General features: G+C 49.0%; 90 protein-coding genes, 1 tRNA gene and 2 pseudogenes (2 of these 93 only partly in view). 50 read left to right on the top strand and 43 right to left on the bottom strand.

From position 1 onward, the window contains the following. From JC793_RS17775 to pepA, 3 genes are all read right to left on the bottom strand, one after another. Positions 1-2,573, bottom strand: the 5' portion of a protein-coding gene (locus JC793_RS17775; protein WP_147642774.1) for a valine--tRNA ligase. It extends 283 nt beyond the left edge of the window; only the first 2,573 of its 2,856 coding nucleotides appear in the window; it begins with the start codon at positions 2,571-2,573; the stop codon falls past the left edge of the window. 58 nt (positions 2,574-2,631) lie between these two features. Next, positions 2,632-3,081, bottom strand: a complete 450-nt coding sequence (locus JC793_RS17770; RefSeq protein ID WP_004234612.1) for a DNA polymerase III subunit chi — start codon at positions 3,079-3,081, stop codon at positions 2,632-2,634. A 96-nt stretch (positions 3,082-3,177) separates the two neighbouring features. Continuing rightward, entirely contained in the window at positions 3,178-4,689 is a 1,512-nt protein-coding gene (gene pepA / locus JC793_RS17765) for a leucyl aminopeptidase (RefSeq protein ID WP_046894303.1), read from the bottom strand. A 284-nt stretch (positions 4,690-4,973) separates the two neighbouring features. On the opposite strand from pepA, the gene lptF reads away from it, so the two are divergent. Both lptF and lptG read left to right on the top strand, forming a co-directional pair. Next, complete coding sequence (gene lptF / locus JC793_RS17760; RefSeq protein WP_218426905.1) at positions 4,974-6,077, top strand: LPS export ABC transporter permease LptF; 1,104 nt, start codon at positions 4,974-4,976, stop codon at positions 6,075-6,077. After that, positions 6,077-7,159, top strand: coding sequence for an LPS export ABC transporter permease LptG (gene lptG / locus JC793_RS17755; protein WP_218426904.1), 1,083 nt, complete (start codon positions 6,077-6,079; stop codon positions 7,157-7,159). Before lptF ends, lptG begins: the two co-directional genes overlap by 1 nt. A gap of 61 nt (positions 7,160-7,220) precedes the next feature. Here the strand turns inward: lptG and rtcR are convergent, their stop codons facing one another. After that, positions 7,221-8,807: an RNA repair transcriptional activator RtcR gene (gene rtcR / locus JC793_RS17750; RefSeq protein ID WP_218426902.1), complete on the bottom strand. Its 1,587-nt coding sequence runs from the start codon at positions 8,805-8,807 to the stop codon at positions 7,221-7,223. Positions 8,808-9,002: 195 nt separating this feature from the next. Between rtcR and JC793_RS17745 the strand changes: the two genes are divergently transcribed. Both JC793_RS17745 and JC793_RS17740 read left to right on the top strand, forming a co-directional pair. Next, the gene (locus tag JC793_RS17745) at positions 9,003-10,229 is read left to right on the top strand and encodes an RtcB family protein (protein ID WP_054424955.1); all 1,227 of its coding nucleotides are present in this window, start codon (positions 9,003-9,005) and stop codon (positions 10,227-10,229) included. Positions 10,230-10,232: 3 nt separating this feature from the next. After that, positions 10,233-11,060: a nucleotidyltransferase domain-containing protein gene (locus JC793_RS17740; RefSeq protein WP_218426900.1), complete on the top strand. Its 828-nt coding sequence runs from the start codon at positions 10,233-10,235 to the stop codon at positions 11,058-11,060. A 20-nt stretch (positions 11,061-11,080) separates the two neighbouring features. On the opposite strand, the gene ampH is transcribed toward JC793_RS17740, so the two are convergent. Continuing rightward, complete coding sequence (gene ampH / locus JC793_RS17735; RefSeq protein WP_218426898.1) at positions 11,081-12,304, bottom strand: D-alanyl-D-alanine-carboxypeptidase/endopeptidase AmpH; 1,224 nt, start codon at positions 12,302-12,304, stop codon at positions 11,081-11,083. Positions 12,305-12,700: 396 nt separating this feature from the next. Between ampH and JC793_RS17730 the strand changes: the two genes are divergently transcribed. The 3 genes from JC793_RS17730 to JC793_RS17720 all read left to right on the top strand — a co-directional run bounded on the left by JC793_RS17730 (position 12,701) and on the right by JC793_RS17720 (position 15,959). After that, positions 12,701-12,782: transfer RNA gene (locus tag JC793_RS17730), tRNA-Leu, on the top strand. A gap of 586 nt (positions 12,783-13,368) precedes the next feature. Continuing rightward, entirely contained in the window at positions 13,369-14,670 is a 1,302-nt protein-coding gene (locus JC793_RS17725) for a tyrosine-type recombinase/integrase (RefSeq protein WP_218426896.1), read from the top strand. Positions 14,671-14,780: 110 nt separating this feature from the next. Continuing rightward, positions 14,781-15,959, top strand: coding sequence for a DUF4268 domain-containing protein (locus JC793_RS17720; protein ID WP_218426894.1), 1,179 nt, complete (start codon positions 14,781-14,783; stop codon positions 15,957-15,959). A 15-nt stretch (positions 15,960-15,974) separates the two neighbouring features. On the opposite strand, the gene JC793_RS17715 is transcribed toward JC793_RS17720, so the two are convergent. From JC793_RS17715 to JC793_RS17685, 7 genes and pseudogenes are all read right to left on the bottom strand, one after another. Beyond that, positions 15,975-16,229, bottom strand: a complete 255-nt coding sequence (locus tag JC793_RS17715) for a hypothetical protein (RefSeq protein WP_218426892.1) — start codon at positions 16,227-16,229, stop codon at positions 15,975-15,977. Positions 16,230-16,351: 122 nt separating this feature from the next. Then, positions 16,352-17,429 (bottom strand): annotated as a pseudogene (locus JC793_RS19690) (helicase RepA family protein). 114 nt (positions 17,430-17,543) lie between these two features. Continuing rightward, positions 17,544-18,323 (bottom strand): annotated as a pseudogene (locus JC793_RS19685) (primase-helicase zinc-binding domain-containing protein); the annotation flags it as partial. A 55-nt stretch (positions 18,324-18,378) separates the two neighbouring features. After that, positions 18,379-18,555, bottom strand: coding sequence for a hypothetical protein (locus tag JC793_RS17700; protein WP_218426890.1), 177 nt, complete (start codon positions 18,553-18,555; stop codon positions 18,379-18,381). 197 nt (positions 18,556-18,752) lie between these two features. Beyond that, complete coding sequence (locus tag JC793_RS17695) at positions 18,753-18,953, bottom strand: helix-turn-helix transcriptional regulator (protein ID WP_218428494.1); 201 nt, start codon at positions 18,951-18,953, stop codon at positions 18,753-18,755. 2 nt (positions 18,954-18,955) lie between these two features. Continuing rightward, positions 18,956-19,834, bottom strand: a complete 879-nt coding sequence (locus JC793_RS17690) for an integrase domain-containing protein (protein ID WP_218426888.1) — start codon at positions 19,832-19,834, stop codon at positions 18,956-18,958. Positions 19,835-20,638: 804 nt separating this feature from the next. Beyond that, positions 20,639-21,961, bottom strand: a complete 1,323-nt coding sequence (locus tag JC793_RS17685; RefSeq protein ID WP_218426886.1) for a hypothetical protein — start codon at positions 21,959-21,961, stop codon at positions 20,639-20,641. A gap of 234 nt (positions 21,962-22,195) precedes the next feature. On the opposite strand from JC793_RS17685, the gene JC793_RS17680 reads away from it, so the two are divergent. The 5 genes from JC793_RS17680 to JC793_RS19855 all read left to right on the top strand — a co-directional run bounded on the left by JC793_RS17680 (position 22,196) and on the right by JC793_RS19855 (position 25,909). Further along, positions 22,196-22,483, top strand: a complete 288-nt coding sequence (locus JC793_RS17680; protein WP_218426884.1) for a helix-turn-helix transcriptional regulator — start codon at positions 22,196-22,198, stop codon at positions 22,481-22,483. Positions 22,484-22,485: 2 nt separating this feature from the next. Then, positions 22,486-23,811 carry a type II toxin-antitoxin system HipA family toxin gene (locus JC793_RS17675; protein ID WP_218426883.1) on the top strand — a complete coding sequence of 442 codons (1,326 nt, stop codon included), beginning with the start codon at positions 22,486-22,488 and terminating at the stop codon, positions 23,809-23,811. A 479-nt stretch (positions 23,812-24,290) separates the two neighbouring features. Beyond that, complete coding sequence (locus JC793_RS17670) at positions 24,291-24,497, top strand: hypothetical protein (protein WP_218426881.1); 207 nt, start codon at positions 24,291-24,293, stop codon at positions 24,495-24,497. A 36-nt stretch (positions 24,498-24,533) separates the two neighbouring features. Then, positions 24,534-25,709: a reverse transcriptase family protein gene (locus JC793_RS17665; RefSeq protein WP_247717284.1), complete on the top strand. Its 1,176-nt coding sequence runs from the start codon at positions 24,534-24,536 to the stop codon at positions 25,707-25,709. Beyond that, complete coding sequence (locus tag JC793_RS19855; RefSeq protein WP_218426879.1) at positions 25,706-25,909, top strand: cold shock domain-containing protein; 204 nt, start codon at positions 25,706-25,708, stop codon at positions 25,907-25,909. Before JC793_RS17665 ends, JC793_RS19855 begins: the two co-directional genes overlap by 4 nt. Before the next feature lie 374 nt (positions 25,910-26,283). Here JC793_RS19855 and JC793_RS17655 read toward each other — a convergent pair whose 3' ends face one another. The 8 genes from JC793_RS17655 to JC793_RS17620 all read right to left on the bottom strand — a co-directional run bounded on the left by JC793_RS17655 (position 26,284) and on the right by JC793_RS17620 (position 35,353). Then, a complete protein-coding gene (locus JC793_RS17655; RefSeq protein ID WP_218426877.1) occupies positions 26,284-27,156 on the bottom strand; it encodes a phosphorothioated DNA-binding restriction endonuclease in 873 nt (290 codons plus the stop codon). Positions 27,157-27,669: 513 nt separating this feature from the next. Next, on the bottom strand, positions 27,670-30,540 hold the full coding sequence (locus JC793_RS17650) for an autotransporter outer membrane beta-barrel domain-containing protein (protein ID WP_218426875.1): 2,871 nt from the start codon (positions 30,538-30,540) through the stop codon (positions 27,670-27,672). A 152-nt stretch (positions 30,541-30,692) separates the two neighbouring features. Further along, complete coding sequence (locus JC793_RS17645) at positions 30,693-30,962, bottom strand: helix-turn-helix domain-containing protein (protein WP_107680596.1); 270 nt, start codon at positions 30,960-30,962, stop codon at positions 30,693-30,695. 909 nt (positions 30,963-31,871) lie between these two features. Beyond that, on the bottom strand, positions 31,872-32,180 hold the full coding sequence (locus tag JC793_RS17640) for a YdgH/BhsA/McbA family protein (protein WP_166708717.1): 309 nt from the start codon (positions 32,178-32,180) through the stop codon (positions 31,872-31,874). Positions 32,181-32,316: 136 nt separating this feature from the next. Next, positions 32,317-32,919: a glutathione S-transferase family protein gene (locus tag JC793_RS17635; RefSeq protein WP_218426873.1), complete on the bottom strand. Its 603-nt coding sequence runs from the start codon at positions 32,917-32,919 to the stop codon at positions 32,317-32,319. A 49-nt stretch (positions 32,920-32,968) separates the two neighbouring features. After that, a complete protein-coding gene (locus tag JC793_RS17630) occupies positions 32,969-33,667 on the bottom strand; it encodes a helix-turn-helix transcriptional regulator (protein WP_166708715.1) in 699 nt (232 codons plus the stop codon). A 6-nt stretch (positions 33,668-33,673) separates the two neighbouring features. Next, positions 33,674-34,144, bottom strand: coding sequence for a very short patch repair endonuclease (locus tag JC793_RS17625; protein ID WP_218426871.1), 471 nt, complete (start codon positions 34,142-34,144; stop codon positions 33,674-33,676). An 81-nt stretch (positions 34,145-34,225) separates the two neighbouring features. After that, entirely contained in the window at positions 34,226-35,353 is a 1,128-nt protein-coding gene (locus JC793_RS17620) for a DNA cytosine methyltransferase (protein WP_247717283.1), read from the bottom strand. A 212-nt stretch (positions 35,354-35,565) separates the two neighbouring features. On the opposite strand from JC793_RS17620, the gene JC793_RS17615 reads away from it, so the two are divergent. Continuing rightward, positions 35,566-36,825 carry a Zn-dependent hydrolase gene (locus JC793_RS17615; protein ID WP_218426868.1) on the top strand — a complete coding sequence of 420 codons (1,260 nt, stop codon included), beginning with the start codon at positions 35,566-35,568 and terminating at the stop codon, positions 36,823-36,825. Between the two features lie 46 nt (positions 36,826-36,871). Here the strand turns inward: JC793_RS17615 and JC793_RS17610 are convergent, their stop codons facing one another. Then, the gene (locus JC793_RS17610; protein WP_218426866.1) at positions 36,872-37,777 is read right to left on the bottom strand and encodes a DMT family transporter; all 906 of its coding nucleotides are present in this window, start codon (positions 37,775-37,777) and stop codon (positions 36,872-36,874) included. Between the two features lie 215 nt (positions 37,778-37,992). Between JC793_RS17610 and JC793_RS17605 the strand changes: the two genes are divergently transcribed. From JC793_RS17605 to fba, 7 genes are all read left to right on the top strand, one after another. After that, positions 37,993-40,206 carry a TonB-dependent siderophore receptor gene (locus JC793_RS17605; protein WP_218426864.1) on the top strand — a complete coding sequence of 738 codons (2,214 nt, stop codon included), beginning with the start codon at positions 37,993-37,995 and terminating at the stop codon, positions 40,204-40,206. 10 nt (positions 40,207-40,216) lie between these two features. Next, complete coding sequence (locus tag JC793_RS17600) at positions 40,217-41,317, top strand: ABC transporter substrate-binding protein (protein ID WP_247717282.1); 1,101 nt, start codon at positions 40,217-40,219, stop codon at positions 41,315-41,317. 411 nt (positions 41,318-41,728) lie between these two features. Continuing rightward, on the top strand, positions 41,729-42,178 hold the full coding sequence (locus JC793_RS17595; protein ID WP_166708709.1) for a PTS sugar transporter subunit IIA: 450 nt from the start codon (positions 41,729-41,731) through the stop codon (positions 42,176-42,178). Continuing rightward, entirely contained in the window at positions 42,175-42,456 is a 282-nt protein-coding gene (locus tag JC793_RS17590; protein WP_046894327.1) for a PTS sugar transporter subunit IIB, read from the top strand. The genes JC793_RS17595 and JC793_RS17590 overlap by 4 nt, the downstream gene beginning before the upstream one ends. A gap of 29 nt (positions 42,457-42,485) precedes the next feature. Continuing rightward, complete coding sequence (gene ulaA / locus JC793_RS17585; protein ID WP_046894328.1) at positions 42,486-43,880, top strand: PTS ascorbate transporter subunit IIC; 1,395 nt, start codon at positions 42,486-42,488, stop codon at positions 43,878-43,880. A gap of 34 nt (positions 43,881-43,914) precedes the next feature. Beyond that, entirely contained in the window at positions 43,915-44,880 is a 966-nt protein-coding gene (locus JC793_RS17580) for a carbohydrate kinase family protein (RefSeq protein WP_004234690.1), read from the top strand. Positions 44,881-44,963: 83 nt separating this feature from the next. Beyond that, the gene (gene fba / locus JC793_RS17575; protein WP_004241136.1) at positions 44,964-45,827 is read left to right on the top strand and encodes a class II fructose-1,6-bisphosphate aldolase; all 864 of its coding nucleotides are present in this window, start codon (positions 44,964-44,966) and stop codon (positions 45,825-45,827) included. Positions 45,828-45,854: 27 nt separating this feature from the next. Here fba and JC793_RS17570 read toward each other — a convergent pair whose 3' ends face one another. The 8 genes from JC793_RS17570 to JC793_RS17535 form a co-directional block, all read right to left on the bottom strand. Further along, positions 45,855-46,757, bottom strand: coding sequence for a LysR family transcriptional regulator ArgP (locus JC793_RS17570; RefSeq protein WP_046894329.1), 903 nt, complete (start codon positions 46,755-46,757; stop codon positions 45,855-45,857). A gap of 99 nt (positions 46,758-46,856) precedes the next feature. Continuing rightward, on the bottom strand, positions 46,857-47,720 hold the full coding sequence (locus JC793_RS17565) for an MrpH family fimbial adhesin (protein ID WP_166708708.1): 864 nt from the start codon (positions 47,718-47,720) through the stop codon (positions 46,857-46,859). A 7-nt stretch (positions 47,721-47,727) separates the two neighbouring features. Then, positions 47,728-48,270, bottom strand: a complete 543-nt coding sequence (locus JC793_RS17560) for a fimbrial protein (RefSeq protein WP_208323198.1) — start codon at positions 48,268-48,270, stop codon at positions 47,728-47,730. Next, positions 48,270-48,752: a fimbrial protein gene (locus JC793_RS17555; protein ID WP_166708707.1), complete on the bottom strand. Its 483-nt coding sequence runs from the start codon at positions 48,750-48,752 to the stop codon at positions 48,270-48,272. Before JC793_RS17555 ends, JC793_RS17560 begins: the two co-directional genes overlap by 1 nt. 9 nt (positions 48,753-48,761) lie before the next feature. Further along, on the bottom strand, positions 48,762-49,253 hold the full coding sequence (locus JC793_RS17550; RefSeq protein ID WP_166708706.1) for a fimbrial protein: 492 nt from the start codon (positions 49,251-49,253) through the stop codon (positions 48,762-48,764). A gap of 19 nt (positions 49,254-49,272) precedes the next feature. Beyond that, on the bottom strand, positions 49,273-50,007 hold the full coding sequence (locus JC793_RS17545) for a fimbrial biogenesis chaperone (protein WP_218426862.1): 735 nt from the start codon (positions 50,005-50,007) through the stop codon (positions 49,273-49,275). Between the two features lie 61 nt (positions 50,008-50,068). Further along, entirely contained in the window at positions 50,069-52,567 is a 2,499-nt protein-coding gene (locus tag JC793_RS17540) for a fimbria/pilus outer membrane usher protein (RefSeq protein WP_218426860.1), read from the bottom strand. 95 nt (positions 52,568-52,662) lie between these two features. Next, on the bottom strand, positions 52,663-53,190 hold the full coding sequence (locus JC793_RS17535) for a fimbrial protein (RefSeq protein WP_243846912.1): 528 nt from the start codon (positions 53,188-53,190) through the stop codon (positions 52,663-52,665). A gap of 1,636 nt (positions 53,191-54,826) precedes the next feature. Here JC793_RS17535 and JC793_RS17530 point away from each other — a divergent pair. From JC793_RS17530 to JC793_RS17515, 4 genes are all read left to right on the top strand, one after another. After that, positions 54,827-55,624, top strand: a complete 798-nt coding sequence (locus tag JC793_RS17530; protein ID WP_166708702.1) for a DUF3100 domain-containing protein — start codon at positions 54,827-54,829, stop codon at positions 55,622-55,624. 2 nt (positions 55,625-55,626) lie between these two features. Beyond that, positions 55,627-56,103, top strand: coding sequence for a hypothetical protein (locus tag JC793_RS17525; RefSeq protein ID WP_046894338.1), 477 nt, complete (start codon positions 55,627-55,629; stop codon positions 56,101-56,103). A gap of 19 nt (positions 56,104-56,122) precedes the next feature. After that, positions 56,123-57,448, top strand: coding sequence for an amidohydrolase (locus tag JC793_RS17520; RefSeq protein WP_166708701.1), 1,326 nt, complete (start codon positions 56,123-56,125; stop codon positions 57,446-57,448). Positions 57,449-57,580: 132 nt separating this feature from the next. After that, entirely contained in the window at positions 57,581-58,453 is an 873-nt protein-coding gene (locus JC793_RS17515; RefSeq protein ID WP_218426858.1) for a DUF3289 family protein, read from the top strand. Positions 58,454-58,494: 41 nt separating this feature from the next. On the opposite strand, the gene JC793_RS17510 is transcribed toward JC793_RS17515, so the two are convergent. Then, the gene (locus JC793_RS17510) at positions 58,495-58,971 is read right to left on the bottom strand and encodes a GNAT family N-acetyltransferase (protein WP_370528735.1); all 477 of its coding nucleotides are present in this window, start codon (positions 58,969-58,971) and stop codon (positions 58,495-58,497) included. Between the two features lie 148 nt (positions 58,972-59,119). Between JC793_RS17510 and pdxR the strand changes: the two genes are divergently transcribed. Then, positions 59,120-60,607 carry a MocR-like pyridoxine biosynthesis transcription factor PdxR gene (gene pdxR / locus JC793_RS17505; protein WP_218426856.1) on the top strand — a complete coding sequence of 496 codons (1,488 nt, stop codon included), beginning with the start codon at positions 59,120-59,122 and terminating at the stop codon, positions 60,605-60,607. Here pdxR and JC793_RS17500 read toward each other — a convergent pair. Beyond that, positions 60,604-61,386 carry a sulfite exporter TauE/SafE family protein gene (locus tag JC793_RS17500; RefSeq protein ID WP_218426854.1) on the bottom strand — a complete coding sequence of 261 codons (783 nt, stop codon included), beginning with the start codon at positions 61,384-61,386 and terminating at the stop codon, positions 60,604-60,606. The genes pdxR and JC793_RS17500 overlap by 4 nt on opposite strands. Before the next feature lie 149 nt (positions 61,387-61,535). Here JC793_RS17500 and JC793_RS17495 point away from each other — a divergent pair, with 149 nt between their 5' ends. Next, a complete protein-coding gene (locus JC793_RS17495) occupies positions 61,536-62,528 on the top strand; it encodes a hypothetical protein (RefSeq protein ID WP_218426852.1) in 993 nt (330 codons plus the stop codon). A 45-nt stretch (positions 62,529-62,573) separates the two neighbouring features. On the opposite strand, the gene JC793_RS17490 is transcribed toward JC793_RS17495, so the two are convergent. After that, positions 62,574-64,058, bottom strand: coding sequence for an aldehyde dehydrogenase family protein (locus JC793_RS17490; RefSeq protein WP_046894344.1), 1,485 nt, complete (start codon positions 64,056-64,058; stop codon positions 62,574-62,576). 285 nt (positions 64,059-64,343) lie between these two features. Here JC793_RS17490 and JC793_RS17485 point away from each other — a divergent pair, with 285 nt between their 5' ends. Together JC793_RS17485 and JC793_RS17480 are read left to right on the top strand one after the other, a co-directional pair. Further along, complete coding sequence (locus JC793_RS17485) at positions 64,344-64,673, top strand: type II toxin-antitoxin system RelE/ParE family toxin (RefSeq protein WP_166708695.1); 330 nt, start codon at positions 64,344-64,346, stop codon at positions 64,671-64,673. Next, a complete protein-coding gene (locus JC793_RS17480; protein WP_166708694.1) occupies positions 64,670-64,987 on the top strand; it encodes a helix-turn-helix domain-containing protein in 318 nt (105 codons plus the stop codon). The genes JC793_RS17485 and JC793_RS17480 overlap by 4 nt, the downstream gene beginning before the upstream one ends. 22 nt (positions 64,988-65,009) lie before the next feature. On the opposite strand, the gene JC793_RS17475 is transcribed toward JC793_RS17480, so the two are convergent. Then, positions 65,010-65,642 carry a LysE family translocator gene (locus JC793_RS17475; RefSeq protein ID WP_107680615.1) on the bottom strand — a complete coding sequence of 211 codons (633 nt, stop codon included), beginning with the start codon at positions 65,640-65,642 and terminating at the stop codon, positions 65,010-65,012. 56 nt (positions 65,643-65,698) lie between these two features. Beyond that, positions 65,699-66,331, bottom strand: coding sequence for an alanyl-tRNA editing protein (locus tag JC793_RS17470; RefSeq protein ID WP_166708693.1), 633 nt, complete (start codon positions 66,329-66,331; stop codon positions 65,699-65,701). Positions 66,332-66,431: 100 nt separating this feature from the next. Between JC793_RS17470 and JC793_RS17465 the strand changes: the two genes are divergently transcribed. Continuing rightward, positions 66,432-67,343 (top strand): LysR family transcriptional regulator, encoded by a 912-nt coding sequence (locus JC793_RS17465; protein ID WP_218426850.1) that lies wholly within the window; start codon positions 66,432-66,434, stop codon positions 67,341-67,343. Positions 67,344-68,815: 1,472 nt separating this feature from the next. On the opposite strand, the gene narI is transcribed toward JC793_RS17465, so the two are convergent. The 5 genes from narI to JC793_RS17440 form a co-directional block, all read right to left on the bottom strand. Beyond that, a complete protein-coding gene (gene narI, locus JC793_RS17460; RefSeq protein ID WP_046895246.1) occupies positions 68,816-69,493 on the bottom strand; it encodes a respiratory nitrate reductase subunit gamma in 678 nt (225 codons plus the stop codon). Further along, the gene (gene narJ, locus JC793_RS17455) at positions 69,490-70,224 is read right to left on the bottom strand and encodes a nitrate reductase molybdenum cofactor assembly chaperone (RefSeq protein WP_046895247.1); all 735 of its coding nucleotides are present in this window, start codon (positions 70,222-70,224) and stop codon (positions 69,490-69,492) included. Before narJ ends, narI begins: the two co-directional genes overlap by 4 nt. Then, positions 70,221-71,777, bottom strand: a complete 1,557-nt coding sequence (gene narH / locus JC793_RS17450) for a nitrate reductase subunit beta (RefSeq protein ID WP_004241167.1) — start codon at positions 71,775-71,777, stop codon at positions 70,221-70,223. Before narH ends, narJ begins: the two co-directional genes overlap by 4 nt. After that, positions 71,777-75,538, bottom strand: a complete 3,762-nt coding sequence (locus JC793_RS17445) for a nitrate reductase subunit alpha (protein ID WP_107680618.1) — start codon at positions 75,536-75,538, stop codon at positions 71,777-71,779. Before JC793_RS17445 ends, narH begins: the two co-directional genes overlap by 1 nt. Positions 75,539-75,599: 61 nt before the next feature. Beyond that, positions 75,600-76,982: a NarK family nitrate/nitrite MFS transporter gene (locus JC793_RS17440; RefSeq protein WP_166708690.1), complete on the bottom strand. Its 1,383-nt coding sequence runs from the start codon at positions 76,980-76,982 to the stop codon at positions 75,600-75,602. Between the two features lie 298 nt (positions 76,983-77,280). On the opposite strand from JC793_RS17440, the gene narX reads away from it, so the two are divergent. The 14 genes from narX to JC793_RS17370 all read left to right on the top strand — a co-directional run bounded on the left by narX (position 77,281) and on the right by JC793_RS17370 (position 103,767). Further along, entirely contained in the window at positions 77,281-79,023 is a 1,743-nt protein-coding gene (gene narX / locus JC793_RS17435) for a nitrate/nitrite two-component system sensor histidine kinase NarX (RefSeq protein ID WP_218426848.1), read from the top strand. Between the two features lie 108 nt (positions 79,024-79,131). Further along, a complete protein-coding gene (gene narL / locus JC793_RS17430) occupies positions 79,132-79,728 on the top strand; it encodes a two-component system response regulator NarL (protein ID WP_046895278.1) in 597 nt (198 codons plus the stop codon). Between the two features lie 45 nt (positions 79,729-79,773). Beyond that, positions 79,774-80,511 (top strand): glycerophosphodiester phosphodiesterase family protein, encoded by a 738-nt coding sequence (locus JC793_RS17425; RefSeq protein ID WP_218426846.1) that lies wholly within the window; start codon positions 79,774-79,776, stop codon positions 80,509-80,511. A 685-nt stretch (positions 80,512-81,196) separates the two neighbouring features. Then, complete coding sequence (locus JC793_RS17420; protein ID WP_046895252.1) at positions 81,197-81,490, top strand: helix-turn-helix domain-containing protein; 294 nt, start codon at positions 81,197-81,199, stop codon at positions 81,488-81,490. Between the two features lie 193 nt (positions 81,491-81,683). Then, positions 81,684-82,157: a YuaE family lipoprotein gene (locus JC793_RS17415; protein WP_243846909.1), complete on the top strand. Its 474-nt coding sequence runs from the start codon at positions 81,684-81,686 to the stop codon at positions 82,155-82,157. Between the two features lie 116 nt (positions 82,158-82,273). Further along, a complete protein-coding gene (locus JC793_RS17410) occupies positions 82,274-84,970 on the top strand; it encodes an inverse autotransporter beta domain-containing protein (RefSeq protein WP_218426844.1) in 2,697 nt (898 codons plus the stop codon). Beyond that, positions 84,924-88,778 carry an invasin domain 3-containing protein gene (locus JC793_RS17405; protein WP_218426842.1) on the top strand — a complete coding sequence of 1,285 codons (3,855 nt, stop codon included), beginning with the start codon at positions 84,924-84,926 and terminating at the stop codon, positions 88,776-88,778. Before JC793_RS17410 ends, JC793_RS17405 begins: the two co-directional genes overlap by 47 nt. Positions 88,779-88,846: 68 nt before the next feature. After that, complete coding sequence (locus tag JC793_RS17400) at positions 88,847-89,815, top strand: heme utilization protein (RefSeq protein WP_166708685.1); 969 nt, start codon at positions 88,847-88,849, stop codon at positions 89,813-89,815. An 825-nt stretch (positions 89,816-90,640) separates the two neighbouring features. Further along, entirely contained in the window at positions 90,641-100,594 is a 9,954-nt protein-coding gene (locus JC793_RS17395; protein ID WP_218426840.1) for an invasin domain 3-containing protein, read from the top strand. A 941-nt stretch (positions 100,595-101,535) separates the two neighbouring features. Next, on the top strand, positions 101,536-101,844 hold the full coding sequence (locus JC793_RS17390) for a helix-turn-helix domain-containing protein (protein WP_052926723.1): 309 nt from the start codon (positions 101,536-101,538) through the stop codon (positions 101,842-101,844). Positions 101,845-102,196: 352 nt separating this feature from the next. Next, positions 102,197-102,499, top strand: a complete 303-nt coding sequence (locus tag JC793_RS19680; RefSeq protein WP_247717281.1) for a hypothetical protein — start codon at positions 102,197-102,199, stop codon at positions 102,497-102,499. A 67-nt stretch (positions 102,500-102,566) separates the two neighbouring features. Next, complete coding sequence (locus JC793_RS17380; RefSeq protein WP_052926722.1) at positions 102,567-102,752, top strand: hypothetical protein; 186 nt, start codon at positions 102,567-102,569, stop codon at positions 102,750-102,752. Positions 102,753-102,921: 169 nt separating this feature from the next. Next, positions 102,922-103,392 carry a bactofilin family protein gene (locus tag JC793_RS17375; RefSeq protein WP_218426837.1) on the top strand — a complete coding sequence of 157 codons (471 nt, stop codon included), beginning with the start codon at positions 102,922-102,924 and terminating at the stop codon, positions 103,390-103,392. 36 nt (positions 103,393-103,428) lie between these two features. Then, the gene (locus JC793_RS17370) at positions 103,429-103,767 is read left to right on the top strand and encodes an SEL1-like repeat protein (RefSeq protein WP_218426835.1); all 339 of its coding nucleotides are present in this window, start codon (positions 103,429-103,431) and stop codon (positions 103,765-103,767) included. 49 nt (positions 103,768-103,816) lie between these two features. Here the strand turns inward: JC793_RS17370 and JC793_RS17365 are convergent, their stop codons facing one another. Further along, positions 103,817-104,218, bottom strand: a complete 402-nt coding sequence (locus tag JC793_RS17365) for a YuaE family lipoprotein (protein WP_218426833.1) — start codon at positions 104,216-104,218, stop codon at positions 103,817-103,819. Positions 104,219-104,686: 468 nt separating this feature from the next. Here JC793_RS17365 and JC793_RS17360 point away from each other — a divergent pair, with 468 nt between their 5' ends. Continuing rightward, entirely contained in the window at positions 104,687-105,871 is a 1,185-nt protein-coding gene (locus tag JC793_RS17360) for an MdtL family multidrug efflux MFS transporter (RefSeq protein WP_218426831.1), read from the top strand. Continuing rightward, positions 105,864-106,829: an HTH-type transcriptional regulator YidZ gene (yidZ, locus tag JC793_RS17355; RefSeq protein WP_166708681.1), complete on the top strand. Its 966-nt coding sequence runs from the start codon at positions 105,864-105,866 to the stop codon at positions 106,827-106,829. Before JC793_RS17360 ends, yidZ begins: the two co-directional genes overlap by 8 nt. A 51-nt stretch (positions 106,830-106,880) precedes the next feature. On the opposite strand, the gene ahpF is transcribed toward yidZ, so the two are convergent. Beyond that, positions 106,881-108,455: an alkyl hydroperoxide reductase subunit F gene (ahpF, locus tag JC793_RS17350; RefSeq protein ID WP_046895280.1), complete on the bottom strand. Its 1,575-nt coding sequence runs from the start codon at positions 108,453-108,455 to the stop codon at positions 106,881-106,883. 86 nt (positions 108,456-108,541) lie between these two features. Continuing rightward, complete coding sequence (gene ahpC, locus JC793_RS17345) at positions 108,542-109,105, bottom strand: alkyl hydroperoxide reductase subunit C (RefSeq protein WP_046895262.1); 564 nt, start codon at positions 109,103-109,105, stop codon at positions 108,542-108,544. Positions 109,106-109,520: 415 nt separating this feature from the next. Between ahpC and potA the strand changes: the two genes are divergently transcribed. From potA to JC793_RS17320, 5 genes are all read left to right on the top strand, one after another. Further along, entirely contained in the window at positions 109,521-110,636 is a 1,116-nt protein-coding gene (potA, locus tag JC793_RS17340) for a spermidine/putrescine ABC transporter ATP-binding protein PotA (protein ID WP_046895263.1), read from the top strand. Further along, the gene (gene potB, locus JC793_RS17335) at positions 110,620-111,480 is read left to right on the top strand and encodes a spermidine/putrescine ABC transporter permease PotB (RefSeq protein ID WP_166708680.1); all 861 of its coding nucleotides are present in this window, start codon (positions 110,620-110,622) and stop codon (positions 111,478-111,480) included. The genes potA and potB overlap by 17 nt, the downstream gene beginning before the upstream one ends. Continuing rightward, complete coding sequence (potC, locus tag JC793_RS17330) at positions 111,477-112,259, top strand: spermidine/putrescine ABC transporter permease PotC (RefSeq protein WP_046895265.1); 783 nt, start codon at positions 111,477-111,479, stop codon at positions 112,257-112,259. Before potB ends, potC begins: the two co-directional genes overlap by 4 nt. Positions 112,260-112,476: 217 nt before the next feature. Beyond that, entirely contained in the window at positions 112,477-113,520 is a 1,044-nt protein-coding gene (potD, locus tag JC793_RS17325; protein WP_046895266.1) for a spermidine/putrescine ABC transporter substrate-binding protein PotD, read from the top strand. Between the two features lie 1,323 nt (positions 113,521-114,843). Further along, the gene (locus JC793_RS17320; RefSeq protein WP_046895268.1) at positions 114,844-115,158 is read left to right on the top strand and encodes a helix-turn-helix domain-containing protein; all 315 of its coding nucleotides are present in this window, start codon (positions 114,844-114,846) and stop codon (positions 115,156-115,158) included. Positions 115,159-115,205: 47 nt separating this feature from the next. On the opposite strand, the gene JC793_RS17315 is transcribed toward JC793_RS17320, so the two are convergent. Beyond that, on the bottom strand, positions 115,206-115,343 hold the 3' portion of the coding sequence (locus JC793_RS17315) for a hypothetical protein (RefSeq protein WP_218426829.1). The gene runs 276 nt beyond the window's last position; only the last 138 of its 414 coding nucleotides appear in the window; the start codon falls outside the window, past its right edge; it ends in the stop codon at positions 115,206-115,208.

Below are 115,343 nucleotides of genomic sequence, written 5' to 3'. Positions count from 1 at the left end.
TCTGCCATCACACGGACGGATTCCAGACGAGCCATCGCTTTCAGGAAGTTGCTGTTTTCCGCAACACGGCGCTGTGCATCAGCACTTGCCCCGCGCAGCATCACTTCCAGCGGCTTGCTTGGCGCGATGTTCATTTCAGCACGGATATTACGTACCGCAACGATTGTCTCTTTGATCCACTCCAGGTCACGCAGTGCCTGCTCATCATTCAGAGAGGCATCATATTCCGGGAACGGTTGCAGCATGATGGTGTCGCCTTCCGCGCCGGTAACCACTTTCACGCGCTGCCAGATGGTTTCCGTGATAAACGGAATAATCGGGTGTGCGAGACGCAGCAGGGATTCCAGAACGGTGATCAGGGTATGACGTGCTGCACGTTTCTGTGCATCGGTACCTTTATGAACCGCCGGTTTGGACAGCTCAAGATACCAGTCACAGAACTGGTTCCAGGTGAATTCATACAGAATATTGGATGCAATATCAAAGCGGTAGGTATCCAGCGCTTCGCGGTATGCTTTCACGGTATTGTTGTATTCCGCCAGAATCCAGCGGTCGGCCAGGGAGAATTCCATCTCACCGCCGTTCAGACCGCAGTCTTTCTCTTCGGTATTCATCAGCACGAAACGGCTGGCGTTCCACAGCTTGTTACAGAAGTTGCGGTAACCGGACAGACGTTTCATATCCCAGTTGATATCGCGGCCGGTAGAGGCCAGCGCTGCCAGGGTAAAGCGCAGGGCATCTGTACCGTGTGCTTCGATCCCTTCCGGGAACTGTTTTTCAGTCCGTTTGGCGATTTTTTCCGCCATCTGCGGCTGCATCATGTTACCGGTGCGTTTTTCCAGCAGTGCCGGCAGAGAGATACCGTCGATCATATCCAGCGGGTCAATAACGTTCCCTTTGGATTTCGACATCTTCTGACCTTCCTCATCACGGATCAGACCCGTCATGTAGATGGTTTTGAACGGGATCTGCGACTTGCCGTTTTCATCTTTGATGAAGTGCATGGTCATCATGATCATGCGGGCGATCCAGAAGAAAATGATGTCGAAGCCGCTGACCAGTACGCTGGTCGGGTGGAATGCTTTCAGTTCCGGGGTGTTTTCCGGCCAGCCCAGGGTTGAGAATGTCCACAGACCGGAGGAGAACCAGGTATCCAGCACGTCTTCGTCCTGGCGCAGTTCAACCATCGCCGGGATATTGTTCTCACGGCGGACTTCGTCTTCGTCGCGGCCGACATACACATTACCCTGATTGTCATACCAGGCCGGGATACGGTGACCCCACCACAGCTGACGGGAGATACACCAGTCCTGAATATCACGCATCCAGGAGAAGTACATGTTTTCGTACTGCTTCGGTACGAACTGGATATCGCCGTCTTCCACGGCTTTGATGGCTTCTTTTGCCAGCGGTGCCGTGCGGACATACCACTGGTCGGTCAGCATCGGTTCGATAACCACGCCGCCGCGATCGCCGTAAGGAACAGTCAGGTCGTGCGGTTTGATCTCTTCCAGCAGGCCGAGTTCTTCGAATTCTTTAACGATCGCTTTACGGGCGGCGAAACGCTCCATGCCACGGTAAGCGGCCGGGATTTCACTGCTGCAGGCGTCAGTCACTTCGCCGTTAGTATCAAATACTTCTGCTTCAGTGCGGATGTTGCCGTCGAAGTCCATGATGTTAATCATGGTCAGCTGGTGGCGTTTACCGACTTCATAGTCGTTGAAGTCATGCGCCGGGGTGATTTTCACACAACCGGTGCCTTTTTCCATATCCGCGTGTTCATCACCGAGGATCGGAATGCGGCGGTTGACGATCGGCAGGATGATTTCTTTGCCGATCAGATCTTTGTAACGCGGATCTTCCGGGTTAACGGCCACGCCAGTATCACCGAGCATGGTTTCCGGACGTGTGGTGGCGACCACCAGGTAATCTTTGCCTTCAGCGGTTTTCGCGCCGTCCGCCAGCGGATAACGGATATGCCACATGAAGCCTTTGACATCACGGTTTTCCACTTCCAGGTCAGAAATTGCGGTGTGCAGTTTCGGGTCCCAGTTCACCAGGCGTTTACCGCGGTAAATCAGGTTATCTTTATACAGGCGGACAAACGCCTCTTTTACGGCAGCTGACAGGCCGTCATCCATGGTGAAGCGCTCGCGCTCCCAGTCCACGGAGTTACCCAGACGGCGCATCTGGTTGGAGATATTACCGCCGGATTCCGCTTTCCATTCCCAGATTTTATCGATAAAACCTTCGCGGCCGTAATCGTGGCGGGTTTTGCCTTCTTCTGCGGCGATCTTGCGTTCAACAACCATCTGTGTCGCGATACCGGCATGGTCAGTACCTGACTGCCACAGGGTGTTTTTGCCCTGCATGCGCTGGTAGCGGATCATGGTATCCATAATGGTCTGCTGGAAAGCATGGCCCATATGCAGGTTACCGGTGACGTTCGGCGGCGGGATCACAATACAGAAGCTTTCTTTGTCTGTTTTACCGTTCGGTTTGAAATAGCCGCTTTTTTCCCAGTGGGTATAAAGAGGACCTTCGATTTCCGTTGGATTATAGGTTTTATCCAGGGACGGCTCGCAGGCCTGTTGGTTGTCGGTTGTCTTTTCCATTTTTAATCTTTGTTTATCAGTAAGCTGGCGGCGTGGCCATGGTCATCGTAAAGCCGACGCTGCGATAGATTTTATATCGCTCGCGCGCCAACTGTTTTAAGTGTTCATCGATAGGCACAAAGTCTATCACTTCACGGAAGGTTGTCGCAAAATCTGTGAACTGCGGCAGCAGGGCAATCAGTAAATCACGCGGGGAATTTCCCCGTTTCTGCGGCCAGCACAGCTCGACCGGCGCGCCGTAACGCGGCCCTTCTCCGGCTAAATTATGCGGAACAAACGCATCAGGTTCCCGTGCCCAGAGGGCTTCATCCAGTTTCTCGGCCTGCTGTTGTGACTCACAGGCGATCAGCACCCGTTTCCCGCTGCGCCAGGCTTCACCCGCCAGATGACAGGTCAGCCACTCGTGGGCCTCAAGGTCATCAAAAGGGGATGGCTGTTCCATCAGGTAGAAGGTGGCGTTTTTCATAATATCTCTGATAGCAGAAAAGGGGATTGCTCAGGATAGCACAATCCCCCGTTACCTTTATGCTTTTTCCGGGCCGCAAAAGCCCGGCAATTCCGGTCAGTCGTCGGTGCTGATACCCGCACGATTTAACAGGAATTGTGACAGCAGTGCAACCGGACGACCTGTCGCACCTTTGTTTTTTCCGGAGCGCCATGCGGTTCCGGCGATATCCAGATGTGCCCAGTTATAACGGGTGGCAAAACGGGACAGGAAGCAGCCTGCGGTGATAGCACCGCCGAGACGGCCGCCGGTGTTGGCCAGATCCGCAAAATTGGACTCAATCTGCTCGTAGAACTCTTCTGCCAGCGGCAGACGCCATGCACGGTCACCCGCCTGTTCAGAGGCATTCAGTAACTCGTGCGCCAGCGGATTGTGGTTTGCCATCAGGCCGCTGAAGTGGTTACCGAGAGCAACCATGCAGGCGCCGGTCAGTGTGGCGATATCGATGACCGTTTCCGGATCAAAACGCTCGGCGTAGGTGAGGGTGTCACACAGCACCAGACGGCCTTCCGCATCGGTATTGAGCACTTCGACCGTCTGTCCGGACATGGTGGTGAGGATATCCCCCGGACGATAGGCATTGCCGCCCGGCATGTTTTCACAGCCCGCAAGAATACCGATCACATTGAGCGGCAGACCCAGCTCAGCCACCACGCGCATCACACCGTAGACCGTTGCCGCGCCGCACATGTCGTATTTCATCTCATCCATGCCGTCAGCCGGTTTGATGGAAATACCGCCGGAGTCAAAGGTCAGGCCTTTGCCGACTAACACGATCGGGCGTGCTTCCGGGTCAGGATTACCTTTATATTCAATCACCGACATCAGCGATTCATTACGTGACCCCTGGCCGACAGCCAGATAGGCCAGCATGCCCAGCTCTTTCATCTGCTCTTCGCCGATAACACGGGTACTGAGCACCGGAGAATTACTGTCTGCCAGCTGACGTGCCTGAGAGGCCAGATAAGCGGCATTACAGATATTCGGCGGCATATTGGCCAGATCTTTCGCGGCTTTGATACCGGCGGCAATCGCCAGGCCGTGGCTGATCGCTTTCTCACCGGTCGGCAGTTCGCGGCGGGTCGGTACATTGAAGACCAGCTTGCGCAGCGGACGGCGTAATTCGGTTTTGTTACTTTTCAGCTGATCAAAGACATAGAGGGACTCTTTGGCTGTTTCAACCGCCTGCCGGACTTTCCAGTAGTTGTTGCGGCCTTTGACATGTAACTCGGTCAGAAAACAGACGGCTTCCATTGACCCTGTTTCATTCAGGGTATTGATGGTCGTCCGGATAATCTGTTTGTACTGGCGTTCATCCAGTTCGCGTTCTTTCCCGCAGCCGATTAACAGGATACGCTCAGACAGGACATTCGGGACATGGTGCAGCAGCAGAGACTGCCCGACCTTGCCCTCCAGCTCGCCGCGGCGCAGCAGAGCACTGATGTAGCCGTCGCTGATTTTATCGAGCTGCTCCACCACCGGAGACAGACGACGCGGTTCAAAAACCCCGACCACAATACAAGCACTGCGCTGCTTTTCCGGGCTGCCGCTTTTTACACTAAACTCCATGCGCTCTCCTGAATCTTAAAGACAAAGACATCTGCTGCCGCTAAAATGTAGCGTTCGCACTAATCTGCACCATCGATTATAAACAGTTTATGATAAGCTGTGTGCGCACTTTATGAGTCCTGAATATCACGAAAATTCCGTTTCTTTCCGGAAAGGAAGGAAAAAAGCGTAGTCTGATACCGGAATCATCCTCAGGCCGGCAAAATAATGCACACAAATAGTCAACACAGAACGAAGTTAGCTATTTTCATGCAAAAACACAAGTTTTCACAGGCGTATTAAGCGTGATCATTATTAGATATCTGGTAAGAGAAACATTAAAAGCACAGATTGCGATTCTGTTTATCCTGTTGCTTATCTTCTTTTGTCAAAAACTGGTTGAAGTCCTGGGTGCCGCCGTTGAAGGCAGCATCCCGGCCGGACTCGTCGTATCGCTGCTCGGACTGGGTATCCCGGAGATGGCACAGCTCATTCTGCCGCTGAGTCTCTTCCTCGGGCTGCTGATGACCTACAGCAAACTGTATACTGAAAGCGAAATCACCGTTATGCATGCCTGTGGTCTGGGCAATAATGTGCTGGTGAAATCCGCCATGATCCTGGCTTTCTTTACCGCGCTGGTGGCGGCGGTTAATGTCGCCTGGCTGATCCCGTGGTCATCCCAGTATCAGGATAAAGTGCTGGAAGAGGTGAAAGCCAACCCGGGCGTGACCGCGATGGTCGGCGGGCAGTTTAAAGTTTCTGATGACGGCGGTACGGTGCTCTATCTCGGGGATGTTGACGGCAACCGCTTCAAAAATGTCTTTATTGCCCAGATCTGGGCGAGAAACGAACAGCGTCCGTCCATTGTGGTGGCTGACAGCGGCCATATGACCGAAAAAGAGAACGGTAATCAGGTGGTGGTGCTGGATAAAGGGACCCGTTATGAAGGAACCGCATACCTGCGCGATTTCCGGATCACGGATTTTACCGATTACCAGGCTATCGTTGACCACCGTGACGCGAAAACCGGTGAAAGTAACTATCAGCAAATGACACTGTCTGAGTTGTGGAGAGAAACGGATGCATCTTCCCGTGCCGAATTCCACTGGCGCCTGACCCTGATCTTCTCCGTGGTGGTGATGGCGCTGATGGTGGTGCCGCTCTCTGAGGTGAACCCGCGTCAGGGGCGTGTGCTGAGTATGCTGCCGGCAATGCTGCTGTATCTGATTTTCTTCCTGTTACAAAGTTCGCTGCGCTCAAACGGCGAGAAAGGCAAACTGGACCCGGCTTTCTGGCCGTGGGTGGTTAATCTCAGTTATCTGGCTCTCGCGGTGGTGCTGAACCTGTGGAACACCACAGCCGTCCGGCGTCTGCGTTTTGGTTCTGCCCGTGTTCAGGGGGTTGCCTGATGTTTAAAGTACTTGTTCTTGACCGCTACATCGGGCGGACGATTCTGCAATCCATCATGATGACCCTGTTTATGCTGGTGTCATTATCCGGGATTATCAAATTCGTTGATCAGCTGCGCAAAGTCGGCCAGGGGGAATACTCCACCTGGGACGCCGGTCTGTACACCATCATGAGTATCCCCAAGGATATTCAGATTTTCTTCCCGATGGCAGCACTGCTCGGGGCACTGATGGGACTGGGCGCACTGGCGACCCGTAGTGAACTGGTGGTCATGCAGGCCTCCGGTTACAGCCGCCTCCAGGTGGCGGGTTCGGTGATGAAAACAGCTATCCCGCTGGTGATCCTGACTATGGTCGTCGGTGAATGGCTCGCGCCGTCAGGTGAGCAGTGGGCACGCAACTACCGTGCACAGAAAACGAGCGGCGCTTCGCTGCTGGCGACTGACCGCGGGATGTGGGCAAAAGACGGCAGTGACTTTATCTATATCCAGCGTGTTGACAGTGAAACTCAGCTCAAGGGCATCACACTGTACCGGATGAACGATGACCGTAAACTGAAATCGATCCTCAGTGCGGCGGCAGCAGATTACAATGCCGATTCTGATACCTGGACGCTGAGTCAGGTGCAGGAATCTATTCTGAAAGATACTTATGTGATCACCGGTGAGCAGAAGTTGTCGATGACCTGGCAGACTCAGATGACCCCGGAAAAACTGAGTGTGGCAGCGCTTGATCCGGAAGCATTGTCGATCAGCGGACTGTATCAGTATGTGGATTATTTGCAGCAGAGCGGGCAGGACGCCGGACGTTATCAGCTGAACCTGTGGAAAAAAGTATTCGCACCGCTTTCTGTGGCAGTCATGATGCTGATGGCGCTGTCGTTTATCTTCGGGCCGCTGCGCTCTGTACCGATGGGCGTACGGGTTGTGACGGGGATTGCCTGCGGGTTTGTGTTCTACGTTTCCAACGAGATTTTCGGTTCTCTCAGTCTGACCTACAAATTCCCGCCGTTTCTGGGCGCACTGCTGCCGAGCCTGCTGTTCCTGGCGATCAGTGTGTATATGCTGGTTAAACGTAAGTAAGCGGCAGAGACAGCTCCCGGTATACAGAGCCGGTCAGTGAATGCTGACCGGCTCTGTCATTTCAGCGGCCGGTAATCTGTTCCCAACTGAGATTAAAGCGCGCCAGATATTTCCGCAGCCGGTCAGCATCATTGGGTTGTTTTTTCTGCTGACGGGAAACAGCAAACAGTGTGCGTCCGGCATCAGAAAGCGTTTGTGAGCGGCGGCAGACGGCAATCACCGTTTCCAGTTGCTGACGATCAAATAAATCAATCTCACCGACCCCGGCGGGCAAAGTGACCTCTGTTTCCGCATCGTGCCACTGACTCTTCAGCCGTTCCGTTTCCTCCTGTACCAGTGCCGTGGTGATCCGTCCGTTTTCCGCAAATGTTGCCATCCGGGTGACTGATGCACTCAGTTCACGGAAGTTACCGCGCCATAAGGCCGGTGGTGAGCAGGCAAAGGCGAGATAGCGCTGTCTGGCATCGGTATCAAACCGGACCCGGCTCTGTTGATCGCGGCTGTATTTCGCCAGCTCATAATCCACGTTCGGCTCAATATCTTCACGCCGCTGTGCCAGTCCCGGCAGGGTAAAGGTCCACATATTGATGCGGGCGTATAAATCCTCTCGGAACAATCCTTCACTGACCCGTTGCGCCAGATTGCGGTGCGTGCCGGCGATCAGCGCGAAATCACTTTCAGTTTCATGATCCGCTCCGTAAGGAAAAAAGCGTTTTTCCTCAATCGCTTTCAGCAGCATCGCCTGTTCGTCCGCACCCAGTTCGGCAATCTCATCCAGAAACAGAATACCGCCGTCCGCTTCTTTCAGCAGCCCGCCGCGTGCCTGAACCGCGCCGGTAAATGCGCCTTTTACATGGCCGAACAGGGCGGACATGGCATTATCGCCGCGCAGTGTGGCGCAGTTCACTTCGACAAAACGCCCTTTTACCAGATGGCGGCTGCGGCGTAGTTCATAGATCCGCCGTGCCAGGAATGATTTTCCGGCGCCGGTCGGCCCGGTCAGCAGAACAGGGGCGGAAGAGCGCAGAGCAACACGCTCGATTTTATCGATCATGGTATTAAACGCGGCATTGCGTGTGGCAATGCCGGATTTCAGAAACGCGACCTGTGCCTGCTGTTCTTTCTGAAAACGTCCGGTGATCTGTGTATAGCGACTGAGATCGAGGTCAATAATGGTATAAACACCGGCGGGGTCGTTATCCCGCGCATTATGGCGCGGTGCAGTCTGGATAAGACGCGCAGGCAGATAGCTGGCTTCGGTCAGCAGGAACCAGCAAATCTGCACCACATGAGTGCCGGTGGTGATATGCACCAGATACTCTTCATTTTCAGTATCAAACGGGTAGTGTGTGGCAAAATCCAGCAAGGCGGTATACACCTGCTCAAAATCCCACGGATCAGCAATATCCACCTCACGCAGCATCACTTCAGTCTGCGGGGAAGCCTGCTCTATATCCTCTTTTACCCGGCCTGCGGTCTGCATATCACCCGGCTGATAAACCAGCTCAAAGCGGTCAATATGCAGATCGGGTTGCTGACACAGCCCGATGCTCGGCCGCCATTTTTGCCAGCGGTTGGCTTTTTTGCCGCGCCGGTCGAGTACTGTACCGAGAACACCAATCACAACGTTTTTCTTTGCGGATGACATGGGTTATCTTTCCGGATAAAAGACGATATTAAAAGATAAAGAAAGCATACGGGATTTCAGGTCAGGATGTTATCTCAAAAATCGGTGTAATTAATTATTAGTTAAATATCATAAGGATAAATAAATGTTTTCTGATTAAATAAAACTGGCACACTTATCGCAATACTACCGGTACCAAACGAAAGGAATATAAAAATGATAAATCGTGATTTTAATGAACTGGTTCAGGAAAACAGTGCGCCGGTAAAATTGTGGACAAACGGTGTGCCGGTCGATCCGAAAGCGGTGCTGCAATTGCAGAATACGGCAAAAATGCCGTTTATTTTTAAACACCTGGCGGTTATGCCGGACGTGCATGTCGGAAAAGGATCGACTATCGGCAGTGTGATCCCGACCAAAGGTGCGATCATCCCGGCCGCTGTCGGGGTGGATATCGGCTGCGGAATGATCGCGGTGAAAACATCGCTGACCGCATCCGACCTGCCGGACAGCCTGCAAAATATCCGCTTTGCTATCGAGGCAGCTGTGCCGCACGGACGCACCACCGAACGTCACGGACGGGATAAGGGAACCTGGAAAAATGTCCCGGATATCGTTGATAACCACTGGATGCAGCTTGATGAGCAGTTCCGTCGTATCTGCGATAAATACCCGAAACTGCGTAATACCAACAACTATAAACATCTGGGTACGCTGGGAACCGGGAACCACTTTATCGAACTGTGTCTGGATGAAGCGGATTTCGTCTGGGTGATGCTGCACAGCGGGTCACGTGGTGTCGGTAATGCTATCGGTAACCTGTTTATCTCGCTGGCACAAAAAGATATGCAGACACATATTGCCAACCTGCCGGATCGCGACCTGGCGTATTTCGAAGAAGGAAGTGTGCATTTTAATGATTATATGGAAGCGGTCGGCTGGGCGCAGGATTTTGCCCGTCATAACCGTGAAGTGATGATGCACCGCGTGCTGGAAGCGCTGTCCCGCGAGATCACCAAACCGTTCACCACACAGCAGGAAGCCGTGAACTGCCACCATAACTATGTGCAGAAAGAACAGCATTTTGGTGAGGAAGTACTGGTAACACGAAAAGGCGCGGTATCAGCACAAAAAGGGCAGATGGGGATCATCCCGGGCTCCATGGGTGCGAAAAGCTACATTGTGCGCGGACGCGGAAACGAAGAAAGCTTCTGCTCATGCAGCCACGGTGCAGGCCGCGTGATGAGCCGTACCGAAGCGAAAAAACGCTTCTCGGTGGCAGACCAGCAGCGCGCCACCGCTCATGTGGAATGCCGTAAGGACAGCGATGTGATCGACGAGATCCCGATGGCGTACAAAGATATCGATGCGGTGATGACCGCACAGTCATCGCTGGTGGAAATTGTGCATACACTGCGTCAGGTGGTGTGTGTGAAGGGGTAGAAAATGACAGAAAAATATGATGGAGCCGTCTCCGCTGCCATGCGGGAACGGATAAAAGAGACACTGACGCAGATCGAAAAAACACACCGCGTAAAAGTGCTCTATGCCTGTGAATCCGGCAGTCGCGGATGGGGTTTTTCCTCTCCTGACAGTGATTATGATGTGCGTTTTATCTATGTGCATCAGCCGGATTGGTATCTCGCTCTCGACAAAAAGCGGGATGTGATTGAAAAACCGATTGACGATGAGCTGGATGTGGCGGGTTGGGAGTTATCGAAAGCGCTGAGATTGCTGAGAAACTCCAACCCGGCGCTGATTGAATGGCTGAGTTCGCCGGTGGTGTATTATCAGGATGAGGCATTCACCGGGGAAATAAAAGCGCTTGCAGAGCAGTTTTATTCTGTCCGCAAGGCACGCTATCACTACCTGTCGATGGCAAAACGCAACACGCAGGAGCATTTGCTGACAGAGCAGGTCAGGCTGAAAAAATACTTCTATGTGCTGAGGCCGGTGATGGCGCTGCGCTGGATAGCGGCCGGGAAAGGTCTGCCGCCGATGGCATTTGACTCGCTGGTGGCAGGCACGATAACGGATGCGGATGTGCTGGCTGAAATTGAGGAACTACTGGTACTGAAAAAATCGTCCGGTGAAAGCCACTACGGCACCTGCCGTCCGGCGGTTGACCGTCTGATACAGGATGTGCTGAATGAGGCAGAGAGGTCGTTACCGGAGGCGCCGTATTATCACGACAGCCGGTTACTGGATCGGTTTCTGATGAAAACAGTCACTGCATATACAGACACTTCATATACAGAACATGCCCGCGCCTGATACGGGCATGTTCTTAAGTATCACAGGTAATTGCGGGTATGCAGATCGGCCAGAGCACGTACCAGGTCATTCACGCCATTCGGTAACGGGCTGAATTTACTGCCGTCTTTGCGGGTCATGACCACGAACACACCGATATTTTTCTCCGGTATCATCGCCATATAGGTATTAAACCCGCCGCCGCCGCCGGTTTTCTGATAAATCGCCGGTATTTCCCCGTCCGGAGCCAGATACACCCAGCCTAAACCGAGGCCGTCTGCCTCACCGGCAACATCCATCCCTTTGATCACATTAAGATTATCACGTTTAAAATAGACAGTCTGCTCTTTGCCGGCCGTCGCTTTGCGCTGCGTATTACCGGAAGAGAGGAAGCGCTGCATCCACTTCTGCATATCCGCCGGGGTGGAATACACACCGCCGCTGCCGATAGCCGCCAGCGTGCTGTAACAATCACTTGGCTTAAATCCGACCATCAGCCGCTTACACTGCGCGGCAGACGGATTATAGGTGGTATCTTTCATACCCGCGGGTTGTGTCACATAGTGGCGGAACAGCTCGCTGTAGGGACGGTTTCCCGCTTTTTCCAGGGCATCTGCCAGTAAATCATAGGCCAGATTGGAATACGCGGCTTCAGTTCCCGGCTGAGCAGTCAGTTTGGTGGTTTTCAGCCAGGTCCAGCGCTGATCGCGGCTCGGCCAGGTAAACACCGGACGTCCCCATTTCCCGCCGGGCTGCTCGCGCGGCAGAATACTGGTGTGACTCGCCAGGTGGAACAGGCGGATCGGCTTGCCGTTATAAGATGGCACAGAAGACTGTTTGTAACTGTACTTTTGCAGCGGATCGTTAAGATTGACCAGACCATCATCCGCCATTTTGACCATCACTTCGCTGGTCATCAGTTTACTGATCGATGCAATACGGATCAGTGAATCTGTCCGTGGCTTAACACCATTACCGGGGCGGGTCTCCCCGTAGCTGCGGTGAAAAACTTCATTATTATCAATCACCACCATAAACATACCGCGGGCATCGGTTTCGGAGAAAATCTTCTCTCCGGTTTCATCGACCAGCTGCGGCGCCAGTTTCAGCGCTTCCGGGTTATTTTCAACAATAGACCAGTCAAGCGGCGGGCGTTCGGCAGGTGCTGTATTTTGTTTCTCCGGCTGCGAAGAACAGGCGGACAGTGCGATAGCCAGCAGCGATAACGGCATCAGGCGCACAATATGACGGTGTAATTTACTCATGATAATTCAACAGCCTTCCATGCAGACACAGGGATACAACACTGTAAGTCAGTTATTTTTTGAAGATGCGTAACAGGATACCAATAACAATACCAATAAAAATACCTGTCGCAATCCAGCCGGCAAAGCCCATACCCACCTCACATTTATCGGGAACCGGAGAGGATTATATAAGCAATTGCATTGATGTCTATTCATCGGGGACACAATCGCGGCAAATAAAAAAATATTATTATTCAGTGCGGAAATAAAACAGGATTCGCCCGCCACCGCACAAATCCCGTATCCTGCTGAAACGCCGTCTTTTTAACCACTCAGCAAAGCGCCTCTGTGATAGTTGTTGCACCACAGAGTGCCGCAAGTATAATAACCACGTTTTCCAGAACACACTTCTGTGCCGGAGTGGCGGAATTGGTAGACGCAGTTGATTCAAAATCAACCGCCCACGGGCGTGCCGGTTCGATTCCGGCCTTCGGCATTCTTAAGTGAAATCAAGCTACCGCCAGGTGGCTTTTTTTGTGCCTGAAATTCACTATCCGGCTGTTTTTCTCTGCATTTTTCTTTTGTAAATTACTGTAAAATAACATTTTAATTTTTTATTACCGGTTCGTGTAACGCGTTCATGTTACGCCGTCGCCGTCCGGGCGCTACCGGGGCAAAAAAAGTCAATTTTGTGGTCAATTCGCTTCGATTTACATTTTGACCCGGAAAAAGGGGGCCATTTCAGGGCTGAAAAGGGCGCACATTAATAGATTCACTATCAATAAATAATGAAAATACGTTCATTAAATAAATAACGGCATCGATATATCTCAGTAAAAAAACGGCATTTTTATTTTTTCAAATAAAAACAATGCATTAAATTTCACCTCATATGCTGTATTAACCCGCTATTACGCCGGTTTATTTATCCTGCATTGTTTTCGGTTGTCCGCGCTGTTCTGCGCCTCTCTGTCACCCGCACAATAAATGTTTGATTTTGCAAATAGACTTCTTTGTTGTCTCTGAAATACGTAAAAGCCACGATGCGATACACCAATTCGACAAAGGAGTGATCCGCACTTATGGCATTAAGCGACATAGCAGCAAGGAACGCAAAACCCGGTAAAAAGATGTACAAACTGACCGACGAATATGGCCTGTATCTTCAGGTGAATCCGGCCGGTACAAAGCGCTGGTATTTTAATTTCGTATTTGACGGCAAACAGAGCCGGATTGCCTTCGGCGGGTATCCGCTGGTGTCGCTGTCACGCGCCCGTGAGAAACGCGATGAGGCCCGTCTGATGATACTGGACGGTGTTCACCCGAAGCAGAAACGTATTGCGGAAAAGGAAGCCGAAGAGGACGCGCTGAATACCTTTGAGAAAATGGCGCGGGAATGGTCACAGCAGATGCTCAGACGGCGGCGCTGGTCAGAAACACACGCCCGGCGGGTCTGGCGCGATCTGGAAAAACATGTTCTCCCGGCAATCGGTGATCAGCATGTGGGGACGCTGAAAACCAAAGATCTGCTGGCACCACTGCGAGTTGTGGAAGCGAATGACCGCCTTGAGCTGGCCTCGCGGCTGAAGCAGCGGATCACCGACATTATGGGGTATGCGGTTCAGTGCGGCCTGATTGACCGTAATCCGGCAAAGGACATGGCCGGTGCGCTAATGCCGCCGCGTGTGACCCACCGCCCGGCGCTGCGGCTGGAACGGCTGCCGGAGCTGCTGACAAAGCTGGATTATTACAACGGCCGTGAGTTAACCAAACTGGCGATACAGTTCACGCTGCTGACGTTCTCGCGCTCCAGTGAAATCCGCCTTGCCCGCTGGTCTGAATTCGACACAGAACGCGCCATGTGGACGATTCCGGCGCAGCGCACACCAATTCCCGGTGTGAAATTCTCTTATCGCGGCGCGAAAATGCAGTCAGAACACATTGTGCCGCTGTCGCGTCAGACATTATTGATACTGGACGAAATCCGCGCCATCAGCGGGGATGACGGGCTGCTCTTTCCCGGCGATCACAGCCTGATAAAACCGATGAGTGAAAATACCGTAAACAACGCCCTGCGGACATTGGGCTATAACACCGCCACCGAGCTGTGCGGCCACGGTTTTCGCACAATGGCGTGCAGCGCCCTGATTGAGTCAGGAAAATGGTCACGGGACGCGGTAGAGCGGCAGATGAGCCATCAGGAGCGCAACACCGTCCGTGCCGCCTATATTCACAAGGCCGAACACATTGTGGAACGCAAATTGATGATGCAGTGGTGGGCGGATTACCTCGATGCGGTCAGCCGGGAATTTGTTGTGCCGTATGAGTTTGAGGAAGGTAACTTTCTTCACCACCGTACCGGCCATTTTTGGCCGGTACGGTAAACTACTGTAGTTAATAATTATTTAAAATTATATTTAGTTTATTTATGTTAGTTTTTATATTATAGTTTTATTTAAATAATTTTAAATTTACTAAATTAAATATAAAAAATATGAGTTTATATACTGTAGATACAATAAATAAAAAATTAAAACCATTGAATGGTACAAAACTCAGTGAGCATAAATTAACTGAACGTTATGATTTGCAGGAGTGGTTGGTTAGCCATCCGGAATCTCTTGGTGAGAGTCTATTAATTATCCAAAAAGAATTTGATGGATTTGATGGTACAGGAGAGCGCCTTGATTTATTAGCACTTGATACTCTTGGTCAATTAGTATTAATTGAAAACAAAAGAGATAATAGTGGTCGCGATGCTGTTTGGCAGGCAATAAAATATGCATCTTATGTTGCACCTTTTACATCTGATGATATTGAGGATGTATTTTCAAAATACTTATTAAAAAACAAACCATATTTTATGGATCTGGATGATGATGCATATGAAGAAAATAAAGTTAGGAATACTGCAAAAATTCTTATTCAGCGGTTTTTAGAAGAAAACCAGGATGTTGATGGCTCAGTGATAACACTAAATCCACGTAATACTCAGCGTATTATTTTAGTTGCTGGTAAATTTAGTAAAGAAGTAACTAATACAGCTCTTTGGTTACTTGATCGTAAAATAAATGTAAAGTGCGTAAAGGTATCACCTTATCGATTAGGTGAACAGCTATTGGTTGATATTCAACAAATAATTCCAGTGCCAGAAGCATCAGAATATATGGTTAGATTGATTCGTAAAGATGATGAAGAATTTATAGCTAAGGTAAAAAGAACAGATAGTACCGATATCCGTTATCAATATTGGGCTCAGTTACTTGAATATTTTTCAAAGAAAAATAATACTCTCTATAATAATATTAGTCCTAAAACAGATCATTGGCTGAGCGCTGCCACAGGTATACCTCAATGTTCATATCATCTGATTTTTCTGCAAAAGGCATTACGAGTTGATATTGAATTTGCAAGAAAGGATTCTGTTGAAAATAAGAAGATTTTTGACTTTTTTTATGAACGAAAAGCTGAAATAGAAAAGAAGTTTGGGAATGAATTAAATTGGCTCAGATTGGATGAAAAAAAATCTTCAAGAATTGAATTTTGTATGGATACAAATGGGTATAATAAAGATTATTGGGCTGAGCTTACAAAATGGCATTTAGAATATATCCAAAAACTTGAAATAGTATTTAAAGGATATATTAATGAAATTAATAAAATTATTAAGTGATATATTTTTGGGGTTTTAAGTAAATAAAAAGATCATTGTGTTTACTTTGTAGCTAATTAAATACTGATGATTGGTTAATATTGTACGTAAAGATGTCCGTATCACCACCGCACCGGCCATTTTTTGGGTGGCCGGTGCTGATGCGTTGTCTGTAAAAACCGGGGAATTTAACGGCACCTGCCAGGGAAAAAACGTGAAAACGTCCCCCACTTCGTCCCCCACATAGCAGGGTGCCACTTCTTCCCCCACTTCATTTTCAGGATTTTCCATAACTCACTGTTTATAATGAAATTACAGCATTTCCCCCACTTAGGTTCTATATATACGTGCGAAGTGGGGGAAAACACCGGTTTTTATGGTTCTCCGGACAGCTTCCCCCACTTTTCCCCCGTTTAGTCCCCCACTTTAATCTGATGCGGCAGCGGGATAATCTCCTCGCCCCGGAATGCGATCAGATTGTCTTTTTCCAGCTTATCGAGCCAGCGGGAGAATTTTTTGGAGACATCAAAATTCATTGCTTTCATATCGTCACGCAGCACGGCACGGGTACAGCTTTCGCCTTTGGCTGTCCGTGAGCGGATAGCCTGCCACAGCGCAACATGGTTATCTGTCAGGCGGGGAACACCGGCCAGATCCGGATTCAGATGCCGGGCCGTCATCCCGGGTCTCCCGTCCTTCATCATTCAGTACCAGCGAGGTGATGTGATCACCGTCCTCATCCACATACAAATCCACGGAATGCAGGTCATAGGCCTGACGCGGCGGCTCTTCCGCATCCTTCATTTTGGTGCAACTGAGGATAATAGCCGGATCTTCTCCCTCGCGGCGCACATGGAACTCCACATCCAGCGCGGCACGGAACGCACTGGAACCCCGCGCACCCTTATCCTGATCTTTGCCGGAGTGATGGATAACAAGCACGGTGGCCTGTGTGGCGGCTTTGATAAAATCGCACCCCTGAATGAATGCCCCCATATCTTTTGCTGCATTCTCATCCGATCCGCCGAAACAGCGGGCGAGGGTATCGAGGATAATCAGGCGTACCGGCATGCCCGTTGTGGTTTTCACATCATTGGCAGCTTGTATCACCTGTTGCACGCTGTCCGGGCTGGCAGGGAAGATTGGGCAATCCACGCGGTAGAGTGAATCTATCGGGCTGCCGCCGTTCAGCGTCTGTTCCCATGCACGGATACGGCGGGGAACGCCGATCCCGCCCTCACCGACAACATAAATCACCGCACCCTGAGTGACCGGCTTGCCCGCCCACGGTTTGCCGGTCGCGATATGGCATCCCCACGAGACCGCCAGAAAGGATTTGTAAGAGCCGCTGGCACCATAAGCACTGGCAACGGAGGAACCGGGCAGATAGCCCTTGATGAGATAATCCTGGCGCGTATCAAAGCCGTCAGAGCCTTTACGCAGCGGAAGGGAGGTGCGGAACGGCGGCGCGTTGTAATCAATGCAGCTCACCGGAACGCGCTGCGGCTGGTAACGCTGTTTATAAAAGGCGGTTTTGGTGGCCTCGATGCCGTGCTGCCGGCGGAAATCATCCCAGTCACACTGCGAGGCCGCCGGCGGCAGTGAAACCCAGCCATTCACCGCCCGGGCGGCTTTCTCTGCCAGAGCTTTGCCGGTATTGGCCGTGCCGTCAGTGCGGATATCATGATCGCCCGCCAGAATAATAACGGCCTCCGGGTGCTGATTGCGTAAGGTATTCGCAACATTAATGAGATTGTTGGCGGAAACCGCAGCCACAATGGCCGCTGAGGTACTAATTAAGCTGAGCGTCAGACCAGTCGCATAACCCTCAGTGATAATGATGGTCTCCGGTGCTTCGGGAAATTGCACAGTGATAAACGCCTCTTTAAGCTGAGAGCCGGGCAGCAGCCGCTTTTCACCGGCCGGGTTAATCAACTGAGCACCGGTAAGATCACCGGCGGTATTGTTCAGCGTGAGTAGCAGGCTGCTTTCACCGAAGGTGATATCACTGATTTGCAGGGTTTGCTGCGCGGTCAGGCAGGGCAACCGGGCAGAGAGTCCTTTCTCCGTGAGATAAGGGCTTTCGCGCATTTCGCTGTGGCTGAGGAGCTGGCTGATTCTTTCCTGTGGCACCCGGCGGTGATTGGTTTTTTCCCTGGCGGGCGGTGTTGACACTGCCAACACTTTGTTTTCTGTCAGTTGCGCCGCTTCGGACAAACTGCATTGCTTTACCAGTGCCACCAGATCCAGTCCGTCACCGTGGCCGCACTGATTACAGAACCAGGTACCGCGACCGGCTTTGTCATCAAACCGGAAACGATCTTTTCCGCCACAGGCAGGACAGGGGCCGTGTCTGCCATCCGGTGGCAGGGGAATATCCAGCATGGCCATCACCGCCGCCCAGTTGTGGCGGCATCGTGCCACTACATCAGTTACTGATTTATTCATCACTGCTCACCTCCGTTGTCAGCAGGGTATTAAGCATATTGATACGTTCCCACAGGACGTACATCAGCAGTTCTTCAGCATAGGGATGTTCAAGCCGGATAATGGCAAACGCGAGGGCACAGCACTGGTCAGAGAGTTCTTCAGGCGTGAGAGGGGTGTGATCATACATAAGGCACCCCCATAAACAGAGGGGATAGCGAAAGGAGAATGACAGGCATAGAGTGGCCTCCGATAAATGAATGGCACACATGCGGTGCATGTGAATCGATATCATTGGGACTTTCGGAACGCCAACTCCGGTTACAGATTGAGCTGTAACTATGAGAATATAACGCAGATATACAATAGATAAATTACAAAAAACGCTCATTTTCGCGGTTCCTCACGATTTTTGATGTGTGCCGCAATCCATTCATTTATTTCACTTTCCACCCAGGCAATTGAGCGGCCGCCGATTCTGACCGGACGCGGGAATTTTCCTCGCTCCATCTGCACGTAAACCCATGACCGCTTAAAGCCGGTTTTTTTCATCACATCCCGAACCCGCAATAACGTGTAATCAGACATCATCAATCCTCTTTTTGTGTGTAAACGCGCTCGACATAACGGCCACGGCCATCACCATGGCCTAAATCCATCGATGTCAGCGCCCTGGCTTCCGTGCGGGAATAGCCCTGAGACAGGTAATGCGCGATAGAATCCTGCGCCCGTGCATAACGCAGACTGTGCGGCGAGTAGCAGCCGGTCAGCCCGATACGTGCGGTATGTGCGCGCCAGTAATTCATCGCGGCCTTTAAATCAGGTTTATCGATCAGTCTGCCGTTGCGGCTTTCCGCAACCCGCAGCGCGTTTTCCACCGCCTGTTTCAGAGCGTCCCGGTCGATAATCTGTACTTCCCGCGGACGGCCGCCTTTTGTACCAAACACAATGGTGACGGTTGAGCGGAAAGTGTTTATCTGATTTTTCCATTTGTTTATTGACGCACCACACTGCACCGCTTCCTGTGATCGCAGACCTAACAGACGGGCAAGTTGCAGCGCACAGGCAAAGCCTTCATCACGCGCCTGAGCCAGTTGCAGTGCGGCCTGAAAGCGATCATCCGGGATTGCCAGCTTTGTTCCGGCACGGCTCGATCCGCTTAATCCGAGCGCTTTATTGGTCAGCCGTTCTGATTCAGCCAGCTTATCTCTGCCGCCTGTCCGGAGAACGCAGCGTAACGCGGCCATCTCGTTCTGCAATGAGCGCAGGGTGATCCCGGATGAAAGACGATCCGCAATAAACTGTTCGATATGCTTTGATTTCAGATGCCGGATATCTTTGATCTGGATATTCAGCGCGAGCAGATGACGGCTGAATCTCTCCATAATCCGGATACGGTCATGCACGGTTTTGAAACTGCCACCGGCCTGTTTCGCCAGTGTGGTCATTTCCCTGGTTAATTTACTCATACGGATTCCCTGTATTGCGGCTGACTGCATGTCTCCGGCGCGTGGTTTGGTGTGCTGAACGATACCTGTGCGCCGGAGCGGGCAGAGGTTGAGGTATTACGGGGCATCGGTATTGCACTCTGTGCAGCCGCCTGTATAAGCAGGTTATCCCCACGGGCTGAGCAGCCCGTCCCCGGTATCGGTTCAGTGTGGTTATGGTCTCCTTTTTGGTGATTTATCAGACGCTGACAGTGGTGTCAGAGGCATGACGATGTGTGTAAGTGGTGTCTCACAAGGGCTGAGGGCGGTCTGTGCAGCGGCGTCACTTTCACTGCGTAAAAGTGACGCCTGAGACTCATTGCGCCTGTCAGACATTTAACAGCGTTGTTTTTACTGCATAGCGTGGTCACCCGAAGGCGTCAGTTGCAGACCACAATGACATTGGCATGTGACCACCCGAAGGCGTTTCTTGCAGGTCACGGGAAACATTGGCTTTGGCTGCTGTCACTGACAGCGGAGTTACGCATATCACCGTAGGGGGAATAACCGGCAGGTTCAAGCGGGTTTACGCATCCTGAAAATGGCCGTAAAAGGTCGCTCTGCGGTAAAGCCAGGAAATACCCGGAATTAGGTCGCTAATAATTAGCATCGGTAATTGTAATTTGGTTTTAAAAAATTTCAGGAGTAGATCGGGTGATTGAGATTCGGGGGGATTACCGTATCATCTAACGTAAACGCCAAGGGTACAGGAGAAAGTACCCCTTGTTCTTTATTCATTTCAACACAAAGAATGACCTTGCAATTGAGTGTTTGTCACTATTCTATTCACGTATCATGTTTTATTTTCTTCAATCTATTTATATAATTGATCGTTGAAAAAAACACCTTCCGACATAAGATGGTACATCTTATTAATGTACGCACAATAAAACCACATGTTTTTAGAAGGATGAATTTAACTCTATGTTTCTCAGTTATGAGACGATTCTCTACATTACCTATTTTTGTCATTACATTGGCAATTTTCCCACCAATAAGAAAAGACATAGCAATAAACCACATCCATCTATAATGAGGGGCATTTTTACTTAAGGATAAACGAGCTTGTTCTTTTAATAAAACTTGGCGGTACCTTAATAATGAGGTAGTTACACACTCATTGGCGACAGCGAAACGGTCTGACATGCCTGTTTTATATTTTCCCTCTTGAATGGCATTGCAGTAAGCTGGGGGGGGGGTCTGGCACCATCGAGAAGGTGATGGCAATTGTGTTATTGCTTTTGAAAGAGTCCTATTTGGACATAGTTTTTTATTGTAGTTTTGAAATTCCTGCCTGATTTTATCCGGAGATACGTGATTGCCATAGTACTCAGGAATTCGGTAAAAAGTATCAAGATTTTCAGGCATTACATATTCAATAACAGATGATTTCGTACTGGCGATATTTTCTAGCGTTTCTTGAATGTACGATGCCCACTGACAAGATGACATTTCGTAAAGTCCGCTATTGTCACACATGCGGCTGTAGTTTTTCACCTGAACAAGAAGATATTTGGCTGCATCATTAATATCTGTAATTGTTTCCTTATATGCTGTTTTATCGCCAGCTACCTCTCTGTCTGATACCCAGAAAATACCGTTACCAACTGCTGTTAAGAGGAGGAAAATATCTGTCCACTGTCTGAATTTTTCTCCTGTAGCAAAAACATCACTAATGATTATAGCCAATATCCACCCACACAATAGTCCTATGAAACTCAGGCTTGCAAGTCCAGCTGCGTTACCCGTTACACCTGTTCCCTCTATTGCATAGGTCAATGGCAACCACTGAATAGCAGGAAGAAGGTGACAGAGTGATAGTAGTCCTGGGGTTATAAGAAGCACAAAGGAAATGATGAGCCCCTTTTTTCTGGCAAGTATCCATGAACTTAAAAAAATAAAGGGTAATAATAAAATAAAGAACCCAAAAATAGAATCACCTAAGACTACAGCAATTTTATTTGGAGACCAGTAACTGCTTAAAAGAACACCCTCTGTGCTCATTTCTATAAAGTTGGTACTAATCAATCCCATCCCATCCAGAGTTTGCAATAAGGCGTATCCGGCACTGTAGCAAAGCATGATGTAGGGATAAAAGAATAGAATCATAATTTACTCTCCATTGAATAGAATATTTATGCCTAATAGGGCCATGAGGATATTCCCTTGTCCAGACGTTGCATCAAATTCTCTTAAACTTCTCTCTATGGTCCGTGGAGATATTTGACGAGTATACAGATATTTTTACAGCCTATAGATTGTATTTTGCATTTACACCTTATAGGGTGTAATGTGTGAAAACAGCTTAAAGCCTGTACAGGCATCTGAAATGGTTAATATGCTATGAACACTGCTTATCCGCTTAAAACACTCAATCAGTTGCGTCCGTTGCTGGTCGGCTTTCGTAAGGCTAACGGAATGACGCAAAAAGACGTCTCAGAGAAACTCGGCGTTACGCAGCAGACCTATGCCCGCCTGGAAGCTAATCCGGCCAGTGCCAGTATTGAACGACTATTCAAAGTATTCACGGTGTTGGGTGTCGAAATGGTGCTTTCTGCCGGGCAATTCTCAGTTATTCGGGAATCTGCGGAAATACCGGATAATTCTCCGGCCAGACGGGAGAAATGGTAAATATGAGCCGGACACAACAACGTTTAGCAATATGGATGAACGGAATCCGTGTCGGATTCTGGGAAAAGATCAGAGGGGAAGATCGGCTGCACTATCTCCCGGAGTGGGTTGCTGATGAGCAAGGCAGACAGCTGTCTCTTTCATTGCCGTTCACGCCGGGTAATCAGGTCTGGCGCGGAAATGTTGTGCGTGATTACTTTGATAATTTATTACCGGATAGTGAGGATATCCGCAGGCGTCTGGCGATGCGCTACAGAGCGGAAAGCCTGGAACCTTTTGACCTGCTGGCCGAACTGGGAAGAGATTGTGTCGGGGCAATTCAATTGCTGCATCCGGATGATGAACCGGCAGACTTATTTTCTGTCAATTACCGGCCGCTTTCGGAAGCGGATATTGCAGCGATACTGCGTAATACCACAACGTCAATTCCCGGTCGTCATAGCGATGATGAAGAGCTGCGGTTATCTATCGCCGGTGCGCAGGAAAAAACGGCTTTACTGTGGAATGATGGACAATGGTGTTTACCGGAAGGTAATACACCGACGACTCATATTTTCAAGCTACCGCTTGGCTTAGTCGGCAATATGAAGGCTGATATGAGCACATCAGTTGAAAATGAATGGCTGTGTTCGCTGATCCTTGAACACTATGGTATTCCTGTTGCAAAAACGCAGATTGCGCAGTTTGAAGACCAGAAAGTCTTGATTGTGGATCGCTTTGACCGGCGCTGGTCAACCGACAGACAGTGGATTGTCCGTTTGCCGCAGGAGGACATGTGTCAGGCACTGGGTGTTTCACCGCTGCGGAAATATCAGGCTGATGGTGGCCCGGGTATCACGGATATCATGGGAATACTGAGTCATTCCGAGCAGGCAGAGCAGGACAGAGAAACCTTTTTTAAAGCACAGATTATTTTCTGGCTGATGGCCGCCACAGACGGGCATGCCAAAAACTTCAGTATTTCCATGGAACCGCAAAACCGTTACCGCCTGACGCCTTTGTATGATGTTCTATCTGCATGGCCGCTGATCGGTAATGGTAACAACCAGATTGCCTGGCAGAAATGTAAACTGGCAATGGCCGTCCGGGGAAGTAGTAACTATTACCTGATGAGCAAAATTCAGCGCCGCCATTGGATCAAGCACGGCGAGACGGTGGGATTTGAAAAACAACAAGTTGAAGCAATGCTGGATGACATTATCGGCCGGACACCAGAAGTGATTGAGCGTGTGAGTGCGTTGTTGCCGGAGGGGTTTCCGGTTGGGGTTGCGGAGAGAGTTTTTGGGGGAATGAGAAAATTAAATCCAGTATTAACAAGAGGAGTGTGAGATATAAAAAACTTTTAAATAATAATTATTGATATTTAGTATTGAATTTTTAGTATTTACCATTGAATATGGCGAATTGTTGATGCTGGTTTATGAATTTTTTTGCCAATGATTATATAAATCATTTTGACAACTATATTAGTATAGACAGAATGATAAAAAAAAATTATGATATATATGTTCAAGTAAGCTGACAAAGTTAGTTGAATTAACGAGTGACCATCGCTCGTCCCTTCGCTCTTTAAAAAAACGTCATGCAATGCCAACAAGGGAATCGATGTCCGAAAGGACGATCTCTCAATGAGATCATGACCGGCATCCCCGCCCTATCGTGAGGATCGAACAAAGAATGATAATGTTTGAGCCCATGATGTAGCGACAATTGTCAGGCAAAGCAAGTTAAAAGTCCCTTGAGTCAATAATATATCCCTTGTTCCATTACGGTCAGGCAAGTTATCAACAACCGAAAAGGAACAAATATGTTTAATTTAACAATTAGCATTAGTATTAAAAGCATTACCATGACGAAGAGCTACTGCCAACCTTCTGGAGACAGAGATGGTAGTATTAACAAAGGGATTGGCTTCAAGGAAGTAATGAAAAATCTTGAAAATAAGATGGCTCCTTACTTGTTTATTATAAATTTACTCCAAGCTGTTGGTTATGTTTGTGCATTAATTTTATAATATTCGACTTTTAACTTTTCTTATTTAATAAAAGAAATGAAAAACAAACAATATAATAAACCAATATACAATAATAAACCGATAGGTTCTTTAGAATCTCTTTCATCTATGTTAGGGATTAGTAAGTCACAATTAGATAATATAATTAATCATGTATCTGATTCTTACAAATCGTTTATAAAGGAAACCGGAAAAAATAAAAAAAGTCGTGAGCTATTTGAACCTAAAAAAACGCTTAAGCAAATTCAAAAAAAACTAAATAAAGAAATTTTTGAAGGGATAACATATCCAAATTATTTGCATGGTGGTATAAAAAATAAAGATTATATTACCAATGCGAAAGTACATTCTGGTGCGAAATCTATCATCTCACTTGATATAGAAAACTTCTATCCATCAATACGCAAAAACGATGTATTGAATATATTTAAAAACCTGATGAAATTCCCCCAGGATGTATCTGAATCTTTAACCAAATTAGTAACTCTTAATGGAGTAGTTCCTCAAGGATCTTGCTGTTCTAGCTATATAGCAAATTTAGTGTTTTTTAATAGTGAATATCATTTAGTTACTAAAGTAAAAAATAAGAGATTTGAATATTCTAGATTATTAGATGACATAACTATTTCTTCTAAAACAGAATTTACTAATGAAGAAAAAACTTTTGTAATTAATAATGTTAGAGCTATGGCCAATAGGTATAGGTTAAGTTTAAATGAAAATAAAACAAAAATAGAAAATAGTTCTGATCTCAAATCTGATTTTGAAGTAACTGGTTTATGGGCAAAACATAGTGTGCCAAAATTAAAAAAATGCCATAGGAGATATATACGATACATTGTATTCATATGTGAGAAGCAAGCATTATTCGACAGAACATCAATGGATTATCATGCTTTATGGAACAAAGCATCAGGCAAAGTTGCTCAATTAAAACGACTAAATCATTCCGAATCTAATATGTTGAGAGATAGATTAAGTTTAGTGTTGCCAGAATATGATGATGATAAAATACAAAAAATTATAAAAATAGCAGATAATCTTTTAGTAAATGGCCACAAACTCAATGCTATTGATTTAAAAGACAAAATAAATCATTTGTTCTATGAGTTTGGTATAGTATCAAGGACTAAAAAATCACTTGCTTATAGGTATAGGAAAAAAATTAGAGCTAATTTTAGTAGTATTACTGATAAGGTGACTATATCGTGAATATTGGTTATATTAATTGTTGTGATAATTTAAAAGGGTTCGGGTTTATTCGACGAGAAAAAGGACGTGATTTAATTTTTAGTATTTCGGATATAATTGATAATCCATATGCTATTGATATTCCATGTGGTCTCAAGGTTAGTTTTAGTCTAGAAAAAACAAAAAAAGGCTTTCGGGCTGTAGAAATAAAGATTATTTAAATTATGAAAACTTGGTTATATCAATCAGATAACCAATATGAATGGTTTTATATAGTGTAATCTATCAAGTTATATTATTGACAATAAAATGAGTTATTGTTAGTAATTTACTGCTTTAGTGGTCATTTTAGGGGATGTGTAATTTTATTAAAAATAAAATCAATTGGTTACCAGAAATTGCGATTCCGGCCTTCGGCATTCTTAAGTGAAATCAAGCTACCGTAAGGTGGCTTTTTTTGTGCCTGAAATTTGTAAGTATCCCGCATAATTGAACCATTCACATTTAGAGATCGTCCGGCTGATCTCTTCACTTTTGATCTGACTCAGTTCCCTCACGACTGAAGAAAGGGGAGAGGCCAGAAGACTCCATTTCCTCACACCTTAAACACCTGCTTACGATGCCAGCCGATGTATTGTTCTGCCGGCCATAAGGATTCGTCATGCGGAAGATGTAATAACTGTCCGTTTCGCTGCCAAAACAGGTTGTCGACGACAGGGCTGCGGCTGACACCGGCGGAGATGCGGATAGTCAGATTCTCATCTAATCCGAATGCGCCCATATCAAACGCATCGTGGTGAAGAGAGCATAACGCCAGGCCATTGTGTACCACACACGGGCCGCCGTAGGCTTTCCAGTGAATATGCGCGGCTTCAATACCCACCAGCGCACCATCCAGGCGGAGGTCATAACCGCAGAAAGCGCATCGGGAGTGATAAGCCCGCAGTATGATGTCTCTGAAATGCGGGTCGCGGTTTTTTGTCCGGTCAACAAAATCCAGGCCAAGTTGGTTGGCAAGTATCCGCTGAACACTTTCCGGAAAACGGTTTGTCAGAATCTGCTGGGCCAGTTTATCAATTAATTCCGGATGTTCACGTAATTGCCGGTAAGCGGCCTCATCAAAGCCACCGGATACGTGATTATCGATCAACTCTTTTTTTGTCGGCTGTGTGTTACCTCTGCGGGGTTTGCAACCTTCTGCATTGGTGATTTCCCAGAAGCCATCTCCCCTGAGCCGCCAGAAAGGCATATTAGGATAATCAGTGCGTCTCTTGGGGCCAAACTCTCTCAGCAGGCGGGTCAGTGGTTCGTGGATTTCCCGGCCATAATTAAACAAACGAGGATGGCCCGCCTTATACTGAGAAAGTACATACAACAGCAGTAACGGCTTATGTGGGGCGCATACGTCACCCTGGCGCCATACCGACACGTTGGCGATGGCGGATTGCAACGTTTCAATAGATATCATAAGGGAATGAACCGGGTAACTAATTTATATAACTGCGATCATGCTCGTAAAACCGGAGCATTTCAATGCTACATTCACACATGCACAAACATCAAACTCACCGACATTATAAGCGATATGTAAGCAGCCATAAGAATATAGGGTGTTATTAACAGGAGTGATAACAGAAACAATATAATACGTAAAAGCCGGTCGGATGAGATGGATGAAAGCCAGAGGATGAACAGGGAGGCGATAAAAATCACTGAGATATCAATGTGTTTGTATACAGAAAAAATAGTATCGGCCAATATAATTTCTCCCGGATGATTATTATTCCGTTGTCATCCTTAACATACTCAAAAATTGAAATTTTTCAATGTATTCAAAGCGTTCACTGTTACGAAAATAATAATAATTTCAATAGAATATTGATTATATTTACCGCATTGATATCTGCTGTAAACCAGACTTCCCTGAAAACAAAAAAGACGAAGATCCCTCTTCGTCCTTTTACTTACAGCACCTCACAGATTAAAAGCTGAAACGGTATCCGCCGTTAATCTGGTACTGATCAAACCGGTTGCCGGTTGAGCTGTCAGCCTCTGCATACAGGGTATGTTTTTTGCTGATATTGGCGCTGATACCCAGTCCGTTGTTCCACCAGTTTCCTTTGAAGCTGTGTGCTTCACGGGAGCCGTTCAGTTTATAGTCCGTGTTGCCCTGAAACTCTCTGACAAAACCGGTTTTCAGGTAAACGTTGATCCGGCTGTCACCGGTGGTGGTTTCATACCCGATCAGTGTACCGGCGCGTCCGATGGTGGAATCATAGCTGCCGAGGTCGATTTTCAGGTCGTTACTGGCGTGAATACCGGTTGAGTCCTGATGGCTGTAAGTCAGCTGTGCCTGTGGTTCGATATAGAAACCATTACCGGTCTGGCTCAGGCTGAATTTCCGGCCTGCTTCCGCGGACACACTGACGCCTGTTGAGCTGCCGTCGCCGCTGACATTATTGTTCTGGCTGTCCGATACACTGAATTTATTTTTCAGCCTGGAGACCTTGGCAATACCATCAACATAGAAACCGTTATCCGCCATGTAAGTGGTGTAAAGCCCCAGATGGTATGAGCGGACAGTGCCGTCCCCGCCGCGATAGTCCGGTGACCCTTGTGTTAAGCCCGCAAAGGTACCGATATACAGCGGTGTATCCGGTGAGATACGTTTATCAAAGCCCAGCTGTGTACCGCCGTAGGTCATGTCAAATCCGCTCATCTTACCGCCGGCAAAGGAATTGAATTTACCGCCGAAGCCTCTCAGCCATGCATTATGTTCTCCGCCGTTCTGACGCAGATCACCCATGCGCTGCATCAGTGTCTGAGTCTCTGCGTAGTTAATCAGATAGCCCACGTTCAGGAAGTTACCGCCTGCATCCGCTGTGGTGGTGATCGGTGGTTTTGGTTTTTCCGGTTCCGGCTCTGGTTCTGGTTCAGGATCGGGGTCCGGGACTACCGGTGGCGGGACATAAGCACCTGATGAGTACAGTTCCCAGTTATTACCGTTCTTGCGCACGTCATACAGATAACCGCCTAACTCGACTTCAGACGTTGACGTAAAATTCGCTGCGCCGTCTGCGGTTTCCACAACGGTCAGAATCTCATTACCGGTTGTTGCCAGGCTGCCGCGGTTTAACACTGTTAATGAATAATCACCGGCACTGGTGCCGGTTACCACCAGTTTGTCACCGGCGTTGTTGACACCATCGCCGTCACCGACAATATCGGTACGCAGTGTGAATGCGCCGTTGCCGCTGAGGCTGGCGATACTCAGTGTTGAGTAACCGGTATCGGACAATCTGTGCGATAAGTCGACAGCGGTATTATTCAGTATCAGATTATCCAGATTGGAATCATCTGTGACATTCCAGCGGCTGTTGTCCATAGTGACATTCAGCAGGCCGCCGTTGACGTTATCGCTGTAGGCGTTCCCGGTCCACTGTGAGCCGGAAGCCATATCCACATTGATCAGCCCGCCCCGTGACTGAATACCGCCGTTGATCAGCATTTTGCCTGTTGCATTAATCCGGCTGGCGGCATAGCCGTCATTGTGCTGAGTGGCGATCGCTATCTGATCCGCGGTTGCCATGTTAATGGTCAGGTCGCCGGTCAGATCAATCTGACTGTTGGTCATGGCATAGACACCACGCGTTCCGGCGGCACCTGTTACCGTGATATTTTCACCGGTCATGACGCCGCCGCCCAGTGCCCATAATCCCAGCGCCAGGCTTCCGTTACGATCAACGGTAATATCGGTGTTTTTCAGGTTGATTTTAGCACCGGAAAACTGTGCTGACGCACCGTAAGAGCCTCCGGAGAAAATGGTATTACGGTTATCCGCCGTACCGGTAAAGTTGATGGTCGTACCTGAGCCGTTGGTGACCAGACCACCGCCCAGTTCAGAATACATATGGCTGCCGGTACCGATATTGGCAGTACTGCCGCGTACTTCCAGTGCGTTGGCATTGTTTCCGCGGGCGATAATTGTCAGGGCATCTGCTTTGATGTCACCAAAACTCCAGATACCGTGGGCGTTATCGCCGTTGGTCATAATTTTGCTGTCAGTACCCAGATCAACAATCGAGTTTCTCTGGATATTCATGCCGTATGCATTTGAACCCTGTGCATCGATAGTCAGGTTGGTGGCAGTAAAATAGGCGGGGCCATTGGATGCTGTGCCGTTCAGGCCGTCGATACGGATACCATAGCTTCCGCTGCCGTTGGTTTTAATTGTACTGCCTCTGCCCAGATTGACTTTACTGCCGTAGTCTGCGATGGACAGGCCTGTGCCGCTGTTACCTTTGGTTTCAATAGAGAGGCGATCGGCGGTCAGAACAGAGGCATTACTGACAACCACGCCGCTGGCCATACCATTAGCGGTTCCTTCCACTTTTACGCTGCTGCCGGTTCCCAGATTGGCTTCTGCTTTTTTACCGGACAGGTCAACACCGATGGCACTTTTACCGGTTACGTTCACGGATAAGCCATTGGCATTTAATACGCTGTTATTACCCTGGATAACCACGCCTTTGGCGTATTTGTCCGTATCTGTCACATTAACAGTCACGTTATTGCCGAGATTAATGGTTCCCGATGCATTGTTATAGGAGTTCAGGACACCGTAGCGGTTTCCGGATGCATCCCCGGTATCACCGGTGATCAGGTCACCATCGTTAACCGTAATATTGGTGCCGCTCTGGCTGCCGATATCCGCAGCCTGCGCTGTCTGTAAACAGACCGCCGTACTCAGGCTGAGAAGCCCGGCAGCGGCTAACCAGCCTCTGAGCGAAAGGGCGGTAAATTCAGAATGAGGGGATCGCGGATATCCCCTGATAAACAGGTTAATATTCATAGCATTCCTTTCATAATTTTTATTTTCTAAAAACAGATAAAAATTATGTAAATAAGATATTTTTATTATCATTATTATTGATGTCAGGCGAAGGACAGGATGTATCTTCCTGATGCATAACAACAATAATTAACGGACTAATTGGCTGGTATTTACCAGTTCCCGGTGGTGTATTTGCTGAAAAAGTCATGCTCCGTATCAGATATACGGGTAAAAAATTCAGCGGGTGTTATATTAAATACAGCAAGTATATTAATGAGTGTTGATACCGATATTTCACTCGTGGCATTTTCATAGCGTGAGATCTGTTGCTGGCTGATTCCCAGTTCCGCGCCGAGATCAACGCCGCTCATTCTTTTTTCTTTACGTAACTTTCGGATCAGTGCGCCTACATCATGCAGTAATATCTGATTATTTTTCATAATAGATTCCACTCACCGGGCCATAACAGGATTCAGGTGTGATGTGTTTACTTATATGACAGCGGTGCTGATTCAGCAGGGAGCAATATTAATTAACGCAAAAACAAAAATCGCAATATCCTGTAATAAATTATTACAAATCCGGATGTAATAATATTAATTGCAGTTACCCGTCTGCTGCGTATAAATAATTACCATCTGGTAATGAAATATACAAGACATGTGAAAACATAAAAAATTGTTATTAACGATCGATACTTCACTTATGATAGATAAAAGCTATCACCAATTGATTATTGATCGGTTTTAGCGATCTTTTACATATTGGCTGAGTAAGTAAATATCTCTGATTTATGTTTTTTATTTTAAGTTTTTTGCATTTAATTTAATAGGTTACTTTTATTTTGTGGATTTATCGTGAAACAAAAAGGAGACAAAACCACGGTTCGGGTTTTCCGGATCGCGTCCGGCAAAGTGTGATAGTTTTCACACAAATGCTTACACTTTTCTTTTTTGATTTGTCAGATCATTTATCTGTTGTTTCGCATATGTCGTGTTTTTTCTGGTGTCATTGGCTTTTTATATATCGATTGACAACATTCTCCACCATAACGGTACAAAATCCCGCTTCTTATGCCTTTCAGGGGGTGAAAGTCCTATTTAATGCGGTATTTATTCTGCTGGTAAAGTCTGTTTTCAGCGGAAAATAAATGATACCAGGGTGTTGTTTTATTGTGTTTTTTATGGGATTTAAAATGTGTTTTTTGCAGGGGGCTATAATAATAGTGATATGGTGGCAGTATGTCGTGATACACGGTGATATAAAACTTTTATTATTTTCAGAGATGTTTTTTTAACAGGAGCTGGAACTGTCTGTTGATATCATGTCAGGAATATATTTTTATATATTTACTTTTCTGTCAGCCAGTGGTTATGGGTATTTTCCGTTTGTGGTAATACATCTTTCTGCGTTTGTTTTTCAGCCGGAGAAGTATTATGTGTATTTTCCGGTAATGGCGTCAGTGTTGCCGTAACATATGTAACCCAGCCGACTCTGGCACTGGTTATCTGATATCCGGCACCGGCTTTTTCAGCCTGGCGGGCTATTTTGGCCTCTGCGTCAGATAACGTATCTCCCCAGGCGGTAACCGTTTGTGCAAAACCGGAAGCGGAAATAAAAAGCAGAACCGGGAATGCTATTATTTTCAGGGTATTCATTATCATTATTTCCTCTGCCGGATTGTTGTCAGAATTATATTACTGAGGAAACTGTACTGCGGATAAACGGTAAAAGAAAGTGCAGAAATGGCGGATACTGTATTTTTGCATCCGCCGTATAACAGGTGTGCTGCTGTTATTCTTCTGAGAAGGCAGCGGAAAATACCGGATTTAACGTCAGGCTGTCTAAATACCTTTTCATCACCGGAGAAATAGTAATTAAGTCATGTTTGGCCAGGAACATCAGGAAATAGCCGGTATAAACGTCAACGGCGGTCATGGTATTGCCGCATAAATACGGAGCGGCATCAGCCAGGCCGGTTTCCAGGCAGGCCATTACGCGGTCAAAGGAGCCGAACCCTGACATTTTCTGTTCTTCTTCTGTCAGTATCTGGCCCATCTCTTTGGCGGTGAAGGCCGCTTCAACCGGACCGGCGGTGAACAGGAACCAACGGTAATAGGTGCCACGTTCCGGAGCATCAATCGCCGGTGCTAAGCCTTTTTCAATAAATTTATCGGCAAGATACATGCAGATAGCGGCTGTTTCAGTAATAATACGGTCGCCGTCGGTTAATGCGGGTACTTTGCCCATCGGGTTGATGGCCAGATAGTCCGGGGTATGCATGTCGGCACCATAATCCAGTTCAATACGCTGATACGGTACATCCAGAATTTTCAGAAATAAATCAACGGTATTCCCGCGTGACATTGCATTGGTATAAAGTGTCAGTCCGCTCATGATGTTCTCCTGTTTAGTGTGTTGAGCATCATCATAAGCGGGGGGAGTGTCAGAATCTGTCAGGAGGGATGCAGAGGACTTCTTTGCGCCAGCGGTCGAGCAGGTATTTTTTCGGGTAAGGCAGTTTGTCGGTTAAAACTTCACAGGATTTGATCCGATCGAGCCGGAAATGCCGGTAACTTTGCCGTAATTCACACCAGGCGGCGAGAACCTGCACCTCTTTCATATAGCCGATGGCAACCGGCCAGATAATCCGGTGGCTGGTCTGCTCCTCTTTATCCTGATAATGCAGCTTAATTTTCAGCTCTTCCCGCAGACTGCGGCGTAAGTCCCCGGCGATATTATTATCAACCTGCGTCAGTTGTGAGGCGGGAACAAATAATGTGCTGTCGCTGAAAGCAGCGCGGGATTCATTTTTTACCACGGCATTAATTTTATTTGCCGCGCGGGCAGCGGAGGCTTTCAGTTCATCATCTGCATTACTTTGTACCCAGCGCAAACCCAGAATTAAGGCTTCCAGTTCATTGACATCAAATATCATCGGTGGCAGCAGTAATCCGGATTTCATCTGATAACCGAGACCGGCTTCACCGGTAATTTCTGCTCCCTGGCAGCGCAGGGTTTCAATATCCCGGTAAACGGAACGCACACTGATGTGTAATTGCGAAGCGAGAGAATCCGCTGTGACCGGATAACGGTTCTCTTTCAGGATCTGTAATAAGGTGAGTAAGCGTTGGGTGCGTGTCATAAGGTATCAGCCTGGCGTGATGGTTAATCCGGAGTCTGTAATACTGCCTGAAACAGCACTGCTCATCAGCCAGGTTTTTATTAATGTCAGCAGCATCGGGTCAGACAATTTTGTTTTCCCGGTCAGTGCACATTCCCAGATAATTAATGTCCGTAATCCCATACGATGCAGTTCTGCACTGTATTTTTTATCACGGTTTTTATTCTCTGATAATTTTTTTTGCCAGAACGCTGTCCGGGTGGCGGGGAGACGGAATTTTTCACAATCGTGCATATGCCAGAAACAGCCGTGAATAAAGATCGCCGTCCGCCATTTTGCCATCCATATATCGGGTTTGCCCGGCAGGTCTGCCGGATATAACCGGAAACGGAAGCCGTTATGGTGTAACAGCTTTCTGACATGATGTTCCGGTTTGGTATCCCGGTTGCGGATGGCGCGCATATTCCGGGAGCGGGTTTCTTGGTCATGTACATCCATCGGATTTTCTGCCGCTGATTTCAGGAATAAGCCAAGAGTACCTTATTTAGCCGGGAAAATATGCGGCACACTACCGGAAGATTATTTTTCCGGCGGTAATGCACCGGCATGTACTAATGCAGCCGTGAGTTTTTCAGCGATAGCCTCCACAACAGTCATACAGACGGAGTTGCCGAACTGTTTATAGATCTGTCCCTGAGAAACCGCATCAGTAATATAATTTTCCGGAAATCCCTGCAAACCGGCACATTCACGCGGGGTGAGTTTGCGCGGATTTTTACCCTCCCGCGACTGGTCAATCAGGATCTCCGAGCCGTCTTTATAATAACGGGCGCTCAGGGTATTGGTATATTCGCTGTTTTTATCAAACAGGCAATATCCGAAGCCGTTACCTCTGGCTTTATGTTCTCTTTTGCGTTTCTGATGGCCGGCCCATAATTTATCGGAGATAGTAAAACGATCTTTTTTATAGCGCACCGCATCTTCTGCCAGTGCTTTTTTGCTCTGAAGAATATCGCCGAGGCGGGTGGGCTGATAAGTCGGTTCCGGCCAGGAAAATAAGGTATCAAAATCCGCATCCGGAAACTGGTCACGATCAAAACCGATAATAAAAATACGTTCACGGTTCTGCGGAATACCAAAATCGGCGGCACGCAGCACGCGGAAATCAACCCAGTAGTTCAGTTTTTCCGACAGCGCGCTGCGTGTCTCGTCACTCAGCGGAATATTATCCGGCACCGTCTGTTCGTACTCACCACGCAGAATATCGAGGATGGTCTGTAATGTCCGGCCGCCGTCATGACCGCGCAGCTGCTTGACGTTTTCCAGCAGAAACGCTTTCGGGCGTTTCTCCGTCATGATGCGCTGAACTTCAAAGAACATGGTACCGCGGGTATCGTTGAACCCCTGACGAGATCCGGCCTGTGAAAATGCCTGGCACGGGAAACCGCCGAGAAGAATATCGTGATCCGGAATGTCTCTGGCTGCGATCCGGGTGATATCGCCGTCAGGCATCTCCCCGAAATTGGCAAAATAGGTACGCTGGGCGAACTTATCCCACTCAGAGGTGAAAACACAGCGTCCACCCTGTTTCTGAAACGGCAGGCGGATCCCGCCGATACCGGCGAAAAGATCGATAAACGTGAATCTGCAATGATCAGCAGGTGACTGCCGGAAAGGGGCGTCCTCTGGGTGTTTTTTCAAAATCATCTCCGGTTCGGTAAACAGCCGCCGGGCAGTGCGCCGGTTTTATCCCGGCACTATATCACTGCCCGGGGCTCCGGGAAACCGTGGCAGCGGCAGTATTTTTCTGTTTCATACCCTATGCTGTTTTTGCATAACAGGCAGTGACTATCACCGGTAGGATGATTTTGCAGCATAATTAATAACCATACAGCCACAATAACAATAATGAGGTGATCATGAATCACAAATCCGATGTACTGAAGATAGACGGAAAGACCTTACTGAATTATTTGCAGGAACTGGGGAATACCGGGGCGGACCCGGTAAAAGGCGGGCGGACACGGACGGCGCTGACCGATGCGGAAACGCAGGGGCGTGACCTGGTGGTCAGCTGGATGAAGGCACTGGATTTAGTGATCCGCATCGATCAGATCGGGAATATTTTCGGCACGCTGCCGTCTGTTTCCGGAAACAGCGATACTGCTCCGCTGATGATAGGGTCGCATATCGATACAGTGATTAACGCCGGGGCGCTGGATGGCTGCTACGGGGTACTCAGCGGTCTGGCGGTTGTCCGCGCATTCCGTGAAGCCGGCGTGCTGCCGTCCCGTCCGATTACCGTGGCAGCGTTCACCAACGAAGAGGGTGTGCGTTTTCATCCGGATATGATGGGCTCGCTGGTGTATGCGGGCGGTTATCCGCTGGAGGATGCGCTGAATGCAGTCGCCACTGACGGGGCTGTATTGCGTGATGAACTGGAGCGCGCCGGTTATGCGGGAAGTATGGTGCCGGGCAGTATCGTGCCGCATGAATATCTGGAACTGCATATTGAGCAGGGGCCGGTACTGGAAGCGGAAGGATTACAGATCGGTGTGGTGGAGAGTTTACAGGGTATCTCGTGGCAGGAAATCACTATCACCGGCACGGCAAACCACGCCGGTACCACACCGACACGGCTGCGCCATGATGCCGGATATGCAGCGGCGAAACTGATCGCCTTTCTGCGTGAGGGGATTTCACAGAAAAATGGTGCCACATTAACCACGGTGGGGACGATTGCCTTTGAACCGAATGCGATTAACGTGATCCCGGGGTCAGCAAGGTTCACCATTGATATGCGTGATCCGGATGAGGAACGCCTGCAATGGGCGGAAGAGCAGATCCGCAGTTATCTGGCGGTGTTATCAGAGCAGGAGGGGGTGACAGTTTCTTCTCATCAGCTGGCACGTTTTCAGCCGGTGGTATTTGATAAAACGCTGGTCAGCTGTGTGGAAACAGCCGCAAAATCCGCCGGAACCGCATATCGTCGTATGCCGTCCGGAGCGGGACATGATGCCCAGATGATTGCGCGGATAGCCCCGGCGGCGATGATTTTTGTGCCGAGTAAAAACGGTATCAGCCATAACCCGGCTGAATATACCGAAGAGGCGGATCTGATCCGCGGTGCACAGGTGCTGCTGGATACGGTAATACTGAGACTGGCTGATCCGGTGTAAGTTATCCCGGAAAAACGGCGGCATCCGGATGGATACCGCCGGTAAATTATTTTACGGGCGCCGGTGCGGGCTGTTTTCCCCGGCTGACCAGCAGCCAGACCGCCACACAGACAATCAGCGCGCCGAGGAAGAAATTCGGGCTGAGTGTCTCATCAAGCACAAGATAACCCCACAAAATACCGAACGGCGGGATCATAAAGGTCACTGTCAGTGAACGCATCGGGCCGATATCGGCAATCAGGCGGAAATAGAGAATATACGCCACAGCGGTACAGAGCAGCCCCACTGCAATCACACTGCCCCAGACCAGCGGCTGCGCCCAGTTAATCTCCGGGCCGGTCGTGACACTGAAACCGAAAAACGGCAGCAGAAAAAGGGTGGCACCGAGCTGACTGCCGAACGCGACCAGCCGGGCGTCCAGGCCGCCTTTTTCACTGATCCAGCGCCGTGTCAGAAATCCTGCCAGCCCGTAACAGGCGGTGGCAATCAGACAGGCGGTCACGCCCCATAACAGATGGGCGGAAGACTGACTTTCCCCGACGGTGGTGATTACCACAATACCGGCCAGCCCCATCATCACACCCAGCCATTTGCGGGCGGTCAGGGTTTCGGCAAAGAAAGCAAAACCGATCAGGGCGCCCATCAGCGGGGTGGTGGCGTTGAGAATGGCAGAATAACCCGCCGGGAGCCACTGTGCGGCGAGGCAGTACATAAAAAAGGGGATCCCGGAGTTAATGACACCGAGTAATAATGCCGGTTTCAATTTTCCGTCGAACCGGAAAGTGCGGCGCATCACGAGGAGAATGACCAGCAGCCCCGCACAGCCAAAAAAGACACGCAGAAAGGCGGTATTAACCGCGCCGAACTGCGGGGAGGCCACCCGCATAAAAAGAAAGCTGGCACCCCAGATGGCCGCCAGCAGGATAAGCCGCAGATAATCCGCAGGTCGCATGGGATTCCTTATTTAAAAATCAGTGAGTTAAGAGAGTGATATCAGGTTCCTGTTGTCAGACAGGATGCGCTTCAACTATATCACAGTGAATAGTCACTCACTGAACATCAGATATTAAAAAGCAAGAGGTTAATATTTCTGCTTGTGATAATCATTCTCAGTCAATATTATCAGCGGCGTGATATTGAACTTCTTATTCTTACAGGAAAGATAACATGCGTATCCGCTCTCTTTGTCTTCTGACGCCCTGCCTGACCCTTTTAATCACGCCGGAAGTCCTCGCCGCAGCCACCACTGATTCCGGTGAACCCATTGTGGTCTCTGCTTCGCGCAGCTACCGGACAGTCGCTGAAATGGCCCAGACCACCTGGGTCATTGATAATGCGGATATCGCGCAGCAGGCGGAAGGCGGCAAAGAGCTGAAAGATATCCTGGCACAGCTGATCCCGGGGATGAGTGTCAGCGGCCAGGGCCGGACAAACTACGGCATGAATATGCGCGGGCGTTCAATGATTGTGATGGTGGATGGCGTACGCCTGAATTCATCACGCAGTGACAGCCGTCAGCTGGATTCTATTGACCCGTTCAATATCAACCATATCGAAGTAATTTCCGGTGCGACCTCTCTGTACGGTGGCGGCAGCAGCGGTGGTCTGATTAATATCGTGACTAAAAAAGGTCAGGCGGAAAAACAGGCCGAGGTTCAGATCGGCGGTAAAAGCGGGTTCCGCAACGGTTCGGATCATGATGAAAACGTAGCAGCGGCGGTCAGCGGCGGTAATGATCAGGCTTACGGGCGTTTATCCGTGGCTTATCAGCGTTACGGCGGCTGGTATGACGGCAAAGGCCGCGAAGTACTGATCGACAACACCCAGACCGGACTTCAGTATTCTGACCGGCTGGATGTGATGGGCTCCGGAACACTGACGATTGATGATCACCAGTCGCTGGAACTGATGGCGCAATATTACAACAGTGAATCTGACGGCAAACACGGGATCGATCTCGGTAAAGATTTTGCGGCCGTCTTAGGGAAAGGCACGGCGCATAACAGTGATAAGCTGGATTCTGACCGTATTCCGGGCACCAAACGCCATATGGTCAATCTGCAATACAGCAACAGTGATCTGCTGGGGCAGGATCTGGTGGCTCAGGCGTATTACCGCGATGAAACTCAGACTTTCTATCCGTTCCCGGCGCTGGGCGGTAAAAAGCCGGATTACGTGGTCAGCAGTATCAGTGCATCAGAGCAGAAAACCGATTTCTACGGCGGTAAAGTCACTTTTAACAGCAAGCCGCTGGATAACCTGACGCTGACTTACGGCGCGGATGCCGAGCATGAAAAATTCAGTGCCAATCAGAAGTTCTTTAATCTGCAAAAAGCCAAAGAAAGTAACGGACTGACACTGGATTCCGCCTATAACACCGGGCGTTATTCGGGCTACACTACCACCACGATGGCGGCGTTTCTGCAAAGCAGTTATGACATCAACCCGCTGGTGACGCTGAGCGGCGGTGTGCGTTATCAGTACACGAAAAATAAAGTGGATGATTTCACCGGTTATCAGCAGCAACAGCTGATTGCCGAAGGTAAAGCCACTTCAGCGGATGCGGTACCGGGCGGGGAAACGGATTACAACAACCTGTTATTTAATGCCGGGGTGCTGCTCAATCTGACTGACACACAACAGACCTGGTTTAATTTCTCCCAGGGCTTTGAAATTCCCGATATCGCCAAATTCTACGGCACCGGCACTTACGGTTCGCCGGTCAATGGTCATTATCCGCTGCTCAACAGTGTGAATATCAATGATACGCGGGTAAAAGGTATCAAAGTCAATTCCTTCGAGCTGGGCTGGCGTTACACCGGGGACAGCCTGCAAACTCAGCTGGCGGCGTACTATTCACTGTCTGACAGCAGCTACGACATCAATAAGAAAGATATGACTATCTTCCTGAAAGATGACAAACGCCGGATCTACGGCGTGGAAGGGGCGGCGGATTACGCGATCGCAGATACTGACTGGCGTGTCGGGACTAATTTCAACCTGATCAAATCCGAGACCAAAGCGGGCGATCAGTGGGAAAAATGGAGTGTGAAGTTTGCCAGCCCGTCAAAAGTTACCGCGTATGTGGCATGGGAGCCGTCGGACTGGACACTGCGTCTGCAAAGCCAGCAATCTTTCAGCCTGACCGATGCGGACGGGGAGAAACTGGACGGATATAACACCGTCGATTTCCTTGGCAGCTATCAGCTACCGGTGGGTAAAGTCAGCTTTGCGGTCGAAAATCTGCTGGATAAAGATTACACCACCGTGTGGGGGCAGCGCGCACCTATCCTGTACAGCCCGTCGTACGGTGCACCGGACTTATACAGTTATAAAGGTCGCGGGCGGACATTCGCACTGAATTATCTGGTGACATTCTGAGGCCCGTTTTATGCGTATATTCCTGTTGATGATGACGCTGCTGCTGAGCACGGGATCCCGTGCTCAGACGCAGATTATCACTGATTTGCAGGGGCGGTCCGTGGCGGTGAACACGCCGGTTAAGCGGCTGTTTCTTGCGGATGCCCGCGATATTCTGGCGGTGGATATTGCCGCCGGTAAAACACATTTTGCGTCTCTCAGCGGGTGGAGTGATACCCTGACGCATTATGCCCCGGATCTGAAAGCGGCGTATCTGGACGCTGCGCCGGAACTGGCGCGGTTACCGGTTCTGCCGAAAAGCAAGGACGGCACATTTACAACAGAAAATCTGCTGACGTTGTCGCCGGATGCGGTGCTGATGCACAAATCGTCCTATGGGCTGATGAAAAGTTCGAATCTGCTGCCGCAACTGGAAGCGGCGGGTATTCCGGTGATTTTTATCGATTTCCGCAGTGAAATGACAGAAAACACGCCGAAAAGTATTCAGATTATCGGCGCGCTGTTTGAAACAGAAGGACGGGCAGCGGAGTTCTCGGAATATTACCGGACTAAGCTGGCCGCGCTGCGTCAGCGCCTGCCGGAACAAAAGCCATCCGTGCTGATTGAAAGCAGTGCGGGGATATTCGGCAATGACTGCTGCCGTTTATACGGACGTACCGGATTCGGGGAACTGGCGGATATTGCGGGTGGCGATAACCTGGTGCGTGACACGATACCGGCAAACGGTGCGGAGAGCAGTACCGAAACGATTCTGGATCTGAATCCGCAATTTTATGTCCTGACCGGTGCGGACTGGAGACAGTACAGCCGCCGCTCTGAAGCGGTGACACTCGGATACGGTATTCCGCCGGAACCGGCAACGAAAGAGATGGCCGCGCTGATGAACCGCCAGGGATTATCCTCACTGGAGGCAGTAAAATCCGGGCGTGTGATGGCGGTTTACCATAATTTCTATAACAGTCCGCTGAATATTTTTGCTGCCGAAGCACTGGCTGCCTTTTTCCATCCGCAGGCATTCCGTGACCTGAATCCGCGGGCAGAAATGATGTCATTCCATCAGCGGTTTACCGCGATCAGTGGTGCAGGAACGTTCTGGGTGACGATGCAGTAATTATCTGTCAGTCAGAAAAAACAGCGCAGAAGCCCGGCACAAAATAACGTTGCCGGGCTTCTGTTTTTTTATCGCCGGTTAAAAATAAATCAATTTCGCCCTTCAGTTTGATCCGCCCCGCAAAGTGACGATTCAATACCCCAAAAAGTGTGATGAACATCTTATTTTCATCAGGGAAACTATGACTCAGGCCACATATTCAGCCCGGGAAATCAAAACAGAGATATTTCCGGTAAAAAGTAATTGCATGAATTAACAGGATTATTTTTTGCTTTACACGATAAAGCGTTATTTCAGGCAAACGAGATCGTCCTCACATTCTTAAAACCGGAATGTGATCTTTGTCGCTATTTATTTAGCGGTAAATAGGCCATCTTTAAAATAAGAAAAAATCACATCAGGAGTTCGGTTTTGGATATTCATTTTGAGAGCGGGCTGTTATCCCTGAATCAGAATTTTACGTCTCCGGAAGAGGGCATCCGCTATGCCGGTGAGTTACTGCAAAAATCAGGCGCCTGTACCCCTGATTATATTGAGGAAATGATCCGCGTATATCATGAATTCGGTCCGGTGATTGTGCTGGATACCGGGGTGGCGATGCCGCATGCAAGACCGGAGAAAGGTGCACTGAAAACCGCGTTTTCGGTGGTGGTGACCGGGACACCGCTGGTGTTTCATCATGAGGAGTTTGATCCGGTCAATGTCATTATTGCTATCAGCGCGACAGATTCAGATACCCATATTCATCTGATTCAGACCGTGGCTGATCTGATTGAGAACAATATTACTGAGTTTGTAAAAGATAATAACAAAGAACAGATATTGCAATTTATCCGGACGTCGATAGAGAGGACAGTATGATTAAAATAAGAACTGTGTGCGGCAATGGTATCGGCAGCTCATTAATGGCCGCCAATAATGTGAAAAAAATTTGTGAGGAGATGGGCATAAAAGCCGATGTGGCGTCGGTGGATTTTGCGAATGCCGTCGGTGAGAGAGCGGATCTGTATGTCACGATTAAAGAGCTGGCATCACAATTTCCGCCGCAGTGTGAAGTGGCTGTGATCCGCAGTTATGTGCATAAAGCCAAAATTGCGGAAGATATTAAAGATGCTTTACTGAAACTGAGTCAATCCTGATAGTTCATTCTTGTTACAGGAATTAAATTATGGCTTATATTCTCTCATTCCTGACTGAGATATTCAGTCAGCCTGCCTTTCTTATGGGGATTATCTCCCTGGTGGGGTTGCTGGCATTACGGTCACCGGTCAATAAATTATTAACCGGGACATTAAAACCGATCCTCGGTTATTTAATGCTGAGTGCAGGTGCCGGTGTTATTGTGGCAAACCTGAATCCGCTCGGCGGTATTATTGAAGCCGGTTTTAATATCCGGGGTGTTATTCCGAATAACGAAGCAATTGTTTCTGTTGCCCAGAAATTACTGGGTGTGGAAACCATGAGTATTTTATTACTCGGCTTTATTTTCAACCTGGCGATTGCCCGCTTCACCAAATATAAATATATCTTTTTAACCGGTCACCACTCTTTCTTTTTAGCCTGCTTATTCTCGGCGGTATTACAGGCCGCGAATTTCAAAGGCTGGGAAATGGTGATTATCGGCGGTTTCCTGCTGGGGTCCTGGTCCGCTATTTCACCGGCGATCGGACAGCGTTATACCAAACGTGTAACGGAAGACGGCGGTATTGCCATGGGGCACTTTGGTTCCCTCGGTTATTATCTGTCAGCCTGGATTGCATCAAAAACCGGTAAAGCGGAAAACTCATTTGCGGATACTGAAATTTCAGAAAAATGGGGCTTCCTGCGCGATACCACGGTAACTACCGGTATTGTGATGGTGGTGATTTATCTGGTGTGCAGCATCGTTGCCGGTTCCGCTTATATCAGCACTATCACAGAGCAGAACATGGTGATTTTCTCCATCCTGACCGGTTTGCAGTTTGCGGTGGGTGTGGCGATTGTCTACAGCGGTGTGCGCTTAATCCTGGGTGACCTCGTACCTGCGTTCCAGGGTATCAGCCAGAAACTGATCCCGAACTCAATTCCGGCGGTTGACTGTGCAGTCTTCTTTACCTTCAGCCCTACAGCGGTGGTCATCGGCTTTATCAGCTCCTTTATCGGCGGCCTTGTCGGCATGCTGATGCTGGGCGGTCTGGGTATGGCGCTGATTATCCCGGGTATGGTGCCGCACTTCTTCTGCGGCGGTACATCCGGTGTCTTTGCGGACAAACTGGGCGGCAAAAAAGGCTGTATTATCGCATCCTTTATCGGCGGTATTTTCCTGGCCTTCTTACCGGCAATGTTGTTACCGGCACTGGGTAACCTGGGCTTCGAAAACAGTACCTTCGCAGACTTTGACTTCGCGGTATGGGGCATTGTTATCGGTGAAGCCTTTACCCACTTCGGTCAGATTGCGATTTACCTGATTTGTTTTGTTCTGGTTCTGGCATTACTGGCGCCGTTTGCCTTTAAATCAGTCAAAGTGGTGGGTGATACCCTGAGCTATGACGAGTTAATGGAAAAAGACCGCGCACATAAGTAAACATGATACTGACGAAAGGCTTTAAGGAGTTGTTATGGCAGTAATTTCTGTCGGTTTATCTTGCTTCGACCAGTTCTTCTTCCTTAACCGCTGGCCGGAGGAGAATACTAAAAATTTCTCCGGCGATTTTATTGAAAGCGGCGGCGGACCCTGTGCCAATGCAGCATGGTTACTGGGATTGTGGGGTGAGGATATTTATTTTACCGGACACCTTAACCACGATATTTATGGTCAGAAAATTATTGATGAGTTTCATGATGTGGGTGTGAATACCGATTACGTCATTTTTAACGATGAAATGATCACACCGCTGGCATCTGTATTAGTGAATCAGTTAAATGGTTCCCGGACAATTATTACGCGCAAACTGGTCTCGCCGCCGCGTATGACATTCGAAGAGAAATTAAAAATTGATGAGCTGATTACCCGCCTGACACAGGAGGATAAAGGGGAAGTCATCACGGTATTAATCGACGGTCATGAACCGGAGCTGAGTGAATATATTCTGACCCGTCTGCCGGATGCCCGCGTCGTGATGGACGCGGGGTCCCTGCGGGAAAGTAATTTAAATCTGGCGAAATATACCGATTATCTGGTCGCCAGTGAAAACTTTGCCCGTGACCTGATTGAGATTGATAAATTCACCACCGATATTCAGTTGAAAACAGCATTAACAGAACTGAATAAACTGGCCAGGGGTGAGGCATTTATTACGCTGGGTGAGAAAGGCTGTGCGTATCTGCAAAACGGAATGCTGACAATATCACCGGCGTTTATTTGTAATGCGATTGATACAACCGGTGCCGGTGATATATTCCACGGCGCATTTACGTACGGGGTTCATTATAACTGGCATATCGAGAATATTATTTTATTTGCCAGTCTGTCAGCAGCGATCTCAATTGAGAAAAAAGGGGTGCGCGAATCAATGCCGGATTTGGCAGATGTTCATAATGCGGTGAATAAATACGAAAGAAACCTGAAGCACTATTTTGATTGATTCTGGTTTTTGATTAATTCTGGTTTCGATTAAATTCTGATTTTTAATTAAATTTCAGTTATACGCCAACAAGGGGAAATCCGATGTTAGTTTCGATGGAGAATATGCTCAATCGTGCCTTTGCACGCCAGTACGCCGTCGGCCAGTTTAATATTAATAACCTGGAGTGGACAGGAACAGTATTAAAAGTTGCACAGCAACTGCGTTCCCCGGTTATTTTAGGTGTCTCCGGCGGAACCATAAAACATATGCTCGGGCTGAAATGTATTCACGATATTGTGGTGAATGCGATGGAGTTTCTGGAAATAGATGTGCCGGTGGCACTGCATCTGGATCACGGCCAGTCTTACGAAGCCTGTGAAGCAGCGATTAAAGCCGGTTTCAGCTCAGTGATGTTCGACGGTTCACATATGCCGTTTGCCGAGAATCTGGCTATTACCAAACGTCTGGTGACATATGCTCACCGCCGTGGTGTGTCTGTGGAAGCCGAACTGGGTACGATTGCCGGCAGTGAGGATGGTATCGTTAACTCTCACGTAATTTATGCGGATCCGGCGGAGTGTCAGAAGCTGGTGGAAGAAACCGGTGTGGATTGTCTGGCGGCGGCGCTCGGCTCGACACACGGGCTGTATAAAGGCAAAGCGAAGCTCGGTTTTGCGGAAATGCAGCATATCGCGCAGCTGGTGAAAGTGCCGCTGGTGCTGCACGGCGGTACCGGTATTTCAGATGAAGATATGAAGAAAGCCATTTCACTCGGTACGGCAAAAATCAACGTCAATACAGAAAATATGTATGCGTGGTGTTTGTCAGTGAAAGAGCAGTTTGAGCAGCAGGGCGCACATGATATTAACGACCCGCGTAAGGTGATTATGAAAGGATTACAGCCGGTCGCAGAGCGTGTGGAAGAGCGGATGCGTCTGTTCGGCTCTGCCGGGCAGTCTCTCTGAACCGTCAGATCCAGTGGTGGCCGCCGTTCAGGCGGTCACCGGGGATTGGGTCAGGTAATCTTTGGCGTTCGTAATAATGGCCTCTGAAATCCGCTGTAATGTTCCTGACTCCGGCTGGTAACGGTGCCAGTAAAGCTGTTTTTGCTGTACCAGTTCCGGCACCAGGTTAATCATCCGTCCGGATTCAAGCTCATGTTTAATCTGATGTTCCGCAATCATACAGCAGGCGGAGTTTTGCAGTACCAGCTGAATATAGGCCTCTGATGACGGCACGATATGGCTGTTCAGGCTTCCCGGGGTTAACCGGAAATACTCCTGCAAAAAGATATGGTGCATATCTGAGGAATGGTTAAAGGACACCACCGGTGCCCGCAGCAGGGCTTCTTTAGTCACCCCGTTACTGAAATATTTTTCCGCAAAAGCCGGGCTGGATACAAAGATATAATCCATCGCCCCCAGATAATCACAGGTTCCGCCGACAGCCGGCAGCGGCTGCATACTGATAGCACCGACGGCTTCCCCTTTAAGCAGATAGTCGAGTGTCCGGCTCTCATCATCCACTTTAATATCCAGGCGAATGGCGCGGTCATCCAGGATTGGTTTGATAGCAGATAAAAACCAGGTCGCCAGGGAGTCAGCGTTGATGGAAATCGGGATGGTAACCACATGGTTGCCGCTTTCATTATCAAAGGCATCATGCTCAATTAAATCAACATGATAAAGCAGACCCAGCAGTTTCTGGCCGAGTTCAGTCGGCTTTGGCGGCACGGTGCGTGTCAGCAGCAGGGAGCCGACCTGATTTTCCAGCTGTTTTACCCGCTGGGAAACTGCCGATTGTGTAATAAAGAGTTTCGCTGAGGCTTTTTCGAATCCCTGTTCTTTGATAATAAGATCGAGCAATCTCAGTGATTTATAATCGACATTCTTCATGGCGGCCCTGCGGTGATGGCGAAAAGTACGGCTATTCTACACGAAAAGGGCGGCAGGAGGAAAAGCGCCGGTACGGGAATACCGGCGCGTAAGCGGAGGTCAGTCGATGGTCATAATAATGGATATATTGCCGAAGAATGAACCGGGCTCTACCGGACCGGTCGTTTCAAGCGTGCTTTTCAGCAGAGCGGTGTTCGGATAGCCCTCCCGGACATAGATCGGTGCGCCGCCGCTGCGGGCATCAAGCAGATAGTTATTCAGTGTCAGCCGGGTATACAGGTTGTTTTTCAGTTTCAGCCGGGCACTTGAGTCAGTCACGGAATAAATCCGGACCGTCGTATCTTTACTGCACTTCATTGTCAGATACTCAGATGCCTGGTGACCATTAATGGCATCTTCCGGTACTTTCTGATGGTTTAAAACCGCACCCGGGCGATCGAGGTCAAAACTGCATATTCCGCCGGGAGGCGGAGAAACACCACAAATAGCGCCGGGATACATATCACCGCTGCCGCCATTGGGCGTTGATGTCAGAAAAAGAGTGACGCACTCATTACGGATTGCGGTTCCGACGTGGTTGGTTGTACCGCTGTAGGGTAATCCGCCGAAGCAGTTATTATAAATATAGTTATAGACATCAAAGCCATCGCGCAGGGTATTTAAATCCATATTACGGCAGCGCTGGTTGAATGTTTGGTCATTACGACTTGCAATTCCGCCCTTGTCGCCGTTGACATGCCGGTGGTTAATATTGGCATAGCATTTGCCGGACAGCCCGGCGACTTTACACGGGTGGGCACTGCCGCGCAGAGGCGGGGTCCAGGCTGAAATAGTGTAGAAATAATCGATATTCGTCGGTTTTCCTTCTGAGCGGGTAATATAACTGTAAAGGTCTGCACGAACGGGCAGCGAGAAAAATATGAGTGCAGTCAGCACACTGATATAACGGATAATCGTTGTCATACCGGCCTCAGAAATAGTCGATAGTCAGAAAAGCGGTGGCGTTAAATGCACCGTACTTAATCGTTTTACCGGCCTTTGCTTTCGGATCGACCTGAAGAAAAGCCGTAAAACGGATGGTATTCTCGCCGTTTCCGGCAATGGTAATCGCATTGGAAAACTGATTCAGCGGGATCAGCGAAATATTATCTGTCCGGATACCGACAGAAAATCCGCCGGCATCACTGGACGGATCAAGCGCCAGATAGGACGGCATATCAGGGGGCGCGGTACCGGTGAATTTAATTTTAAACCGGTTCATATCGGTAATATCACAGTCAGACAGGATCAGGGAAAAGGATTTGCGCACCTCAATTCCCTCATACAGATCCGGCAGGGAAACATCACTGAAATCCACCAGCAGATCTTTATTCTCCGGTAATAATGTACAGGGATCGTTAAACAGCTCCCCGATCACCCGCAGGTTATCTGCGGCATGACCTGCCGGAATAAAGGCGGCGGAGAATGCCAGAGCGCCGCTGAATAACAGACTGAAAGCAGAGAACCGGTTCATCAGAAATACTCCATTGTTACTGTACCGGTGCCGCTGAAAGTGCCCGGCGTGACGTTACCGTCCGGGTTTTTAGTCAGCACAATGGTAAATGTCAGATGGCGGTTATTAACCAGTTGCGCTTTCCCCAAATCCAGTTTTACCCCGGCAAGCTCAACATTAAAGCCCAGATTGTTGCGGTTGGTTTTCAGCAGTTTGTTATTGAACGGCGACCGCGGCCCGTCAACGGTGAGATAATATTTAAAATTCTCAGATTCCTGCTCACAGACAAAAGGAATATCCACCTCTCTGCGGATATCGGATTTCTCCAGTGTTTTTATCTGGATACGCTGAAAATCAACCAGGATTTCCTCGTTATTGTTTACTTTGCAGGGCGGCGGCGGTACCAGTTTTCCGGAGATCCGGATATCCGCGGAGCTGTGTAATGCTGCAAACGCGTATCCCGGAATACAGGCCAGAAGCAGTATAGTGGTGAAAAATCGCATCACAGCTCCTTATTCGTACTCAATATGGATAGTGGCGTTTGCACTGAAATCACCGGCAGGGAGTTTTGCCCCCGGCTTTTTGGCCAGTACGACACGAATATCCGGCTGAGCCGGGTACTGAACCGTAATTTTTTCATTCAGCGGCAGTAACCGGTTGTCAGCCTGAAATTTGACAGCCAGATCCCCGGCGCTGGTGGAAAGGTAGCGGCTGTCAACGGAGGATGAGGTGCCGCTGATATACATTCTTATCCCCCTGGCGCGGTTATCCTTACACTCGATCAGGTAATCGAGTTTTTCACTGTAATTGTCGTTATCAATCTTTGTGGTGATAACGTCTTTAAAATCCACCAGAATATTTTTTCCCTGATTTATCTTACAGGGAGCGGCGATAATTTCACCGGTGACATATACATCGATATAGGTATAAGAACCGCCGGAGACCATCAGCGGCAGGCTCAGCAGTGCCGCGCAGCCGGTACGGAAAAGTGTGGTCAGTGTCATCGGCGGTTCCCCCTGCAAATTACTGGCTATCTGACTGCACGGTGCAGGTGTTACCGGCACAGCTGAATTTCAGCGGTTTGGTATCACCGTAGTCGTTAACATAATAAGCAACCGGCGCGTTACCCAGCGCAGGCGCGCTGAAAGAGGCGGAGGCTTTCGGTGATACCATCAGCGGCTCAAATTTAATTTCTTTTCCGCCGGTGGCATCCAGGCGGGTGACCGACAGATGGTACGGTGTTGTATTTTCAATGGTGTACTGACCGCCATTCTGAGACAGACGGATACCTTCAGCACCGGTGATTTTTTCCATCCGCTCCTGAACCTGAATTGCTTTCGGGCGGTAGAACAGTTTTATTTTGGTTTGCAGGGCAATTTGCAGCACGTTGCTTTTCTCTGCGGCCGGTGGAATTTCACGGACATTCAGATAAAAGACAGATTCGCGATCAGCTGGTAACGAGGCGGCTTCCGGAGAGAGCTGCACTTTAATCTGGCTTTTGCTGTTAGGCTCAATCCGCTGAACCGGCGGGGTCACAAACACCGGAGAGGTGACTTTCTGCCCTGCCGTGTTCTCAATCCAGGACTGCGCCAGATACGGTTTGCTGAGATGCTCATTGGTGACCGTCAGCGGTACGGCTTTGTCACCTTCATTATAAATAACACGGGTTCTGTCGAGTGCAATGGCCGCACCGGCCGTTACCGGAATAGCGGCCAGAGTCGTGAGTGCGGCGCAGAATAAAGTGGTCACTTTTCTCATGTTAAAGTTCCTTACGGATTCATTTGTTAATTCTGTGAAATACAAACCGGTACCGCCTGACTTACTGACAAGGCAGCAGCATATTAAACTGAACGTTATTATCCTTTATTTCCGGGATACGAACAGTACATTGTGTTTGTCCGCCCCAGGCCACTTTCAGCGTCTGACCTGACTGTATACCGGTCAGATAAGCCGAGCCGTTATCGGCAACGATACCGATCTCCGCATTTTTGTCATTAATGACAGAAGCGCCGAAAGGCGGGTGGGTATTATCATTCATGGCAATAATACCCATAATTTTATAGCCCTCGACAACATTAAATTTCCGGTAACCAATTGCACCGGAAGTCAGCGTTGCCTGCTGAACAGAGGTCAGTGCTTCTGCATTATCCGGCATCGCATCAAGATCAAGCGATAACTGTCCGCGCGAATAGGCGGTCGCCACCGGGATAACGGCTTTGCCGAACGTATTGGTCCGTACTGCTTTACCGGTGCCGCGCACATTAATATCCGCAGTACCGCTGGTGTCCGCCAGAATACGCGGCGCCATTGTATTGCCGCTGCGGTGGAATGCCGCACCTTCACCGGTCAGGGTAAAGCCGCCGCGTGACTGGCCGGATACCGTGATCACATTATCCTGAATGTAGGTTCCGCTCAGTGAAAGGTAATTATTTCCCCCCTCATTGGTATAGAAACCCGCCAGGTTTACTCTGCCGTCGCCTTCCCCGGCAGACAGTGAATAGTTACTTGAATTATCAATATCACTATAATAGTTCACGTTGTTACTGCGTGAATTCTTGGTGTAACTGCCGCTGTAACTGAACATGCCTTTATTGTCATCGAGCGGAACAGACAAACTGGCGTACACGCCGTTATCTTTTGTCGAATCTGACTCTGTCCGGTAGGCTGACATACTCAGGCTGAGATTCTTTTTCTCTCCCCAGTCAAAGTTACGGGAAAGGGTCATGCTGTAGTTATTAATGCCCGGTTTATTCCAGAATGTCTGATGACTGTAATTCAGATAGACATTCATGCGCAGAGACGGGAACACCTTGTTAAAGATGATGTTATACATCTCTTTGCTGCTGTCAGTATTTCCGCCGCGGTAGCGCAGATCCACAAACTGGTTCATGGTCATATAACCCCGCTCTGAAAAGCGGTAACCGGCGAATGTCAGCTGGCTGTTGATGGCATCGAATTCTTTGGAATAAGTGATGCTGTAAGAGCCGCCGGCGCTATGTTGTTTACCGGAAAAATCACCCGTATTTGCCCGTGAATAAGAGACTTTCGCGGAAAAGACCCCGAACGGTGCGATATCCCGGCCAATCCCGAGAGACACGTTCTGGTAGTCAGTTGCTGCCAGTACTCCGCCGAACAGCGTGGTGTTGTTGCTCATTCCCCGCGAGAAACTGCCTGTACCGAACGCCGGCCCCTCAGTTTTGTGATCATCTGAGAGCGGTTTACCCGCCGCCAGTTTAAACAGAAACTGGCCGGGACGGATCAGCATGGAAAGGCGTGATGTTTCAATGGTGAAATGCTGCTCACTGCCATCCTGCTCTTTAACGGTAACATTCAGTGTGCCGTCGCCGATGTAGTTCATATCACGGATACGGAACGGCCCTTTGCTGACCTGTTCCTGATAAATGATACGTTCCCCCTGGCGGATAATCACAGTGGCGTTGGTGCGGGCAACCCCGGCAACTTCCGGAGCATAGCCGCGCAGCAGCGGCGGGAACATATTTTCATCTGTTTCCAGACTCAGGCCGGTGTAACGGAAGCCTTCGAACAGTTCTGAGGTCAGATACTGTTCACCGAACATCAGGCGGGCGCTGAGATCACGAATTGCCCGGTAAGCGTAAACTTGGTTCCAGCGCCAGCTTTTTGCATGTTCCGCACTGTCACCGCCGGTTGCCTGCCATTCCGCACGTACACGCCAGGCACCGAGATTGACACCGGTATCACCATAGCTGATAACATCCGTTTTGCTGCTTTTATCGTTATCGCTGCCGGACTGGTAATTGCTGTGGGTAATGGTGGCATTATAGTCGAATATTATTCCGGCGATGCCGTCGTCCCAGCGTTCAGGCGGGTCCCATGACGGATCACTGTATGCCATATAGGCCTGGGGGATCTGAATACTGAGTTTATTATCCGCAATATCACCAATAGTCTGCATCTCTGGTACGGCGCGGATATCAAGACACTGCAGTGTATCCTGCTCTGTCCAGCTGACTTTATCCTGCCATTCATTTTTCATGGCAAGCTGTTTAAATAATTCAGGTGTAATACAAGGGACTGTTATTTCCGGATCATAACCGGGAGTATAAAAAAGAATATTTTCATCACCGGTAATAACATGGTTGTTCAGCTTTATGGCCAGAGGATAAGTGCCCGGCATAACATAATTAGCCCGGCTGAATTTAGAAAAATCAATTTCCTGACTGTCTGCATCCAGGAATGATGTATTAAAATTAACGGCTTCTTCAGCAAATACGTTATTTATCTGAATAGCTGCAATCACAGAAGCTGTCATTATTTTTATTGTTGTTCTGAGCTTCATGAAATATGCCTGCCACCGCTGTCTTTATTATGCAGTGGCGGGCGCAGTCCTTGCAGACCACTGCATATACAAAAAATTATTCAGTAACGATCCTGTTATTGATAAAAAATCTGGAAGTTAACCGGGGTATCGAAATGACCGGTAGTTGCCTGTTCACCGGCAACTACAGACTGGTTACCTTTTACATATGCTGCAAAGTTCAGCGGAGTGATCTGATCTTTGCCGCCGTTCAGGGCGTATTTCTCAGCAGGGAAACGTGAACCCAGCTCGATGGCTTTACCGCCGCTGTCGGTCAGTGCGATACCGGCATTCTGGATTGAACCCAGGCCAACATATTTGGACGTTGCAGTACCGTCTTTCAGTTCAACTGTTGGTGCGGTAAATTGGATCTGTGCAGTTTTATAAGTGCTGGTATCACAGTTTTTCAGTTCGATATTAAATGATTTGCTATCTGTACGATAAGTACCGGTAGTCAGTTCATTACGGCTTATTTCACCGAAATCAACTGTCTGATCCAGGAATTTACTGTCGATAGAGCAAGGAACGTTATTAATAAAGCCTTTGAAATGTACAGTACCGAGGCCGCTTTTTACTTCTGGTGGCTGCACAGGATCTTCTGCCATAGCAGTACCTGCAGCAAATATAGATCCCAGAACAACTGAGAGTAATACTTTCTGAAGTTTCATGTTATTTCCTTTATCAGGGATATTTGTCAATATATAAGAATAATTTGTTTTGTTTTAATTATTAAAATAAAAAATCCCGCGAGGCTCTGGCCGGGATCAATTAATAATAATTATAAGCAATATTCGTTGAGTGCCGGAGTATTATCATAATTGTTTATTGGAGTGTCAATTATACGGTGCAGGGGGCTGTTTTTTTATATCGCGATAACATTTAAATTTAAATGTCACTGCACAGACGGGAAGTGACATTATATATTGAAGATGAACAAAATTCTTTCACGGAAACGACTAAAAAACAGCGGTTTGTTTGGCATCAAAAACGCATTACCTTTTATGTATATTTGATTAAGTTATATTTACAGTGATAAAGTTCATTTAGTTGACATGTTGACCTACGTTTAACTACGGTTAGTAATCTTAATATGCTCATATTCGGATATAGTCACTATTTACAAAACGTGTTTGATTTTAATCAAATACAAAAGTGATTAGTTTTAGTGGTTAGTTTTATATTAATAATTAATAACAGGTGGTAGTTGGCTGTTATCAGAAACAGATAATCCAGTTTTATTTACTATTTTTGAGTTTTGTGATGCTGGTCATATGCCATACTCACCCTGAGACGACTGTTTTTTCTGTCTATGGTCATATTGCAGCATACATCACAGTTAAGTAAATTTTACTTATTAACTATTGGCATTGATATACCGGAATACTCTCATAGTGATGTGTTTTTTAAGTAATTATGTGTGAGCGAGAGCAAAATATTTTTGAGACAGGATGACACAGATTCCATTCAAAAAAATAAAATCACAATATCGTAACAATTTAGTAATGAAAATCCGCTAATCTGATATCGGCCTGCCACCTTTTCCTGAATTTCCTTCTGTTGCCGGAAAGACAGCCATCCGTGGTGTGTCAGTTGCGAAACCCATTCTGTACAGCACTGTTTCCCGGATTTCAGCTCAGAGAACCAGAAAAATAGTCAATATTGTGACCTCTGTCGATATTGATGAAATAGTGTGATCTATATCTGATTTATTCATGTTCTCTGCCACAACGGCCATTTTTTCCCGGTAGTCAATTATTTTGTCATAACGGTTATAGGTAGGCAGAATAAGATGTTCACGGCCGGTCTGATTGAATAAATTCAGTATTAAAACAGGGTTTTCATTATTATATAAAATCATTCTCATTAAAATAATCATGATGAAGAATTAAAAAAACAGGGTCTGGTTCACATTATTGGTTTATTTGAGAATCACTATTTTTATTTTAATAAAAACCAAGCACACTTATAGAATAATATTTTTTACAAAATTATATCATTTTGTATCTCATTGAAAACAATGTAATTTTATATTAATTGGTAACCCGAAATAAGTGTCAGAGACAGGGTTAATTAATAAATATTAATTTATCAATTTATAGCATGCCTAAAAGGCATGGCTGAGGAATTTTCGGAATATTGTCAGGAAAACAGTCCCGCGGGTAGTATGAATATGGAAAGGGTACGTTTTTATATAAATACACATGAGTAATTCTCAATAACAATTCCTATAAAGGTAACACTATGGATATATTAAAAGATAGTAAGTTGCTTTTGGTCAGCTTATTTATCATTCTTCTTGCGGAAGCGATAGGGCAAATTAAAATCAGTCTGGTGATGGTTTTTCCGATGCTCTACTCCATGCTGATGGGTGGTATTATCAGTTTTCCGAAATTTAAAATCCTCAACGAAAAGAACATGGCGCATGCGACCTCTATCATGAGTGTGGCACTGGTGATCCTGATCGCCAAGCTGAGTACTTCCGTCGGGGCATCCTGGGAAAAAATCATTCAGGCCGGTGGTGCGCTGGTCCTGCAGGAAGTGGGCCACTTTATCGGTACCATCATGCTGGGTCTGCCGCTGGCTATCATGTTAGGTATGGGCCGTGAAGCGGTTGGTGCCACCTACTCTGTCGGCCGTGAGCCGAACATCGCTATCATCGAAGCCAAATACGGCTTAAGTTCACCGGAAGGCCGTGGTGTGATGGCAATGTACATCTGCGGTACGCTGTACGGCGCTGTCTGGATGGGTATCCTTGCGAGTGTGATCGCCGGTCTGGATATTCTCAGTCCGCTCGCTCTGGCGATGGGGGCAGGGGTCGGCAGCGGATCTATGCTGGCGGCAGCGGTTGCACCTCTGCTGGAGCTCTACCCTGATCAGGCGGCGGATATTCAGGCGTTCTCGTCTTCCGCGAACCTGATGTCTTCCGTGTTAGGTCTGTACATCTATATCTTCTTCTCCTTACCGTTTGCGTCTTACCTGTACAACAAATTTAAAGGAAAACGCGCAACGGCGACTGCGGATACTAATAAGGATAATTAATCATGAAAAAGATGACAGAAATAGCCGTAATCCTGGTTCTGGTGGTGTTCTTTACCGCACTTGGTGATGCCGTCGGCGGGTCAATGTACGGCCGCGGTGAATTCGGACAGGTGTTCAGCGATACGCTGCTGGCCATGGCTCTGCTGGGCGGAATGTCTTTCGCGGCGTACCTGATTGCGATGATCCCGCCGTTAGGCAAACTGCCGGTAATCTTCTGGGTTTCCCTGATTGCTGCCGGTCTGTGTTCACCGCTGTTCCCGTATGACAAAGAAATGATTGCTATGACCGGTAAAGTCTCTATCGCGGTTATCAGTACCACCGTACTGGCTTTCGCGGGTCTTTCACTGGGTAAAGATATCGATAAATTCAAAGCGATTTCATGGCGCATTATCCCGGTCTCACTGGCCGTGTTCTCAGGGACATTCTTATTTGCCGCACTTATCGGCCAACTGACGCTCTCATGGAGTGGCGTTATCTGATCAGAGGGGAATATTCAGCATGACAATGACCAAAGAGCAACTGAAAGCCAAAGTCTGCGAAGCGATTGCCGCCCGCAAAGGTGACATTAAAAAACTGGCAGAGAATATCTGGGCAGAGCCTGAGCTGGGTTATAAAGAAACCCGCACAGCGAAGAAAGTCGAAGCAGCCTTTGATGCACTGGGCGTCAGCTACCGTAATCAGCTGGCTCTCACCGGCATCAAGGCCCGTCTGAAAGGCGGAAAAGGCAGTAAACGCAGTATCGCGGTGATCGGTGAGCTGGATGCGATTATCTGTGCTGAACACCCTGATGCGGATGACCAGACCGGCGCGGCTCACTGCTGCGGTCACAATGCGCAGATCGCCAATATGATGGCGGTCACTATGGGTCTGATTGATTCCGGGGCAATGGACTATCTGGCGGGGGACGTCGTGCCCTTCGCCGTTCCGGCTGAGGAATATGTGGAACTGGCCTATCGTAACAAGCTGATCGAACAGGGCAAAATCAGTTATATCGGCGGTAAGCCGGAGCTGATTTCCCTCGGTGAGTTTGATGATGTCGATATGGCACTGCAAATCCACCTGACCAGCGTTAAGCCTGAGCGTGATAACGGGTTTATTGAAATCTCCACCACCACCAACGGCTTTATCGGCAAGCTGATTAATTATAAAGGCAAACCGGCACATGCTGCGGCGGCACCGCATATGGGGATTAACGCCCTGAACGCGGCAATGATGGGTATCATGGGTGTGAATGCTATCCGTGAAACCTTTCAGGAGAAAGATTATATCCGTTTCCACCCGATCATCACCCAGGGCGGTGATCTGGTCAACGTGACCCCGAGTGATGTGCGCATGGAAAGTTATGTCCGTGCCTCAAACGTACCGGCCATGATTGACGCCAACGAGCGCATTACCCGTGCGCTGGTGGCGGGCGCCATGTCTGTCGGTGCCGAAGTGGAAGTGAAAGATTTACCGGGCTATCTGCCGCTGTATAACAACGCGGTGCTGAATGATCTGTTACAGCAGAATGCGGAAGGTCTGATTGGTGATGAAAATGTCTGGGTTGCCGAGCATATGACCGGCAGCACTGATACCGGGGATCTGTCCCACATCATGCCGGTCAGTCATCCGTGGATTGGTTCAGTACGCGGCGGGCTGCACGGCAAAGATTATGTCGTTTTTGATGACGATATGGCCTATATCCGCCCGGCTCAGATGATGGCAATGACGATTATTGATTTGCTGTTTGATGACGCAGCCGGTGCAGAAGATCTGCTGGCGCAGTATAAGCCGCTGATGAGTAAAGAAGAGTACCTCTCGTTTATCAGTTCCTTTAAGAACTGATCATCCCCCTGAAGGCCCGGAAACGGGCCTTTTTTATCTCTTTCGCTTTCAGAATGACGGCAAAGATCTTTCCGGCCGCTGATGATAAAATAACCGCTGCATAACGTGATGCAGAGATTATTCAGGGACAGAATGACAACTTTATCATTTCCGTTATTAATCTGTCAGTCACAGCGCCGCAGGGATGATTACCGTCCGGATGATATGCGTTGCGGTGATTTTGACTTACTTCAGCTTCGTGATCTGTTGCGGCTGCATGATGTCTCCTCACAGGTCGACCCCTGGACCATGCAGAAAGCGGAAGCAGCGTCAGGCAGCCATCCTCAGCTGATGGGGCGTGATTACACGCCGCAGGTTTTTAACCTCGGGGCGAAAGCAGTCAGCCGGATATTGTTTGATGAAATGCGGCAGTTATCTTCACAGTTTTCCTGGTCCGGTGGTTATCCGGGCGTGCTGAAAAAGCTGATTACGCATATGCAGAATGCGGATGGCCGGCCGTATCGTGACCGCGCACTGGATTATGCTTTCCGGGATAATATTCTGGATCAGGATGCGCTCAATCCGTTACAGGGGGCGGTGAAAAAAATCATTACCGCACAGATTGACTGGCAGGCGGGGAAACTCCGTGAAGATGCTGATTTGGCGGACAGTCTCCGGGAAGGGCTGAATAAAACGCTGTTTCCGGCTTATAACCGCTGGCAGGATCTGAAAAAGCGCACGCCGGTGATATTCAATGATACCTGGGCGACAGAAGTCACCCTTGATTTCCTTCACATTAAAAATAATCACTTCACCGCACAGCTGAGTTATCAGCTTCAGGGGCATTTTGGTCTGAGTACCGCGGATATGAAACGCTTCTCTGACAGCTCCCGCTTTTTCCGGATCTGGTATGTGCTGCAGCGCTATAAGAAATTCGCGTTTAAACCGTTTGTTATCAACATCAAAGCCACCACGGAAATCAAAGGAAAAGCGCCGGGCAGCAGGACAGAAAAGAAAGAAGACTAAAAAAGACCCGCAGAGGGTCTTTTTAGCGGATATTACCGCTGTTATTTCAGCGGCATAATATATTCGATAGCGCCGGATTTATTCGCCACCCAGTCATACAGACGCTGACCACGGGTATTGTCTTTGTGGGTGTGCCAGTAGAGACGACCGCACGGGCGGGCCAGCGCCTGCTGCTGTACAAACTCAATCAGCTGTTTTCCGATATGCTGGCCGCGCAGCGACGGGTCCACGTACAGATCTTCCAGATAACAGAACTCTTTTTCTGCCCAGGTTGAACGATGATAAAGATAATGCACAAACCCGGCGACTTTACCGTCCAGCCGTGCCACGGCGCAAAACACCGGTTCTTTTTCATCAAAGAAACGTGACCAGCTGGTCAGGGTGACGTCTTCCGGAAAGCTGACCTTATAAAATTCCTGATAAGCCAGCCAGTGCGGCAGCCAGCCCGCATAATCATTCTGTGTGGCAGGCGCCACTGTCACCAGATCCAGAGCGGATGATGTCATTGTATTATTCATGGTGTTTCCCTCATTATTCTGCATTCTGCATTCTGCTGTTGTGAAGAAAACGCGCGTTTTCCGTGATGTGAAGAGTACGTGTTATTTTGGTTCTTTATAAGATACACTTTTTGTATTTTTAACAGATCCACTTTTCAGGCAGATCACAATGCGAAAATCCGGCGCGGCAGCCTTCCCCGAATTACTGACCGGTAACGGGATCATCAAAGATCAGGTGTATCATGCTCTGCGTGAGGCGATCCTCAGCGGCCGCCTGCATGCGGGCAGCAAAGTGCCGTCCGGGCGTGCACTGGCAGAGATGATGGGGATTTCCCGTAACTCGGTGATTGCCGGGTTTGAGCGGTTGCAGGATGAGGGGTATCTCATTACCCGGCGCGGTGCGGGCACATTTGTGGCGGATAATCTGCCGGATCACGCCATCAGCGGGCCGGTGTCTTCCCCGGCGGATACGGCCGGAGAGCAAATAACCGCGAATATCAGCCCGCTGACAGAAGAGCTGCGGTCACAGCGTATTTCATCCGGGGTGCCGTCTGATGCGCTGTTTATGGTCGGCACCGGATGTGTGGATCTGTTTCCGCATGATGTCTGGGGACGGCTGCTCGGTCGCGTCTGGCGTCAGTCCCGTTATGCGCTGCATGCGCACAGTGAGCCGCACGGCTATCCGCCGCTGCGCCGGGCAATCTGTCATTATGTCCGTGCCACCCGGGGATTGCAGTGTGATGAAGATCAGATCCTGATAGTGAACGGCACCCAGCAGGCGATTAATCTGACGGTACAGACACTGTTACAGCCCGGGGATGAAGTCTGGCTCGATGACCCCGGTTATGACGGCGCGCGTGGCGCATTTTTATCACAGCGGCTGATCGTACGCCCGGTCCGGACGGATGAAGAGGGTATGGATGTGTATGACGGCCTGCGCCGCTGGCCGGATGCAAAACTGGTTTTTACTGCACCGTCGCATCAGTTTCCGTCGGGCGGCACACTCAGCCTGGCCCGGCGCTCAGCGCTGCTGTCGTGGGCGGCGAAGCACCATGTCTGGATCCTGGAGGATGATTATAACGGTGAGTTCCGTTATGCCGATCGCCCGCTTCAGGCATTGCAGGGACTGGACAGGCATCAGCGGGTCATTTATGCAGGCACCTTCTCCAAAATGCTCTATCCCGCTTTCCGGCTGGGATTTCTGGTGGTGCCGAAAGCCCTGATCCCGGCGTTTGAGGTGACAAAATACTATGCGGATACCGGCTGCGGTTATCTGGAACAGGCCACACTGGCCCGGTTTATTAATGAAGGACATTATGCGCGCCATGTCCGCCGGGTGCGCAAAGCCTGTTATGAACGGCGGCAGGCGGTGACGGATGCAATCAATCACTATCTTCCCGCATTGCTGGATATTGTGCCGAGTGATTCGGGTATCCACCTGCTGTGCCGGATGAAAAACGGTGTTCCGGCACAAACGGTGATTCAGGCCGGACGTCAGTGTGCGATGGGGATGCAGCCGTTATCGCGTTACTGCCGCCCGGATGCACAGCAGGAGGGGGTTCTGTTCGGATTTGCCGCTTATCCGGCAGAGAAACTTACTGACGGCATCCGCCGCCTGGCCGGAATGCTGCGGGCACAGGGTGTGGTGACGGTTTAGAACAGATTCAGCATCATCATCACGGCACTGCACAGGATCAGGATCAGTGTGGCGTACTGAAAAGCACGATCCGGCATGCGTGTAAGCAGTATTTTGGTCAGCGGCATGCTGAGCAGTGATCCGGCAAACAGCCACAACGCCAGGCGGACATCGGTATGCCCGTCCTGCATATAGGCAATAGCGGAAGAGGCGGAGAGCAGGGTGGTGACAAAAATCGAAGTACCGATCGCCTGACGGATATCCATCCTCGCATAACGCAGCAGCATCGGCAGAACCACAATGCCGCCGCCGACACCGGTTGCCCCCAGCACCACACCGGCGGTGATCCCCGGCAGCAGCAGCTCCCGCACTGACATGGGTGTTTCCGCCGTATCCGCCGGTAACGGCGGCGGGAAAAACATCCGCTGAATAAACAGCCACAGTGAAAACAGAATGGCGGCCACCACCAGCAGATTAATACTTTTTTCTGTCAGAGCCTGCCAGGCCGGCACCGAGGCAAGCCATGTCACCAGCAGGCTGGCGCCGAAAGTGGCGGGCAGCATAATCCCCAGCACAATCATGGCACGCCGGAGCGGAATATTACCGAGCTTATAGTGCAGCCAGGAAGAGGTGATTTTCATCAGCCCGGAGAGAAGATTGGCGGTGGCGACAGCCATCAGGGCATTCATTCCGTAGAGATACGTGAGGATTGGCAGCACTATCACCCCGCCGCCGACACCGGTGGTGCTGATAATCAGCCCGGTTACGGCACCCGTGATCAGTGTGGTGATAATCGCCATTGTTTTTTTCCCTGAGCCGGAACAAACAGGGGAGTTATCATACCGTATGGCGGGCGGATTAATACACTTAAGGATAATTCCGGTCAGGATTTTTCGTTTTTTGCGCTATGATCCCCGTGTATTTCCGGTGATTAACTAAAGGATGAGTCATGAAAAGGGGTGTTATTTTATCTGTAATAATTGCATTACTGGCCGGATGTAAGGAAACCCCGCCGGCGTCACCGGACGGTTATTATGTGATTGATGCTATTACTGTCACTTATGATAACCCTAAGGATAATGCACCTGAAAACAGTGATCCGGATAAAAATGTCAAAGCCGCTATCCGCGATACCATGGTCAGCCTGAAAGACACGACATTCTTTTATTTTGAGCCGGACCGCGTCATTGTGGATAACAGCGGCAACCGTTTTGACAGTGAAATCCGCGGTAATACCTTTGATCTGAACGATATACAGACGACCTGGACATCGCCCGATAACGGACAAACCGTGTATCTGACCACAGAAAAAGAAGGGGCATGCGGATTTTTTAACTGCGAAATGAAAATGACGCTTTCCCGTGCCGACTACACGTCAGAAAAACTGGCTGGTATGAAAGCGGTATCTGACGCCAGAGCATCTTCTTATGAAGCGTATCTGGAGACACAGCGCCAATATTACAAACAACACGGTTTTCCGCCGGTTTCCGGTGACGCCGTCAGAATGACAAAAAATGTCTCAGTGACCCTGCCGGAAACGATGGTCGTTAATCTGAAAAAGCAGGAAGACGGCGACTATGTCCGGGATATCGGCGGCGTTCATATTGAAAGTGATGATGATAATACGGAGATTTACCGCTTCCGCGATCCGCTCAGTGACGCGGAAGGACGCATCCTCCTGGTGAAAATGCCGAAATACCGCTGGCGGTTTGATGAATGGCTGAATCAGCAGAAAGGTATTGTCTATCAGGAAGAAAACGGGGCGATTTATTACAACCGGTGGGGTAAACCGGAATGTACCTATTTCCGTTATGATCATAATGAACGGCGCTATGTGATTATTGTTGCGGAAACGGCCGATCAGACGATGATGCGACGAATGTACAGTATTGCGCGATCTGCCGGGAAAAATCCGCCATCGGAAGCGAAAAGCAGTCAGTAAATAAAAAAAATGCCCGGCACAGCCGGGCATTTTCATAATGAGGAATTATGATTCTTTGGTGCTGATATAAATGTTTTTCACTTCGGTATACGCATCCAGCATCATTTTATGGGTTTCCCGCCCCAGCCCGGAGTTTTTATATCCCCCGAACGGGGCATGTGCAGGCAGCTCATGGTAGGTATTGACCCACATCCGGCCGGTTCTGACCGCTTTCGCCACACGCAGTGCGCGGTTGATATCCTGTGTCCAGACCGCACCACCCAGCCCGTATTCGGAATCATTTGCCATCGCGACAACTTCATCCTCATCACTGAACGGGATTACCACCAGGACCGGCCCGAAAATTTCTTCGCGGGCAACCCGCATCTGGTTGGTGACATTGGTGATGATGGTCGGTTTCATAAAGAATCCGGCATCCAGCCCGTCACTGGTCAGACGCTCACCGCCGGTCAGAATGGTGGCACCCTCTTTTTTCGCCAGTTCCACATAGCTGAGGATGGTATCGAGCTGTCCCTGACTGACCTGGCTGCCCATTTGGGTGTCTTTCGCCATCGGATCACCGACTTTGACAGATTCAAAACGGGCTTTCAGTTTCTTCAGGAATTCATCGTGGATATCTTTATGCAGGAACAGGCGTGAACCGGATTCACAAGCCTGACCCTGGTTCATCAGAATCGCGATCGCTGCATATTTGACCGCTTTTTCCATATTGGCATCCGGGAACACGATATTGGCAGATTTACCGCCCAGTTCCAGAGTGGCCGGGATCAGTTTTTTCGCCGCGGCTTCGGCAACGGTATAACCGACGCTGGTGGAGCCGGTGAAAGCCACTTTATCCACATCCGGATGGTCAAGAATAGCCTGGCCGACCACGGAACCGCGACCGGTAACAATATTAATGACACCGGCAGGCAGCACATCATTCATGATGCGGCCCAGTTCCAGCAGGGTCAGCGGCGTCAGGCTGGCCGGGTTGATCACCACGGTATCTCCGGCTGCAATGACCGGAGCCAGTTTCCAGGCGGCCATCAGCAGCGGGAAGTTCCACGGAATAATCTGGCCGACAACGCCGATAGGCTCGCGGATCACCAGACTCAGGGTGTTTTCATCCAGCACATCGGCCTGGTCGGAATGGGCGCGGATAGCCCCTGCAAAATAGCGGAAATGGTCGATGGCAGCCGGTAAATCGATAGAAATGGCTTCATTGTAAGGCTTACCGTTATCGAGGGATTCCAGTGTGGCGAAGCGCTCTTTTTCCGCTTCCAGGCGATCGGCAATTTTCAGTAACAGTTGCTGACGTTCAGCGGGGGAGGTGTGACGCCAGGTTTCAAAGGTTTTTTTGGCGGCAGCCACCGCGGTATTCACATCCTGCGCTGTACCGGCCGGGTAATCCGCTAATAATTCACCGGTGGCAGGGTTAAATGTCTGGCTTTTGGCGTGATCACTGCTTTCGGTCCACTGACCGTTAATCAGCATTTTGTAGGATGGCTGAGGACGCAGAGCCTGTTCTATATCTTTCAACTTAATCATTATCTTCTCCGTTCTGTCCGGGTGACTGATGAGTGCCGGGACGGCCTCATCGGTACAACAAGGCATAAATACCCTGAAGCGTAGCTGACAAGTATTTATTAACGTCCTTAAACATTACCATATCAACCTGTTAACGTGGCAATGAATTTGGCTATAACTGCAAAAGGCAGCATTAATTACCAAATTTATTTTTTGCCATGTTAAATGAAGTTATGGTATACAGTAATCATATTTGATTACATTTGATGCGGGCGATAAACTGAAAAGAAAACATTGGGATGAAGGATGTTTGAACTTTCAGTGATTAAGGCAGCAGAAAAAGAGATCATGAAGCTGCCTGCAGGACTTAAAGCTGAGATGCTGACAGGGCTTGAAACCTTGCGCAAATATGGTGTGTTTCTGAAAGAACCGGTTGTCCGTGACCTTCATCGTGACGGGCTGAAGGAGCTGAGGATCCGTTCTCATGAAGGGTGTGCCAGAGGGATTTTCTTTTTCTGCCGGGGCAACCATATAATTATTGTGCATGTCTTTCAGAAAAAAACGCAGAAAACACCAAAGCAGGTGTTAGAGTTAGCAAATGAGAGAATGAAGGAAGTGATAAGGAGGCTGAAATGAATCGTAATGATGACTATGATTTAGTCCCTTTCGAAGAGCTGAAGAATAAATTACTTAAAGATCCTGAAGTCACTGATGCATTGGATGAAATTCAGGCACGAAAAGTATTGCTGGATACATTAAAAGCCGCAAGAAAAGCCCGGAAAATTACCCAGGCTGAAGTGGCTGAAAAAATGGCGACGCAAAAACAGAATATTTCCCGCCTGGAAAAAGGGGATTATGATCCGCAACTGGGAACATTGATTCGTTATGCAGATGCCATTGGCGGCCGGTTGTATTTTGATTTTCTGCCCGTGATTTCAGAGCCTGCCTGATAATACCGGCGTTATTCTGCCGTTATACCGCCAGCAAAAGACGCCCGGCAAACAGCAGCAGAACGGCACCGATTACATTATCGAACAACCGGCTGTGTGCGAGGAAACGTTCACGGATACGCTGGTGCGAAAACAGAACGGAGACGGCCATAAACCAGGCCGCATTCACACCGCACATCCACACGCCGTAGAATAATTTTACGGATACCGGGGTGGACGGGCTGACCAGTGTGGTGAATATCGCCAGGAAAAAGAGCATGGCTTTCGGGTTAGTGGCGTTGGTCAGAAATCCCATCCAAAATGCCTTTCCGGCTGTTTGTGCCGGGCCGGGGTTATCCGGTGTGATCGCGGTTGTTACCCCTTTGCTGCGCAGAAACTGAATGCCCAGCCAGATAAGATAGGCCGCACCAATATATTTTGCCGTATCCATCAGCCACGGCGTGGCCTGCATCAGCGCTGTCACGCCAATCAGTGTGTACACCACATGAACAGAAATCCCGGCACCGATACCGAGTGCTGTCATCAGCCCGGCCTTGCGCCCGTGGTAAATGCTCTGGCGCAGGGTCACGGCAAAGTCAGGTCCGGGAGAAACAACAATGAAAAAATGGACGAGCGCAAGCGCCAGAAATTCACTCTGGTTAAACAGGTTCATCATAACCTCATCAGGTCAGCAGGGGCGGCGGATGTACCGCCGCAGAGAGACAGACTCCGTCAGATGACGTCGTACTGAACGGACAGAATGCCCTTTTTGGTTTTCAGGGATTTCAGCACCAGTGTGCCGATTTCACCGAGTGACTGCACATGCGTACCGCCGCAGGGATAAGGTTCAAAACCCGCAAACCGGATCTGAAACATGCCATCGTCATCCTGATAGTGATAACAGGGATGATCGGCATCGATCAGTGCCTGACAGTAACGGCGGACATCTTCCGGCTCAATAATCACCGGAGAGCCCGCAGGGATATACTGTATCCGCCCCTCATCCGGCCAGTGATGTCCTTTGGTCGGTTTCCAGCCGAACGTTTCCATGACATGAGAGAGCAGGTGCCCGCCGGTATGCAGCCGTGAGTGCAGCTGACGTTTTTCCGCATCGACATTCATCTGAACTTCACCGGGGGCGACCGGGATATCGGTGTAGTGAATGATACCTTCCGGCATAAATGCCGTGTGAATAACGGTGGCGTCACCGAGTGTGCCGGTATCTCCGGGCTGGCCGCCGCCCTGCGGGTGAAACAGGGTTTTATCCAGGATAACCGCATAGCGTCCGTCTTCTGCCGGACGACATTCCAGGACAGTGGCGGTGCCCTGTAAGGCGCGGCTGGTCAGGTAGCATTTTTCTGTCATGGTGATGTGTGCCTCATTATTATTGTACCGGGTTGTCTGTCATTGTATTGCAGGCACTGTCATATGATAATACGGCAAAAATGCAAAGGATTTATTCCCCGTGATCACAAATGAAACCCTCGCATTACTCGAAGAAATGGCGGTATTTGCCAAGGTGGTGGAAACCGGCAGTTTCTCGGAGGCAGCCCGGCAACTGGGTGCGACTCCTTCCGCGATCAGCCGTGCGGTTTCCCGGCTGGAGCGTGCGCTGAATACCCGGTTATTGCAGCGCACGACCCGCAAACTGCGGCTGAATGAGAGCGGCAAGGCGGTGTATCAGCATTGTCAGGCGCTGGTGAACTCCGCGGGCGCCGTGATGAGTGCCAGCGGGCAGTTCAGTGAAATACCTTCCGGGCTGGTGCGGCTGGGGGCACCGAAAGCACTGGGGTATTTTATGGTGCACCCTCTTATCAATGAATTTCTCGCAATGCATTCCGGTGTGAATGTAATGCTGCGCCTGGAAGATCGCTATATGGATCTGATCGATGAGGAGATCGATCTCGCTATCCGTATTACCAATGAACCGCCGCCCGGGCTTATCGGCAAACGTCTGTTTACGGTCAGTCATATTTTATGTGCCACACCGCAGTATCTGGCAGAGCACGGTACGCCGTCCCATCCGCAGGAACTGAAAGAGCACAGCTGTTTGTTCCTCAGTGAGGAAGCCGCGGATACCCGCTGGCGTTTTCAGCAGGGAAATAAAGTGGTGTCTGTGAATGTGCACGGACGTTATTCATCAAACCACAGCGGCGTGCGGCTCGGCGGGGTGAAATCACATCTCGGGATTGGCGGACTGCCGGTGTTTACAGCGCGAAAATCGCTGGAAAGCGGGGAGATTGTGCAGGTTCTGCCTGACTGGACCTTTAAAACCCGTTACAGCGGGGATGCCTGGCTGCTGTATCCGCCGTCGCGTTATCAGCCACCGCATATGATGGTGTTTATTGATTATCTGGTGAAAAAACTGCGGACATAAAAAAAGCGCCTTCAAAGGCGCTTTTTTTGTATCTGTCTGATAAATCAGAATGCTTTGCTGTATTTTGCAATGATAGCAGCAGCACGGCTCAGATTAGAGAAGAAAGTTTTGATACTTTTCATAATGAACTCCTGCTTGTGAATTAGGTTAATAAGCTGTTTTGCTTCGATGGGGGTATGATACCAGTTTTGTGATGTGGGTCAACATTAAATTCAACTATTTTTTAATGATTACAAAATCATTTTAATAACAAAAAAGCAGTGAAAAATAGCAAATGTGAACATCACAACCGGGATAAAACAGCGCGTTTCTGCTGGTTGTGATTTACTGAATTGATTTTGCAGGAATTTTTGATAAGCGTAAAATGTTGAAAATGTTAGCGGGGCGTTACGTCAGCAGCGAAAGCAGGGATTTTACCTTTGTGCCGGTAAACCGCTTCAACTTTTGTTGAAAGCCGGATCGCAGGCAATAAAAAAGCGCCCTGAGGGCGCTTTTCTTAAATCTGTCTGATAAATCAGAATGCTTTGCTGTATTTTGCAATGATAGCAGCAGCACGGCTCAGATTAGAGAAGAAAGTTTTGATACTTTTCATAATGAACTCCTGCTTGTGAATTAGGTTAGTAAGCTGTTTTGCTTCGATGGAGGTATGATACCAGTTTTGTGATGTGGGTCAACATTAAATTCAACTATTTTTTAATGATTACAAAATCATTTTAATAACAAAAAAGCAGTGAAAAATAGCAAATGTGAACATCACAACCGGGATAAAACAGCATGTTTCTGCTGGTTATGATTTACTGAATTGATTTAGCAGACATTTTTCTGAGAGGCGCTGATGTTGAAAATGTTAGCGGAGCGTTACGGCAGCAGCGAAAGAAGGGATTTTTCCTCTGTGCCGGTAAACTGCTTCAACTTTTGTTGAAAGCCGGATCGCAGGCAATAAAAAAGCGCCCTGAGGGCGCTTTTCTTAAATCTGTCTGATAAATCAGAATGCTTTGCTGTATTTTGCAATGATAGCAGCAGCACGGCTCAGATTAGAGAAGAAAGTTTTGATACTTTTCATAATGAACTCCTGCTTGTGAATTAGGTTAGTAAGCTGTTTTGCTTCGATGGAGGTATGATACCAGTTTTGTGATGTGGGTCAACATTAAATTCAACTATTTTTTAATGATTACAAAATCATTTTAATAACAAAAAAGCAGTGAAAAATAGCAAATGTGAGCATCACAACCGGGATAAAACAGCGTGTTTCTGCTGGTTATGATTTACTGAATTGATTTGGCGGACATTTTTCTGAGAGGCGCTGATGTTGAAAATGTTAGCGGAGCGTTACGGCAGCAGCGAAAGAAGGGATTTTTCCTCTGTGCCGGTAAACTGCTTCAACTTTTGTTGAAGATATCACGCGATGGTAAAAAAGGGTGGCCGGAGCCACCCAAAACTGTGCATTTAAAGGATGAGACTGTTGTTGTTAATTAATGACGGTTGCGCACTAACTGGTAGCGGCGCGTAATATATTCGACCGGCGCACTCCAGATATGCACCAGACGGCAAAACGGGAAGATCAGGAACAGCGTCATACCCAGCACCAGGTGCATACGGAAGATAAAGGCTACGCCTTCCAGATGCTCTGATGCGCCACCCTGAAATGTCACGACAGACTGTGCCCAGCCGACCAGCTTCATCATTTCACTGCCGTCAGTGTGCTGTGCGGAGAACGGAATAGTACCCAGGCCCAGAATGACCTGGATCACCAGCAGGGTGATGATCAGGATATCGCCTGCTGAAGATGTTGCACGGACACGCGGGTTGGTCAGACGGCGTTTGAGCAGCATACCGCCGCCGATCAGCGTCATCACCCCGCAGGCACCGCCCGCCACCATCGCCAGCATCTGTTTCTGCGCCACGGTGATAAACGGTTCATACATCCAGTGCGGGGTCAGCATCCCGACAAAATGCCCGAAGAAAATGCCGATGATCCCGATATGGAACAGGTTGGAAGCCAGACGCATCCCTTTTTTATCCAGCATCTGACTGGAACCGGCACGCCAGGTGTATTGTCCGTAGTCGTAACGCAGCCAGCTGCCGATGATAAACACCGCGCCTGCGATATACGGGTAGATATCAAAGAAAAACGTATTCAGGAAATTCATGGAGTTACTCCTTTCGCCGCAGGGGAAACCGGCGCGTCACCCACCTGAATGTAATTCGGGGCAACACTCTGTGAAAAACGACGCTCATGTTGTGTCAGAACAGAATTATCACAGCCTTTATCGGCCAGGAATGTCACCTGTTCTTCTTCCCAGACCGCATCCAGTGCAGCCGGGGTATCATCACGGGCTTCACCGTTCACCTGACGGGTCAGTGCGCTGAGTGTCAGGTCACTGTCCGCCATTGCCAGCAGCAGGCTGAACAATTCATGGTAATGACTTTCGCGCTGGCGCAGGCGCTCACCGAGCAGGGCGAGGATCGGTGCGATATCTTTCAGTCCCTGACAGGCCTGTTCAGGCGGCATAACAGAGAGATATTCCAGGTAAACCGGCAGATAATCCGGCAGTTCGCGGCTGTTGAGGGTGATCCCGGCCTGCTCATACTGCTCCAGCAGGGATACCATCGCCTGGCCGCGATCCCGCGACTCACCATACACGTGTTCAAACAGCAGCAGAGAGGTGGCTCTGCCGCGATCAAACAATTCACTGTAGCGCGCCTGACTGTCGAGCAGCGGCTCTGAGGTCAGTTCAGCGACGAAGTACATCAGTGCGGCAGCCTGAGTCAGGCGCAGTTCGTGCGCCTGTTCAATTTCCGCAATCAGTTCGTCGCGGTGTGCCCACAGCTCCTCATTCGGGTAATCCAGCAGGCAGCCGATGATTTTTAAACTAATCATGATGAATGCCTCTCTGAGATTGGCGCATCTGCCGGTGTTTTCTGCGTGATATCAATGGCATCGATACGGCGGCTGTTAAACAGGTTAAATTTGGTATCGCTGCCGTGGCAGCCGTCACCGAAGCTGAATCCGCAGCCGTTGCGCTCAGGGAATGCCTCGCGGGCCAGTTCGCGGTGTGATGATGGGATCACAAAGCGATCCTCATAATTCGCGATAGCCAGATAGCGGTACATTTCCTGTGCCTGAGCTTCTGTCAGACCCACTTCTTCCAGTGCACTGATATCCCGTGTTTTATCCACGGTTTCCGCACGTTTGTAGTGACGCATGGCCAGCATCCGTTTCAGGGCACGCAGTACCGGTGCGGTGTCTCCGGCAGTCAGCAGGTTGGCGAGGTACTGAACCGGGATGCGCAGACTTTCCACATCCGGCAGTACGCCGCTGTGCGGCAGCATACCCGCATCGCTGACAGACTGAATCGGTGACAGAGGCGGCACATACCAGACCATCGGCAGAGTACGGTATTCCGGGTGCAGAGGCAGGGCGAGTTTCCACTCCATCGCCATTTTGTAGACCGGCGATTTCTGTGCCGCGTCAATCACACTCAGCGGAATGCCGTCTTTCTGCGCCTGGCGGATCACTTCCGGGTCGTTCGGGTCGAGGAAGATCCCGAGCTGACGCTCATACAGATCTTTTTCGTTATCCGCACTTGCCGCTTCTTCAATGCGATCCGCATCATAGAGCAGCACACCGAGGTAGCGGATACGGCCCACGCAGGTTTCCGAGCACACGGTCGGCTGACCGGCTTCGATACGCGGATAGCAGAAAATACATTTCTCGGATTTGCCGCTTTTCCAGTTGAAGTAGATTTTTTTGTACGGACAGCCGGTCAGGCACATACGCCAGCCGCGGCATTTGTCCTGATCGATAAGTACGATACCGTCTTCCGCACGTTTGTAGATTGCACCGCTCGGACAGGTTGCGACGCAGGCCGGGTTCAGACAGTGTTCGCACAGACGCGGCAGATACATCATAAAAGTCTGCTCAAACTGGCCGTACATCTCTTTCTGCATATCGGCGAAGTTTTTGTCCGCACTGCGGCGGCTGAATTCACCGCCGAGGTCATCTTCCCAGTTCGGGCCGTTTTCAATTTTTGTCATGCGCTGACCGGTGATCAGTGAGCGCGGACGGGCGGTCGGCAGATTGCCTTCCGGGGCGTTTTTCAGATGATCATAGTCGTAAGTGAACGGCTCGTAGTAATCATCCAGTTCCGGCTGGTCAGGGTTGGCGAAGATTTTTGACAGCAGGCCGATTTTGTTACCCATACGGGGAACCAGTTTGCCGCGGATATTTTTGATCCAGCCGCCTTTCCATTTCTCCTGGTCTTCCCAGTTATGCGGGTAGCCCAGTCCGGGTTTGGTTTCGACGTTATTGAACCACGCGTATTCCACACCTTCGCGGCTGGTCCAGACGTTTTTACAGGTGACAGAGCAGGTATGGCAACCGATACATTTATCCAGGTTCAATACCATGCCGACTTGGGAACGTATCTTCATTATGCTTTCTCCTGCCCGCTCAGGGTCTGTTGATAACCATCCTGCTCACCGTCGAGCCAGTCCACATTTTTCATTTTGCGGACCACCACAAATTCGTCACGGTTGGAGCCGACAGTGCCGTAATAGTTGAAGCTGTACGCCAGGTGGCTGTAGCCGCCGATCATATGGGTCGGTTTAGGGCAGACACGGGTGACGGAGTTATGAATACCGCCGCGCATGCCGGTCACTTCTGAGCCCGGCAGGTTAATCTGACGCTCCTGGGCGTGATACATAAAGATCATGCCGTCCGGGATACGCTGGCTGACAATCGCACGGGCGGTCAGTGCGCCGTTGCTGTTGAAGGCTTCGATCCAGTCGTTATCCTCAATACCCAGCGAACGGGCATCTTCCTCACTCAGCCACACCACCGGACCACCACGGCCGAGGGTCAGCATCAGCTGGTTATCACTGTAGGTGGAGTGAATACCCCATTTCTGGTGCGGGGTCAGGAAGTTCAGGGCTTTCTCCGGATAGCCGTTCGGTTTCGCGCCCAGCAGCGGCTGTGCCGCACGGGTATCGACCGGCGGACGATACACCACCAGTGCCTCACCGAATGCGCGCATCCATTCATGATCCTGATACAACTGCTGACGGCCGCTCAGGGTGCGCCACGGGATCATCTCGTGAACGTTGGTGTAACCCGCGTTATAAGAGACGTGCTCATCTTCGAGGCCGGACCAGGTCGGGCTGGAGATAATTTTGCGCGGCTGCGCCACGATATCGCGGAAGCGGATTTTTTCATCTTCTTTATGGATGGCAAGATGGGTATGGTCACGGCCGGTCACTTTACCGAGCGCATCCCACGCTTTCACCGCCACATGGCCGTTGGTTTCCGGTGCCAGCGAAAGCACGACTTCTGCCGCATCAATCGCGGTTTCAATCGCCGGACGACCTTCGGCAGCGCCTTCAGTACGGGTGCGGTTGAGTTTTTTCAGGAAATCAACTTCTTCCTGCGTATTCCAGCTGATACCTTTGCCGCCGTTGCCGAGTTTATCCAGCAGCGGCCCCAGCGAGGTAAAGCGGGCATAGGTGTTCGGATAATCGCGCTCCACCACCATCAGGTGCGGTGCAGTTTTGCCCGGAATCAGATCACATTCGCCTTTTTTCCAGTCTTTCACATCAAACGGCTGCGCCATTTCGGCTGCGGAGTCATGCTGGATAGGCAGGGTGACAACATCCGTCTCTTTGCCCAGGTGGCCCGGACAGAGTTCAGAGAAGGATTTGGCGATCCCTTTGTAGATTTCCCAGTCGGTTTTGGATTCCCAGGCCGGATCAACAGCGGCGGTCAGCGGATGAATGAACGGATGCATATCCGAGGTGTTCATATCATCTTTTTCATACCAGGTGGCGGTCGGCAGTACGATATCGGAGAACAGACAGGTACTGGACATACGGAAATCGAGTGTCACCACCAGATCCACTTTCCCTTCCGGGGCATTATCCACCCATTCCGCTTCTTCCGGTTTCACACTGCCCTGTTCGCCGAGATCTTTACCCAGCAGACCGTTTTCGGTGCCGAGCAGGTATTTCAGCAGATATTCATGGCCTTTACCGGCAGAGCCGAGCAGGTTGGAGCGCCAGATAAACAGGTTGCGCGGGAAGTTCTGCGGATTGTCCGGCTGTTCTGCCGCAAAGCGGATAGCACCACTTTTCAGGGCTTCTGCGGTATAGGCCTGCGGATCCTGACCGGCTTCTTTCGCTTTTGCCGCGATAGTCAGCGGGTTCACGTTCAGCTGCGGTGCGGATGGCAGCCAGCCCATGCGTTCGGCACGGATATTGAAGTCCAGCAGGCTGCCGCTGAAGCGGGATTTGTCCGCCAGCGGGGAGAGAAGCTCCTGCGGCTGAACAGTTTCATAACGCCACTGGCTGGAGTGGTTATAGAAGAACGAGGTACTATTCATATGGCGCGGCGGACGTGACCAGTCCAGCCCGAACGCCAGCGGTAACCAGCCGGTCTGCGGACGCAGTTTTTCCTGGCCCACATAGTGTGACCAGCCGCCGCCGCTCTGACCGACACAGCCGCAGAACACCAGCATATTGATGATGCCGCGGTAGGTCATATCCATGTGATACCAGTGGTTGATACCGGCACCGACAATCACCATTGAACGGCCGTGGGTTTTCTCGGCGTTATCGGCAAACTCACGGGCAATGCGGGAGATGTGATGCTGACTGACACCGGTCACTTTCTCTGCCCAGGCCGGGGTATAGGCCTTGATTTCGCTGTAATCCGCTGCGCAGTTCACATCATTCAGACCGCGATCGATACCGTAGTTGGCGAGGGTTAAATCGAAGACACTCGCCACACGGACGTCACTGCCGTCTGCCAGACGCACCACTTTCACCGGCAGTTTGTGCATCAGCACTTCATCCAGTGCCACACCTTCAAAAAATTCATTTTCAATGCCGCCGAAATACGGGAAAGCGACATCAGCAACGTCATCGTGCTTATCCAGCAGGCTCAGCTGCATGGTGATCTCATCACCGTTTTTGCCGTCACGCGGCTCCAGGTTCCATTTGCGGGATTTGTCCCAGCGGAACCCGATAGAGCCCTGAGGTGCCACTAACTGCCGGCTGTTTTCATCAATGGCGATAGTTTTCCACTCGGCATTCTCTTTCTCACCGAGTGAATCCACCAGATCGGATGCCCGCAGCATACGGCCCGGCACATAACCGCCTTCCGCACGCGGCTCCAGCATCACCAGCATCGGCATATCACTGTAAGTACGGACATAATTAGTGAAGTATTCCGCCTGACGCTTCGCATGGAACTCATTGAGGATCACATGTCCCATAGCCAGCGCAACGGCACTGTCTGTTCCCTGTTTCGGGTTCAGCCACTGGTCGCACAGTTTGGCGATTTCAGCATAATCGGGCGTGATCGCGACCGTTTTGGTGCCTTTATAGCGGACTTCGGTGAAGAAGTGCGCATCCGGGGTACGGGTCTGCGGGACGTTGGAACCCCAGGCTATCAGATAAGAGGAGTTATACCAGTCAGCGGATTCCGGTACGTCGGTCTGCTCACCCCAGGTCTGCGGGGAGGCCGGCGGTAAGTCGCAGTACCAGTCATAGAAACTCAGACAGGCGCCGCCGATCAGGGATAAATAACGGGCGCCGGAGGCATAGGAGACCATCGACATCGCCGGGATCGGTGAAAAGCCGATAATACGGTCAGGGCCGAATTGTTTGGCAGTCACAATATTGGCTGCCGCAATCATTTCATTCACTTCCTGCCAGTCGGAGCGGACAAATCCGCCGCGGCCGCGGGCCTGTTTGTAGCTTTTCGCTTTTGCTTCATCATTAATAATGGAAGCCCACGCATCCACCGGGTCTGCGTGCTGTGCTTTTGCCTCACGCCACAGTGTGATCAGGCGTTTGCGCACCATCGGATACTTCACGCGGTTTGCGCTGTACAGATACCAGGAATAGCTGGCACCGCGCGGACAGCCGCGCGGCTCATGGTCAGGCAGGTCAGGACGGGTACGCGGGTAGTCAGTCTGCTGCGTCTCCCAGGTCACCAGCCCGTTTTTCACGTAGATTTTCCAGCTGCATGAACCGGTACAGTTCACGCCGTGGGTGGAACGGACAACTTTGTCATGCTGCCAGCGGCTGCGGTAACCATCTTCCCAGTCGCGGTTGACGTTCAGCTCTTGTCCGTGGTCGCCGGAGAAGGTTTCCCCGCGCTGCTTAAAATAACGGAATCTGTCTAAAAACTTGCTCATTCGGTAATCCCCCGATAAGCGCCGGGCGCTCACATTGCTCTGATTATCAGAATTGAATTAATTATTTTTTACGGCCGTATACCAGCCATGTGGTCAGAATGCAGACCACATAAAAGACAACAAACACTTTCATTGCACCGGCAGGCGAGCCGGTCAGTGTCAGTGAAATACCAAAGGCATTCGGGATAAAGAACCCGCCGATAGCACCGATGGCAGAGATAAAACCAAGTGCAGCCGCACTTTCGGTGATGGCTTCATGCTGAGCCTCTTTTTCGGTTCCGCCCTCTGCCAGTACGCGCTCAGTGGTGATTTTGCGGAAGACCACCGCAATCATCTGGAACGTGGAGCCGCTGCCGAGACCGGCAGTGAAAAACAGCACCATAAACACGCCGAAGAAGGCGGCAAATGAACCGGCATCATTTTTACCAGGCAGTGTGAAGAACAGCAGGAAGGCGAAAACCGCCATGACCACAAAGTTAATAAAGGTCACGCGGATACCGCCGAATTTATCGGAAAGGAAGCCGCCCAGCGGACGTGCCAGCGCACCCAGTAACGGGCCGAAGAAGGCGAACTTCAGGATAACGATATCCGGGAACTGGGTTTTTGACAGCATGGCAAACCCGGCGGAAAACCCGATAAACGATCCGAACGTGGAGAGATAGAGGAAACTCAGAATCCACAAATGTTTGCGTTTCAGAACCGGTAACTGCTCTTTCAGGGATGCTTTGTTGGCGGAGAGGTCATTCATTCCCAGCCATGCCGCAACAGTAAACAGCAGCAGGAACGGTACCCAGATCCACGCGGCATTCTGTAACCATAACTCAGAGCCGTCAGGCTGGGTCACGCCGGAGCCGCCCATAAAGCTGAATACACCAAACGTCACAATAAACGGGGCGACCAGCTGCATCACACTGACGCCGAGATTACCCAGACCGCCGTTGATACCCAGGGCGCCGCCCTGTTTTGCTTTCGGGAAAAAGAAGCTGATATTACCCATGCTGGAGGCAAAGTTTGCCCCGGCAAAGCCGCACAGCAGGGCGATAATCACAAACACCGCATACGGTGTTGACGGATTCTGTACTGCAAACCCGAGCCACACACATGGCACAATCAGGATCAGCGTACTGAACGCGGTCCAGCGGCGGCCGCCGAAAATCGGGATCACGAAAGAGTAAGGAACCCGCAGGAGAGCCCCGGAAACGGAAGGCAGGGCAGTCAGCATAAACAGCTGATCGGTGGTAAAGTTAAAACCGACTTTCGGGAGATTGACCGCAACGGCGCTGAACAGCATCCATACGCAGAATGCCAGTAACAGACAGGGAACGGAGATCCACAGATTGCGTGATGCAACCCGGTGCCCGCTCTCTGCCCAGAATTTTTCCTCTTCCGGGCGCCAGTCGGTAATGACGCCCGCGGCTGACTTGCCTTTGGATATCTGAGCCATAATACACCTCAAAATTATGCTGAAATTAAAGGCGTTTTACGTGGGTTATAAGGTACTGATACTGATCTTAATCAAAGGGTGAACCGATTGATTTTTAAGCGTAAAACCGTCATTCTACTTTAGAGGTACGGTTGTTAATCTGATGAAAATAAGTAAAATCAAAAGGTTAGTATCAGTATTATTAGTGTGGTTTATAAAGGCTAATCCCTCAAGGTTTTAAGGGGTACTACTTTAGTGGTAAGTGTTTTTTCAGATAAATCGGAGAGAATAACCGGTCCGTTCAGAGGAGCATCAGTGAATGCTGAAACACACATCTATTCTCACTCAAATCACCGGTTTCATGGTGCTGCTTACCGTTTTTGCGGTGATCGGTATGGGGCTGACCAATCAGATCACCGAAAGTGTGCAGGGCAATGCACATGCGATTAATAAATCCGGCACATTGCGGATGCAGAGCTACCGTTTCTTATCTGAAATCCCGCTGGCCGGGCATTCACAGCAATATCTCAATGATTTTGAATCGGATTTAACGCTGCTTTCCGGGATGAAAGCGGTGAGTCCGGCAAAAATACAACAGCAGTTTCTGGCTATTGAGCAGACCTGGCGGCAAAAGCTGCGCCCGGCACTGGAAGCGGCAAAACAGCCGGAAGAGGCCCGCGCCCCGGTGGCTGCGTTTGTCGGTCAGATTGACAGCCTGGTATCTGCCATTGACCACCAGACCGAATCCACTATCCGGCTGGTGGCGGCTATTCAGCTGGTTTTTATCGCACTGATGATTTTGCTGCTGCTGTTGTCGGCACGCCATTTCCGCCGCCGGATACTCCATCCGTGGCAGCGCCTGCTGGCACAGGCTGACGCCATGGGACAGGGGAACTTTCAGCCGCGCTTCGCGGATTACAACCACCGCGACGAAATCACCATGATCGGCAATACCCTTAACCGTACGGCAGAGGAACTGTCTGCGCTCTACGGGGAGCTGGAGTCACGGGTGGCGGCAAAAACGCAGGATTTGCAGGAAAAAAACCAGATGCTGGCTTTCTTATATAAGAGCGGGCAGCGGCTGAATAACACCAAAGACCTGACCACACAGCTGACGGATATTCTGCGGGATCTGCATCAGATTGTGCCGGAAGGCGCGTTGTGTCTGCGGATTTTTGAGGATAATAACGCCTCCCGTTTCACTGAAATCGGGAACTGCGGCCGGGGGCCGTCACAGGCGCAGGAGCAGCTGAGCTGGAACCTGAGCGGGCCGATTAACCGTTACGGGGTATTGAAGCTTCTGCTGCCGGCCGGTAAGCAGCTCAACAGCGAACAGCAGAATATGATGCAGATGCTGAGCAAACAAATTATCTCGGCCTTTGCGCTGGCTTATCAGCATGAGCAGCAGCAACAGCTGATTCTGATGGATGAGCGGTCAGTGATTGCCCGCGAACTTCACGATTCTATCGCACAGTCATTATCCTGCCTGAAAATTCAGATAAGCTATTTACAGATGCATTCCGCGCAGATCCCGGAAAATTGTCAGACACTGCTGACAGAAATGCGCCGGGAAGTAAACGGTGCTTATCATCAGCTGCGTGAGCTGCTGACCACTTTCCGCCTGAAACTGACCGAGCCCGGGCTGTTCGCTGCGTTACAGAGTACGCTGGATGAGTTTGAGCAGCGGCTGGGTTACCGTATCGGCTTTGATTTTCAGCTCTCCGGGCGGCAGGTTTCCGCGCATCAGACTATTCATGTGGTGCAGATTGTCCGCGAGGCACTGAGTAATATTCTCCAGCACGCCAATGCATCGGAGGCGCGGGTGGTATGCCGGTCAGAAGATCAGATGATTTATATCCGTGTGGAAGATAACGGGGAAGGCATCCCCGAGCATCCGGAAAAAAATAACCATTACGGGTTATCTATTATGCGGGAACGGGCAGCAACATTGCACGGAACCTGCCGGATAACCTCACGGGAACAGGGCGGCACTCAGGTGCTGATAAGCTTTCCCGCGAATACAACTATAAGAATAAATGAAGACGATTCAGGAGCAAGGTAAACAATGACGAACAGAATACTTTCTGCCGGAGAGATTATACTCAGTGATCCGGATGAAGCCGCTGATCCGGCCTCTCCCTCCACGATCCTGCTGATAGATGATCATCCGATGCTGCGTAACGGTGTCAGGCAGTTAATCAGCATGGAGCCGTCACTGATGGTGGCCGGTGAAGCGGGGAATGGCCGTGACGGCATTGCGCTGGCGGAATCACTCGACCCGGATCTGATTTTACTGGATCTGAATATGCCGGAAATGAACGGTTTTGAAACCCTGGATATTTTGCGGCGCAAACCGCTGTCCGGCCGGGTGGTGGTATTCAGTGTGTCCAACTACCGGGAAGACCTGATTACGGCACTGCGCCGGGGGGCGGACGGCTATCTGCTCAAAGATATGGAGCCGGAAGAGCTGCTGGTGGCACTGCGCCAGGCGGCTGCGGGTAAAATGGTGGTCTCCCCGGCACTGACCGAAGTACTGGCAGGCGCGCTGCGTGAAGTGCGCAGTGATGATGAACCGGATATCAATGCACTGACTCCGCGTGAGCGCGATATACTGAAATTGATCGCTCAGGGGCAGCCGAATAAAATGATCGCCCGCAAACTGGACATCACCGAAAGCACTGTAAAAGTGCATGTGAAAAACCTGATGAAAAAGATGAAGGTAAAATCGCGGGTGGAAGCAGCGGTCTGGGTATTACAGAACAAATAATGTCCGTATGATTCTTTGACCGGCCTGTATATAAAGGAACAGATTATGATTATTGCAGCACACCGCGGCTTTGCCGCCCGCGCACCGGAAAATACCATGGCGGCATTCCGGCAGGCTGCGGAGTTTGGCTGTCTGTGGATTGAAACCGATGTTCAGCTCAGTGCTGACGGCGTACCGGTACTGATCCACGACGAAACCGTTAACCGCACCACCAACGGCAGCGGAAAAGTGACGGATCTGACCTTACGCGAACTGCGGGCACTGGATGCCGGGTTATGGGCAGGCGAAGCATACCGGGGCGAAAAAATTCCGCTGCTGACGGATCTGCTGGCGCTGGCGGAGGGATCCGGGCTGCATCTGAACCTGGAGCTGAAAACAGAGCTCACAGACAGTGACCACGCGATTGCGCAGTTGTGTGAAGCCACAGCGGCCGTTCTTGAAATGCAGAATTTCCCCGCAGAGCGGATTTTGTTTTCCGGCTTTGATACCCGCACACTGCGGTATATGCACAAACGGATGCCGCACATCCGGCGCGGACAACTCTGGGAAAAGATCCCGCCTCAGCCCCTGACGCTGCTTCAGGAGATTGACGCGTTCAGCGTACACTGTGACTGGCTGTTTCTGCGGGAAGACACGGCAAAATCGCTGAGAAAAGCCGGTTATCAGGTTTTTTGCTATACACCGAATTATCCGGAACTGGTTGCGCATTTTGCGGACTGGGGTGTGGGGATGCTGATAACCGATAACCCTGCAATATACAGGGACGAAAATCGTTTTTCTTAATGCTATATTGCATCCGTATTACACCGACCTCTTCCGACAGGCCGGTGTTTTTATTTAACTGTCATAAAATACAAGTTATTGGAGTTATATTTAATAAATCATAATAAAATTCTTTTTATTATTATCAGATGAACAAAAAGAGGATAAAAACTGTAACAAAGTGATACAGGTTTAATCATACGGGGAGTTATCTCAAATATCCTTTTTCCCGCGCCATCATTACCCATCCTGTTTGTTTTTATATAATAACCTGAAATTACATGGTTATTTCACCCATTATTACTATTTATGGTTACTCACAGATAGATTTCACCAATTGTTCTTAAGGTAACGAAAGAAGAATGATTATTTGCATGACTGCTCAGGATTCACTTATTCTTTACCCGATCTGATAGTGATGATTTATCGGTATTATTTTGTTATCAGCGATCTTATTACTGCTGAATAATGGTGATTAAACTCACTTAACTTGTATTTGGCTAAATAATATCAGATGAAAATAAAAGCAGTGGCTGGCTTCTTTTCCGATAAAGGATGCAGTAATTAACAGGGATCGTTACCTTTCCGGTCTGATTCTCCGGTGAATATAGTGCGTAATAACAGGATTTTTATGTTTATTACTGTCGTTAATTATTCCGGATAAACCTAAAAGGAGTTAAATATCCCGAGTAAATCAGGTTTTGCTATGTGTGATAATAATATATCTCTATTGAAAGAAGTTGGTTTTTTTTTAAAAAGAAGGCGAAAAAGTCAGGGATTAACAGGCTCGGAAGTAGCTGAAAAACTGAATATCAGCCAGCAGCAGATATCCCGCTATGAACGCGGGCTGTCGGTGCTCAGTCCGGATGTCATGCTCAGATACTGTGCGGCGCTGGGAATGACGGAGCGCGAGATCAGCGAACTTTTCTCCATTATCAGCACTCACTATCAGTCTGTTATTTCCGGAGAGGAAAATACAGATGACACTGATAATCCGTAATGCTGACTATCCAACTGTTATGACTCTCCCTTTACTCGTGTATTTAATATCACCAACCTTTTTCTGTCTGATGACATCTGAATACTGTTAATAATATGTTGCATTAACTTCATATCATCGGCAGTCAGGTGTTTTTATTAAACCTGTAATTTCTCTCTGTAAGAGTTAATTTTATAAATAGGAATGAATGAAAATGATGATTAACAAAAAAGCACTCGTTGTAGCCGGTCTTTCACTGGTTATTTCTGCCTGCTCAACATCACCGGTAAAGAAAAATACGGCTGCAGTTAAAAATCCGCCGGTAAAACAGCAAACCCGTTCTGCTACTCCTAATGTGACCGGTAATAACGCGGCACAGGCGTATGTGGGCAGCAAACAATTAGCATCACAGGGAATTGTTATTGCATCCACCAATAATGCGTGTGTTGACGGATTCAATTTCCTTAAGGGTGTCAATCAGACTGAGTTTAATGATTTCTCATCAAGCTACGGACGTATTAATCAGAACTACACCTTCTTAAATGTCAATAAAGAGATTATGGATAAAGACTCCCGTGAAGTGTTATCCATGACACTGAATAAAAAACTGGACACCTTATGTACTAAAGTTCAGTACGCAGGTTTCATTGGTGTGAAGGATAAAATAAAAGCACTTTCTGATATTTAATTTTTCTGAATTTTTAATCTCATTTCGGGGATGTATTCATGCCTGTTACTTCGTATTACTCAAAAACAAAGAGGGTAACGGCATATCTGTTGCTCTTTTTGCAGTTATTTTTTCCGGTGTCGACGGCAACATTATCTGTTGCCTACGCGGCAGAGCAAAATGACGCATTAGTGATGTCAGAAACGTTTGACGGACTTAATGCACTGATGGATACATCCCCGGAACCGCCTCCGCAACCGCAGGGCGGGAAAACAGCTTCCGGCAGTACGTTCAGCGGTGAGGGATTTACCGTTGAAATGCCGTCCGGCAGTGAATACGGCGTAATGCCGGCTGGTTCAGACAGTGGTTTTATCTCCGGACAGAACGGTATGCCGTTCCCGATGAGTGTCAGCACACTGCCGGACCCGGCAAATCCTGCTCCGCGCGATAACACCGTGCGGACAGATGATGTCTTCAGTGCGTTGCCGACTCTCGGTCTGCCGGATACCTCTCCGGAAGATGATGCGAAGCAGAATGAATCCCGCTGGGCGGGCAACGCCTCACAGGCGGGGCAGATCCTCTCCAGTGATGATGCGGTTGACGCGTCTATCGGTTACGTACGCGGTATCGGTGAAAACCTGCTCAATCAGCAGGTCAATGACTGGCTGAACCAGGTGGGCCATGCCCGCATTCAGTTCGGCAGTAATAAAACCGGTGATGCGGATGTCCTGGTGCCGTTAATTGATAATCCGAACAGCCTGCTGTTTTCACAGATCGGGCTTCGTGCCAATGAAGAACGCACCACCACCAACCTCGGTCTGGGCTATCGTCAGTATGAAGACGGCTGGATGTGGGGGGTGAACAGCTTTTATGATTATGATATCACCGGCAGTAACTCACGGGTCGGTGTCGGTGGTGAATTATGGGCTGATTACCTGAAGCTTGCTGCCAACGGCTACTTCAGGGTAACAGACTGGCACCAGTCAAAACTGCATGAAATGCGCGATTATGATGAACGCCCGGCGAACGGGTTTGATATCCGCGCGGAGGGCTATCTGCCTGATTATCCGCAGTTAGGTGCATTTGCAAAATATGAACAGTACTTCGGCGACGGCATCAGCCTGGCCAGTACCACCTCTTCCGGTGAACTGAAAAGTAACCCGTCGGTCTCCACCATCGGGCTCAGTTACACCCCGTTCCCGCTGATCACGTTTAAAGGTCAGACATCCCGCGGTGATTCCAATGACAGCCAGGTCGGTATGGAGCTTTCCTACCGTTTCGGCGTACCGTTATCACAGCAGCTGGATACCGACAATGTTGACCTGATGCGCAACCTGGCGGGTAACCGTTACGACTTTGTCGACAGAAACTACAACATTGTGATGCAGTACCGTAAGCAGGAACTGCTGCGGATTGCACTGCCGCCTGCACTGCGCGGCGAAGCAGCACAGACACTGCCGGTGACGGTCAGTGTGCTGAAAGCCAAATACGGTCTGAAATCACTGCGCTGGTCAGCACCTGAACTGCTGGCAAACGGTGGTGAGATCAAACAGACCGGGCTGACCACGGCGGATATTACTCTGCCTGCTTATATGTTTGCTAACCGCAGCGGAGAACCTCAGGGCTACCGTGTGACCGCTGTCGGTGAAGATAACGAGGGCAACCCGTCCAATACCGCAGAAATGTGGGTGAATGTGATCCCGTCTGTGGAAACCATCACCAAGCTGACTGTTACACCGAATCAGTCACTGGTGGCGAATAACCGTGATCAGTTTACAGCGGTGGCGCTGTTACAGAATGACAAGGGCGAAGTGCTGGCGAATAAAGCCGTCACTTTCAGTGTTTCCGGCCTGAAAAATCCGGAAGGCGTGACAATTTATGATGCGGACGGTAACAACGGCCGGACCCTGACCGTGATCTCCGGGCCTGACGGCACGGCGACCGTTAAAATCATCAGTAAATCTGCCGGTAAAGCGCAGTTGCAGGCGAAGATGCGTAACGGTAACAGCCGTACGGAATCGATCATTTATATTGCGGATCTCAGTACCGCAAAAATCAAAACGCTTGAGTTAACTAATAACAAAGCAGTGGCTGACGGCCAGGCAAAAAATATCGCCGTGGCAACGGTGACTGACCAGTTCGATAACCAGGTGGAAAACTTCCCGTTAACCGCCAGAGCGGATAACGGTGCAGCAGTCGCTGATCCGAACCAGCAGACTGATGATAACGGCCAGGTCACTGTCCGCTTCAGCAGTGAGACTGCCGGGGATTCAAAACTGGTGGTTGAAGGTACGGGCACGTCGAAGAGTGTGACCTCGCAGTTTGTCGCTGATATGAGTACCGCAGAAATTCACAGTGTAACCACTGAAACTGACGGTGCGGTGGCAAACGGACAGGCGAAGAACAGCGTACTGGTGACTGTGACAGATAACCGCAATAACCCGCTGGCGGGTGCACCGGTGACTATCAGCGTACCGGGAACCGCCCGTTATCAGACTCAGCCGGCAAGCGGAATGACAGATAACCAGGGTCGTCTGCGTGTTTATATCACGAACACCAAAGCCGGTTCTGATGACTATACCTTCAGCATCAATAACAGCAGTGTCACCAAACAGTTGTTGTTTAAACCGGATGAATCTACGGCCTCCATCACTGACTCACAACTGAAAATCGTGACTGATGGTCAGAAAGCAGACGGTACATCGGCAAACCGGGTACAGGCGACTGTCACGGATGCTTATGGTAACCGCATTCCGGGCTATACCGTACAGTTCATCACGGATAACAATGCACAGCCGTTCGCAGTCTCAGCTGACGACGGACAGCAACGGTGAAACCCTCTTTGACCTGACGAATACCAAAGCCGGGAAAACGAAGGTTATCGTGCAGGTTAACAATAAACAGGCATCCGCAACGGTGACATTTACGGCTGACAGCACCACAGCAAGAATTGCGGATATGACGGTTACGGCGGATAACCGTCCGGCGAACGGTGACGCACAGAACGCTGTGGAAGTTACTGTCACGGATCTTTCCGGTAACGTTGTACCGTATGTGGCTGTCCTTTTCACCACAGATAACAGTGCACAGCCTGCATCACAGTCACTGATGACGGATGAGAACGGTAAAATCGTATTCAGCCTGACCAATACCGTGGCAACGCAGGTCAATGTGACTGCCAAAGTGAACAACAGTGATATGAGTGCGGTGGTGACGTTTAAGGCCGATACCACCAATCCGGATGCCGGTAAATCCTTGCTGTCGGCTGAACCGATGGTCATTGTGGCAGATGGTCATACTGAGTCGGCACTGACATTTATCCTGAAAGATAAATTCGGAAACAATATCCCTTCTCAGGACGTGAAGTTTAAATCTGACCTTACTGACAGCAACCTGAGTACAACAACGGAAAATCCGGACGGAACTTACAGTGCAACACTGACGGGAACCAAAGCCGGTAATGCCAAAATCACGATTGTACTTAACGGAAAAGCGTTCGCTGTTGCGCCGGTTACCGTAAAACTGACCGCTGACAGCACGAATCCGGATGGCAGCAAATCAGAACTGAGCGCCGCGCCTGCAACGATTGTGGCGAATAATTCACAGCAATCGGCACTCAAACTGATCCTGCGGGATGCGAACAATAACCTGATCTCCGGACAAACGGTGATATTTACCACCGTACTTAACGGTGTGACTATCTCCGGAACGGCAGAGGATCAGGATGGTATTTATACCTCATCCCTGAAAGGTACTGTTGCCGGTACGGCACCGGTTAAGGTCTCTGTCAACGGCACAGAACTGGCGGTAAATGCAGTGAGTGTGGAGCTGACAGCCGACAGTTCAAAACCGGACAGCGGTAAGTCACTTCTGGAAGCCGCACCTGCGACCATCGTGGCTGATAATACCAAGGAATCAGTACTCAAACTGACACTGCGTGATGTCAACGGTAACCTGATTCCGGGACAGACGGTTCTGTTCAACGCGGATCTGGGCGGTACGGCTATCAGTGGTACGTCTGAAGATTCTGCGGGTATCTACACCGCAGCACTGAAAGGCACCAAAGCCGGCGATGCGCATATCACCGTTACACTGAACGGTAATGCATTCAGCGTGGCGGGAACCACAGTCACACTGACCGCAGACAGCACGAATCCGGACAACGGTAAGTCTGAGCTGACAGCAACACCGGACACGATTGTTGCGGACGGCACTGACAAATCGGTACTGAAACTGATCCTGCGTGACGCCAACGACAACCTGATCACCGGACAGAATGTGGTATTCATTGCAACCCCGGGGAATGTTTCTGTCAGCGCGGCAGCAGAGAACAGCAGCGGTACTTACACTGCTGACCTGAAAGGCACCACCGCAGGTACGGTAGCGGTGAAGGTCACCGTCAATGGCACGGAGCTGCCGGCAACATCGGTGAATGTGACACTCACCGGTGATAAAAACCATCCTGATATCAGTAAATCAGAACTGACGGCATTACCGGATACGATTGTGGCTGACGGCAAAGATGGTTCTGCGCTGAAACTCATCCTGCGTGACGTTAACGGTAACCTGATCACCGGCCAGACTGTATTGTTCAGTACGGCACTGGGAAATACGGCAATAACGGACAATGCGGAAGCGCAGGGCGGTACTTATACCGCGACACTGAAAGGCACCACGGCCGGTACAGCCACCATTAAAGTCAGTTTAAATGGTACTGAACTGGCGGGTATGACCAAAGATGTGACGCTGATTGGTGATAAGACTAACCCTGATATCACTAAATCTGAACTGACAGCAACACCGGATACGATTGTGGCTGACGGTCAGGAAGGATCAGCACTGAAGCTTATCCTGCGTGACGCCAACGGTAACCTGATCACCGGCCAGACCGTATTGTTCAGCACGGCACTGGGAAATACCGCAATAACGGACAACGCGGAAGCGCAGGGCGGTACCTATACCGCGACGCTGAAAGGAACAACGGCCGGTACGGCAACCATCAAAGTCAGCTTAAACGGGACTGAACTGGCAGGTATTACCACCGATGTGACACTGATTGGTGATAAGACTAAACCGGACAGCACAAAATCTGAGCTGACCGCATTACCTGACCAGATTGTGGCTGATGGCAAGGAAGGCTCTGTACTGAAACTGACCCTGCGCGATGTCAATAACAACCTGCTGCCGGGCCAGACCGTGGAGTTCATTACTGCGCTGGGAAATACGGCAATAACGGACAATGACGAACCTCAGGATGGCGTTTATACCGCGACGCTGAAAGGCACAACGGCCGGTACAGCAACGATCAAAGTGAAGGTAAACGGTACTGAACTGACGGGTATTACCACTGATGTAACGCTGATTGGTGATAAAAATAATCCGGATGCAACTAAATCCGTACTGACTGCACTGCCTGATACGATTGTGGCTAATGGTACCGCTGAATCGGAACTGAAACTGGTTCTGCGGGATATCAACGGTAACCTGATCACCGGCCAGGTAGTCAGTTTCGAATCAACGCTGGAAAATACCACGGCCGGCAGTACATCTGAAAATACCGGCGGGACGTATACCGCCAGCCTGACAGGGACGACATCCGGTAAGACAACGATCAGTGTGACGGTCAACGGTGCTGCACTTGCAGTCACTGCGGCAGAGGTTACGCTGACGGCAGATAAGGATCATCCTGACAGCGGCAAGTCAGAGCTGACGGCGGAACCGGATACGATTGTGGCAAATGACACGGATGAATCAGTACTGAAACTGACTCTGAAAGATGCCAACGGTAACCTGATCTCCGGACAGACAGTTGAGCTCAAAACAGCGCTGGAAAATACGGTGATTACCATGACGCCGGGAGATCAGAACGGTGTCTATACCGGAACCCTGAAAGGCACAAAAGCCGGAACGGCGACGGTCACTGTGACGGTTAACGGAACGGAACTGGCGGGGCTGACCAAAGATGTCACACTGACCGGAGATAAGAACAATCCGGACAGCGGTAAATCAGAACTGGTGGTAACACCGGAGACGATTACAGCCAATGATACAGAAACGTCAGCACTGAAACTGGTTCTGCGCGATGTTAACAACAACCTGATCACCGGACAGACTGTTGAGTTCAGCACTGCGTTAGCCAATACCACTATCACCGGTGAACCGGAATCCCCGCAGGGTACGTACAATGCTGCGCTGAAAGGAAAAACAGCCGGTAATGCGGAGATCAAAGTGAAAGTGAATGGTGCAGATTTCGGCATTGCATCAAAAACAGTGAAACTGGTTGCGGATAAGAGTACGGCAAAAATGGTTATCACGAATTTAAATCAGGATAAACATGCGGTTGCCGATACGGTATCGGTCAATAATTTAGAGATAAAAATTGTTGATGCAAATGATAACCCGATTAGTGGCGTGAACATCAAAGTCACAGAAAAAACACAGCCTGCAATGGTGATGATAGACAATGCGGAAGGTGTTACCGGTGCGGACGGGGTATTTAAACCGGGCGTCAGAAGTAAAATTCAGAATGTCAGTTTATCTGTATCGGCAAAAGATACAGACGGCGTCGACATTAATGAAGATTATGCACTGATATTTGACCTGGTGAAATTCACTCTGAAGTCAGCCATCGTAACCAATTAATCCGTTACTGAATTGCCGGTATCACTATTATACCGGCAATTCAGCTCTGTTTTTATAAGGGTAATGCAATGAAAAATAAAATAATTGCCATGGCATTGATTGTGTTGTCGGGCAATGCGTATTCACATTATCAGGTCGAGAATGTAAAAACGACCACAAGAATATTTTCATTTGAATTGGTACACAAGTATCTGAGTGGTCATGAAACTCATCCTAATACATGTAAAAAAAACTACGCAAATAACATACTGGAATCCTGTACGCTGAATTATAAAGTGACATCCGGCGGTAATAATAAAGTGATTAAAACCGGCTTTGTTAATTTGCGGGGAAACGGCAGTTTTGATCAGGAACTGATGAATGCCGCGACACATTATGATGCATTACGGGTGGCAGAGGCTCATGGTGTTGATTTAACTCAGCTTGTTGAGATTCCGCGAGAAGATATTACGTCACTGACCGGCGGCAACAACCGATATACAGTTGATACGTCATCGGCGGGTCGCGTGTGTAATGCAGATTCTCCGGCAACATGTAAGGATGGTTCAGGTACTGGTTATACCAATAACACATTAAATTTCACGACAATGACAGATTTACAGGTCGCCTGTGAATTCACCAGTAAGGATGTATCCGTGAAAACATCATTGTCCGAGGATAACCTGTATTTATATGACGGCGCTGCCAATCAGAAAATACTGTCCTATAACTATGATGTGGATAATGTGTCGGTTGACTGTGTTAACTGGCTTTCAACCGCAATATCAAAAGATGTCACACTGAAGTATGAGGTTCTGGAAAAAACAGCGGCTGACGGCGACACTCAGCTGACCTGCAAATTATTTGGTAACAATACCGGAACAACATCACCGTCATCGTCAACGAATAAGATCACTATTTCAGGATTTTCGACAAAAGATGAGACGTTTAAAATTCCGGAAGCATTTCTGGGCTTTTATGTCTCTTCACCTTCAGGGAGTGCGCAAACGTCGGTTTCATTCGATTGTAAATTCCCGTTATCAACAGAGATAAAATAATAGCCCTGACTGAATCAGTGCAATAATTCATCTGTACGGACGGACACTAAATGAGTGTCACTGTATTAGTGCTCGTCCGTATCAGACAATAGTGTTTTCCTTTCCATTCCCCTCGCGCAGTCATTTGTTAACTAAATCTCCTTTAGTTGGTATTTTCTGATTTTTATATTTTAATAAAGTGAATGTGTAACTCAAATAATAAGTAATGATAATTTTATCAATTATTTAATGATGAAATTTGCTGTGATGATTGTTATATTTAATTTATTTTGTAAAAAATAGTTAAATAAAAATCCATTGAGTGAGTAATTTACGGTGTTTCAGGTTTGGTTTTAAGTTAAGCGATTGATTTGTTTTTATTTTTGTTGGTTTTTGACCTGTTTCTGAGCTCTGTATATACTGTGTGATAATGTAAAAGTATGTCTTGTTCTTTACTTTCTGTGATGTGCGTGTAACTCAAATAATAAGTATTAAAGTTAATTGCTGATATTAAATTCGGCAAGGAAATTTTATTATTTTCTGCTGCCTTTTACAGGCGGAGGATATATGTATTTGTACCGCGATGACGTCCGGATTGAATAGCGTAACAAGAAATAAATACTCCCGTGATATGTAAACATTCAGTGAGAGTAAAAATAACATATTTTTATAACGTATCCGGTAATTGGATTTATTAGCGGAAATAATGGAAGACGTATCTTTTGATAATTAATTTATGGCTTTAATCTTACTTTCGGGGATGTATTCATGCCTGTGACTTCGTATTACTCAAAAACAAAAAGAGTAACAGCCTATCTGTTGCTCTTTTTGCAGTTATTTTTTCCGGTGTCGACGGCAACATTATCTGTTGCCTATGCGGCAGAGCAAAATGATGCATTAGTAATGTCAGAAACGTTTGACGGACTTAATGCACTGATGGGTACATCTCCGGGGGCGACTCCGCCTCTGCAGCCACAGAGCGGAAAACCAGCTTCCGGCAGTACGCTGAGCGGTGAGGGATTTACCGTTGAAATGCCGTCCGGCAGTGAATACGGCGTAATGCCGGCCGGTTCAGACAGTGGTTTTATCTCCGGACAGAACGGTATGCCGTTCCCGATGGGTGTAAGCACACTGCCGGACCCGGCAAACCCTGCACCACGCGATAATACGGTGCGGACTGACGATATCTTCAGTGCGTTGCCGACCCTGGGTCTGCCGGATATTTCTCCGGAAGATGAAGCGGCGCAGAATGAATCCCGCTGGGCGGGTAACGCCTCACAGGCGGGGCAGATCCTCTCCAGTGATGATGCGGTGGATGCATCCCTCGGTTATGTGCGCGGTATCGGTGAAAACCTGCTTAATCAGCAGGTCAATGACTGGCTGAACCAGGTGGGTCATGCCCGCATTCAGTTCGGCAGCAACAAAACCGGTGATGCGGATGTCCTGGTTCCGCTGATTGATAATCCGAACAGCCTGCTGTTTTCACAGATCGGGCTTCGTGCCAATGAAGAACGCACCACCACCAACCTCGGTCTGGGCTATCGTCAGTATGAAGACGGCTGGATGTGGGGCGTGAACAGCTTTTATGATTACGATATCACCGGCAGTAACTCGCGGGTCGGTGTCGGTGGTGAATTATGGGCCAACTACCTGAAGTTTGCGGCCAACGGCTACTTCAGAGTAACAGACTGGCACCAGTCAAAACTGCATGAAATGCGCGATTACGACGAACGCCCGGCGAACGGGTTTGATATCCGCGCAGAGGGCTATCTGCCTGATTATCCGCAGTTAGGTGCATTTGCAAAATATGAACAGTACTTCGGCGACGGCATCAGCCTGGCCAGTACCACCTCTTCCGGTGAACTGAAAAATAACCCGTCGGTCTCCACCATCGGGCTCAGTTATACCCCGTTCCCGCTGATCACGTTTAAAGGTCAGACATCCCGCGGTGATTCCAATGACAGCCAGATTGGTATGGAGCTTTCCTACCGTTTCGGCGTGCCGCTGTCACAGCAGCTGGATACCGACAATGTTGATCTGATGCGTAACCTGGCGGGTAACCGTTACGATTTCGTCGACAGAAATTACAACATCGTGATGCAGTACCGTAAGCAGGAACTGCTGCGGATTGCACTGCCGCCGGCACTCAACGGTGAAGCGGCACAGACACTGCCGGTGACGGTCAGTGTGCTGAAAGCCAAATACGGTCTGAAATCACTGCGCTGGTCAGCGCCTGAACTGCTGGCAAACGGCGGTGAGATCAAACAGACCGGGCTGACCACGGCGGATATTACCCTGCCGGAATATATCTTTATGGATCGCAACGGCGGGCCGCAGGGCTACCGTGTGACCGCTGTCGGTGAAGATAACGAGGGTAACCCGTCTAACACCGCAGAAATGTGGGTGAATGTGATCCCGTCTGTGGAAACCATCACTAAGCTGACCGTGACGCCAAATCAGTCACTAATCGCTAATAACAGCGACCAGTTCACTGCGGTTGCCCTGTTACAGAATGACAAGGGTGAAGTGCTGGCGAATAAAGCCGTCACGTTCAGTGTTTCCGGGCTGAAAAATCCGGAAGGCGTGACCATTTATGACGCAGACGGCAACAGCGGCCAGACCCTGACCGTGATCTCCGGGCCGGACGGCACGGCGACCGTGAAAATTATCAGTAAATCCGCAGGTAAAGGATTGCTGAAAGCCAAGATGCGTAACGGTAACAGCCGTACGGAATCGATCGTCTATATTGCGGATCTCAGTACCGCAAAAATTAAAACGCTTGAATTAACCAATAACAAAGCAGTGGCTGACGGCCAGGCGAAGAACATCGCCGTGGCAACGGTGACTGACCAGTTCGATAACCAGGTGGAAAACTTCCCGTTAACCGCCAGAGCGGATAACGGCGCAACAGTCACCGATCCGAACCAGCAGACTGATGATAACGGCCAGGCCACTATCCGTTTCAGCAGTGAAACGGCAGGGGATTCCAAACTGGTGGTTGAAGGTACGGGTACCTCGAAGAGTGTGACCTCGCAGTTTGTCGCCGATATCAGTACCGCGAAGATCCAGAGCGCAGTCGTGACTCAGGATGGTGCGAAAGCCGACGGTAAAGCGAAAAACGAGGTTCTGGTGACTGTCACTGACAGCCGCAATAACCCGTTAGCCGGTGCGCCGGTAACTATCAAAGTACCGGGAACCGCACGCTATCAGACCCAGCCTGTCAGCGGTCTGACAGACAGCCGTGGTCAGGTGCGTATCAGTATCAGCAATACCAAAGCCGGTTCTGATAACTATACCTTCAGCATTAACGGCGATGATGCGGTACGCGCACTGAAATTTGTGGCGGATGAAACCACAGCAACCATTACGGATGCAAGCCTGGTTATCGTCACCAATAATCAGAAAGCGGATGGTGCGGCAGCAAACAGTGTGAAAGCCACTATTGTCGATGCCTACAATAACCCGGTTCCGGGAATTGCCGTGAAGTTTGTCGCTGATCACGGTGCACTTCCGTCTCAGATGCTGATCAATACGGATGCTGACGGTAATGCACTGTTTGAACTGACTAACACCCGTGCGGGTAACACCAGCGTTATTGCACAGGTCAATACTAAATTCGCATCAAAAACCGTGATGTTTACAGCAGACAGCACGACAGCGGAAATTCTGGCATCAAATCTCACGATCACCGCAGATAACAGTGCGGCTGATGGTACATCCGTCAACAGCGTGAAAGCGATTGTCACTGATGCACAGGGTAACGTTGTGCCGTATGTGGCCGTTCTTTTCACCGCTGACAACGGCGCGTCTCCGACTTCACAGTCTCTGCTGACCAATGAGCAGGGTGAAGTAACGTTCAGCATGACCAGCACCCGTGCGGCACAGGTTGCGGTTAAAGCGAAGATTAATTCCAGTGAGCCATCTGTTACTGTCACCTTTAAGGCAGACAGTGCGAACCCTGATGCTCAGAAATCCTCGCTGACAGCCGATCCGGTGACGATCGTGGCAGATGGTCAGACAACATCAACGCTGCATTTCATCTTAAAAGATCGTCAGGGGAACCTGATCCCGGGTCAGACCGTGGTCTTCGGAACCACGCTGGCGGGAACCACGGTGAGCGGTACTACCGAAAATCCGGATGGTACTTACACGGCGACGCTGAAAGGTGTTAAAGCCGGGGATGCGAAAGTCAGCATCACGCTGAACGGAAAAGCATTCGCGGTCACACCGGTCACCGTAAAACTGACGGCGGATAATGGTAATCTGAGTGGTGATAAATCAGAACTGACTGCTGTTCCTGACACGATTGTGGCTGATGGCAAGACGTCCTCAACGCTGACTCTGAGCCTGAAAGACGCGAACGATAATGCCGTGAGCGGCCAGACGGTGGTATTCAGCAGCGCCCTGGCGGATACCGTGTTCAGTACGGTGAGAGATAATGCGGACGGTACTTATACTGCCACTCTGAAAGGTACTAAAGCCGGAACCGCAAAAATCAAAGTCACCGTGAATAATGCCGTGCTGGCCGTGACTGAGGTGAGTGTAAAACTGACCGCAGACACCAGTAAGCTGGATAAGGATAAATCTTCACTGACAGCAGTACCTGACACCATCGTGGCAGACGGTAATACGACATCTGCAATAACGCTGACGCTGCGGGATGTGAATAACAACCCGGTTGCGGGGCAGACTGCACTGTTCACTACCGGCCTGCAAGGCACGACCTTCGGTACGGTAACGGATAATCAGGACGGTACCTATACCGCGACCCTGAAAGGAACCAAATCCGGTAATGCACAAATCAGCGTCACGCTGAACGGCAAGGCTTTTGCCGTCGCGCCTGTGACAGTGAAACTGACGCCGGACAGCAGCAATCTGGATAAAGATAAATCCTCGCTGACCGCAGTGCCGCTGAGCATCGTGGCAAACGACTCCACAACGTCAGCGCTGACGCTGACGCTGAAAGATGCCAACGACAACCCGGTCCCCGGACAGACGGTGCTGTTCAGTACCGGTCTGACCGGTACCACATTCAGCGGAGTAACGGATAATCAGGATGGTACGTATACCGCAACACTGAAAGGCAAAACCGCCGGTGATGCGGCACTGAAAGTGACCGTGAATGGTGCTGTGCTGGCCGTTGCCCCGGTGACGGTAAAACTGACCGCGGACAGCGGTAATCTGGATAAGGATAAATCTGTCCTGGAAGCATCTCCGCTGAGCATCGTGGCAAACGACACCACGACGTCCGCGCTGAAGCTGACACTGAGGGATGTCAACGGTAACCTGGTGTCCGGACAGACGGTGCTGTTCAGTACCACGCTCGGCGGAACCACCTTCAGTACGGTGAAAGATAATCAGGACGGTACTTATACGGCAACGCTGAAAGGGAAAACCGCCGGTGATGCAGTAATTAAAGTCACTGTGGGGGGTAATCCGCTGGATGTCGCGCCGGTGACTGTTGCCCTGACTCCGGACAGCACAAATCTGGATAAAGACAAATCCTCGCTGACCGCAGTACCGATGACGATTGTGGCGGATGATGCATCATTATCGGATCTGAAACTGACCCTGAAAGATGTCAACGGTAACCTGGTTCCGGGACAGACGGTGCTGTTCAGTACCACGCTCGGCGGAACCACTTTCAGTACGGTGAAAGATAATCAGGACGGTACCTATACCGCAACCCTGAAAGGGAAAACCGCCGGTGATGCATTACTGAAAGTCACCGTTAACGGCACAGAACTGGCGGTTACACCGGTAACGGTGAAACTGACGGCGGACAGCGGTAATCTGGATAAAGATAAATCTGTCCTGGAAGCGGCACCACTGAGCATCGTGGCAAACGACGCCACGACGTCAACGCTGAAGCTGACACTGAGAGATGCCAACGGTAACCTGGTTTCCGGCCAGACGGTGCTGTTCAGTACGACTCTTGGCGGAACCACGTTCGGTACCGTGAAAGATAATCAGGACGGTACCTATACCGCGACACTGAAAGGGAAAACGGCCGGTGATGCAGTAATTAAAGTCACCGTGGGGGGTAATCCGCTGGATGTGGCGCCGGTGACGGTTGCCCTGACGCCGGACAGCACGAATCTGGATAAGGATAAATCCTCACTGACTGCGGTACCGCTGACGATTGTGGCAGATGATGCATCATTATCGGATCTGAAACTGATCCTGAAAGATGCCAACGGTAACCTGGTTCCGGGACAAACGGTGCTGTTCAGTACCACGCTTGGCGGAACCACCTTCAGTACAGTGAAAGATAATCAGGACGGTACCTATACCGCGACCCTGAAAGGGAAAACCGCCGGTGATGCGTTACTGAAAGTCACCGTTAACGGTACAGTACTGGCCGTTGCACCGGTCACAGTGAAACTGACCGCGGATAACGGCAATCTGGATAAAGATAAATCTGTCCTGGTTGCGACACCGCTGAGTATCGTGGCAAATAATACCACGACCTCTTCACTGACACTGACCCTGAAAGACGTCAACGGTAACCTGGTGTCCGGACAGACCGTGCAGTTCACCACCACACTGGCAGATACCACATTCAGTACGGTGAAGGATAATCAGGACGGGACGTATACCGCGACGCTGAAAGGCTCCAAATCCGGGGATGCTCCGCTGACCGTTATTGTTAACGGCACCGGACTGTCAGTTGCACCGGTGACAGTGGTTCTGACGCCGGACAGCGCCAATCCGGATAAAGATAAGTCAGTGCTGACTGCAGACCCGCTGACCATTGTGGCGGACAATACCAAGACTTCGTCACTGAAACTGACCCTGAAAGATACTTTCGGTAACCTGATTCCGGGACAGACCGTGCTGTTCAGCACCACACTGGCAGATACCACGTTCAGTACCGTGAAAGATAACCAGGACGGCACGTATACGGCGACACTGAAAGGGACCAAATCCGGTACTGCGGCACTGAAAGTGACCGTGAACGGTGCGGAACTGGCAGTGGCACCGGTGAGTGTGAAACTGACCGGGGATAAAGATCATCTGGATAAGGATAAATCCTCACTGACAGCGGCACCGCTGAGCATCGTGGCAAACAACAGCACGACCTCTTCACTGACGCTGACACTGAGAGATGTCCATGACAACCCGGTGATCGGTCAGACCGTGCTGTTCAGTACTACACTGGCCAACACGACGTTCGGTACAGTGAAGGATAATCAGGACGGGACTTATACGGCGACACTGAAAGGGAAAACTGCCGGTGATGCGTTACTGAAAGTCACTGTCAACGGTACGGAGCTGGCAGTTGCACCGGTCACGGTGAAACTGACGGCAGACAGCGGCAATCTGGATAAAGATAAATCTGTCCTGGAAGCAGCACCGCTGACTATCGTGGCAAACGACAGCACGACATCAGCGCTGAAACTGACGCTGAAAGATGTCAACGGTAACCTCGTTTCCGGACAGACCGTACTGTTCAGTACCACGCTGGCCAACACGACGTTCGGAACAGTGAAGGATAATCAGGACGGCACCTATACCGCGACGCTGAAAGGGAAAACGGCCGGTGATGCAGTGATTAAAGTCACTGTGGGCGGTAATGCGCTGAATGTGGCTCCGGTTACGGTGAAACTGACGGCTGACAGTACGAACCTGGATAAGGACAAATCCGTACTGACAGCGGTTCCGCTGAGTATTGTGGCGGATAATGCGACGGAATCCGCGCTGACACTGACGCTGAAAGATGTCAACGGTAACCTGGTGTCCGGACAGACGGTACTGTTCAGTACCACGCTCGGCGGAACCACGTTCGGAACAGTGAAAGATAATCAGGATGGTACCTATACCGCGACCCTGAAAGGGAAAACGGCCGGTGATGCAGTGATTAAAGTCACTGTGGGCGGTAATGCGCTGGCAGTTGCACCGGTAACGGTCACCCTGACCCCGGACAGCAGTAAGCTGGATAAGGATAAATCCTCGCTGATCGCTGTACCGCTGACTATCGTGGCAAACAATACTACGGAGTCCGCGCTGACGCTGACCCTGAAAGACGTCAACGGCAACCTGGTTCCGGGACAAACGGTATTGTTCAGCACCAGCCTGGCCAACACGACGTTCAGTACGGTGAAAGATAATCAGGACGGAACCTATACCGCGACTCTGAAAGGAAAAACGGCCGGTAATGCGTTACTGAAAGTGACGGTAAACAGTGCTGAACTGGCTGTGACACCGGTGACAGTGAAACTGATCGGCGACCAGGATAACCTGGACAAAGATAAGTCGGCACTGACGGCAGATCCGCTGACTATCGTGGCAAACGACAGCACGACGTCTGTGGTGAAACTGACGCTGAAAGATATCAACAATAACCCGGTGACCGGACAGACTGTATTGTTCAGCACTGAACTGGCCAATACCACGTTCGGAACAGTGAAGGATAATCAGGACGGAACCTATACTGCGACTCTGAAAGGGAAAACCGCCGGGGCTGCAGTGATTAAAGTTACTGTGGGCGGTAATGCACTGGAGGTGGCACCGGTCACGGTGAAACTGACTGCGGACAGCAGTAAGCTGGATAAGGATAAATCTGTCCTGACTGCAACACCGCTGACTATCGTGGCGGATAATGCGACAGAATCCACGCTGACACTGACGCTGAAAGACGTTAACGACAACCCGGTTTCCGGACAGACCGTGCTGTTCAGTACCGCCCTGGCCAACACCACCTTCGGAACAGTGAAGGACAATCAGGATGGTACGTATACCGCCACACTGAAAGGGAAAACCGCCGGTGATGCGTTACTGAAAGTCACCGTTAACGGTACTGTGCTGGCCGTTGCACCGGTCACAGTGAAACTGACGGCGGACAGCAGTAAGCTGGATAAGGATAAATCTGTCCTGACGGCCGATCCGCTGACTATCGTGGCAAACGACACCACGACGTCAACGCTGAAGCTGACGCTGAAAGACGTTAACGATAACCCGGTATCCGGACAGACCGTGCTGTTCAGTACCACGCTGGCCAACACCACCTTCGGAGCAGTGAAGGATAATCAGGACGGTACCTATACCGCGACCCTGAAAGGGAAAACCGCCGGTGATGCGTTACTGAAAGTCACTGTTAACGGTACGGAACTGGCCGTTGCACCGGTAACGGTGAAACTGACGGCGGACAGCAGTAAGCTGGATAAGGACAAATCTGTCCTGACAGCCGACCCGCTGACTATCGTGGCAAACGACACCACAACGTCGGCGCTGAAGCTGACGCTGAAAGACGTTAACGGCAACCTGGTTTCCGGACAGACCGTGCTGTTCAGTACCACCCTGACCAATACCACCTTCGGAGCAGTGAAGGATAATCAGGACGGTACCTATACCGCCACACTGAAAGGGAAAACCGCCGGTGATGCGTTACTGAAAGTCACCGTTAACGGTACGGAACTGGCTGTTGCACCGGTCACGGTGAAACTGACGGCGGACAGCAGTAATCTGGACAAGGACAAATCTGTCCTGACAGCCGACCCGCTGACTATCGTGGCAAACAACACCGCGACCTCGGCGCTGAAGCTGACGCTGAAAGACGTTAACGGCAACCTGGTTTCCGGACAGACCGTGCTGTTCAGTACCACCCTGGCCAACACCACCTTCGGTGCGGTGACGGATCATGGCGATGGTACCTATACAGCGACACTGAAAGGGAAAACCGCCGGCGATGCTCCGCTGACAGTGACGGTTAACGGAACAGCACTGCCGGTTGCGGGTGTAACAGTCAGCCTGACTGGTGATGCCGCAACAGCGACTATCACGAGCGTGAAGCTTAACGGTGCGCTGACACGGAAGATTGCAAACGGTACAGATTCCTTTGAATTTATTGCCGAAGTCCGTGATGCGAACAGCAACCCGGTGAGTGGTGTGACCGTTAACTGGACCAGTACGGCCGGTACTTCAGCTAAATTATCTGCGACTTCACAGCAGACCGATGCAGCGGGTAACTCGACTGTCAAACTGACCAGTACCAAGACACCGGTCTATGACATTGTGATCAGTGCTGCACAGGGAAGCCAGACGGTTAAAGCGGATAAGGAAGTTTCCTTTGAAGAGCTGTTCTCAACGTCAGTGCTGGTGATTGACGCCGTTGCAGCCGGAGATAAGCCGGTTAACGGAGCACACGTTAAGATCTTCTCGGAAGATGGAACCGAATTACTGTACGAGACGACAACGGATGCAACCGGTAAGTTTAAGGTTGACCTGGTCGGCGGGAAGTATGCCGTTAAGATCACAGCGAATAATTACGACGACTACGATGACTTTATGGTCGTGAAGAGCGGTGCGGATACCAACTTTAAGTTTGCGTTATCTCCGGCGCTGGGAACTCAGTTCGGTCGTATTATTCTTCAGTGGAGTGAAAATCCGGCAGACCTGGATTCACACTTAATGGTTCCGCGTGTCGGCGGTGGTGCACGGTACCATGTGTACTATAGTACTAAATCTCCGGCAGGTTCGGATGCATCACTGGATAAGGATGACCGTGCTGCTCCGGGTATCGAAACCATTACGATGACATCACCGCATCAGGGGACTTATACCTATTTCGTTAAAAACTTCTCTGGTCCGGATACCAGGTTATCAACAGCGAAGGTACAGATTTTCCTGAATAAGGATTTAACCCTGAAGCCGGGTACGTCGAGAATGATGAGCTTTGATGCTCCTGCCGCGAATGTACCTGTAAAAGCACAATGGATTGTATTTGATATTGTGGTGGATGCTAATAATGAGGTAGAGGTAGTACCAAAAGGAACAGTATCATCAGTTGAGCCAACTTAATAAGAAAGGTTACTATTAATCAGTAACAATAATAAAAGCCACAGACAGAAATGTCTGTGGCTTCTTTATTTTGTGATAACGATATGATTATGGTTAATTATCTTGGTGGTTATTGATTTATATGAATAATATTCTGGTTTTGTCATCTGATTTAGTATTATTTTAAGGAATAAAGTTTTAATAATATGTTGTAAGTTCGTATTCTGTTTTGTGGCAAAGGTAATAAAAAATGCTTATTTTGTAACAGAGTGCTTCAAACGTAATCGCGAGAGGAGTGGGCAGGATATTTAGGATAAATCGCATTTATCGTGTAAAAACAGTCACTTCAATTTAACTTACTGATGTAATTAGTAAATTTGACTTATTATGCTATTTTTTAGATATGGATAAATTTTTATTGATAGGTTTAAGCTATTGTTAGATTTGAATGGAGAGGTGAATAAAAATTTGCACACACCGCCATAAGTCATTTACTCTTTACATGAAAATAAAATAAATTATATAAAGAAGGTTATTAACGATAACGGGTAAATGGCGACAAAATGATCTGCGGGAGCGTCTTGTAATACCAATTCCCTCTGTGATAAAAAAGAAATACAGCTGACATATCAGTGACGATAATGTTTATTTATGCACGGGATAGCAGAGAGCATTAATCTCTGCTGTTGTGATATTGTTATCAATAAAATAGTTAGCTACTTAATAAAATCAATACTGAAAATAGCATTTTTACTCTCATCCGGAGTGTAAATGTATTACTATTCTGATCTCTTAATCTGAGGGGAGGAGGTATCCGAAAACAGAAAAGGAAACGCAGTATATTGATTTATCTTTTCAGAGATTATCATTATTTCACATGGCATATAAAACAGAATACTGATTCGTATTGTTTTATTTATAAAAATAGCAGTCAGAGTGTAATGTAGTCGTCAGGAGGATTTGTGATTAAAAATATTCATCCTATTTCCAGTGTAATAGGGCAAGCTCTTAAAAATAAACGCCGGCAGCTCGGATTATCAGGGATTGAACTTTCAAGAATTTTAAGTATCAGTCAGCAACAGATTTCCCGTTACGAAAGAGGTGTGAATTGTTTTAACCTGGATATGCTTATGCGCTATTTTGCTGCACTTCAAATGACACCAAACGATGTTAATAATTTATTCTCTGTATTGGGCAGCTATTATCACCACAAGGTCGGTGAACACGAAGGACGGATAGAACAATCGTACTATAATGATTACGGAAAATGATTTAAACAATAACAAAGTATATTTATACAGAAATAATGAATAAAAACATTATGATGGGGATATCGTAAGTACTTATTGATAAGTTATTTTATCATCATTAACTCTGAACATCCGGGACCGGGACATATTTATGTTTGAGTCATATAACACGTTTAATATGAAAAAAATAAGATTGTATCTGCTGTTTTCTTTACCATTTATTTTTCCTGTTTCAGTCGCAGTATCATCTGCATCGAAGCCGGTTATCAAACAATCTGAGCCGGTGATATCGGAAACAATAGAGGGTATCGGTGCAGTTGTCGCCGTGTCTCCGGATGATCTGAGGAATCGTTTTTTATCCGGCAGACGGGGTATGCCGTTTCCGATGGATCTGACCATACTGCCTGAACCTGCCGGAAAATTACCGCCCGGCAGCCGGGCTCCGCACAGTGATGTGTTCAGCTCATTACCGGCAGTTCCGGTGCAGCGCGATGAATTCGGCGATCAGTTTTATTCTGATGAGGTTGCCGGTGCCTGGCAGGCTTTTTTTGATAACACAGAAAATGATGCACAGGCCGGATTTAACGGTGATCTGGAAAAAGACCTGAAAAATAATCAAAAAAATAACCTGTTAAATACCAGCAGTTACATGGTTATCTATGATGAAAAACCATAAGTTCGCTTTATGCAGTTCTGTTTATATTTATTTATTGTCACTTTAAGTCTGTACATCAGGAGGAATTATGATTTTTGATGATATGAAAACCGATTTGGCAAATATTATGAAAAAATTTGTTAAACGGGATTGTGATATTAAGTATCATTATGATGGCGATAATGTTGTTTTTTATATTGATGAAGATAATGGTGTACATATCCAGATCAATATAAACTGTATCAGTGATGTGCCTGTATATCAGCAGGTATAATGATGCTGAGCAAATGAAAATACATTTTTATTTATATAGCCTCTGGCTTCTCTGGGGGAGTGTGCTGATAGTTATTCTCTCTTCCGGGAGAGAATTGTATTTTCATATGGGCATATATTTTTTTCTGCTCTTTGTATTATTTTCAATCACAACAGGAAGGCGTTTTTTTATGGCACTATTCAGTAAAGATGACAAAAAAGATAAAGCAGAACCCGTAAAAACGGAACAGGTAAAAGCTGAGCCGGTAAAAAACGAACCTGCCGGTAAGAGTATTACGATTGTAGGAAGCGGTTGTGAAATTACAGGGGATATTATGCCGGGTGGTAATATCGAAATATACGGAAAAGTAAAAGGAAATATCAACGCCGGTACTTTTAAGGTTTCTGTTATGGAAAAAGGTGTTATTGAAGGCGATGTGACTGCGGAGTATGTTTCAGTCAATGGTCTTATGATGGGCACCTGCTGCGCTAAAAATACAGAAATTTTACAAAAGGGCGGACTTAATGGTGTTTGCCGTGCTGAGACATTTTCTATTATTACCGGCGGGCGTTTTGTTGGTCAGTCCGAACCTTATAAGAGTAATAAAGTGACTCCTGACAGCGTTGTTGCCGGTAAAGAAAAGACAATAAATCAAAAGTAATCTTTACCCCGTCACACAGTTAACGGATAAAGGAAAATGAAAATATATTCACGGGTTCTGATTGCCATGCTTTTTGTCCCGTTACTTTGTTCTGCGGGAGCTCCACCGCAATATATGGAAATGCTGAGTATAAAAGCGGGGCAGGGAGAGACAAATGCTCAGTTTTTAATGGGAACACTGTATCTTACCGGGCGTTATGGTGTGGAAAAAGATGTTGAAAAAGGAAAATACTATTTGCTTATTGCGGCCGGAAAAGGTGATTCAGATGCAAAGCGCTTTCTGGCACTTCAGTATTATAATGAAAAAAACTACTTTTCATTTCTCCGTCTGTTTTCTGAGTATTGCGGAGAGGTTATCGGGAAGCATCCGGAGTAATAGTAAACGGATATTAAAAAGGCTTGTGTTGACTGCAAGCCTTTTTTGTTTATGAGCCGGCATTCAGGCTGGATTTTTTCTTGATTGAACGGAATGCACTCAGTTTTATATCACTGCATACCTTACCAAGCTTTATCGTCAGGCTGTTTCTCATATAAATCTTAATATCATTATCCATGATACTTTCATTTTCCCGCAGGAAATTAAATTCGTTCATTACTTCACTGTATTTACCGGATAATACACGGTAGTCACCGGCATTGGTTTTACGCAGCAGATACATATCATCAATACAGCTATTGCTGGTGGAGTTCTGTGCCGGAGCCGGGAGCAGTTTTGCCGGCTCTGCCGCAGGTTGTGCGGACTGAGACGGTACCTGCCGTGACGAGGTGGTACAGCCGGATAGTGTGGTCAGTAATCCCGAAATCAGAATTAATGTTTTAAAACGCATAATAACTCCTCTGGCGGGTATGTCTTTTATCTTATTTTAAAAACAGAGAGGGCTATACATTAAAGGATATTTGTAGTGTTTGTATATGAATAGAGTGTGACGAAATAAACATAATATCATGTTCGTGATTTTCGTTATTGAAGTGATAAATGTAGTGAGTGGCATTATTTCCATTATTTAATGTGGTGTGACTCAGTATAGTAAACACTGTGCCGGGAAATATCATTATATACACGTTACGGGAGTGATAATAAATATCATATTATAAACAGGCCGTCTCAGCGATAATATATAACCGGTATTTTTCCGCTGAGCAAATAAAAAAGTATTTGTTCCCGTGAATGCGGCTGTGTCGCGGAAGGAAACGCGCTTTTCCATAACGGAAAATCCCCTTTTACTATTCGTCAGTAGGGTAATAAAAAACAGATAGTTACAATCACACAGGTAATCCCGGATAAGGACGGTGTGATGCTTAAATATGTGATTTTCAGTTTCTGGATTGTGCTGATGTACCCGCTCGGGGTTGATCTGCATCTGACCGGTATTCCTCAGATTGCGGCAGATCTTAATGCGCCGGAGAGTGCGCTGCATATTGCTTTCTCCGTGTATCTTGCCGGAATGGCGGTGATGATGCTGATTGCCGGGTGGTGTGCTGATCATATCGGACGCAGGCCGGTGGCACTGGCCGGGGCCGTTATTTTTTGTCTGGCGTCGGTGGCTGCGGGAGCGGCAACCACAACCGGGTTTTTCTTCGGCGCCCGTTTTGCTCAGGGTGCCGGAGCCGGGTTCTGCTATGTAGTGACATTTGCCCTGTTACGTGATGTGCTTTCCGGTCCGGCAAGAACAAAAGTCCTTTCTGTGATGAATGGCATTACCTGTATTGCACCGGTGCTGGCCCCGGTTATCGGCTTTATTATTCTGCGGTACTTTCACTGGTCTGTGATGTTTTACTTTTCTGCGGGTTATGCCCTTGTGAGTATTCTCTTTTGCCTGTTCTTTATTAAGGAAACCCGGCCGGATAAACAGACAACAGAGATAATTCCGTCTGCCGGAAACAGACAGCAGGAAAGCTTTCTGAATGCTTTTTTTCTGACACGGCTGGCGGTTTCCTGTTTAGGTATGGCCGTGATCCTGACCTATGTGAATGTTTCGCCGATTATTCTGATGGGGCAGATGCAATTCACCTCCGGTCAGTTTTCGGCGGCGATGGCGTTGCTCGCCGTGGTCAGCATGAGTGTCTCTTTTTCCATGCCGAAAATAATGTCCCTCTTCCGCACTGATTCCATTTTATATACTGCGCTGGGATTATTTCTGCTGAATGCGGTATTGCTGAGCCTGTTTCTGGCCGGTGCGGAATACACGCTGATACTGATGATCGTATTTGCCTTGTGTGGTGCCGGTTTTTCACTGATGTTTGGTATCATTATGAGTCAGGCGCTGTCTCCGTTTGCAAAGCGCGCCGGTGTGGCCAGCTCAGTGCTGGCTATTGCCCAGCTGAGTTTTGCTTCACTCTATATCCGGCTTATGGCGGCTGCGGAAACCGGTGCGGTAACGATGCTGCTGATTATTCTGCTGACAACCCCTGTGGCAGGTGCGATATTACTGAAACGATACCCTGTCAGCAGCGGAGAGCGCCGGTCGCTTTATGAATAACCCCCTGCACCGCCTTGATTTAAATCTGCTTATTATCCTCCAGTATCTGCTGGAAGAACGGAGTGTGAGCCGGGTTGCCGCGCGGCTTGCAGTGACCCCTTCCGCGGTCAGTAAAGCGCTGACCAAACTGCGCACCTGGTTTGATGATCCGTTGTTTATCCGGAGCCCGCAGGGGCTGGTTCCGACACCGCTGATGCTGCGGCTGGAAAGTGTGCTGCCGGAATTTCTGCATACCGCAAAATCGGTGGCGGAGATCCGCGGCAGTGATAACCCGAAAGGAGTTCAGTTCAGGTTGCTGATGGAAGAGCCGCTGAACCTGATGATGTTGCATGATCTGGCAGTCGGTATTCTGCATCACTATCCGGAATCAGCAGTCAGCATCCGTGACTGGGATTATAACTCGCTCAGTGAGGTGATCGCGGGAGAGGCGGATATCGGACTGCTCGGGCGTGAGAGTTACCCGAAATCACGCGAAAGTATCAGTACTATTCCGGATATTGTTAATTTTGATCTGCTGTTTACGGACAGGCCGCTGGCATTTATCCGGCGCGGGCATCCGCTGCTCAGTGAAGCATGGACAGTCAGTAATCTGATCAAATATCCGCATATCAGTACTGAATATGCGAACCGTATTCCGTGGGCGCTGGATGATTTACTGCATGATCTTGGTCACTCCCGGCAGATCCGGCTCTCTTATTCTTCATTTGAACAATCTTTGCAGATGGCCGCGCATCCGGGACATGAACTGATCACTTGTGCGCCGGGCTACTGCCGTCACTATGTGACGAAATTTCAGCTGGATCTGGAATGCCGTCCGCTGCCGTTTGAGGAATCGTTTTACCGGCAGCTGGATATTCCGTTTCTGATGCTCTGGCATAAGCGTAATACACATAATCAGAAAACCCGCTGGCTGCGCGAACAGATCCGGCAGCGGGTAACGGCATTTACCGGGGAATAAAAAAAGGCATCCGCCCCCGGATGCCTTTGGGTACAACAACTGAACAGCGGACTATTCAGTGGTTCTGGTACTGGTACGGATCAGATAGTCAAAGGCGCTGAGTGACGCTTTGGCACCTTCGCCTGCCGCGATAATAATTTGTTTGTACGGAACAGTGGTACAGTCACCGGCACCGAACACCCCTTTGATGCTGGTTTCGTTACGGGCATCAACCACAATCTCACCCATCGGGTTCAGATCCAGTGTTCCTTTCAGCCACTGCGTATTCGGCAGCAGACCAATCTGAACGAAAATCCCCGCAAGTGTCAGAGTGTGAATATCACCGGACACGCGATCTTTGTACTGTAATCCGGTGACTTTACTGCCGTCGCCGAGGACTTCGGTGGTTTGTGCATTCACAATGATGTCCACGTTTGCCAGGCTGCGTAATTTCTGCTGTAACACCGCATCAGCTTTCAGTTCCGGGGCAAATTCCAGCAGTGTGACATGTTCCACCACACCGGCCAGGTCGATAGCCGCTTCCGCGCCGGAGTTACCGCCGCCGATTACCGCGACAGATTTACCTTTGAACAGCGGGCCGTCACAGTGCGGACAATAAGTCACGCCTTTGGTGCGGTATTCCTGCTCACCCGGAACACCCATATTACGCCAGCGGGCACCGGTACTGATGATGACGCTGCGTGCCTTCAGAGTGGCACCGGATGCTGTCTGTAACTGATGCAGACCGCCCGGTTCCGTGGCCGGGATCAGTGCTGTGATGCTCTGATTATCAATCACATCTGCGGTGTAATCTTCAACGTGTACTTTCAGTGCTGCCGCCAGTTTTGCGCCTTCGGTTTTTGGTACGGAGATATAATTTTCAATATCCACGGTATCCAACACCTGGCCGCCGAAACGTTCACCGATAAGCCCGGTACGTATCCCCTTACGGGCTGAATATACAGCTGCGGATGCCCCGGCAGGGCCGCTGCCGACAATCAGGACTTCATAAGGTGCCTGCTGATTCAGAGCGTCAGCCGCACGCTTACCGGCATTACTGTCCACTTTATTGACGATTTCCGCCAGTGTCATACGACCCTGACCGAACTCGTTACCGTTCAGGAAAACTGCCGGAACGCCCATGATGTTGCGTTCGGTGATCTCATTCTGAAACAGGCCGCCGTCAATTGCGGTATGAGTGATATTCGGGTTGAGTACCGCCATCAGGTTCAGCGCCTGCACCACATCCGGGCAGTTATGGCAGGAGAGCGAATAATACGTCTCAAAGCGGAATTCGCCTTCCAGATTACGCACCTGATCCAGTAATTCCTGTGCTTCTTTCGACGGATGGCCGCCGACTTGTAACAGTGCTAACACCAGTGAAGTGAATTCATGACCCAGCGGGGAACCGGCAAAACGGATACCCTGGGTCTGTCCCGGATTTACAATCAGGAATGACGGCTTACGCGCGCCGGTGCTGTTATCTTCACGAACGGTAATTTTCGGCGATAACGCGGCGATTTCCTGTAATAATGTCCTGATTTCACCGGACTTAGCACTGTCGTCAAGGGTTGATACCAGTTCAACCGGACGGGTTAATTTTTCGAGATACGCTTTAAGCTGCGCTTTCATGGTGTTATCGAGGATAGTGTTATCGAGCATGATTATTCCCTTAAAAAATCGGGTGCAATGCACCCGATAACAGTAAATAAGAAAGAAGACGGAGAGGTGGCTTAGATTTTACCGACCAGGTCCAGTGACGGAGACAGAGTCGCTTCACCTTCTTTCCATTTGGCAGGGCAGACTTCACCCGGATGGCTGGCAACATACTGAGCCGCTTTCACTTTACGCAGCAGGTCAGATGCGTCACGGCCGATACCTTCAGCAGTAATTTCAATCGCCTGGATAATGCCCTGCGGGTCAACAACGAATGTACCGCGGTCAGCCAGACCTTCCAGTTCACGCATATTTTCGAAGTTACGGGTCAGTGCGCCGGTCGGGTCGCCGATCATGGCATATTTGATTTTGCCGATGGTTTCGGAGCTGCTGTGCCATGCTTTGTGTGTGAAATGGGTGTCAGTGGAGACAGAGTAAATGTCCACGCCCATTTTCTGGAATTCGTCGTAATGGTCAGCCAGGTCACCTAACTCAGTCGGGCAGACAAAGGTGAAGTCAGCAGGATAAAAGAAGAAAATGCTCCATTTGCCTTCGGTGTCTTTTTCGGTAACTTCAACGAATTCACCGTTTTTGAATGCCATGTTTGTGAAAGGTTTGATTGGGGTATTAATTAAAGACATATATGATTCCTCCTGTTTCGTTGAAAATAACAATACGGGAAGCGGCGCGGGGAGGCCAATGGCTTGCTGCTATCGATGTGATAGGTTTTACCTAAGAATGGATTTATTTTAATAGTTTACAGCGCCAAAAAGGCAGATATTGCGCACGGACAATAAGATCGCATTCCTGTTTGAAAATGCATTCAATCAGGGGGATGATTGTTAAGATATGTATGAATAAAGATGAACAAAAAATTAGTGGCGTGATGACGTTTCAGCTTTCATTTTAAGGTCGCTGTGTTTATTATGCCCTCTTCTTTTTTTGACGGCGTAACTGGTTTTGGGCATTGGCCATAAGTAGACCAATCTGCTTTAACAGTCTTTTTTCAGTTACGGTTCTATCTGCATGACCTCCGGGATAGAGTGAATAGCATAAATGACTGAGACAACCTCTCTGACACCACTTGTCACCCTGAAAGGGCTGAGCAAAAGCTTTGATGACAAGAACATAATTAATCATTTCGACCTCACAATTAATCATGGTGAGTTCGTCACCATTCTGGGTCCGTCCGGATGCGGTAAAACCACGGTTTTACGTCTGATCGCCGGGCTTGAGGATGCCGATGAAGGCACGATTATGCTCGGCAACCAGGATATCACCCATATCCCTGCCGAACAGCGCCATATCAATACCGTTTTCCAGAGCTATGCCCTGTTTCCGCACATGACGGTCTTTGAAAACGTGGCATTCGGGCTGCGTATGCAGAAAACCCCGGAAAATGAAATCACACAGCGCGTGGACGATGCCCTGAAAATGGTGCAGCTGGAAGATTTTGCCGGGCGCAAACCGGGTCATCTTTCCGGCGGGCAGCAGCAGCGCGTTGCCATTGCCCGTGCGGTGGTGAATAAACCGGAAGTTCTGTTACTGGATGAATCCCTCTCCGCGCTGGATTACAAGCTGCGCAAACAGATGCAGAGTGAACTGAAAGCTCTTCAGCGCAAGCTGGGGATCACGTTTGTATTTGTTACCCACGATCAGGAAGAGGCGCTGACCATGTCTGACCGCATTATTGTGATGCGCGACGGCAGAATTGAGCAGGACGGCACACCGCGTGAAATTTACGAGGAACCGAAAAACCTGTTTGTGGCGCAGTTTATCGGTGAGATTAATATCTTTGATGCGGATGTTCTGCACAGAATCGATGAGCACCGTATCCGCGCTAATGTCGAAGGTCACGAGTGTGATATTTACACCACACTGGATGTCAGGCCGGGGCAGAAAGTCCATGTGCTGCTGCGTCCGGAAGATCTGCGCGTTGAAGAGATCCACGATAATGAACCGATTGCCGGACTTATCGGTTATGTCCGCGAGCGTAACTATAAAGGAATGACGCTGGATTCCGAAGTGGAGATGGAAAACGGCAAGCGGGTGATGGTCAGTGAATTCTTTAATGAAGACGATCCGGATGTGGATCATTCACTGAATCAGAAAATTGCGGTCACGTGGGTCGAAAGCTGGGAGGTGGTGCTGGGCGATGAAAATGACGCGTAAACCATTCCAGACTATCGTGATCACGGGGATTGTCGCCTGGTTACTGCTGTTTGTTTTCCTGCCCAATCTGATGATCATCGGTACCAGCTTCCTGACACGCAATGACGCGAATCTGGTCGATATGGTCTTTACCTTCGACAACTACCGCCGGTTATTTGACCCGATGTATGCTGAGGTTATGCTGCATTCGCTCAACATGGCGGTCATTGCGACTATCTGCTGTCTGCTGATCGGTTACCCGTTTGCGGCATTTATTGCCCGGATGCCGCAGAAATATCGTCCGCTGATGTTATTCCTGCTGATAGTGCCGTTCTGGACCAACTCCCTTATCCGCATTTACGGGCTGAAAATTTTCCTCAGCACCCGCGGCTATATGAATGAGTTTCTGTTATGGACAGGGCTTATCGATAAGCCGTTTAAGCTGATGTACACCTCTGAAGCGGTGGTGCTCGGGCTTATCTATATTCTGCTGCCGTTTATGGTGATGCCGCTCTATTCCGCGATTGAAAAGCTTGATAAATCCTTACTGGAGGCGGCACGCGATTTGGGGGCGAACAAAGTTCAGACCTTCTTCCGTATTATTCTGCCGCTGACCATGCCGGGGATTATTGCCGGATGTCTGCTGGTGCTGCTGCCGGCGATGGGGCTGTTCTATGTGGCGGATCTGATGGGCGGAGCGAAAAATCTGCTGATTGGTAACGTGATAAAAAGTCAGTTCCTGAATATCCGTGACTGGCCGTTTGGTGCGGCAACCAGTATTTTCCTGACCGCAGCAATGGGGCTGCTGCTGTATGTCTATTACCGTGCGGCAAAAATGTTAAATAAGAAGGGTGAACTGGAATGATAGGACGCCTGTTACGCGGTGGTTTTATGACCATCATCTATGCTTATTTATACATCCCGATTGTCATCCTGATTGTGAACTCTTTTAACTCGTCACGTTTCGGGATCAACTGGCAGGGGTTTACCACAAACTGGTACAGCACGCTGGTCAATAATGACAGCCTGTTACAGGCCGCGGGGCATTCACTGACGATGGCGATTCTGTCAGCCACATTTGCCACAGTTATCGGTTCGCTGACGGCGGTGGCATTGTACCGCTACCGGTTCAAAGGAAAACCCTTTGTCGGCGGTATGCTGTTTGTGGTGATGATGTCGCCGGATATCGTGATGGCCATTTCCCTGCTGGTACTGTTTATGATCCTCGGGGTATCGCTCGGTTTCTGGTCGCTGCTGTTCTCACACATTACCTTCTGTCTGCCGTTTGTTGTGGTGACGGTTTATTCACGACTGAAAGATTTTGACGTGAAAATGCTGGAGGCGGCACGTGACCTGGGCGCCGGGGAATTTACCATTCTGCGTAAAATTATCCTGCCGCTGGCCTTACCGGCGGTGATTGCAGGCTGGCTGCTGAGCTTTACGCTGTCGATGGATGATGTGGTGGTTTCCTCATTCGTTACCGGGCCCAGCTATGAGATTCTGCCGCTGAAAATCTACTCGATGGTAAAAGTCGGGGTTTCACCGGAAGTGAATGCGCTGGCCACGATTTTAATGGCACTTTCGCTGCTTATGGTGATTATCAGCCAGCTTGTGCTGCGTGACCGCTCACACAAGCAGCAGTAACCTTTCTGTTACCGGCGCGGCCTTACAGCGGCCCGCCGGTTTATTTTGTGAATAATCCTGCATTGCGGCCGGATTTTCAATTCTGTTACCGTTTTATGACGTAATCGTTGCTTTACCCCCCGCTTTTCCGCTTTTATAATTGCCCTGCTTAATTAAAAAAGGGGGCGTTACCGCCTGTGATATTCACTGATTAACCCGGGTTGAGGGAAACACTGAAATGAAAAAGTGGTCCTTGCTGCTTGGTGCCGGTATTCTGGCAGCAGGCTTGAGTTCAGCATCTGCAGATGACAGTAAAACACTCTATTTCTATAACTGGACGGAATACGTTCCTCCGGGGTTATTAGAGCAGTTTACCAAAGAGACCGGAATCAAGGTGATTTACTCCACCTATGAATCCAATGAAAGCATGTACACCAAACTGAAGACCTACAAAGACGGGGCTTATGACCTGGTGGTGCCTTCAACCTATTTTGTCGCCAAAATGCGCCATGAAGGGATGTTACAGAAGATCGATAAATCAAAGCTGAGTCACTTTGATAACCTGGACCCGAATCTGCTGCACAAGCCATTCGATCCGGAAAATGATTATTCGATCCCTTATATCTGGGGTGCAACCGCTATCGGTATCAATGGTGATGAAGTCGATCCGTCATCGGTGACCTCCTGGGCGGATCTGTGGAAACCGGACTATAAAAACAGTCTGCTGATGACTGATGATGCCCGTGAAGTGTTCCAGATTGCGCTGAGCAAACTGGGCTATTCAGCGAATACCACTAATCCGGCAGAAATTGAGCAGGCGTATAAAGAGCTGCAAAAACTGCGTCCGAATATTTTAGCCTTTAACTCCGATAACCCGGCCAATCCGTTTATGGAAGGGGAAGTGAATGTCGGGATGATCTGGAACGGCTCGGCCTATGTGGCGCGTCAGTCCGGCCTCAATATTGATGTTGTCTGGCCTGAAGAGGGCGGTATCTTCTGGATGGACAGCCTGGCCATCCCCGCCAATGCCAAAAATCCGGAAGGTGCGCATAAGCTGATTGATTTCCTGCTGCGTCCGGAAATCGCAGCGCAGGTTGCGCAGACTATCGGATATCCGACGCCGAATCTTGCGGCGAAAAAACAGCTTCCGGCTGAGATTGTCAATGACAAATCACTTTATCCGGATGAAGAAACTATCCGTAAAGGGCAGTGGCAGGATGATGTGGGGGACGCCAGTGTGCTTTATGAAAGCTACTATCAGAAGCTGAAAGCCGGCCGTTAATTTTACGTACCAATAAAAAGCACCTTCAGAGGTGCTTTTTTTATGCCTGCAATAAGGTGACATAACCCAAATGATTTCCCTGCGATAATATATAAGCAGGAGAATAAAAGTATTTTTAATTATTAAACAGGGTTTTAATCAATAAGTCATTTTACAAAATACCGGTAAGTGATGCCTGTCATTATACCTATTTAGTATTATAAATAACGATTGCTCTACATCAATTTATATTTAACTTATTGATATGTATCTGAAATAATTTCAATTATTCTGACATAAGTAAAAGATTAAGTGAAAAAAAATAAATAAAAAATTACAATTACAACAAGTAAGTTACAAATTACAAGGGGGATACTACAATATCCTGCTGGATATCTTTTTTTGTTGAGAATAAAAACTTATTATTAAAATGAAATTTTCATGATACAGCATGAAACACTTACTCACTGTTAATGTCAGATTTTAATGGTTTTTTGTCCGGGCAGCATAACTGATGTCTATCTAAAAATAATTAGATGATTATAATTACAAAAGTGGCCAGATGGTGTGTAAATGCGTAATTATAAATACTTGTGTTTACTGCCGGTTTTTCAATGAATTCATCCTGTGGATGGCAGGTTGGTTTGTTTATGGTCTTTTTTTTCGTCACTCAGCTTTTTTTTTTAGACAAATTAACGGTTAAAATGTGACCTCAATCACTAAATTGATGTAGATTGGTGAAAAATATTTTGTTACATGTGATCTATTTCACTTTTTATGTGGTTAGATCAAGGAATCGTGGTCAGAGGATGGATTAGTATATAATCAGACATCCTGATTTACATTTCCTCACTATTTTGACGGATGCTACGGATAGTATAAAAGGACAGGGAAAAAATTAATCATAAATAGACTAAGTAATTATACGAGAGATATTACTTATCTTTATGTGACTAGTTAATAACCCCTGTCTTATTTTGTTTAGGGAATTGTCTTAAATATTCAGAGTGATTTTAAATTTTGATATCGTAATAAAGATTCTCCCGTTTTTTTTGTGACGCTTAATCGTTAATTGGCTGAGCCGGTGAAGCTGATTGAGCATTTTCATTGGATTTCAGATAAATCTGTTTATTTTTCAGAGACAATGAAACTTCTTTGAATTGTGACATTGATATTAAACTAAATTTAAATGTTACGTCATGATTAAAGCAGTAGTATTCATAACTTTTAGTATTTCGCGAGAAGTACTTTGTTTTTATTCAAAAAATTAATATATAAAAATATAGCTTTTAAGTAATTTTACTTAATTGAATTCACGACTTATAGAGAAAATAGGTAGACATTATGGAAACTTCCGACTTTTATGCAGTCTTAGGCCACAGAATCCAATCAAGACGTAAAGAACTCGGGATTGTAACCGTTAAATTAGCGCAAAAACTGAATATCAGTCAGCAACAATTTAACCGTTATGAGCGCGGTGTCAGTAAAATCAGTCTCCATCATCTTATTGAATTATCTGAATTATTAGATGCGCCAATCGAATGGTTCCTCAGCGGTAAAGCTGAAGCATCAGAACATCCGCATGAACCGCATATTCAGATGCGTTCAAATCAGTTCAGGGCAGAGACTGTTTTACTGAACGGCAAACAATTTATTTAAATATCGATATTATTCCTGTTGTTATTGCTTTGATATAACAGATATTATCAGCTAAGTACAGTAAGCCAGTCGTCTTTGTTATTATCCCGGTCAAAATCAGCGGAAAGTACATCCGGTGCTAATCCTAACTGTTTTTGATTTACCATCTTAAGAAGATATTGTTGGTAAAAGGCATGGTAGTTAAC

It is taken from the genome of Morganella morganii, from assembly GCF_019242955.1.
Lineage (GTDB): Bacteria > Pseudomonadota > Gammaproteobacteria > Enterobacterales > Enterobacteriaceae > Morganella > Morganella sibonii.
Note: the sequence above shows the minus strand (reverse complement) of the source record. Positions and strands in the feature narration are given on the sequence as shown.

What these genes read in the sequence shown, in the direction of transcription:
- JC793_RS17770 (WP_004234612.1), bottom strand. Translation starts at nt 3,081, where the DNA reads ATGAAAAACGCCACCTTCTACCTGATGGAACAGCCATCCCCTTTTGAT.
- pepA (WP_046894303.1), bottom strand. Translation starts at nt 4,689, where the DNA reads ATGGAGTTTAGTGTAAAAAGCGGCAGCCCGGAAAAGCAGCGCAGTGCT.
- lptG (WP_218426904.1), top strand. Translation starts at nt 6,077, where the DNA reads ATGTTTAAAGTACTTGTTCTTGACCGCTACATCGGGCGGACGATTCTG.
- rtcR (WP_218426902.1), bottom strand. Translation starts at nt 8,807, where the DNA reads ATGTCATCCGCAAAGAAAAACGTTGTGATTGGTGTTCTCGGTACAGTA.
- JC793_RS17745 (WP_054424955.1), top strand. Translation starts at nt 9,003, where the DNA reads ATGATAAATCGTGATTTTAATGAACTGGTTCAGGAAAACAGTGCGCCG.
- JC793_RS17740 (WP_218426900.1), top strand. Translation starts at nt 10,233, where the DNA reads ATGACAGAAAAATATGATGGAGCCGTCTCCGCTGCCATGCGGGAACGG.
- ampH (WP_218426898.1), bottom strand. Translation starts at nt 12,304, where the DNA reads ATGAGTAAATTACACCGTCATATTGTGCGCCTGATGCCGTTATCGCTG.
- JC793_RS17725 (WP_218426896.1), top strand. Translation starts at nt 13,369, where the DNA reads ATGGCATTAAGCGACATAGCAGCAAGGAACGCAAAACCCGGTAAAAAG.
- JC793_RS17720 (WP_218426894.1), top strand. Translation starts at nt 14,781, where the DNA reads ATGAGTTTATATACTGTAGATACAATAAATAAAAAATTAAAACCATTG.
- JC793_RS17715 (WP_218426892.1), bottom strand. Translation starts at nt 16,229, where the DNA reads ATGGAAAATCCTGAAAATGAAGTGGGGGAAGAAGTGGCACCCTGCTAT.
- JC793_RS17700 (WP_218426890.1), bottom strand. Translation starts at nt 18,555, where the DNA reads ATGTATGATCACACCCCTCTCACGCCTGAAGAACTCTCTGACCAGTGC.
- JC793_RS17695 (WP_218428494.1), bottom strand. Translation starts at nt 18,953, where the DNA reads ATGTCTGATTACACGTTATTGCGGGTTCGGGATGTGATGAAAAAAACC.
- JC793_RS17690 (WP_218426888.1), bottom strand. Translation starts at nt 19,834, where the DNA reads ATGAGTAAATTAACCAGGGAAATGACCACACTGGCGAAACAGGCCGGT.
- JC793_RS17685 (WP_218426886.1), bottom strand. Translation starts at nt 21,961, where the DNA reads ATGATTCTATTCTTTTATCCCTACATCATGCTTTGCTACAGTGCCGGA.
- JC793_RS17680 (WP_218426884.1), top strand. Translation starts at nt 22,196, where the DNA reads ATGAACACTGCTTATCCGCTTAAAACACTCAATCAGTTGCGTCCGTTG.
- JC793_RS17675 (WP_218426883.1), top strand. Translation starts at nt 22,486, where the DNA reads ATGAGCCGGACACAACAACGTTTAGCAATATGGATGAACGGAATCCGT.
- JC793_RS17670 (WP_218426881.1), top strand. Translation starts at nt 24,291, where the DNA reads ATGTTTAATTTAACAATTAGCATTAGTATTAAAAGCATTACCATGACG.
- JC793_RS17665 (WP_247717284.1), top strand. Translation starts at nt 24,534, where the DNA reads ATGAAAAACAAACAATATAATAAACCAATATACAATAATAAACCGATA.
- JC793_RS17655 (WP_218426877.1), bottom strand. Translation starts at nt 27,156, where the DNA reads ATGATATCTATTGAAACGTTGCAATCCGCCATCGCCAACGTGTCGGTA.
- JC793_RS17650 (WP_218426875.1), bottom strand. Translation starts at nt 30,540, where the DNA reads ATGAATATTAACCTGTTTATCAGGGGATATCCGCGATCCCCTCATTCT.
- JC793_RS17645 (WP_107680596.1), bottom strand. Translation starts at nt 30,962, where the DNA reads ATGAAAAATAATCAGATATTACTGCATGATGTAGGCGCACTGATCCGA.
- JC793_RS17640 (WP_166708717.1), bottom strand. Translation starts at nt 32,180, where the DNA reads ATGAATACCCTGAAAATAATAGCATTCCCGGTTCTGCTTTTTATTTCC.
- JC793_RS17635 (WP_218426873.1), bottom strand. Translation starts at nt 32,919, where the DNA reads ATGAGCGGACTGACACTTTATACCAATGCAATGTCACGCGGGAATACC.
- JC793_RS17630 (WP_166708715.1), bottom strand. Translation starts at nt 33,667, where the DNA reads ATGACACGCACCCAACGCTTACTCACCTTATTACAGATCCTGAAAGAG.
- JC793_RS17625 (WP_218426871.1), bottom strand. Translation starts at nt 34,144, where the DNA reads ATGGATGTACATGACCAAGAAACCCGCTCCCGGAATATGCGCGCCATC.
- JC793_RS17620 (WP_247717283.1), bottom strand. Translation starts at nt 35,353, where the DNA reads ATGATTTTGAAAAAACACCCAGAGGACGCCCCTTTCCGGCAGTCACCT.
- JC793_RS17615 (WP_218426868.1), top strand. Translation starts at nt 35,566, where the DNA reads ATGAATCACAAATCCGATGTACTGAAGATAGACGGAAAGACCTTACTG.
- JC793_RS17610 (WP_218426866.1), bottom strand. Translation starts at nt 37,777, where the DNA reads ATGCGACCTGCGGATTATCTGCGGCTTATCCTGCTGGCGGCCATCTGG.
- JC793_RS17605 (WP_218426864.1), top strand. Translation starts at nt 37,993, where the DNA reads ATGCGTATCCGCTCTCTTTGTCTTCTGACGCCCTGCCTGACCCTTTTA.
- JC793_RS17600 (WP_247717282.1), top strand. Translation starts at nt 40,217, where the DNA reads ATGCGTATATTCCTGTTGATGATGACGCTGCTGCTGAGCACGGGATCC.
- JC793_RS17590 (WP_046894327.1), top strand. Translation starts at nt 42,175, where the DNA reads ATGATTAAAATAAGAACTGTGTGCGGCAATGGTATCGGCAGCTCATTA.
- ulaA (WP_046894328.1), top strand. Translation starts at nt 42,486, where the DNA reads ATGGCTTATATTCTCTCATTCCTGACTGAGATATTCAGTCAGCCTGCC.
- JC793_RS17580 (WP_004234690.1), top strand. Translation starts at nt 43,915, where the DNA reads ATGGCAGTAATTTCTGTCGGTTTATCTTGCTTCGACCAGTTCTTCTTC.
- fba (WP_004241136.1), top strand. Translation starts at nt 44,964, where the DNA reads ATGTTAGTTTCGATGGAGAATATGCTCAATCGTGCCTTTGCACGCCAG.
- JC793_RS17570 (WP_046894329.1), bottom strand. Translation starts at nt 46,757, where the DNA reads ATGAAGAATGTCGATTATAAATCACTGAGATTGCTCGATCTTATTATC.
- JC793_RS17565 (WP_166708708.1), bottom strand. Translation starts at nt 47,720, where the DNA reads ATGACAACGATTATCCGTTATATCAGTGTGCTGACTGCACTCATATTT.
- JC793_RS17560 (WP_208323198.1), bottom strand. Translation starts at nt 48,270, where the DNA reads ATGAACCGGTTCTCTGCTTTCAGTCTGTTATTCAGCGGCGCTCTGGCA.
- JC793_RS17555 (WP_166708707.1), bottom strand. Translation starts at nt 48,752, where the DNA reads ATGCGATTTTTCACCACTATACTGCTTCTGGCCTGTATTCCGGGATAC.
- JC793_RS17550 (WP_166708706.1), bottom strand. Translation starts at nt 49,253, where the DNA reads ATGACACTGACCACACTTTTCCGTACCGGCTGCGCGGCACTGCTGAGC.
- JC793_RS17545 (WP_218426862.1), bottom strand. Translation starts at nt 50,007, where the DNA reads ATGAGAAAAGTGACCACTTTATTCTGCGCCGCACTCACGACTCTGGCC.
- JC793_RS17540 (WP_218426860.1), bottom strand. Translation starts at nt 52,567, where the DNA reads ATGAAGCTCAGAACAACAATAAAAATAATGACAGCTTCTGTGATTGCA.
- JC793_RS17535 (WP_243846912.1), bottom strand. Translation starts at nt 53,190, where the DNA reads ATGGCAGAAGATCCTGTGCAGCCACCAGAAGTAAAAAGCGGCCTCGGT.
- JC793_RS17530 (WP_166708702.1), top strand. Translation starts at nt 54,827, where the DNA reads ATGGATATATTAAAAGATAGTAAGTTGCTTTTGGTCAGCTTATTTATC.
- JC793_RS17525 (WP_046894338.1), top strand. Translation starts at nt 55,627, where the DNA reads ATGAAAAAGATGACAGAAATAGCCGTAATCCTGGTTCTGGTGGTGTTC.
- JC793_RS17520 (WP_166708701.1), top strand. Translation starts at nt 56,123, where the DNA reads ATGACAATGACCAAAGAGCAACTGAAAGCCAAAGTCTGCGAAGCGATT.
- JC793_RS17515 (WP_218426858.1), top strand. Translation starts at nt 57,581, where the DNA reads ATGACAACTTTATCATTTCCGTTATTAATCTGTCAGTCACAGCGCCGC.
- JC793_RS17510 (WP_370528735.1), bottom strand. Translation starts at nt 58,971, where the DNA reads ATGAATAATACAATGACATCATCCGCTCTGGATCTGGTGACAGTGGCG.
- pdxR (WP_218426856.1), top strand. Translation starts at nt 59,120, where the DNA reads ATGCGAAAATCCGGCGCGGCAGCCTTCCCCGAATTACTGACCGGTAAC.
- JC793_RS17500 (WP_218426854.1), bottom strand. Translation starts at nt 61,386, where the DNA reads ATGGCGATTATCACCACACTGATCACGGGTGCCGTAACCGGGCTGATT.
- JC793_RS17495 (WP_218426852.1), top strand. Translation starts at nt 61,536, where the DNA reads ATGAAAAGGGGTGTTATTTTATCTGTAATAATTGCATTACTGGCCGGA.
- JC793_RS17490 (WP_046894344.1), bottom strand. Translation starts at nt 64,058, where the DNA reads ATGATTAAGTTGAAAGATATAGAACAGGCTCTGCGTCCTCAGCCATCC.
- JC793_RS17485 (WP_166708695.1), top strand. Translation starts at nt 64,344, where the DNA reads ATGTTTGAACTTTCAGTGATTAAGGCAGCAGAAAAAGAGATCATGAAG.
- JC793_RS17480 (WP_166708694.1), top strand. Translation starts at nt 64,670, where the DNA reads ATGAATCGTAATGATGACTATGATTTAGTCCCTTTCGAAGAGCTGAAG.
- JC793_RS17475 (WP_107680615.1), bottom strand. Translation starts at nt 65,642, where the DNA reads ATGATGAACCTGTTTAACCAGAGTGAATTTCTGGCGCTTGCGCTCGTC.
- JC793_RS17470 (WP_166708693.1), bottom strand. Translation starts at nt 66,331, where the DNA reads ATGACAGAAAAATGCTACCTGACCAGCCGCGCCTTACAGGGCACCGCC.
- narI (WP_046895246.1), bottom strand. Translation starts at nt 69,493, where the DNA reads ATGAATTTCCTGAATACGTTTTTCTTTGATATCTACCCGTATATCGCA.
- narJ (WP_046895247.1), bottom strand. Translation starts at nt 70,224, where the DNA reads ATGATTAGTTTAAAAATCATCGGCTGCCTGCTGGATTACCCGAATGAG.
- narH (WP_004241167.1), bottom strand. Translation starts at nt 71,777, where the DNA reads ATGAAGATACGTTCCCAAGTCGGCATGGTATTGAACCTGGATAAATGT.
- JC793_RS17445 (WP_107680618.1), bottom strand. Translation starts at nt 75,538, where the DNA reads ATGAGCAAGTTTTTAGACAGATTCCGTTATTTTAAGCAGCGCGGGGAA.
- JC793_RS17440 (WP_166708690.1), bottom strand. Translation starts at nt 76,982, where the DNA reads ATGGCTCAGATATCCAAAGGCAAGTCAGCCGCGGGCGTCATTACCGAC.
- narX (WP_218426848.1), top strand. Translation starts at nt 77,281, where the DNA reads ATGCTGAAACACACATCTATTCTCACTCAAATCACCGGTTTCATGGTG.
- narL (WP_046895278.1), top strand. Translation starts at nt 79,132, where the DNA reads ATGCTGCGTAACGGTGTCAGGCAGTTAATCAGCATGGAGCCGTCACTG.
- JC793_RS17425 (WP_218426846.1), top strand. Translation starts at nt 79,774, where the DNA reads ATGATTATTGCAGCACACCGCGGCTTTGCCGCCCGCGCACCGGAAAAT.
- JC793_RS17420 (WP_046895252.1), top strand. Translation starts at nt 81,197, where the DNA reads ATGTGTGATAATAATATATCTCTATTGAAAGAAGTTGGTTTTTTTTTA.
- JC793_RS17415 (WP_243846909.1), top strand. Translation starts at nt 81,684, where the DNA reads ATGATGATTAACAAAAAAGCACTCGTTGTAGCCGGTCTTTCACTGGTT.
- JC793_RS17405 (WP_218426842.1), top strand. Translation starts at nt 84,924, where the DNA reads ATGCACAGCCGTTCGCAGTCTCAGCTGACGACGGACAGCAACGGTGAA.
- JC793_RS17400 (WP_166708685.1), top strand. Translation starts at nt 88,847, where the DNA reads ATGAAAAATAAAATAATTGCCATGGCATTGATTGTGTTGTCGGGCAAT.
- JC793_RS19680 (WP_247717281.1), top strand. Translation starts at nt 102,197, where the DNA reads ATGCCGTTTCCGATGGATCTGACCATACTGCCTGAACCTGCCGGAAAA.
- JC793_RS17380 (WP_052926722.1), top strand. Translation starts at nt 102,567, where the DNA reads ATGATTTTTGATGATATGAAAACCGATTTGGCAAATATTATGAAAAAA.
- JC793_RS17375 (WP_218426837.1), top strand. Translation starts at nt 102,922, where the DNA reads ATGGCACTATTCAGTAAAGATGACAAAAAAGATAAAGCAGAACCCGTA.
- JC793_RS17370 (WP_218426835.1), top strand. Translation starts at nt 103,429, where the DNA reads ATGAAAATATATTCACGGGTTCTGATTGCCATGCTTTTTGTCCCGTTA.
- JC793_RS17365 (WP_218426833.1), bottom strand. Translation starts at nt 104,218, where the DNA reads ATGCGTTTTAAAACATTAATTCTGATTTCGGGATTACTGACCACACTA.
- JC793_RS17360 (WP_218426831.1), top strand. Translation starts at nt 104,687, where the DNA reads ATGCTTAAATATGTGATTTTCAGTTTCTGGATTGTGCTGATGTACCCG.
- yidZ (WP_166708681.1), top strand. Translation starts at nt 105,864, where the DNA reads ATGAATAACCCCCTGCACCGCCTTGATTTAAATCTGCTTATTATCCTC.
- ahpC (WP_046895262.1), bottom strand. Translation starts at nt 109,105, where the DNA reads ATGTCTTTAATTAATACCCCAATCAAACCTTTCACAAACATGGCATTC.
- potA (WP_046895263.1), top strand. Translation starts at nt 109,521, where the DNA reads ATGACTGAGACAACCTCTCTGACACCACTTGTCACCCTGAAAGGGCTG.
- potB (WP_166708680.1), top strand. Translation starts at nt 110,620, where the DNA reads ATGAAAATGACGCGTAAACCATTCCAGACTATCGTGATCACGGGGATT.
- potC (WP_046895265.1), top strand. Translation starts at nt 111,477, where the DNA reads ATGATAGGACGCCTGTTACGCGGTGGTTTTATGACCATCATCTATGCT.
- potD (WP_046895266.1), top strand. Translation starts at nt 112,477, where the DNA reads ATGAAAAAGTGGTCCTTGCTGCTTGGTGCCGGTATTCTGGCAGCAGGC.
- JC793_RS17320 (WP_046895268.1), top strand. Translation starts at nt 114,844, where the DNA reads ATGGAAACTTCCGACTTTTATGCAGTCTTAGGCCACAGAATCCAATCA.